A 115343-nucleotide genomic window follows, 5' to 3' on the forward strand; every position below is an offset into this window, starting at 1 on the left:
AGCTGATTTTCCTGAGTTTGTGTTTGTGGTACATCTGGATAATCCGGATATTCTACTTTAAAAATCATATAACCGTCTTTGTCCGGTCCATATAGTTGTGTGAATTGAGCTTCATATAACTGATTGTAATCAGTTAACGGTCGCTTACTGATTACATAGTTGATCCCTAGTTTTTCTGCGTCTTCAAAATTCAACGTGACCGAGAACATATCTGGACGATCTAAAATGAACTTTGTATCTTCCTTAGCGATAAAAGCTCTTGTGTGAGCATACCGATTATAATACTTCTCATGTTCTTCTTTTGGATCGATTTTCTTCCATGCAGCCATATCTGGATAAAAGCGGACTGTATTGAAAGATTTCACACCCAAAGTTGGGGTGAAATTATACAGTTCATCTTCAGTCAACCAGACTTTGCCAGGATCTTGTTGATCGATTTTTCGGATTTCTTTTGCCAGTGTTTTTTCAAAAATCGCTCCAGTACCTTCTACGACTGGATTGACAAAGAAACCAGATGCGATGATCACGGCGGTAAAAGCAAGATAAAACGAGCGTCTCCAGCCAAATAATGCAAAAGCTAGAATCACTGTTCCCAACACAGCAACTGCGATGGTTTCGAAATCTGAAAAATAATTATCCATCTTCGAATGAGTAATTGCATAGAAATAAGACCATGCGTTTACTGCCAGTAAAATGAATTTATACCAAATAGGAATAACATCTTCTCTCCAAATATAAGCGATGAACCAAATTGATAATAGGCAAGCCGCAAAACTAAAAGTAAGGATGGCTCTTAAAGGAGGAACATAAGACAGCAGAGTAATTTCTGCTAGCCATTTTGGCAATCCAACGGTAATCCAAAAGATAGAAAACAGACAAAAAATCATCAAAATACGTCCCAATAACTTTTGTTCACTATCTTTTTTGCCAAATAACACAAATGGACTGGCTAGGAATACAGTCGGAAAGAAGTGATAGAACAAAGCCACTTCAGAGTTATTCGAATAGTTGATGTCTTCAAAAGGGATTTTCCAGTTTGTCAGGAAAGAAAAAAATTCGCCAATCGTCCACTTTCCACCGGTGCTGACTCGTTTTCCTGGATATAAGGTATCCAAAGAAGCTAACAATGCGTCTTTTGACGTCAACCAGAAATGAACCATGACTCCGCCAATAAATAAAACTGCCCCTCCAATCAACACTACATCCAACAGATCCCAAGAAATTTTCTTGCTGTAGTAAATAAGCAGGCCAACAAAATAAAAAATCAGCAAGTACGCTAGCATCACTTGATGGGCTGGGTAAATCACTAAAATAAACCCAATACCGAAAATAACTACCAAAAGCATCATCAACGTTCGTAGCCATTTTTTATCATGATTGTAGAAATAATGATAAAAAGCAGTCATCAATCCCAAAGTAAAGAAAATCAAATCGCCCACATGCTGCATGAACCACCACTGGACTGCGGGAGAAAATGTCAGCGCAAATGCACCGATCAGCGATAGAGCTTTTTTTCTCTTCGTTAATATCATCAGTACTTCGAATCCAAGCAAGACCATGACGACTAATTTCATCGCCCAATAAAAGGAAAGGCCTCGATCTCTTCCGAGGAAAAAGAATCCCCAGTTGAATGGTTTTCCGATAACCGTAATATCCTTTACAGGAGAATTATACGCAATGATCATGTTTTGTCCGTTCAGTGAATAATCTTCGTTCACCAACGGAAAGTCCTCTTCAGCTTGTGAGAGGTAAAAAGGTGTCTGCACCAGCCATTCATCTGACCGTACTTCCCGATTCTGTCCAAAAATCACATCAGTTTTTTTCCCATCGTCTCTTTGCGACACATATTTATCCCAAACACCAAGTGAACTTCCGTTTAAATTAAAAGTAACAATGACCACGATGACTAAAACGCCAATAAGGTATCGGAGTTTTAGAAACAGGTCAAGCACCAAATTCGAATCTGCCTGATTCGCTTTTGGTTTTTCTTTTCGTCGTGCACTTCTTGTTTGTTTTTCCATATCATGCTCCAAATTCTATTTGATAAAAAGGAAATTACTTATTCATTTTTTTGGCAGCTTCCAGCATTTGCGCAAGTGCTTCTTGCCAAGTTGGTATGACAAATCCTAACGCTTCTGTCTTTTTCAGGCTCATGACTGAATACTGCGGACGCGTTGCTTTTTGTGGAAATTCTTCCGATGTAACAGGCGCTACTTCCACATCTGTATCTTTCAATATTTCTTTGGCAAATTCATACCAAGAACAGCTATTTTCGTTCGACAAATGATAAATACCGAATGGTGCTTTTTCTTCGATGACATATACCATAAATTCTGCCAAAGTACGTGTCCAAGTTGGCCGCCCGAACTGGTCATTTACTACAGTCAGTTTGTCGCGGATTTCCGCTAGGCGTTGCATCGTGAAGACGAAATTGTGTCCATAAATCCCGAAAACCCAAGAAGTTCGTATGATATAATAGTCTTCTAAAATCTCTTCTACTGCTTTTTCACCTAATAATTTCGTACGACCATATTCATTTAGTGGATTCGTTTGGTCATCTACTTCGTACTCTACATTTTTGTTTTTTCCATCGAAGACATAGTCTGTACTGATATAGACGAATTGAGCATTCACAGCTTTTGCTGCAAGTGCTACATTTCTTGTGCCATCGACATTGATTTTCTCATCTAATTCTTTTGCTTCATCTTCTGCTTTATCTACTGCTGTGTAAGCTGCGCAATGGAAAATAACATCCGGTTTTAATTCTGTAATATAAGCCATTGTTTTCTCGGCATCTGTGATATCCAAGTCTTTTGCATCTGTTGAAACATATGGCAGATTTTTTTCATCTAATAAATGACGCAATTCTGTACCTAATTGTCCATTTCCTCCAGTTAATAAAAACATATGGTTATCCGCTCCTTGATTTTTATTTTAAAAAAGAGACAGGCGAGCGCCTGCCTCACATGTGTTTTTCCATTAATACAGTGAAATTTCCTCTGTATTATTGTCCATTTTTGGCATATGCTGCTTCAACGGCCTCTTTTTCTTTTTTCCACCAGTCTTCATGTTCTTCGTACCATTTGATCGTGTCAGCCAACCCATCACGGAAGTTCGTAAACTCAGGCTGCCAACCTAGCTCTTCTCGCAATTTTGTCGAATCGATTGCATAACGCAAATCGTGCCCTGCACGGTCGTTTACATGGTCGTATGCGTCTTTTGGTTGACCCATCATTTCTAAGATCAATTCCATCACGGTCTTATTATCTTCTTCGCCGTCCGCACCGATCAGATAGGTTTCGCCAATTCTGCCTTTTGTCAAGATCAACCACACTGCTGAAGAATGATCATTTGTATGGATCCAGTCACGAACATTTTTCCCTTCACCGTATAGTTTTGGACGAATACCGCTTAAAATGTTCGTTACTTGGCGAGGTATAAATTTTTCAATATGCTGGTAAGGACCATAGTTGTTTGAACAATTTGAAATAGTTGCACGTAAGCCAAAAGAACGTACCCACGCTTTTACTAACAGATCTGAACCAGCTTTTGTAGAAGAATATGGGCTTGAAGGATTATATGGTGTTTCGGCAGTGAATTTTTCTCCTTCGCCTTCTCCATGTCCCGGTAGGTCTTCACGTAATGGAAGATCTCCGTAAACCTCGTCAGTAGATACGTGATGGTAGCGTACATCATACTTGCGGCAAGCTTCTAAAAGTGTATACGTACCAATGATATTCGTTTGTACAAATGGGAAAGGATCTTTTAATGAATTATCGTTATGGGATTCTGCCGCGTAATGAACAACTGCATCCGCTTCTTTTACTAGACGGTCCACTAATTCTGCATCTGCAACATCTCCTACGACTAATTCTACGCGATCGCTAGGAAGTCCAGCCAAGTTCTCTTTGTTTCCTGCATAAGTCAGTTTATCCAAAACAGTGACATGCACTTCTGGATGATTGTTTACCACGTAATGAACGAAATTAGAGCCGATGAATCCGGCACCTCCGGTAACAATGATGTTTTTCATAAGAAAATTTCTCCTTAATTCTTAGATTTCTCCGTAAACAAATGGATTTTCTGCTTCAAATTCTTTTAATGTCGGATGACGGTGATCTTTTTCCGACATAATCGCTCTTGATGGATCAATTGGCCAATCAATCGCTAAATCTGGATCATCAAATGCGATGCCTCCATCTGCTTCTGCATTATAGTAATTATCACACTTGTAAAGGAAGTTCACGTTTGGTGTCAAAGTAACGAATCCATGTGCATATCCTTTAGGTACAAGCAACTGACGATGATTATGTTCAGATAAGATAAATCCGTCCCATTGACCATAAGTCGGGCTGCCTTTGCGGATGTCCACTACTACGTCTAAAACTGCTCCAGTAACCACACGAATCAATTTTGTCTGTGCAGCTTCTCCTTTTTGGAAATGGAGCCCCCGAAGAACACCAGCTTCAGCAGATAACGAATGATTGTCTTGAACAAAGTCATAATCTAATCCATGTTCTGCAAATTTTGCTTTTGAATAGCTTTCTGTAAAAAAACCGCGATGGTCGCCAAAGACATCCATTTCCACGATTTTTACATCTGTTAATTTTGTATCTGTTACTTTCATCTGTAGGAACTCCTTATTCAGCGGCCAAATTCAATAAATATTGACCGTATTGATTTTTTTTCAAAGGCTGTGCAAGGGCTAGCAGTTGTTCTTTATCAATGTAGCCCATACGGTAAGCAATTTCTTCCAAACAAGCCACTTTTAAATTCTGACGTTTTTCAATCGTTTCGATAAAGGTAGATGCTTCAAGCAATGATTCATGTGTTCCTGTATCAAGCCAAGCAAATCCGCGTCCCATAAGTTCTACAGATAATTTTCCTTTATCCAAATATGCTTTATTGACATCTGTGATTTCTAATTCTCCACGTTCTGACGGTTTGATTCCTTTAGCAATAGAAATCACCTCATTGTCATAAAAATAAAGGCCAGTTACTGCGTAATTTGATTTTGGCTGAGCAGGCTTTTCTTCAATCGACAAAGCTTGCATATTCTCATCAAATTCTACTACACCAAAGCGTTCTGGATCATTGACATGATAGCCAAATACTGTCGCGCCTGCATCTTTTGAAGCTGCTCGTTGCAACATTTTAGACAGACCGCCACCGTAGTAAATATTGTCTCCTAATACCAAGCAGACACTATCATCTCCAATAAATTCTTCTCCAATGATAAATGCTTGTGCCAATCCATCTGGACTTTCTTGTACTGCATATTCGATCTGCAGTCCTAAATCATTTCCGTTTCCAAACAATTCCTTGAAACGTGGTGTATCTTGTGGCGTTGAAATAATCAGAATTTCTTTGATTCCCGCCAACATCAGAGTAGACATTGGATAATAAATCATTGGTTTGTCATAAATCGGCATCAATTGTTTCGATGTTGCCTTTGTTAAAGGGTACAGACGTGTTCCGCTGCCCCCAGCAAGAATGATTCCCTTCATGGATATATGCTCTCCTTTTTGATTTCAAATTTCACTTTGCTATTATCTCATCAATCGTTATATTTGTCATGGAAATATTAAGGATTTAAACATCTTTTATCAATGTTTAAACCATTTTCGTTTGATCAACGCCGTAATCAGATGAACACGCCAGGAAATTTTTTGGCGTAATTTAGAATGCGTTTCAATCTCACTCGCATTTAAATCATGTCTTCGATACAGTGTCAAAGGTTCTCTCAGAAACCCAGTCTTCCTTCCTCCCAACAAACCGATCCACATGTCATGCATAGGCACTTCTGAGGGAATCGGCAAAATATCGGATTTCAACGAAGAGCGAAAAGCCATACCTGCACCAATATAATGACTTCGTATCACATTATTGACCCATCCTTCTTTGGAATTTCGGAATGAAAAATAGGAAGCATGGATCTCTTGCAGCTTACTGTTCACAATGATCAAATCTGAAACGACTACTAACTGATCCGGATGCTGTTCAAAATAGTCAGTGATTTTTTTCACTTTTGTCTCTAACCAAACATCATCTTGATCTGCCAAAAAGATTAGCTCTCCTTTCGTCTGCTGAATCGCATAGCCAAAATTAGCGATTAACCCTTGACGAGGTCCTGAAAAAAGCTTTATCCGTCTATCTTTTTCTGCGTATTCAGTCAATATATCCCATGTATCATCTACTGATCCATCATCAGAAATAATCACTTCATCTTCTGCTGAAAGCTGAGATAAAATACTATCCAACTGCTCTCTTAAATATCTGCCCCCATTAAAGGTAGCTATACAAACCGAACGCACGAATTCACACCTTCCAATTCTTAACATATGAGCGCAAAGTCATCCGCCAGATATGCCGGTTTTTGACGGTCAAAAACTGTTTAACTGTTCTTAACAATAATTGTTGTCGGTGACTGGATAAATGTCTTTGATCATATTCATGATAAAATCGATTTTCTGCTTGTAAAATAGAACGGTATCTATTGCTTGAAACTTTTTCATAGTCTAATACCGAAAGATCATGTTCCAATCGTACTGGTAGTATCTCCACCATTTTTTCCAACTGATTCACTTTCCAAAACAGCCAATGGTCCAAAAAATCTAAAGAAAAAGCAGGATTAAACCCGCCAATCTTTTTTAGAAATTTGACAGACCATGCCACACCTGAATTGATTGCCATGATTCTTTCAGCTGTCGTACCGTCTACTTCTACTGCTTGTGCTGTACGATTGATATAATGATTTGAATAGACGGGAGAAACTTGCCGTCCCCCAGAAAAAATCATCGGAACTGCAGCAACACATTCATCTGTAAAAGCTACCTTACGCAAGATTTCAAAATAGTCGTCGACTAGCCTCGTATCCTGATCCAATGTAACGATACAACGTGTTCTTTCATTTGCTTGAGACAACGCATAATTATAAGCCGCCGCTAATCCAGGGTTTTGCGGATCATGATAGTAAATGGTGTTTTCTTTTTCAAACAGCTCATTTTGCTGTCTTTGAGGACTATTATCGTAAATAACAAGCTGAATATGCTTTTCGCTAAGTGCTTTGCTTAATGGTTCATAAGTTGGAGATTGGCTGAATAGTTGCTGATATAGCACGACTACTACTACTATTTCTGGTTTCATCAGAAAAAACGCCACCCCCACTTATTGAAAAATTTCATCATAGAAGTCAAAAACACACGAAAAAGTTTTGCATTTCGATGTGCACCCTTTCCATAAAAATGGACGACTGCATAAAAGGGTGTGTACAATAATTTGTAACCTGCTTTTTCAAAACTCAAGCACAAGTCATTATCTTCAAAGTACATGAAGAAACGCTCATCAAATCCCCTTATCTCTTTAAATTTATCAATATCAGCTACCATAAAACTGCCCGAGATCATTCGCACATAACTATCAACATCAGTGGGCAAGCCACGGCATTCAAAGACAGCTAGCCGTTTATCAAACCTTTTTTTGACCCATTTGAAAGGCACAAAGCGCAAAACATAATCAAAAACAGCCAGCCGCTCACGGATGAGGTGCTGAGTGGTCCCATCTTCATTAAGAATCTTAGGTGCTAACATCGCGCATTCGGGATGTTCTTTCAGTAACAACACCAATGCTGTAACTGTTTCTTCATCCACTAAAATATCTGGATTACAAATAATGCCATAGTGGCAATCGCTCTTCAGCAGATTGTGATTATGTCCATAACCGAATCCGGAATTTTCATCATGAAAATAGATTTCGATATACGGATATGTCACATATTCTTTTAGTCTGCTTTTATATTCCGGAAGGGAGTTGTTGTCAAAAATCCGAATTTTTATCGCTGTTTCATCTTTTACAGTGGAAATAAAATTATCTAGTGTCCGAAAAATCTTATCACTGTTCGCCGTTACAATACTAATAAGAATTGGCTGGTTTAATTTGTTATTCATCTATATGACGGTTCCATTTCTTCAAATATTTCTGTTTTACTTGCGTACGATACTCTTTATTCCCTAAAAATCGCAATGTTTTTAAAATAAACTGATGTTTCTCGTTAATCAGACCAATCAATTCAAATAATAAAATTGCAGCAAATAGCATAGCAATAATCAATACAATCGTTCCGATTCTTCCAGTATAATTCATGACCATAGCTGTGAAAGAAAACATCAAAGCCATCGCATAAATCGTCAGGACGGCACCTTTATGAGTAAATCCTAAACTGATTAGTCGGTGATGAAGATGTTTTTTATCTGCTGTAGAAAAAGAAACACGGTTTGCTTTTCTTCTAATGATAGCAAAAAACGTATCTGTTACCGGAACGCCCATGACGATCAGTAGAGAAATTGACGAAACAAAAGTTACGTTCTTCAGCCCTTGTAGTGAAAGGACGGCCATCATGAACCCTAAGAATAACGCTCCTGTATCGCCTAAATAAATCTTTGCCGGATAAAAATTGTACGGGAAAAATCCGATAATACTTGCTACAAGACAGAAAATAACGACCGGGATGTACACTGTGGAAGCATGAAGGAAAAAATACCCAATGATGCCTATCGTGATTAAACCAATCAATGAAATCCCTGCCGCTAACCCGTCTAAACCGTCAATCAGATTGACTGCGTTCGTGATACCGAAGATCCAAAAAATCGTTACAGGGAAACTAAGCCATCCTAATTGAACATAGCCAATAAAAGGAAGCGTAAAGGAATCAATACGTATATCTGCTACAAAATAAATAATAAGAGAGGCAAGCAAGATCCCTACACTCTTTTGTTTAGGCGTCAACTCAAATTTATCATCGAGTACTCCTGTGACGATGATCACCAAAGAAGCGAGCAAGATCGGCACAATATACGATTGTGGAATGATTTTACGGAATAAGAATAAAGTCGATATAACAAATGAAATAAAAATGGGCAGTCCGCCTGCGGAAGGCATTGGAACTTTGTTTATCCTTCTTTCATTTGGTTTGTCGACCATACCCGTTTGTACTGAAATGATTTTAAATACAGGTGTTAATATCAGTGATAATAAAATTGTCAGAAAAAATCTTATAACCATACTAAAAGAAACAAGCATATGGGCACCTACTTTAATTAAGAGTCATAATTATTATAAATTACTGATATAAATTTACAATAAGAACTCTTGTTTCTACTTTTTTTTATGAGAAAATTTAGCTTTCAATTTATTGAACCATTTTCGGCTTGGATCTCGACGTTTTTTGATTTGATGTCCCGTCACGTATTCTTGAACAACTGCATTGATGATTCCGCCCAAAATGATGATCGTAGCAGCAAAATTAAGCCAAAGCATGAGGACAATAAAACTTCCTATGATCTGATAACCGCTGATCCTCGTTGCAAAATATCTGGCATAGATACTAAACACTTGTGATAACAGCATCCAGCCGACGGTAGCGAAGATCGTACCTGGAATAATCGTCTTCAACTTCAACTGAGCATTAGGGACAATTAAATAAATCAAGAACATGATGACAAATAAAGCCACCAATGTGATTGGCCATTTCAAGGTTTGGAACTGATCAATAAAGTTCACAGGTATTTGTACAATCGGTTGGATAGCATCTAAAATCAGCTGTCCTAAACCAAGAACGATAGTTACTCCACTAATGGCAATCATGAACAAGACGATTACGATCAGCGAGAAGAAGCGAACGATCAAAAAATTTTTTCTATTTTCTACGCCATACGCTTTATTCATCGCAATTTGTAAAGCGTTAATACTTTGACTGGCAGACCACAAGGCCGCTAAAGCAGAAACGGATAGCAAACCGCCTGAACTTTGTGTCAAAAGGTCCTTGATTGCAGGACCAATAAACTGGTAAACGGTCTCAGGAATCACTTCTCGTAAATAGGTCAGCACAGTCTCTTGATCGATATGGAGAAACGGCAAAATATTACCAAAAGCAATAATCAATGGAAATAAAGACAAGAGTAAATAATAAGCAACGACAACCGAGGTCGTACTCATTTCTGAATCAGTGATGCGCTTTTGAGTCGTCTCAATAAAGCGCATCAGATTTTCATTTTGTTTTATTTTGTTCCAAACTTTCATGTACCTCTCCCGTACCTATTAATTGGCTGAATCAATAGGTACCTTCTTCTCCTTGTGATGTCAAGATTCTAGGGCCATCTTTAGTAATAGCCAATGTATGTTCATATTGGCAAGATAGTCCGCCGTCTCTTGTATAAGCAGTCCAACCATTAGGATCCATTTTCATTTTCCAAGTTCCGGTATTGACCATAGGCTCGATCGTGATGACCATACCTTCTTTCAATCGCAAACCTTTTCCAGCTTCTCCGTAATGAGGAACGGCTGGTTCTTCATGGATCGTCGGACCAACGCCATGACCAATAAAATCACGGACGATCGCTAGATTTTCACCTTCTACATATGTCTGGATAGCATGACCGATGTCGCCGATCCGATTTCCTACTTGTGCTTGCTCAATACCGATGTACAATGCTTTCTTCGTTACTTCCATCAATCGGTCGATCTCAGGTGTAGATTCTCCTACTACATAAGCCCAACAAGAATCGGAAATGCCGCCTTTCAAATCGATACACATGTCGACTTTTACCAAATCGCCGCTTTTCAAAGGTTTTTTACGAGGAAATCCATGACAAATTTCATCATTGATACTGATACAAGTCGCATATTCATACCCTTCGAAGCCAATTTGCGCAGCGATTCCTCCATGACTCTCGATATAGTTTCTGACAAATACCTCAATATCCCAACTTGTTATGCCTGGTTTGATAAAATCACGCAGATTTTTATGTACATCTGCCAATAAAGCGCCAGATTCTGCCATCATTTCAATTTCACGTGCTGATTTTAAAGTAATCATATTTTCGTCTCCTTTTTACAAATCTCTCTCATTTTAACATAGCGGCATACATTTAGCCAAATGACATTTCCCGTGTGTCTCTAGGTTTTATTTTCTTTTCAACGATGTTTTGGTATAATTCATAATTGTTAAATAATTTTAAACAAGGAGGCACATCATGGCTTTAGCAAAAATCGTATATGCTAGCATGACAGGAAATACTGAAGAAATCGCCGATATTGTTGCAGAAGCATTTGAAAATATGGATATCGAAGTCGAAATCAACGAATGTACCCAAGTAGATGCAGATGAATTCGAGGAGGCAGATATTTGCGTCGTAGCTACTTATACATACGATGATGGCGATCTTCCTGATGAGATTGTAGATTTTTATGAAGACTTGCAAGAGTTGGATCTATCAGGGAAAATCTACGGCGTCTGCGGATCTGGAGATACTTTTTACGATGAATTCTGTAAATCAGTGGATGACTTCGATGCTGCTTTTGGAAAAACAGGCGCATCAAAAGGCGCAGAAAATGTAAAAGTAGACTTAAATGCTGAGGAAGAAGATATCGAAAATCTAGAAGCTTTCGCTAAAGAATTAGTCGCAAAACTTTAATATGCTTGAGATATAAAAGAGCCGTCCAGATTGAATCAATCTAGACGGCTCTTTTATTGTATTCATGGAAGAGTTCTTCGGGAGTTAAAAATGTATACGCTGTAAGAAAAACGAAATTTTCCTTATGTTGACACATCTCTTGTTATCTACTGATTGGCGAAACTCTTGAGTATATTCAATCGATTTCGATTGGTTCTTTGAGATTCAAGATTGCATCAATGCTGTCTTGGATCATTTTTTCAATCTGCTCATCAGTTGGATGGATAATGCTTGAAGACATCAAAGCTGCAATCCCGGTAGCTATGATCCATGTACCGTTATGCAAGGATTCGATCTGTTCTTCTGAAAGATCCGCGTAGGCTGGGTCCCGTTTCACTGTATTCACAAAGTAAGTATAAGAGAAATTTTGCGTCTCTTTTCCTCCACCATATTCTTCTAAGTACAGTGAACGATACAACTTCTTCTCTCTTCTTGCAAAATGGATATAATTAAAAGCAAGATCGATAATCGTATTCCCTGTATGCTCAACTGGAAACACTTCGTATTGCAAATAATCATAGATTTGCTCAAAAAGTGCTTGTCTCAAGTCATCCATATTTTTGAACTCAAGATAGATCGGCTGCGTGGAACAATTCATTTTGTTCGCAATGTTTCTCGCAGTAAATCGTGTAAATCCCTCGGTGGCAGCTACTTCATAAGCAGCTGCCAAAATCTGTTCTTTAGTAATCGTCTTTTTTCTTGCCATATTTTTTTAATCTCCTCAATTTTTTTATAACGCTTCCACCATTGATTAATTTCATTGTAACATGTTTTTTTTGATATGCAAAATTAGTTTTCGATTTTCTTCACAAGCTAAAATAGCAAGTCGTGTCATAGAACGTGAAACGCAACCAGAAAAAAATAACCTCCTTTTTTTATTTAAAGCTACATTGTTTGAATCATGATTAAATGGTATCATGCTAATAGTTACCAGAAAAAATGGTGAGGAGGAATTTTTATTATGTTATCGAATTTTAATGAACTTCTAAAAAAATATGCACGCTTAATTGCAGAAACTGGCGTGGCCACAGAAAAAGGTCACACAGTCGTTTTACAGATCAGTGTAGACCAAGCACCCCTTGCTCGCTTGATCACACAAGAAGCTTACAAATTAGGAGCTGCTGAAGTCATCGTTCAGTGGACAGATGATCAGATTCAAAGAGAATTTCTTTTACATGCAGCAACAGATCGTATTGAGGATGTACCACAATCTAAAATCGTTCAAGTGGATGAATGGCTTGAAAAAGGAGCAAGCAGGATTAGTGTCGTTTCTGCCGATCCTGATGCGTTTGCCGGTGTAGACAGCCACCGAGTAGCAACTTATCAAGCAGCTGCCGGTAAAGCACTAATGAATTTGCGCAAGGCAACTCAGGCAAATAAAGTCAGTTGGACTGTTGTAGCTGCTGCTGGTAAACAATGGGCAGCAAAAGTTTTTCCAGATCTGCCAGAAGAAGAACAAGTTGATGCATTATGGGATCAAATTTTTAAAACAACTCGTGTCTACGAAGAAGACCCTGTTTTAGCATGGAAAAAACACGATGAGAAATTAGCAAAAAAAGCAGAAGAATTGAATCAAGAACAATTTTCTGCCCTGCACTACACTGCTCCTGGTACGGATATCATCATTGGATTGCCTAAAAACCATCTTTGGGAAGGTGCTGGAAGCTACAATGCTCGAGGGGAAAAATTCATGGCAAATATGCCAACAGAAGAAGTGTTCACCGCTCCTGACAGTCATCGTGTAGATGGGTATATTTCAAGTACAAAACCACTGAGTTATGCTGGTACGATCATCTCTGGTATGAAATTTACTTTCAAAGATGGAAAAGTAGTTGACTTTTCTGCCGAACAAGGCGAAGATGTCTTAGAAAAATTGCTTGATACCGATGAAGGTGCGCGTCGTCTAGGAGAAGTGGCACTTGTTCCTGACCCTTCACCTATTTCTCAATCTGGTATCATTTTCTTCAATACACTATTTGATGAAAACGCATCGAACCATTTAGCCTTAGGGTCTGCTTATGCCTTCAGTGTGAAAGGCGGTACAGAAATGTCCGATGAAGAATTAGCAGAAGCTGGTTTGAATAGAAGTCAAACCCATGTAGATTTCATGGTAGGATCTGACAAGATGGATATCGATGGTATCCGCGAAGACGGTTCTACAGTACCGATTTTCCGTAATGGAGATTGGGCTTGAGCAAAATCTTATTAGCACAAATAAAATAACGAAAAATATATAAAAAAGAGAGTGGGACAATAGTCAGAAAAAAATCTGATTATTGCCCCACTCTCTAGATATAAGTCAAAAAGATTGAACGTATTAGTGTACTTCCATTTTTCTCTTTTAAACTTCTCCTTCAACTTGCACAATGAATCTTTGCTCATGATTCCAATTAAATGCAGAAGATATCAACGCCCGATCAGTATGACCTCCTCTGGTCCAACTCATATAGTTCCCGTTTGACATATTTTCTATAAAAATATATTTCCCAACGAATTCTGTCCGGCTGAATATAACTTCCACAGAGTCCCTACCCTCTCTTTGTTACTCGAGAAGTCCAAAATGCTTCCTCCACTATCCCAAATATATTGCGGTGTAAAATTCATACTTCCCGGAATCTGCTCCCGGATATAATAACCACCGGCATTTGCATTGTACTCCATTACCCAACGTTGGATTGAGTCAGATTGATTATAATTTTCCATTGAAATTTCAAAATATAGAATAGGATTATGAGGTATGCGTGACACAGTAAGCGTTGTATCACTAGCAGCTCGAAGCGAAACAACTTTATTATTATATTCACTGGCATCCACCGTCCCAGTCCCTAAAAAACCACTACATAAAGATGTCAAGACGATTGTACTAAGTATCAATTTTGCTTTTTTCATTTTCTACTTCCTCCTTTTTTATCAAAGATTGAGAAACCCTTTAATTTCTCTTTTAAATGTTTTTTATATTTTTTATTAAGTGCTAAATAAGAAGATTCTTTATGTACTTATTCAAACTAACTAGGTATTTCAAATCGAACAAAAAACTTCTGACTTTCCAATTATTCTAGCTGTGAAGTGCTGTTTGTATCAACTATACTTAGTACTAATCCCACTTTCGAGATTCTCTATGTAGTGCGCCTGTACATTATGTGCCCAGATTAGCATAAAAAGTTAAACATACTTATGCCCACTAGAAAGGCTCTAGCTCCATAGCATTGGAAAAGCTACACACCTACCAGTAAAACCACTTTGTTCTATTACCCTTGCATCTGCGAAAGCCCTAAGTAAAACAATCAATGTAGCGCTAAGAATCCATTTTTTTAATTTTTCTCCTTCTTTCATTTTTATTTTTATTTTTTGCTTTCCGTTTTAATGAAAATGTTTTTTTATCACCTTCTTTCAACAACAATTATACCCTTATATCAATAAAAAATGAAGTTTTTTTAATTATAAAACATTTAATTTTTGTTGTTTTAAAATAAAAAAACCTGTACCACAAAGGATACAGGGGTTATTTATACGTTCCTGACTGGAATCGAACCAGCGACCTATCGCTTAGGAGGCGATTGCTCTATCCTACTGAGCTACAGGAACAATTTCAATAAATCAATTGTAGCTTGTTTGTTTTTTACTTGCAAGCTTATCTGCTAAAAAAATCAGCTTGTAGGTTAGGCAAAACGTTTCCACTAGCTCTTAACAGATGATAAACTAGGAGTAGAATGAAATAATACAGGGAGGTTCTTTCCAATGAATGATAAACCAAAAGAAAAAGTATATGCCGAACGCTTAGATTCATCTAAAAAAAATCGGGAAAAGATCACGAAAGAAGCAATCCAAGACCACAAAAAAGAAAACCCTAAAACAAAAGAAAACAAAAAATTCAAATTTACGAAAAAAGAGGATTTACTTTAATATTTTCCTTCAAATGTCAAACGAAAAATAAACGGGTGGTGACAAAAATATTGTCATCACCCGTTTTTTATCAAAAATAGTCATTAAGGATTGGCTGTTGCTGTGGCAAGATCGAACTTAACATTTCTTCATATTCTTTTGCCACCTGTATCCTCTCTTGGAATACCAGCTCTTCAACTTTACGATATCCTAATAATAGCTGTGTGATATGTTGGATACTTCCGCGAACGATCGGTAACGCCGTTTGTTCTACTTTTGAGAGATGGTTTTTTCCATTTTTAATCGTTACTTCCACGATTCCTTCATTCCATTTTGCATACTGATCTTCTTCTATCTGAAGAGCAAAGGCAGCTTGTTTCTTTCTAAATGGATATTTTTCCAAAAACAAAGAAATATCCACGATCCTCGCCATCATATAAGGTGTGATCGTTACAGAAGCAAATGGATTTGCTAATAGATAATTTTGATCATTGCCACCGTAGCCACATGAATATTCAAATGTTTCAAAAGCACCGTTATGGGAACTTACAAAGCGGACAAGGCTGCAAAAGGCATCGTGATTCAAAAATCCCCATTCCACAATAATAAAGGAAGACGCTGCAAGCTGGTAAACGACATAGCCCATTGCTTCCCCAGTATCATCAAAATACAAAGCAAACTGGTAATTACCTTTTTGCTTGAATTTATACGTATACCACCAGTCTTCGCGCTTCAGACCAGCTCGTTGATTTTCAGGCATCTGTTCATAAATTCGTTTGATAGCAGCTTTTGCATCTTCGAAATTCATACGCTTCATCTTGCCAGATTTCTTTTTGGTAAAAGGCACGTCACGACTGTTTAGTTGATAACTGATTTTATCAAACGATTGTTCATAGCCATAGCGCCGATAGAAGGGATAGGAGAAGGGCGCCAGATAAGATAAGCTTACTTTACGATAACGGCAATCTTCAAGAATCTTTTCCATGATCTGATTGATTCCGCCTTGTCCCCTTGCTTCAGGATAAGAAGCAACATAGCCAATACCGGCCATTAAATACTCTTGTCCGTAAAAATTCACTGGGAAAGGAGTCGCCATGACTTGACTTGTTAGCCGATCCTCCTCATCAAAAAAACCGTAATTCCAGGAATTCTCCGCAAGTGTACGAAAACGTTCTCTCCTTTCAGGTGTATCTGCCCCATTAAATGCATATGTGGCTAAAGCAAACATTTCCTCAATCGAAGATCCCCCTAGCTCTCTTACTTGTTTTGTCATTTTGCTGCCCCTTCCTACAAAAAAGCTAGTGAGGAATCTCAGGAAAGACTTTGCTTCCTCTGAAAAATCTCTTCTAGCTTACTTCATTTTTCAATAACTAAATAGTACCATTTTTTCAATGGTTTAATACGTTGCTTCGATCATCTCTAGCATTTTTTTGAAACGTCTCCGCTTAAAGTACATCAAGATCGTTCCTAAAAGCATATCATTCAACTTTTGAAGCATGCCGTAAGACTCCATTTTTTCTGTGTAATGAATCTCACAGGTCGAATCGTCTACTGGTTTGATTTGATAATGAACAACGAATTCATTCTTCGTTGTCGATGTACGAAACTTATAAGACTGGTTTTCAATGACTTCTTCGATTTTTATACGAGCCCGGTTATTTTGCGAGAATTGTTTGACGTACTCCAAATTTTTCAGCTGTTTTCTGGTCACTGATTTGCCGGTCGCTTTACGTACATCGAAAAGAACAGAATCCATAACTTTATCGTAAAAAAACGACGCTGGAATATTTAATTTTTTTGTGATTTCCATTAGTTATTTTTCTCCTTTGCTTCTTCTCTTTTTTTCCCCTTCATGAAGAAGTAGATTCCTAATCCTGTTAGGAAAAGACCCGTGACCATACTATACAAATCATACCTTTGCGAATGTGGATTCAAACTATACAACACGATCAAAGAACCAATACTACATAAAAATAAACCGTTTTTTATCATATCAACCATCCTATCTTTTTGAACCATTTTCTTAAACAGCTGTTGACTGAAAATAAAGGACTGTTCCCCAAGGCTGTGCTTTGATTAGTTCCTTTGCTTTTTTAGCCGCAGCTTCCGGATCTTCTGCACTTGTCTCAAAGAACATTTTGATTCCTTGTTTTTCTTTAAACGTAAATGTCATTCCTTCTTCATTGTATCCTTCTAACAATTCTTTGATTGCATCTTGTTGCATTGCACTGGCAATTGAAATCATTTTTCAGTTCCTCCTCGAAAATTCATTATGAGGAACGAAACTTAAAGCGTCCCGCTCCTCAGATTCATCTTATTGTTGTTCGCCTGCGGCAGGGTCCATTTTGTTTGCAGAAATGACAAACGGTGCCCAAATCAAGAAAGTCACGACCATACATACCAATGTTACGATTGGTGCTCGCCAATCCGCTCCTGTTGCTAAGAATGACAATAAGAACGGCGGTACTACCCATGTAACTTGTTGCGATACTGGTGCTACAAGTCCAAAGTAAGTTGCTAACCAACCGATAGCTGTCGCAACTACTGGAGCAATCAAGAATGGGATGAACATGATGGCATTCAATACGATCGGCAGACCAAACATCACTGGCTCGTTGATATTGAAAATACCAGGTCCAATGGATAATTTAGCTACTGTTAAATAATCCGCTCGTTTAGAGAAAATCAAGATAGCTATCAGTAAGACGATCGTTCCACCTGATCCGCCAAACCATGCAAAAGCATCGAACGATCCACGGACCCACATATAAGCTTTTCCATCTTCGATTGCATCTAACACGGCTGGTGTACCAGTTTTTCCGTTATAACCTTTTTGGAAAATATCAATATTGATTAGTTGTGCTTGTCCCCAGATTCCCTCTAGCACTGGTGCCAATACATTTGGCCCATGAATACCAAAGAACCAGAATACTTGAACAAACACTGTGACGATCAATACTGCTCCCAACCCTTGAGATAATCCTAGGAATGGTTCTGCAATATATTTTTGCACCAAATCAATGATTAGTTGCCCATCAGCTACACGACCTACGATATAATTGATAATAGCAATGACATATAAAGCGATCGTAGCTGGTAAAATGGCTGCAAATGCTTTAGATACTGCTGGTGGTACTGAATCAGGCATTTTGATCGTAATGTTAGCAAGCATCAATTTACAAAAAATAATGACTGAAATTGCTCCCATGATCATAACTGTAAAATAAGCGTTTCCATTCAAATGATCTAGTTTTAGCCAACCCCATAATCCAACTGACAGTGTACCATCTGCAATCGTTGCACCAATCTCAGAACTATTGATTGCATCTGCGACATTTGAAGGGACATTCACATCTAATGCTGCTGATAATGCTGGACCAAAGGAAATACCTTGAATCAAGGTAGCTAGACCAACGATTCCCCCAGCTAGATCATTTACTCCATAAGCTCGGGCAAGATTATACCCCCAAGAAAAGGCAAAGATCAATCCGGCGATTGCTAGTGTACCGTTCCAGACAAAACCATTGATTCCGATGATGACATTCAATACGGCAAAGATTCCTTTGTCTGCTGCTAAACTGTCAGCGTAGGTACTGTTAAACTGTTGCGGTAAATCTCGAATAATTGCATTGATCATTACAGCGACTGATCCCGCCATTGTTGCGGGCAGTGTGCCGATAAAAGCATCACGCAAAGCAACTAAATGTTTTTGCGCTCCGATTTTTGCGGCAACTGGCAGGATGTATTTCTCCATCCAACTTGTTAGTCCGTTCATTTTTTACTTCCTCCTATAAGTTTTTTATATAAAGAGAGTTCTCTTTATAACAACGCCGATTGTAAAATTAAGCTAGACAACTAAAAAAGTCATTTGTGCTACACTCAAAATAGTTCCGACCAAAGAATTATAAGGAGTGAGTACAAATGACCTATACCCATCTTACAACGGATGAACTTGTAATAATAGAGTCTTATTTCAAAATTAATCAATCTGTTGCTAAAACTGCCCATTGCTTGAATCGTTCAAGACAAACGATCCATAAAGTATATCTGTTCTTCAAGCAAGGAAAATCAGCCTTAGAATATTATCAACAGTATAAGAAAAACAAATCAAACTGTGGTAGACGTCCGCTTGTTTTACCCGAGGAACAATCAGAATATATTCAAAGAAAGGTTGTTCAAGGATGGACACCCGATGTGATTGTTGGTCGTGCAGCGTTTCCTATTAGTTGTTCTGCTCGTACCATTTATCGTATGTTCAAAAAGGGGCTATTTGATTCTTCTGACTTACCGATGAAAGGCAAGCGTAAACCGAATGGACATCAAGAAAGACGTGGAAAACAAACTTTCCGCCGCTCTATTCATGAACGTGAAAAGGATTATAGCCAATTCTCAAATGAGTTTGGTCACCTTGAAGGTGACACTATCGTAGGTCTGAAACATAAAAGTGCTGTAATTACCTTAGTTGAACGATTATCAAAAGTTATCATCACATTGAAACCGTGTGGTAGACAAGCGATTGATATTGAAAAAAAATTAAATCAATGGTTTGAATCTGTACCGAAAAACCTATTCAAATCCATCACTTTTGATTGTGGAAAGGAATTTTCAAATTGGAAACAGATCAGTAATGTCAATGATATTGCCATTTATTTCGCTGATCCAGGAACGCCGTCTCAAAGAGGCCTAAACGAGAATTCTAACGGATTGTTACGTAGAGATGGTTTATTGAAATCTATGGATTTCAATTCAGTAGATGAATTTTTTATTCAATCTGTCGCATCTAAACGAAATAATATTCCTAGAAAATCACTGGATTATCGAACACCTTTGGAAGTATTTTTGAGTTACGTAAGTATTGATGATCTGTCTAACTTAATTTGACAATTAAGACAAAATAAAAAATCCGTTCAAAAATTTTTCTTCTTCCGTTCAAAAAAGAAGTTGTATTTATTCGCTGTATACGCGACGATAAAGTTCGATGATTTCTTTTGCTAAATCAGTAAACGCAATAGACGTCATTAAATGATCTTGACTATGAACAGTCAATAACGTCACTTGCATATGATTTCCTTGTGCTTCTTGTGTCAACATATCTGTTTGTGCATGATGTGCTTGTATAAGTGATTCTTCTGCATCAGCGATTTTTCTATCCGCTAACTCGAAATCACCGATTTTAGCAGCCGCAATCGCTTCCATTGCGTCGCTCTTTGCATTACCGCCAAACATGATTAGTCCCATGATGGCTTCTAGATTTTGCTGATCTTCCACGTTGTTATCCCCCAACTACATACTTGATTTATTTCATTAGATTTTCTGCCTGTGCAAGTACTTTTTCTCCATTCATCATGCCATAGTCTTGCATATTGATAACATCTAACGGAATACCTTTAGGCGCAAGTTTTTGTTCGAATTGAGCTTTCATGAAACGTACTTGAGGACCTAATAATAAAACATCGACATTCTTAGATTCTAAATTATTATCTGCATCTGAGGCAGAGACAGCAAAAATATCGGCTTCCATTCCTTTTTCTTCTGCTGCTTTTTGCATTTTTGTGACCAATAAACTCGTACTCATCCCTGCTGAACAAACTAACATAATTGTTTTTTTTGCCATTTTTAACACTCCTTTTATTTTTTTTTACACTTTTATATAATGCAAGAAGCATGCCAAGAAAAAAAGAGCTAAAATAGCGTTTTCATGCTTTTTAGCTCTTTTATATAGTGCGCACACTGATATTCAGTGTGTAAACAGTATGATTAGTGTGTTTATTTTTTTATTTTGTTTTCAAGAAACATTTGTGTAAGAAACGCGATATCATCTTCTGAAATTTTTACCTGATATTTTCGTTCCAGTGCCATCAAATTTGCTCGAACGATATCCATTTCCAAACGGTAAATTTTTGAGAAAATAGATAGTTTCTCAAATTGCCGATGCGATTCTTTTTTGATCAATCCGTCTAGCATGAAGGCTAAATGGATGACAATTCCAGTATCTACTCCTGGTTCTACGATAATCGACAAATCTGTCTGGATCTGCTGAACTGTTTTTTGCAATGAGCGGATCAATTCATCAATAGAAAAGACATCACTTAATGATCCTGAAAGCGAATCAACAATTTTAGCTGTTGGGACCTCATCATCAGCTATACGCTTCAAAACATTCAATTTTTCATCATCAAAAACGTCATAGGCAGAAAAAAATGGGATATTTTGATAATCAACGTCAACCGTTCCTGCAATTGCTTTGATTTCATATTCTTCCAATAAGGCATCAATGTGTTTTTTGAATGATTCGCGTTCTAAAAACTGCATCTGGATCAGTTCTACTTTGTTTTGATTAATCACCGGCATAATCCGTTGATACAATTTGGCAGCTACTCCCTCACCAGTAAAACATGTCACGATGACGGCTTTTTTACGCTGTAAAGTTTCAGCTTTTTCCGCTTTGAACTGATCACGTACGATTGATTCAAAGGAGAGCTGAATATTTTGATAAATGTCTTCTAAGCTTCTTCCAACACTTGCCATCCGTATCGCTTCTATCACAATCATCGTACTTGTCATTGTGATTGCTTTCGTCCGAATGCCAGTCTCTTCATAAATCAAATCACTGAAAGTGTTTAATGATCCCATATCTGTTAACAAAAGCAGTCCATTCGTCAAATGCCCCTGATAATTTTTGACATATTGTAGTACCTCTTCATACATTGTTTGAACTTCCATAACCAATGGCATATTAAAAGCTTTTCCTACTTTTGTTCCTAATAGTTCTTGCGCCATCTCCAACATACTTGAAGCGGTCTGTCTGCCGTGCATCAGTACGAGAACATCTACTTTGTTTTCTTTAACAGGCTCACTTTCTCCTAAGTTGATAGAAAGAAACATACTGATAAAGCCAATTTCATCAAAAGGAATCTCGACTTGTTCTTCTTCTTCAATGATTGTCGAAAGATCGATTGCTACCTGGAATTCCTTCTTAAAATTTTTTCGTACGTTATTCAAATCTGGATGGACAATCATATGTCCTTCTCTCACACGATCCAATGTACTTTGCAAATGCAAAGCAAAAGCAAAACGAGCTTTTTCATTATAAATACGGTCTAACCGTTTTTCAGCTACATCATACAATTGATTGGTTAGCCGCCAGATCTCATCTGGTAAAAGATCTTTTGGGATTGAACTTTTAGTCAATTCTTTGACATATGTCTGAAAATAAGCATCCACATCTTTTGAAATGAGCGTCTCCAAATCGATGTTCTCCACACCGGTTTCAGAAAGAGAAGTAACTTTTTCCTCAATATCGTTGTAGACTTGCATGTTTCTTTCTGGATCTTGTGACCAGACGACATCAGCAAATCCTGGTTCAAATGTCAAATACTGGCTCTTACTGTCCATGAATCGGTCGAGGCGTTCTGGTATTTCTTTGATTTTCAGTAGTCCTTTTTGTACTTGAAGGGAAAGTTCTTCTTTTCGAATGATCAGTTTTTTCTCATGATGCGTTCGGTAATGTAAAAAAGATTTTGCACAGACTAATTTCAAGTCTCGTTTCACTTGACCGATATTCCCTTCCGCATCATAAAGCATAAAGGCAAGAATCGCTTCTTTTTCGATATCGATACGTTGATTTAAACGGTTCGCTTCTTGTTTGATGAAAAGAGAGATGATCTCATAACGCTCATCCAGTGAACGCGAAGCAAGGTTTGGCAAGGTGATAGCCATAGGGATCCGTCGGTTGAAGGTAGTCAAGAAGCTTTCTGAAGATTCAGTCGTTGCCCCAATAATCTGAACTGATGCTTCATGTACTTGTGCACTTTCTCCAAGTGGACGATAGGTACCTTTATCGATGAAAGTAAACAGCATTTCCTGCCCTTCCGGTGGTAAACGGTGGATCTCATCTAAAAACAATATACCGCCGTCTGCTTTGGCGATTAGACCAGGACTATCTTGCGCTGCTCCTGTGTAAGCCCCTTTTTTGATCCCAAAGATGTGTCCAAAGAGCAGTTGGGGATTTTGAGCATAATCCGCACAATTGAAAGAAACAAATGGCGCATCGGCTGAAAGCATTTCAGATTCGATTGCAAAATGATACATACATTCCGCAAACATTGACTTCCCTGTACCAGTTTCTCCAAAAATAATGGTATGTAGCCCCCGCGGCGGATAAAGAATCGCTGCTTTTGCCTGCTGTATACTGACTTTTAAAGAATCATTTTCTCCAACGAGCGTTTCAAAAGTCACTTGCGTAGAAGAGTCGACATGTACTTCATCAGATTTTGATTTTTCCGTTGGCAAGGAGTAAACGACTGGTCGGCCAGCGGTTTTTACAATATGATGAGCCTTATACAGTTCGCTTAAATATCGGCTTGCATTGCTTCGATCAATATTCAAGCGCTCAGCTACATCACTTGCTGTCAATCCTTGTTGGTTTTCTGTCAATAGATGCAAAATCTCTTCTTGACGTTCTTTCACATAATCCCTCCTCTGGCAACCAATTTTGTTCCCGTTTTCATAATCATAGCATAAAAAGGCGCTTATTTGCGCCTTGCTCCTTTATTTCTCTCTTTTTTTGATTTATTTTTAACTTTTTTTCTTGATTTGTTTTTGTTATGCTCTGGATTTTGTTCTTTCCCATGAAAAGATTTCTTATACTTGTTATTCGCTGCGGTAGCTACATCTTCTTTGATTGGTTGATCCGTTTGTAACTTTCCTCCGTGCAGAAAAATCTCTTCAAGTGTTATGTTTGTCGGACGTAAAAGTCGTTTCAAATCTCTTAAATTGTTATCTTGTACGAGTGTGATCACTGTTCCTTCATTGCCCATTCGTCCAGTTCTTCCAGAACGATGCAAGTAAGCTTCTTCACTTAACGGCACTTCTGCATTCACGACATAAGGAAGTCCTGTAATATCTAAACCTCTAGCCGCCACATCTGTGGTCAAAAGTGCGCTGATCTTTTTCTTTTTGAATTGTTCCAACGCCGCTTTTCGGAGCAGCTTGTTTTGATCAGAGGCCAGGCTTCCTACAGGTACCCCTCTATACAGCAATTTTTCTTCCATCACACCTAATTCAGTCAGTTGATTAAAGAAAATCAGACCTTGAAAATCTTCTATGTGAGTGAGACGTCTTAGATATTCATCTTTCTTTCGTATTGGCACTCGTAAAAAGTAATGTCTCAAGCCTTTTCGAGAATCATCTTCTGCTGTCACGTCGATCGTCTCAAACGTTTTCCCAGTGATTTTTTCAATGCTTTCAAGGGAACGATCTGCTGTTGCTGAAAAAAAGGCTAGCTGATATTCTGTCGGAGCTTGATGAAGAATCTGATCAATGATTTGGCTGTTCCCCGCATCAAATAGCTGGTCTGCTTCATCAAATACCATTGTTTTCACTTGATGTGCTTTTATTTTTTTAGCTTTCATCAATTCCAATATTCTTCCTGGTGTACCAATCAAGATTTCTGGTTTTTTCTTCAAACCTTCAATTTGTCGTTTAACGTTTGCTCCGCCCACCAAAGATTGGACTTTCAATTCTTTGTCTTTTCCCCATTCACGTGCAACATCTGCTACTTGAATAGCTAGTTCTTGAGAAGATGCAAAGATAACCAACGCACTTGCTTCACCTGGTTCCACGTTTAGTAGTAACGGCCAAAGATAAGCCAGTGTTTTACCTGAACCTGTTGGAGAGATGGCTACTATGCTTTGTTTATTGCTTAATGGCTGAAAAACTGCCTGTTGAATAAGAGAAGGTGTAATAAATCCTTTATTCTCATAATTTTTCTGCCAATTTTCGGGAAATACTTGTACAAATTCGTTCATTAAAAATCTTCCTCATTATCTGCATCGAATTTGATGCCACCATTTTTTCTTAAATCATAAATCACTTGGTTCACATTTCTAGCCAGCTCGATCCACTCTTCATACAATAATCCCCAAGCTGCATCTTTCGGATGAGTTATGACATTGGCAAAATCCTCTGCTTCATCTTCCATTGGATTTTCTGCAGCTGTTACTGCTAAGTCAATGATTTCTTCGTGTACCCGATCATGAAACTCTGCTTGTTCGATTGCATTGACGCCATTCATCACTAGCGTTCCTGAGTCAAAATAGATCTCTGATGGCAGATAAGAATCACCGATTTTACCTGGTTGGATCGATACATCGAAAGTATCATAACGCAAGATTCCCCATCCAAGACCATCCACACCAGTAGAAATCTTTCTTGGGAAATAATGGACTTCTTTTGGCATTCCAAACCAAGCGACAGTTGCATACACAAGGTAAACACCTAAATCCATCAATGCACCACCTGAGAAATGAGTCGAGAAGATATTTGGTTCTTCTCCATCTAATACTTGGTCATAACGCGAAGAATATTTCATATAGCTGAAATTTGCACCGATTATCTCGTCTTTTAATGGTAAGTAATCGGCAATCTTTTTAAAACCTGATTCATGGATATTTCTTGCTGCTTCAAAAAAATACACATTGTGTTCATTTGCCAAATGGATGATTTCATCCATTTCTTTTGGCGTCGAAAAAGCTGGCTTTTCCACTATCACATTTTTACCTGCCAAAATTGCTTGCTTAGTCTGACTAAAATGAAGACTATTTGGAGAAGCTATATAAACAGTGTCCATATGAGCAATATTGAAAAAAGTCCTCAAATCTGTTGCAAATTCGATATCCCCTTCATAATGAGAACCAAATTCCTGTGCTTTTTCCAAATGTCTAGAATATACCGCTGTCAATTCATATTTTTTTGTGCTCAAAGCTGCTTGGACAAATTGATGAGTGATCCAATTTGTTCCAATAATACCTAAGTTGATCATTTTTTTACCTTCTTTCTATTGTATAGGATCTTCAAACGGGATAGCTACATCAAACGGGATAGCCTGCTTGACAGTTACCTCATCTGCCGTTACTTGACAATTATAGGCGAGGATTTGAACACCACTTTGCTGCGCATGTCGAACCATATCAGCTAGTGCTGGTTGCATTTCTTCATGGATCGTTGCGAAATGAAGATGTTCGAATTGAGCAATAAACAAGACATAAGCAGCATAACCATCTTGTGCGGCATACGCTAATTCTCCAACATGTTTCAATCCTCTGAGGGTAGGCGCATCAGGAAAAGCACCAATTGCTTTATTTTCAAGCGTCATACCTTTGACTTCAACAAATGCTTTTTGTCCGGCCGCCGTCTCCAAATAAATATCAAATTTGGAGTGAAGATAAGTTACTTCACGCTTGTATGTTGTAAATGGACCAATTAATCCTGGTAAAAGGATCGTACCGTCTAAAATACCGTCAGTTGCCAACTGATTAGGCAATTGACTATCGATATTGAACCAATCACCCTTCTTTTTTACAGCAATCAGATCATAGTCGGTTTTCCGTTTAGGTCCAGGAGCAAATACAATAGCCACTTCAGCGCCTGGTATCAGGACCTCTTTTCCCCTACCTGTATTTTTGACATGCGCGATAATTATTTCTCCGTCTTTTTTCATACAATGTGCAATAAACCGATTCGGACGGTCAATAAAAAAAGCTGTTTCAACTTGCTGATACTTCAAATTCTGTCACCTGTCTTCCTACTATGTATCCTATCATAATTTGTGGAAAAACAGTAAAAAAACCAGTCGAAAGTCTTAGAGAAATTTTAGTTTTTATTCGGTACAATGAAATAAAGAAGGAAGAATGTTTCTATACGATGATTTTCTCATAAAGGAGTGATTTGGTGATAAAAAAAATGATCTATTTTCTTGGTTCACTCGTTGCCGTTCTCTCAAGTTGGATTTACTTGAAAAAGAAAAAACAAGCGGAAAAATCTGAAAGACTCTCGAGGTATCAAGGTACATGGTTCTTCAGTGATAGCCAGCAAAAACAACAATTACAGATTACATCTGATTACACGTTTTTGATCAACGGTCAGTCACTTGGCACATCTGTAGTAGAAATAGATGAACAGCGTTTAGTCGTACGTGATCAATATGGTTTTTATCTTATCTTTTCTTATCCCGAACAAACTCTTTATGATGAATCTGCAGATGTCTCGTATAAGTTGACATCTGAAAAATAGACACCTCCCAATATATATCTATTTAAACGAAAGTATGAGTCTTCTTTCTCATCTTTCGTTTTTTGTTGTAAAAACGTCCAAAAATCCTTTGTTTTTTATTTAGAAAAATAGTCAATTAACGTTTTTTTTGTTACACTTACTAATGATGGTTTTTACCATGAAAGGATGATCGAATATGACACCAAATCGAGAAGATTATTTGAAAATCATTTTAGAACTAGGCGGAGATACAACGAAAGTCAACAATAAACAAATCGTATCTAGCCTAGATGTCTCGGCTGCATCTGTCAGTGAAATGATTTCTAAACTTGTGAAAGAAGAGCTTGTAGAACATTCCCCTTATCAAGGTGTACAATTGACTGCAAGCGGGCTGCAAAAAGCTAGCAGTTTAATTCGCAAACATCGTTTATGGGAAGTTTTTTTAGTTGAACATTTAGACTATAGCTGGAATGAAGTCCACGATGATGCTGAAGTATTGGAACATGTGACTTCGGAACATCTTGCAGATCATTTAGAAAACTATTTGAATCATCCTGAACATTGTCCTCATGGAGGATCGATTCCTAAAAAAGAGGAAGTCGTCCATGAAGAACGCCGGCAAACACTAGAATCCTATCCTGTCGGTACAAAAGTGCGTATTGCACGAGTGCTTGATGAAAAAGAATTGTTGGATTACTTAGTCACAATTGACCTGAATATCAACGAAGAGTATGAGATCGTTGACATCGCAGCTTATGAAGGACCAATCACTATCCAAAATGATAGAAAGAAAATACCCGTCAGCTTCAAGGCGGCCAGCACGATTTTTGTCGATAAAATATAAAGGAGTGTATCTACATGTCTAATGAAAAAAATGTATTGTTTACGATATTCGGCGGCACAGGTGACCTAGCCCAACGTAAATTGTACCCGTCTTTGTTCCGCCTTTACAGAAAAGGAAATTTAGGCGAGCATTTTGCCGTGATTGGGACCGCTCGCCGTCCTTGGAGCGATGAACACTATCGTGAAGTTGTCAAAGAAACGATTCGTGCATTGAATCCTTCTGATGAAGAAGCAACTACTTTTGCTAGTCATTTTTACTACCAATCCCATGATGTAAATGATTCAACACATTATCAAACATTAAAAGAATTGTCTGACCGATTAGATGGACACTATCAGTTAAACGGCAATCGCGTCTATTATTTGGCCATGGCACCTCAATTTTTCGGAACGATCGTTTCTCATTTAAAATCACAAAACATTATGACAAAAAATGGCTTCAATCGTTTGATTATAGAAAAACCGTTTGGATCGGATTACCAGTCTGCTTTCGAATTGAATCAGCAAATCAGAGAAGTATTCCCAGAGCAAGATATTTTCAGGATTGATCATTATTTAGGGAAAGAAATGATCCAAAACATTTCAGCTATCCGTTTTGCCAATAATATTTTTGAGGCTCAATGGAATAATCGTTATATCGATAATATCCAAATCACTTTTGGTGAAAACCTTGGCGTAGAAGATCGCGGGGGCTACTACGATCACAGTGGCGCACTGAAAGACATGGTGCAAAATCATATTCTGCAAGTTGTAGCATTACTTGCAATGGAACCACCAGTAGCATTTTCCGAAAAAGAAATCCGTACAGAAAAGATTAAAGCATTGAAAGCAATCCGCATCTATAACGAAGAAGAAGTGTTAGAAAACTTCGTTCGTGGACAATATGCTCAAGGTGAATTAGATGGCGTACAATTCAAAGGTTATCGAGAAGAAGACAAAGTGGATGCTCAATCAGAGACCGAAACCTTCGTCGCAGGAAAATTCACTATCGACAACTTCCGTTGGTCTGGTGTTCCCTTCTATGTGCGTACAGGCAAACGTTTGACTGAAAAAGGTACTCGGATCAATATCGTATTCAAACAGGTTCCTGTTAATGTATTCAAAACATCTGTCGATGAACCATGTGACGATACGACACTCCCACCGAATGTTCTAACGATCTATATCCAGCCAACTGAAGGATTTTCTTTATCCCTGAATGGAAAAGAAGTAGGTCAAGGGTTTGAAACGGAACCAATCAAATTAGAATTTCGAAATAGTGCAGAAATGGTTGAAAATAGCCCAGAAGCTTACGAAAAATTACTGCTAGATGCGTTGAATGGTGATGGAACGAATTTCTCTCATTGGGAAGAAGTCGCTCAATCTTGGCATATCGTGGATGTCATTCGTAAAGCTTGGGACCAAACACAACCGGACTTTCCAAACTACAAAGCCGGATCAATGGGGCCTAAAGCAGCTTTCGAACTACTTGAAAAAGACGGATTCGAATGGATCTGGCAACCAGATAACTGGTATCGCGAACGTGGGAAATTAATCGATTGATAACAAAAGGGGTTGTGACAAAAAACATGTCACAACCCCTTTTCCATTTTACTTTTCTTCGAATCCTTCAGCTACAGCTTCAGGATAGAATGCTTCAACGATTTTTGCACAACGTCCGCATAGATGAGGAAGTTTTTCATCTACTCCTACATCTTTACGAACTTGACGACAGCGATCGCACGTTTCTCCGTCTGCTTTTTCCACTGTAATAGCAACATCATCAAATACCACAGCATTATCTGGCACTTGCACATCTGCTTCCATTACTTCAAAGTAGTCTGGGGAAACGATCAGCAATTGTGCAATATCTGCATCCAAAGCTTTTAACATTTCACGAACTTGTTGTTTTGGATAAACAGTTAGTTTTGCTTCCAATGATTTACCAATCAATTTGCTATTTCTTGCTTCTTCCAATGCTTTTAAGACCTTGTCACGGAAATCCATGAAAGCAGCCCAAGTGTCCATCAATTCCTCTTGGTTCGCAAACTCTTCATAGCCAGGAAACTCACTTAACTGAACGTATGCTTCTTCTTCTTTTAGGAATGACCAGATTTCTTCCGCCGTATGTGGAATGATAGGCGTCAATAGTTTCGTCAAAGCTACAGCTGTTTGATAGAAAACAGTTTGCATGCAACGACGTTGATAATCATCTTCTGCTTCGATATAAACCACATCTTTAGCAAAATCTAGGTAGAAGGACGATAGATCAACAGTCAAGAAGTTCATAACTGTACGGTAAATATGCATGAAATTATATTTGTCATATCCTTCTTCTCTGATTTCTTTGATTACTTGGTTCAATCGTACGGTCATGTATTTGTCTACAGAGCGTAAATCATTGTACGAAACAGTATCTTTTTTAGGATCGAAATCTTCTGTATTCGCTAATAAGAAACGCATCGTATTTCTGATCTTACGATATACCTCTGCCACTTGACTTAAGATATCCATCGATACACGAACATCTGCTTCATAATCGACACTAGATACCCACAAGCGAAGGATATCTGCACCAAATTGTTTGATCACTTTTTCTGGTGCAATGATATTTCCTAAAGATTTACTCATCTTACGGCCTTCACCATCTAAAGCAAATCCTTGCGAAATAACTGATTTATATGGTGCTACGCCATTGATAGCCACACTTGTCGTGATACTTGAGTTGAACCAACCACGATATTGGTCTGATCCTTCTAAGTACATATCTGCTGGGAATGATAATTCTGGTCGTTGACGTAAAACAGCTTCATGAGAAGAACCAGAATCAAACCAGACATCCATGATATCTTTTTCTTTTGTAAATTCGCCATTAGGAGAACCTGGGTGAGTAAATCCTTCAGGAAGAAGTTCTTTTGCTTCTTTTTCAAACCAGATGATTGATCCATGTTCAGCGAATAATTTTGCTACATGTTCGATTGTTTCTGGCGTGATGATTGCTTCACCATTTTCAGCATAGAAAATTGGAAGCGGCACTCCCCATGCACGTTGACGAGAAATGACCCAGTCGCCGCGATCACGGATCATATTATATAAACGTGTTTTTCCCCATGGGATAACCCAATCTACTTTTTCTACTTCATCCAAAATATTCTGACGGAATTTATCGATAGATGCAAACCATTGCGGTGTTGCACGATAAATCACAGGTTTTTTCGTCCGCCAATCGTGAGGATAACTATGGGTAAAGAAATCTAGTTTCAGCAAAGCTCCTTTTTCCTTTAATAAATCAGTAATCATTGGATTTGCTTTATCATAAAAGATTCCTTCAAATCCAGGAGCTTCTTCTGTAAACAACCCTTTTGAGTCTACAGGTGACACTACAGATAGTTTATATTTGCTACCGGCGATATAGTCATCTTCCCCGTGTCCTGGAGCAGTATGGACTAATCCAGTACCAGCGTCTAAAGTAACATGGTCACCTAAAATTACGAGCGATTCACGGTCATAGAATGGATGACTTGCAGTCATATATTCCATTTCTTGGCCAGCAAATTCTTTTAGAACCGTTACATTTTCCCAACCGATTTCTGTTTGAACTGTTTCTAGCAAATCTTTTGCTACAACAAACTTACGGCCATCAGCTTCGACCAGTACATACGTAAATTTGGGATTTACAGCAATACCTTGGTTTGCTGGCAATGTCCATGGTGTTGTCGTCCAAATGACGAAAGCTGTATCTTCATCAAGGATGCCTTTGCCGTCTTTGACATTGAAAGCTACAAAAATAGATGGAGATTTTACATCTTTATATTCAATTTCAGCTTCCGCTAAAGAAGACTCACTTGACGGAGACCAGTAAATGGGTTTCAATCCTTTGTAAATATAGCCTTTTTCAGCCATTTTACCAAATACGCGTACTTGTGCAGCTTCATACGAAGGGTCTAATGTGACATAGGGATGTTCCCAATCTCCTGCAACCCCTAGGCGTTTGAAATCTTCTCGTTGTTTATCTACTTGGGAAAGTGCATATTCACGACATTTTTTCAAATATTCTGCCATGGACATTTCTTTACGTTTCACGCCTTTATTAGCCAATACTTGTTCGATTGGCAATCCATGTGTATCCCAGCCTGGAACATATGGTGCGCGATAGCCAGACATTGATTTTGAACGAATGATAATGTCTTTACTGATTTTATTCAATGAGTGCCCTAAATGGATATTCCCATTGGCATAAGGAGGTCCATCATGAAGAACAAAGCTAGGTTTTCCTTCGTTCAATTTTTGTCTTTTTTGGTAGATTTGATTTTCTTCCCATTCTTTTTGCCATTCGCCTTCTCGGTTTGGCAAATTACCACGCATAGGGAATTTTGTTTTTCCTAATTGCAAGGTTTCTTTCATTTTCATTCAACCATTCACTCCTTCGTTTATTTTCCGGACACAAAAAGGCATGTTCAGCCGCAAGGGACGAACATGCCGTGGTACCACCCAAATTTAGTTGCATCTATCTATCTAATGCAAACTCTCTGTGACCAATAACGAGGTCAGCCGCTGCTTCTTACTCTAGTTTCAGAAAAGCAGTCTCAAGTAGAGGATCTTTCACGATGCAGTGTCTTACCGATCTTCCACTCTCATCGGCTCGCTTTAAGAATAACAAAGTGCTTTTCTGTTCTACTCGTTTTCATGTTCACCAGGTACGATTGAAATATCGATAGCCTGTGTATCAAATGCCGTCATAGGCGCTTCTATGACTCCTGTGTCTGAGTTTACATCAGTATCATTTTCGTTGTCAAGCTGTTTTGCTAAAACTTCTTTGATCACTTCATGGCTGTCAGTCACATAGCTAGAGAATGGTTGTAAAATTTCGTCCCATTCTGGACTTTTCACTTGTTCCAATTGAGATTCAAGCATCAAGCTGATACGTTGATGGAATACTCGTGTCTTTTTCTTAAGATCTTCTGTTTCTGTCGCAAGCTGTCTTGCTTTTTCTGTTGCATCTGTCAAGATTTTTCTTGCTTTTTCTTCTGCATCAGTTGTTAATTGGTGTGCACGTTTTTCAGCATTCGCAACTAACTCATCTGCTTTGTTTTGTGCAGAAGTAACGATCACTTCAGATTCTTTGCTTGCACTTGTTTTTACTTTATCCGCTGTGTCTTGAGCTACGATGATCGATTGGTTCAATGCATCTTTCAATTCATTGAAATACTCAAGTTTTTCTTCTGAATGTTTGACTGCTTTTTCTAATTCACGATTTCTTTGAGTCAATTCTTCGTAGTCACGAACAACTAAATCTAAGAAATCATCTACTTCGTCTTGATTATATCCCCGCATTTTTGTTGGGAATGTCTTATTTTGGATATCTAATGGAGTTAAAGCCATGAGTAAACCACCTTTTTATTTTATTTACGTAATACACCAAACAACACCCTGTACTTTTCTTTTTTCGTCTTTCCCTCAAGTTCTTGGATCTGGACTCTGCCGTAACCCCTGACTGAAATAATATCTAATAGTTCAAGTACAAAATCAGGTCTTGTATTTTCTGTCCAATTCACTTTTACTTTACCAGCTTCAATCAGCTGCTTGGACCGCTGTCTGGAAATATTATAAATCTCAGAGATCACACTGTCCAGTCGCATAGAACTAACTGTTCCTCTTTCTTGTGTCCAGCTGTCTTTCGGCAAAATCATTTCTGTGTATTTGATTGGTTCCAAGCGTACAGCAACTTTTCCAATCTTTGTTACTTGTGCAGCAACAAAATGATCCACCTCATTTGCAATAAATACTTGCCAGCGATCGCCATCTGAGATGATATCGCCAAAGTAAGAACGTTTGATACCTGTTCCCACTAAAGTCCCGAGGATTTTCCCATGACTTAGACTGGCAAATTTGCTAGGATAATGGATTTCATACAATGCTGTTTCAAAATCTTCCTCTACAGGTTCGTAATAATCGGGGAAAATCAAACATCTTTTTCTTTCTGCCTGTTCATATCCACCATAAAACATGAAACGCAAATCACTGCTTTGCCGAATCAGTGTTTCTAAAATATAGGATTGTCTGGGGTCAAGAAATTCAGTCAGATATGGCGCATATTGTCCTTGAACTTGTTCAATCCAATCACCTACTGAGTCGATAAATGTACGTTCATCTGCCCGAAAGTGCTGGTATACATTTCCATCCAAAATTTTCCCCTCCTATCTATTCTGAGAATAAAGATTTTGTTGCTTGAATCAATAAACTAAATGGATAGTTATCCATATAACGATCTGTGCTAATCCTTGTACGGCTAAGTTCAAGATTAGAATGGCCCCTAAAATCGTGAAATCCAAAGGACCGATCCTTAAAGGCAGACGATCGAATAAACTGATATACGGTTCACAGATCTTAGCTAAAAACCGTCCTAATCCTGATTGATAACCGCCTGGAAACCAAGAGAGCAAAGCATATACCATCAAGATAATGCTATAGAAATAGGCTGCCCGTTCAATTAAATGAAGTAATAGCGCAATAATATAAATCGTAGTTCCTCCTCTTACAGATCAAACAAATTCGCATCTGCAAAAGATTGAGCGGTTGAACTGTCAATCTCCATCCCTGTCGGTGTACAAAGAAAAATCTCATCTCCAACGCGTTTGATATCTCCATCTAATGCATAAACTGTTCCTGTTAGAAAATCAACGATTCTTCTCGCTTGCTTTTCTTCCACTAAATGAAAATTCACTAAGGTTGCTTCACCAGCGATGATTCGTTTAGCAATCGCCATCGCTTCAGAATAAGCTCTTGGTTCCATCACAGTGATTTTTCCTGCAAGGTTTGCTTTAGGTTGTGTAGACGTTCTTGAAGCTGTTCTTTCTTTCGCTACAGTTTTTGTAGGTGATTGATGTAGTTCAATTACTTTTTTCTTTTCAGCCGGCTGAATACTTTCATGCGTTACAGGACGTGAAGTCGCCGTTTTTTGTTTCTCATGAGTATTCGCAGCAGATACAGAATGAGTTGGTTGATTCTGTGTTGTATTTTTTTTAGTTGGCTGTACAGCCTTTTTTGTTGTTTCAGGATAATCTTGGTATTCGTACTCTTCCTCATCAGCTAATCCGAAAAAATTAGCAATTGCTCCTCTGTTTAAAAGCGGCATTTTTGTTCCTCCTTTATTCGTCTTTGAATAGCGCTGTTCCTACACGGATAAATGTTGCACCTTCTTCAATCGCAATTTGAAAATCCTGACTCATCCCCATGCTTAATTCATTACATGGTGCATGGGCATAACCTTTTGCTTGAACAAGATCACGCAATTCTTTCAGCGTACCAAACACTTTATGGATTTGCTCATCAGAAGCTTCTTTAGGCGCCATAGTCATTAACCCAACAACCTTGATTTTTGTGCAGGCAGCTAAAGATTCCACAAACGGTAAAAGCTCATCTGGTGAAATTCCATGTTTTGATTCCTCACCAGAAACATTTACTTCAATAAAACAGGATAATTCTTTTTCTAACCGCTTCTGGATTTCTTCTGCTAATCTTAAACTGTCCAACGCATGAAAGTAATCAATTTCATTTACAATCAATTTTACCTTTCTGCGCTGTAAATTACCAATTAAATGCCACTTTATTTCGGGAAAATCAAATAAATCTTGTTTCTTTTGTAATAGTTTATCTACTCGGTTTTCTGCACAATTCATAACGCCAGCTCTGACCAATTCTTCAGCTTGAGCTGATTCAACAGATTTTGTTACAGCTACTAATGTAACTTCTTTCGGATCACGATGAACAAGAGCACACGAATCCTGAATTTCTTGCTTGATTTTCTGCAAGTTGTCAGCAATCATGTGCTCTTCCTCTCCTTTATTTTTTACGACGGAAAAACGGTGGCGTATTTAATTCATCATCGCCATGAGATTTTGTTTCTTCGCGGTTGAATGTATCAAATTCTTTTTTTTCGATATTGTCAAAATTGGAATCATCAACTCTAGGACGAACATTTTGTTCACGTCTGATATCCCAATCGCCAAAACTGTTTTCTTCTTCTGCAGAAGTTGGTTTTGCTTGATCCATATCTAATACAGTCTTTTGAGCAGGTGATTGCATTTGTGCTTGTCTAGCTGGACGGCTAGACTTGCGCTCCTTTTTTGATTCATCGATACCTGTTGCGATGACCGTCACGCGGATTTCATCGCCCATTTCTTCATTGATAGATGTACCTAGAATAATATTTACATCGCCAGTTGCTGCATTTGCTACGATATCTGAAGCATCTTGTGCTTCAAACAATGTCATATCCAAACCGCCTGTGATGTTAAGAAGTACTTGTTCCGCTCCATCAATAGATGTTTCAAGCAATGGAGAGGAGATTGCTTTTTTCGTTGCTTCTACTACGCGATCTTCTCCACTAGCTACACCGATTCCCATCAATGCTGTACCTTGGTTTTCCATCACTGTTTTCACGTCAGCAAAGTCAAGGTTAACGTAACCTGGTGCCGTAATCAAGTCAGAGATACCTTGTACACCTTGACGTAAAACGTTATCTGCTTCACGGAAAGCTTCAAGCATTGGTGTCTTTTTATCTACAACTTCTAGTAAACGGTTATTTGAGATAATCAATAATGTATCCACATTTTCTTTCAAACGAGCGATACCTTCTGCAGCAAAACGACCACGTTTAGGTCCTTCAAAAGTGAATGGACGTGTAACGACACCAACGGTCAATGCGCCCAGTTCTCTAGCAATCCCTGCAACGATTGGCGCAGCACCTGTACCAGTTCCTCCACCCATTCCTGCAGTGATGAAAATCATATCTGCACCGTCTAAAGCTTCGCGTAAGGATTGTTCACTTTCTTCTGCCGCTTTTTGTCCAACTTCTGGTTGAGAACCAGCACCTAAACCACGAGTATATTTTGGTCCTAATTGGATAACTGTTTCAGCTTTTGAATTTTTTAATGCTTGCACGTCTGTGTTGGCCGTAATGAATTCAACACCTTTGACGTTTTCTTCAATCATTCGGTTCACAGCATTTCCACCGCCACCGCCGACTCCAATGACTTTGATTACTGCGCCGTCATTGATATTATTATCAATTGAGAATTCCATATCTTATTCCTCCCAGGATGAATTAATCAAAAATATTTGTAAAGAAACCCTTGATTTTATTTTTTACATTTTCTCCGGATTCTTTTGGTTCCGGCTCATCGTAGACTGTTTCTTCAGGTGCTTCATAGCTTTCATATGTGTTTGTTGTTTCTTGTTCAACTACCATTTGACGAGCTGCTGAGGTTTCACCTGTAACAGCAATTTTTGCCAATTGATACACTTCGCTCAAGTTTGCTGAATAATCAACGATACTTATTACATTTGTAAATACCGGGTTTCTCAGTCCCATGTGATTTGGAACATACAGTTTCACATTTACGCCGAAGATTTCTTGCGCCAAGTCCACAACACCTGGAAGACTAGCAGCTCCGCCTGTCAATACGACGCCACCTGGCAACTCTAATGCTTCGATTTGGTCCAATGCATCTTTTGCTTTGTTGAAAATCTGTTCCATACGAGCTGAAATAATTTCTGACAAATAGCGTTCATCGACTTTCACTGGTTCTGACTGGCCAATTACATCTACTGGAAACTCTTCATCTGGTGATGTCCGTTCTGGATATGCATCCCCGTAATTTATTTTCAACGCTTCTGCATTGTTAAAAGACGTATTTAATACAATAGAGATATCTTTAGTGACAAATTCGCCACCTTCTTGGTCGAGACTGGTAAACTTCAATTGCTTATCATGCATAACAGCTGTTGTCGTTTGGCCACCACCCATATCAATAACAATCGTACCAAAATCTTTTTCTCCGTCAGAAAGAATTGATTCTGTCAGCGCTAAAGGAGTAATCACCATTTCATTGACGATTAATCCGGCATTTTCCACGCATTTACGTATGTTATGGATGATCGTTTTTGGTCCGGTAAACAACAGACCGTACATTTCTAATCTTACGCCGATCATTCCACGAGGGTCTTTGATCCCCTCGAATCCATCGACAGTAAAATCTTGTGGCAAAATTGACACGATTTGACGTTCAGGAGGTATTGAACGAACAAGGGCAGCAGAAGCCACATTTCTGACATCTTCATCGGTGATTTCCTTTGAATCTCCGTTAACTGCAATCATTCCCTGGCAATTTTCTACTTCAAGCATGTTTGCTGGCAAACCGACACTTACGCCTTTGATCTGGATACCTGCTTTTTCTTCTGCTTGTCGTACTGCTCGTTGTATCGCTTGGACCGTTTTATCGATATCAACGATAATGCCTCGGTTAATCCCTTCTGATTTTGCGTTTCCTACTCCAATAATATTCATTTGGCTGTCGATATATTCAGCCACGACAACTTTAACAGATGTCGTTCCAATATCAAGGCCTACATACATTCCTGTTTTTGCCATGAATGGGATTCCCTCCTACTTACTATTCCATATACAAGCGAACAACTAGCGTCCGTTTTAAAATATACTTATTAATAGATATATTCACTGCTTTCAATTCTACCATAAATTACTGGTTTTTAGAAAGTACATTCTTACTTTTTAAAGTTGTTTTATCAATTTTCATTTAAACTTGACGGAGTTGTACTTGGATTGTCTTCTATTTGACTTGTTTCACTTGAATTATTTGAATCAGATGAGCCGTTTGTATCAGACGATTCAGGTGTATCTGCTGCTTGCGTTTCTGACTCTTCACTTGACCCATTTATTTGATCCGCGTTTTCTTCACTTCCAGTTGTTTCTTCCGTTTGGTCCGATTCTGCCGTTTCTTGAGTACTGCTGTAAGGATATGAGTAGATGCCAACTTCCATGTCGATTACACCTTTTTCATCCATGTCTTTGGCTACTTGCGAATAATATTTCATTTGGTTCGCAAGATTATTGATATTTACAATGACTTGATTGCCATCATTCATGTTCAATTGGATCAGGTTTTTATTACTTGCTCTTGGTGTATACTTGATTTCAGAGATTGCTTTTTGCAATTCTGATGATAACTGATTGTATTGCTTTGTTAATTCTTTGATTTTTGCTGAATCTTTGAACTCTTCCAAGATAGGGAGATTTTTTGTAGGATTTGCTACTTTTTCATCTAATACTGTTCCATTTTCAATTACTGGATAGTATTGGTTATCTTTTGCAATCAAAGCGATTTCTTTATATTCTGTCACATCCAAATCGAACTCATTTATCCCTTTGAAGTGTATAGTTGCTTTTTCGATTCTCGGCTGTGCTTTTTTTAGCCGTTCGATATAAGTGGATCGATCGAAATACTGCCCCCAGACATTTTCTCCCAATGACAATTTGGTATCAGAGATGATTTCCTGACTGTTGACTACCTTATTACCTGACACTGCAACTGCTTGTAGCTTGCTATAAGGAGAAACATAATAGATCAAAAAAATCAGCGGTATGCCCAATACAGTAATAATCAATGCTAACCGACGAAACAGTACTTTATGCCTTTGACTTTTTAAATTGGGGAGACGATTCAAAAAAGAACCGTTATACGGGCCACCGTTTTTCTTTTGCTTGATCTCTTCAAAAAATTCGATTTTTTTCTCGGACTGGCTTTCTGACTGGCTTATTTCTTGCTGTTCCTCTTGAACCGTTCTTTCTTCTTCAGAATCTGAAAGGGGTGTATCTAATGGTGTGTCTTCTTTTTTTGGCTCTTGGTTTTTCATCCCTTGTTCTGCCAGATATTTTCGGTTAGCCTTTTGCCAAGGAGTCAAATTGTTTTCATCAGAAGACGGATGAGACAATTTTTTAGGTTCTTTTTTCTTACTCACTAAGACCACCGCCTTTATTTTTTGATTATTTGATTCACTACGTCATAAAGACGTTTTGAAGCATCAGGGATGCCTTGTTCTTTAGAAGCTCGGCACATTTGCTTTTGCAATTCTTCATCATCCATGATTTCGTTAATTGTCTGACTTAGTGATTCACCCGTTAGCTCATTATCCGCAATCATTTTTGCTGCTCCTGCATGAACAAGACTCATTGCATTTTTAGTCTGATGATCATTCGTAACATATGGACTAGGAACCAGCACTGCCGGAAGCCCCAAAGCTGTAAATTCTGCGATCGAAGTTGCACCAGCACGTCCCACTAGCAGATCGCTCGAAGCCATGACTTCTGCCATATTTTTGATGTAAGGTTGGACACTAATGTTTTGTATTTCAGGATTTATTTTATTTAGGATTTCTTCATAATATCTTTCTCCTGAAGCATACAAGACTTGATAAGAGGAAGGAATATATTCACTTAAAAAAACCGATACCGCTTGATTGATTTTAAGTGCTCCTTGACTGCCGCCAAAAATCAAGACTGTTTTCTTTTCTGGATCCAACCCAAACGTTTTCAAAATATCTGATTTTTTAGTATCTGCTACTTCTTGTGCTCGAGGATTACCTACAAGGACTGATTTGTTTTCAGGAAAAAAAGGAGCCGCATCTTTGAATGAAAGAGCGATCCGATCCACATATCGGCTTAAAAATTTATTGGTAACACCTGGTACACTGTTTTGTTCATGGATAATAGTTGGAATTCCCATTTTTGATGCAGCATACACTACCGCTCCGGATACATATCCTCCAGTACCGATAACGATATCTGGTTGAAAATCACTGAGGATTTTTTTTGCTTGACGGATACTCTTAAGAAACAATCGGATTGTCTTGATATTATGCATGGAAATTTTTCGTTTAAAGCCTTGAATCTCCAAAGTATGGAAAGGCATTCCTGTATCAGGGACAATTTTATTTTCCAGACCACGTTTTGCCCCCACATACATGAATTCCGCATTCGGTACTTGTGTCTTCACATAATTGACAAAGGCAAGAGCTGGATAAATATGTCCTCCCGTTCCTCCGCCTGTAACCAAAATTTTCATTTTTTATCGCTCGCTTCTACTTTTTCTATTTTAATTGATTCACAGCTTCCATGAATCGGTTTCCTCTAGTTTCAAAATTAGGGTATTGATCCCAGCTGGCATTCGCTGGTGATAATAAAATCACATCACCATCTGTACTGTTTTCTAATGCTAAAGGAACTGCTTGTTCTACAGAATCGGCTGTTACTATCGTCTCGATGCCTGCTTTTTTTCCAGCATCGATCAATTTTTCTTTTGTTTGACCAAATACGATCATTGCTTTGATTCCTTTTAGTGAAGGAACCAATTCATCAAATGTATTTCCTCTATCTAATCCGCCTGCCAATAACACGACCTTAGCCGTTTCAAATCCGCTTAGAGCCATTTTAGTCGCTAAAATATTGGTTGCTTTTGAATCATTATAAAATTTTCTGCCTTGAATCTCTCCTACATATTGCGTACGATGCGGCACGCCATGGAATAAATGCAACGTTTGTCGTATAGCTTCATTTGATATACCATACAATTTTGCTACAGTAATAGCAGCTAGCGCATTTTCTACATTATGCGTACCAGGTACGCCAAGTTCAGAGATTTCCATTATTTTTTCTTTTCTATAATAAATTGCGTGATCGTCAGCATACGCACCGTCTTCCAACACTTCTTTTGTCGAAAAAGGTAGGACGCGTGCTTTTGTTCTTTGTGCTAATTCTTGTAGTTCTGACTGATTCCAGTTAAGAACCAGATAATCTTCAGCTGTCATATTTTTTTGAAGGTTCCATTTAGCTTTGACGTATTCTTTTCTTGTGCCATGATAATCAATATGTGCTTCATAAATATTGGTGATCACCGCTATATGAGGATGGAAATCTGTGATTCCCATGAGTTGAAAACTAGATAACTCCATCACGATTTTATCTTCTGGTTTCGCTTCTTGCGCGACACCACTTGCTGGATACCCAATATTTCCTGCTAAACGTGCAACTCCTTTGTCTACGCCTGCATTCAGTAGTAGTCCAGTCATTGTTGTTGTCGTGGTTTTTCCATTCGTTCCTGTAATCCCAATAATTGGGCATTCCGCTACTTCGTAAGCTAGCTCCACTTCCGTAATTACCGGAATACCCATTTCTTGGGCTTTTGCTACTAAAGGATGGCTGTAGGGAATCCCAGGATTTTTGACCATCAACGAAAATTCTTCATCTAGTAATTCGATTGGATGACTGCCTGTTATTACTTTTATCCCTAAAGAAAGCAATTCTTGTGCTTCCGGATTTTCATCAAAAGGTTTTCCGTCATTAACGGTGACAAGTGCGCCCAATTCATGTAATAATTTGGCCGCACTTACTCCGCTTTTTGCGAGTCCTAAGACAAGCACTTTTTTATTTTCATATGTTGATATTTTTTTCATTTCCTGTCATCTCCTACCAAACGATCCATAATGTGATCAATGAAGTCACAATGCTGATCAACCAAAAAACTGTATCAATCTTCCACTCCGACCATCCGCACATTTCAAAATGATGGTGGATTGGAGACATTTTAAAAATTCGTTTTCCCGTAAGTTTAAAGGATGTAACTTGAAGCATCACACTTGCAGTTTCCATAACATAAATCAAGCCAATCAAAAGCAATGTCCACTCTTGGTTCAGCATCATAGAAATTGCCGCTAAAAGTCCGCCCAAAGCTAATGAACCGACATCTCCCATAAAAATCTTGGCAGGTTTCCGGTTATAGACGAAGAATCCAAGTAAGCCACCTAAAACACTGAGACAAATGATTAATACATCATACTGATGCTGATGCCAAGCAATCAGACCGTAAGCTGCAAAAGAGATGCTGCCTAAGCCAGCAACTAATCCATCGATACCATCCGTCAGATTGACCGCATTTGAAAATCCAACAAGCCAGAAAATAGCGAAAATCCCATAAATGATTCCTAAAGGCAGATCCAGCCCAAAGAAATTCAATACACCTGGATAGCCTTCAGAACGGTAAACAAGATAAAAGATGATTCCCCCTAGAATCTGTCCAATCAGTTTCTGTTTCGAGTTCAGCCCCATGTTTCTTTTCTTGAAGATCTTTATAAAATCATCAAGAAACCCAATTACTCCATATAATGCTAATACAAAAAGCAAGATGAAAAGAGTAGGAGTCAGCTGTTTTTGCCAAGCTCCAACCCAAATCCCTGTCAAAATAGAGCCAATCAGAAACACTAAGCCGCCCATTGTAGGAGTTCCGGCTTTGATATTGTGCCACTTTGGTCCCTCCTCGCGAATCGCCTGACCTTGCTTTTTCATTTGAAAGTAACCAATAAATAGCGGCATTGCGGCAATCGTCATTGCACAACTGCTAACAATGGGAATCAATGCTTGTGTCCATTCCATGCTCTTTTCTCTCCTATTTCTCTTCTTATTCTTCTAAAGTAAAATTAAGTTTTTCTTTTGTGATTTTTTCATATGGAGCAAGTTCTTGTTTGACACAATAACCATCCCCATCAAAACTAACTTCGATACCAAGGATTTTCCCTAGCTTCATGATATCTGCTTTTGACCATCCCGTTACATCAGGCATCAGCTTGTCGCCACCAGTGTATAGAATCAGTTTTTCTCCAGAAATCAACTGATCACCGTTGGCAGTTGATTGTTTTTGTACTTTTTTCCCGTTACCGATAACGACAGGTTGCAGTCCGCTTTTTTGAGCATCCGCTGCTGCAACATCTGCTTCTAGATTACGATAATCGGCTACAGATATTTTTTCTGTTTTGGTTTCTGTATCCGCATCTTCTTCAGTTTCTTTAAAATCCATGGCCCGTTTCATCAATGGATTTGCGATTTTAGCCAGAGCCATTCGATCATATGTCTTAGGGTGTTTCATTGTTAGATACAAGACATAGTCTGGATCTTCAGAAGGAACCATCTCCACAATCGAATACAGGTAGGCTGTATCTCCTGTTTGGTATCCCCCTGTATCAGAAGCGATTTGGGCTGTTCCGGTTTTTGCCGATACATTGTATCCAGGTACACTATATACACCATAAGCACTACCGTAGTTTTCGCTTTCGACAACATCTCTCATATATTCACGGACTTTTTCTGTTGTTTCTTTTGAAAAAGGTTGACCTAGAACTTCTGTTTGAGTTGTTCGCTCTTCGCCAGTTTGAGGATCCACTACTTTGCTGATATACCGAGGTTGAATCATTGTACCGTTATTCGCAATAGAAGTGAAAGCTTTCATCATTTGGAAATTCGTCACACCTACCGCTTGTCCATAAGCACTCATTGCTCGGTCGACAATATTTGATGTAGGCAAAGCACCATTTACTTCGTCATCTAATCCAGAATGGGTACTTTGTCCAAATCCTAGTTTTTGTAAATAATTATACCATCGTCCGCCTAATCGCTGTTCCAGTATGACCATCCCGACATTACTTGACCATGAAAGAGCTTGACGCATGGTCAGCACACCTTTTTCACCAAAGTCATGGTCATTGATCGTCGCATCTTCTACTTGGATTTTTCCAGATTGGAAGGTTTCATTCTCGTTGAATTCTCCTTCTTCGATAGCGGCTGCAGTAGTGAAAACCTTCATGGTTGATCCTGGCTCATAACTATCTTGTACCAAGAAATTACGCCAGATAGCATCTTCTCCAGTCAAACCTTCCATTGTTTCGGGATTGAAAGTAGGACGCTGCCCCATCGCCAAAATCTCTCCAGTTTTTGCTTTCATCAAGACTGCTGTCAATTCTTCCGGTTGATATTCTTCATTTACTTGATCCATCAGTGTTTCCAAATAACTTTGTAGTCTACTGTCCAAAGTCGTGTAGATATCTTGTCCATCAACAGCTTTTTCTTCTTCTGCTACTGTACCTGGCAGAGGATTTTGAAAATTATCTTTTTGATAAATAATCTTACCATCTTTACCGCTCAAAATATCATTGTAAGCAGACTCCAAACCTAGTTTACCAACTAAGCCATTCTCATCTTTGTCTGGAACTGCATATCCGATAAAATGAGAAGAAAAGACGCCATTTGGATACATCCGAGCCTGATGGTCGACAAAGTAAAGACCAGCGACACCTTCTTTTTTCATATCTGCTTCGATGTTTTGCTTGGTTTCTTGGGAGATATTTTTCCCATAGCTACCAAATTCAACTTGATATAGCTCTTTTTTTGCGCCGTCTTCTAAAATATTCAGTGCATCTTTTTTGTCTATAGAAAGATTCTTATGCAGGATTTCTGCTATTTTATCAAAATTCTTTTCTTCGACATACAGTTTTTTATCCCCAGAAGTATATGTTTTTGAGAGTATCGCTTTAATTGAATAAGAGGAGGCATCTTCTGCGAGCGCCACACCGTTACGATCATAAATCGTTCCTCTTTTTGCTTTTACTACTTCACTTCCTTGGTACAACTGTTTTGTTTTTTCAGCTAATGAGGTACCAGCAACATGACCTCCAATAACGATATACGAGAAACGGACGGCAAATAAAAAGAACAATCCAATACTCGTAGCAAATAAAATGATACCTACTTTTTTGCGATTGTTCATCGGATTTAGATTTTTCTTTTCCATAAACCGCCGAATTTTATTTTTAAGACTCATTTACTTCACTTTCCTTAAATTGTCGTCATTAATAGACAATCCTTTTTCTTCTGCGATTTGTTTAATCCGTTCAGTACGAGAAAGTTCATTTTTTTCTTGTTCTAAACTCGTTTTTTCTTGCTTTTTATCATTGATTTCTGTTTGTATTGATGTGATTTCTTTTTCAGCTCCGCTGATATTTGTACGCAACATGACTGTTAAAACACATAAAGCAACAATAGCAATCGCCACGCTTGCCACAGCAATTTTTTCCAAAGCAGAAATCTGCTTCAATCGTTTTGCTGGTGATTGTGGAAGAATGATTTCTTGATTCGAAGAAGAATCTGGCATTTGTTGTTCTGGCTGATCCACCAATTCAGGTAAATCATATTCGTACTCTTGCATTTTCTTTAATTCTGCCATCATTCTACTCCTCTTTCATTCTTATTTTTTCTGCAATACGTAACTTTGCACTGCGTGCTCGATTGTTTTCTGCTAACTCTTCCTCTGAAGGAAGGATTGGTTTACGAGTAATAACTTTCAGTTCCGGTTGAAATTCGTCAGGTATGACAGGAAGTCCCGGTGGTAAATCTTGAACCGTACTATATTCTTTAAACATACTTTTGACAATTCTGTCTTCTAATGAGTGAAATGTGATCACACTGATTCTTCCATTGACTTTCAACAACCGGATTGCCTGTTCTAAAGAGGTCTCTTCGGCACCAAGTTCGTCATTTACTGCAATCCGCACAGCTTGAAAAATTCTTTTTGCAGGATGCCCGCCTTTTCTTCTTGCGGGAGCTGGGATGACTTGTTTAATGATTTCGACAAGCTCACCAGTTGTTTGGATTGGTTTTGTTTTTCGTACTCGTTCGATTTCACGAGCAATTTGTTTGGAAAATTTCTCCTCGCCATAGCGGAAGAAAATCTTTACTAATTCATGGTAGGAATATTCATTAATTACGTGATAAGCGGTTAAAGGAGCTGACTGATCCATACGCATATCCAAGGGTGCATCTTGATGATAACTAAATCCACGTTCTGCTTCATCTAGCTGAGGAGAGGAAACCCCTAAGTCATACAAAATACCATCTACCTTATCTACATGCTCACTCAAGCGTTCTTCTAATTCTCTGAAATTCGCTTTGATAAATGTGACCATCCCTTGTTCGACATAAGAAGCTAAACGCAGCTTGGCGTGATCGATTGCTTTTTGATCTTGGTCAAACGCATACAGGTGCCCTTTAGAACTTAGTTGGCTCAATAAATATTCACTATGTCCGGCACCGCCGAGTGTACAGTCTACATAAACGCCATCCGATTTGATGTTCAATCCATCTACCGTTTCTTTCAACATGACTGTATAGTGTTGAAATGTTTCAGTCATTAGTCAGCCTCTTCCTATTCTTATAGTCCGAAATCAATCATATTTTCAGCAATTTCGTCAAAATTCTCTTCTGCTTCTGCAGAAAAATCTTCCCATCGTGTCTCATCCCAAATTTCAATTCGGTTAGATACGCCGATGATTACGCACCCTTTTGTCAAAGCTGCATAATTTCTTAACGTGCTTGGTATATTGATCCGTCCTTGTTTATCAAGTTCGCATTCAGTGGCAGCCGAATAGAAGAATCGCACAAATGTACGTGCGTCTTTTTTAGCCAACGGCATTTCGTTCAGCTTAGCTTCCAGATTTTCCCATTCGCTCATCGGATAGCCGAAAAGACAACCATCCAATCCGCGTGTCAGAACAAACTTTTCGCCAAGTTCTTCACGAAGTTTTGAGGGAACGATTAAACGTCCTTTTGCATCAATATTATGTTGGAATTCACCCATCAACATTGAAAGCCCCCCATTCCTCCACTAACTAAAATTAGTCTACCACAATCCCCCACTTTCTACCACCTTTTCTAGGAAATCCGGGAACAACTTTTTTTATTCATAAACATTTTTTTAAGAATCAAGCTGCAAAAAGCCTTTTAAAAGACTTTTTGCAGCTTTTCTGCTTTTTTCATAGGTAAGAAAGTATATTCACAATGATCAAGACCGCGTACAAGACGATTGTCAGCAGAAAAACCAAACGCCAAGTCATCTTGAAATAACGCGAATAAATGATTTCTTCATAATAATATGCTTGAAAAATAGCAATACAGATGCCCAGTAGTAAAACAGAAATAAAGAAAAACGGCAGGATAGAAATTGTCGCTGTGTTTCTAGACAACGCATGCATACCGCCCCACAAAAAAGGAATCGCCAAATCAGGGGCTTTTATTTTAAAACGACGATTTAACGAAAATAATTTTACAAGAAATTGGCAACCAAACAAAACGATTACCGGGTAAATATACCAAAACAAGATAAGTGGTGTGAATGTGCCCATGAACGTAAACTCCTTTTTTATCGTTGCTTCAAGTATACTGTATATACTTTACACAACTGTTTCATTTTATTTAAATTTATGCAGTTATATTCTATATCTTACAAACACATTCCATGTATTCCAATTCCCTATCCGTTATAATAAAAGAAACAGGCAACAGGAGGAAAATCATGATCAAATATTTTACATTAGATAATGAAAAACTGCGTAATACCGGAAAGGAAACTGATCAAACAATCTGGTATTGTGTAGAACGTCCCAATCAAGAAGAGATTCATCAGCTGACACATCAATTTGAAATTCCGTCAGATTACATCACTTCCATATTGGACGATGCAGAAAATTCCCGTACAGAAGAATTCAATCAATCAAAGTTGACAAAACCAGCGTTATTATTGTTACAATATCCGTTTGCTAAAACAAGTCCTAGCGGTTATTTTCAAGTGGATACATACCCGCTCTCTATCATTTTGACGCCCAAAAAGAAGCTTATCACAATTACGAATCATGAACCACTATTTTTAAAGAAAGTCTTTAGTCAAACCTTTCCAAAAAGCGATGTTTCACCCAATCTCAATATCTTCTTTCAATTCATCTGGCAGGTTACCCTGTCTTATAACAGTTATTTAGCTACGCTTCAATCTCAATGCGATACTTTGGAAGCCAAACTTCAAGTATCAACTGAAAACAAACAACTTTATCAAATCATGGATATCCAAAAAAGCCTTGTTTATTTCAGAGAAGCGACTTCTGCTAATTTAGATGCATTGAAAGAATTAGCGCAAAATAAACTTTTCCAAGAAAATCATGCGTTGAAAAACCATCTACGTGATGTATTGATAGAAACAGAGCAAGCAATGACTACTTCTCGCATTCAGTTAAAACTAGTAGAACAAATGAATCAGACTTTTTCAGCAATTGTATCGAATAATTTGAATAATATTATGAAAATTTTAACTTCTTTAACGATTATATTAACTATACCAACAATCATCGGAAGTATCTATGGGATGAACATCAAGCTACCCATTGCTGAAAGAGATGATGCGTTTATCTGGCTAGTTCTATTAACATTATTTATTTGTATCGTAACTACCTATTATTTAAAAAAAGGGAAGTTTTTATAAAAAAGACCTCTTGTAGAAAAGACAAAAAGATTGTACACTTGGATTAACTAATTAATTACGAGGTTGAAAACAATGCGTGAAAAAAAACAAACAAGTACTTTTGCTAAAGTAACAAAATTTGTCATTTGGACGATGCTGATTTTAACGATTGGGTCTGTTGTATTGACTGCTGTCATGAGTGTCATGTAAAAAATAAAATATAGCTATCAGTTGCTAAAAAGGACCTGAACCACTACAGTGGATCAGGTCCTTTTTGCGAGTTGCAATAGTTCTTTTGCATGTTCGAGTGTCAGTTTTGTAATCTCACTTCCAGCTAGCATACGTGCAATTTCTTCTTCTCTTTCTTTTGTTTTCAATTCTGAAACAGAAGTTTGCGTACGACCATCAATCACTGCTTTCACGATATAATATTGATAGTCAGCGACTGCGGCGACTTGCGGCAGATGAGTAATGCACAAAACTTGAGAATGTTTCGATATTTGAGAAATTTTATCCGCGATGGCTTGTGCAACTCTTCCACTTACACCTGTATCCACTTCATCAAAGATAATACTTGTCACACCTTGCTCAGAAGAAAAAATAGTTTTCAAAGCCAGTAACATACGAGATAATTCGCCACCAGAAGCGACTTTCACTAAAGGCTTCAGCGGCTCTCCTGGATTGGTCGTAATGTAGAATTCGATTTGGTCAAACCCATCATGATTCAATTGTCTGTTTTCTTCTTTTAAGAAACGTACTTCAAACTCAGTGTTTTCCATATACAGACTTTTTAATTCATGCAGAATGGATTTTTCCAATTCTTTTGCGATTTTTTTACGCGCTTCATGAAGATCTGCGGCTTGTTGCTGAAGTAGAAGCTCTTTTTGCTCTAGTTCCTCTTTCATTTTGTCCAATTGACCTTCTGAAAAATCAGAAGAAGCTAGCTCTTCGGTGATTTCGTCATAGTAAGCCAATATCGACTCAATGGATTCGCCATATTTGCGTTTCAACTGTCGGATTAATTCTAAACGTTGAGTCACTTCTTCTAAACGACTCTCATCTAACTCCAACAAATCGATTTGACGACTCATGTCTCCGATTGCATCTTGTAGCAAATAGTAAGCACTTTGGATATTTTCATAAATTGCTTCATACTCCACATCTAGATGTGCGATCCCTTGTAATTCTGCAACGGCCAAGCCAACACCATCTACACTGTTTTGCTCATTATTCGTCAGTGCTCCGTAGCCTGCAGCTAATCCATCAGCAATTTTTTGATAATTGCTAAGTTTTTCTCTTTCTTCTTTTAATTTCTCTTCTTCTCCGACTTGCAAATCAGCAGCAGCTATTTCTTCTTGCTGAAAGTGAAGCATATCTATTCTCTGAACATAGGATTTTTCATTTTGCTGCACTTTTCGTACCCTTTTTTCCAGCTCACGATAAGAGGTATATTCTTGCTGATAACTCTTTTTCTTCTGTTGGAAAGCTGCATCTCCAAAACGATCCAATAAAGCAAGATGTGATTCAGGCTGGAGCAGTTCCTGATGTTCGTTTTGCCCTTGGATATCCACTAAATAACTTCCGATTTTCCTTAGATTAGCTAGCGTGATGATGTGACCATTCACTCGGCAAACATTTTTTCCAGTCAACGACATATCCCGTCGAACGATCAGATTGTCTTCATCCGTTTCGATACCTAATTCAACCATCAATTCAGAGAATCCTTCTTGTTTCGGAAGTTCAAACAATCCTTCAAGAATGCATTTTTCTGCGCCTTGACGTATATAATCGCTTGAACCTCTTCCTCCTGCTAACAAACCTAAGGCATCGATAATGATGGATTTACCCGCACCAGTCTCTCCGGTCAGCGCGGTCATTCCTTCGTGAAAAGAAAGCCGCAATTCCGGAATAATCGCAAAGTTAGTAATACTGATTTCTTGTAGCATCACATTCGCTCCTCAACTTAAAGGTAATGCAGGAAGTCTTTCTTTAGTAAAACTGCCTGGTCTTCAGTTCGTGTAATCATCAAAACATTATCGTCATCATTGATAATAGAAAATAATTCTTTCTTGTAGCGCTTATCGATCAAATTCGCTGCTGCCGAAGCATTCCCCGGCAAAGTTTTCAAAATAACAAATTTTTCCATTTGGTCAACTGCTACGAAAGCGTCTTTTAACAGTTTTTCCAATTTAGTATTTACATCTTCATTTGTTTCAGCTGGTATACTATAACGGTAGCCGCCATCTGAGGCTGGTACCTTAATCAGTTTCAGTTCCTTTATATCTCTGGAAATCGTAGCTTGAGTAACAGATATTCCTTTGCTTTTCAGGATTTCAACAAATTCTTCCTGCTTTCGGATATCTTGCTCACTCAACAATCGAGTAATCAAACGATGCCGATCTTTTTTTCTCATTACGTCTTCGCTCCTTAGCTTATTCTTCTTATCCAATGATAGCTTATTTCCTTGGTATAATAAAGAAGAATCCGCATACTTCTCACTTGATTTTCACAGTTACAATTTATTTATGGTCAAATTGTTCATGTGCGTTTGAAACCACTTCTGCCATATTAATAGCTGGATTGATCGTGCCGCTTTCAGGTACTTTCTTCAAGTGAGCCAAGAACTCGATATTTCCTTCTCCCCCCGTGATCGGAGAATAACTTACTTCCAGCACATCATATCCACCTTGTGCCGCAAATGACAAAATGTCTTCTAAAACTTTTTGATGGGTCTGTGCGTCACGAACAATTCCGTTTTTCCCTACAGCTTCTCTACCTGCTTCGAATTGAGGTTTGATTAAGGCAATCACTTCTCCCTCTTCTTTTAAAATAGCATGTAATGGAGGTAGCATCAGTTTTAGTGAAATAAAAGAAACATCGATAACAGCAACTTCTGGAATTCCTAAGGTAAAGTCTTCGGGTTTTGCATAACGAAAATTCACTCTTTCCATTACGACAACTCTAGGATCTTGTCTGATTTTCCAAGCTAGCTGATTGTAACCGACATCTAAAGCATAACTCATTTTTGCACCATTTTGCAAAGCTGCATCAGTAAATCCGCCAGTGGAAGCACCGATATCTAACAATGTTTTTCCTTCAACAGATAGATCAAATGCTTTGAGCGCTTTTTCTAATTTTAATCCACCCCGAGAAACATAAGGAAGTTTTTTACCTTTGACTCTTAATTCACTACTTACTGGAATTTTTTCTCCCGGTTTATCAAACCGCTCGTTTTTTTCGTTGTAAATCAAACCAGCCATAACTGAACGTTTGGCCTGTTCTCTTGTTTCAAATAATCCTTGTTTGACCGCTAATACATCTACGCGTTCTTTTTCCATTCTTTCCCTCATTTCTCCACATCAAATTGCTTGATCATCTGGCGCATCAGCCCGCCATCAAAAGAAAAAACATCCTCTTCTAATTTGTCTATGATCTTATTAGCGGATAACAACTCAATCTCCAACGCCTCACGTGTCTTTTCCAGGCCTAATAAACGCGGGTAAGTGTTTTTTTCCATACGTTCATCTTTACCAGCTGTTTTCCCTAATGTTTTCGTTGTACCAATCACATCAAGTAGATCATCTCTTATCTGGAAAGCCAAACCTAAATGTTCGGCTAATCGTTGAAGTAGCAATAAGATTTCTTCAGGTTGCTTCGCTAATATACCTCCAGCTAGCAAGGCATAACGAATCAAACGCCCTGTCTTTCTTTCATGAATAAATGCTAATTCCTCTAATGAAAGCTTTTTCGATTCGCCTTCGATATCTGCAGCTTGTCCAGCCACCATACCTTGTGACCCCGCACAAACAGCTAATTGCTGAAGCAACAGAAGCTTAGGAGAATGACCCAAGTGTGCCATACTGATCAGCTGGAATGCGCCTGTCAGTAAACCATCTCCGGCCAATATTGCTAACGCTTCGCCGAATACTTTGTGATTGGTAGGTTTTCCCCTTCGAAGATCATCATTGTCCATCGCAGGCAAATCATCGTGGATCAAGGAATACGTATGAACCATTTCTAAAGCAGCTGCTACTTGATAGACGGGAACATCGATAGGTTCATCAAAGGAAGCAACAGCCGTTAAAAGTAATAAGGGACGGATTCTTTTTCCACCTGCTTTCACTGAATAAGTCATCGCATCACAGAGTGCTCTATCCGTCGTATGTTCATCTAAAAAAGACAAGATTTCTTTTTCTACAGCTGGTAGATGAATAGCTGAAAAGTCAGTTAATCTCATTTCAGCTTTCCTCGTTTCCGTCAAAATCAACTTCTTCATTTGATTCTGTCATCATTTTCGTCAAGGTTTCTTCTGCTTTAGCTAAGGTATCTTGGCAATGTTTGCTTAATTCCATTCCTCGTTTAAACGAATCTAGAGCTGATTCTAATGGAACGTCTCCTTGTTCTAGCTGCATGACGATTTTTTCTAATTCTTGCAGTGACTCTTCAAAAGTTGGATTTTCCATATTTTTATTCTCCTTTGTCTATCTCTTGTACTTGTCCTTTAACGATTCCATCTTGATAATGGATCGTCAGCAAATCCCCTTGATGGATCTCGGAGACACTTTTTACTACTTGATCATTTAACGTCGTATAGCTGTAGCCTCTTCCCATGATTTTCAATGGACTCAACAAATCAAGAGATTGAACAGCTTGAGCAAAACGCTGCTGCTGTTGTTTCATATATTGTTGGATTTTCTCTTCTAAACGTTTTTCTAGATAAGCAGTTTCTTGGCGGGCTGCTTTGACTCGATAAATCGGAGCCACTTGTTCCAATTGGTGGCTTAACGCGATCGTTTGCTTTTCTTTTGCATGATAAATCTGCTGTGTAGCTTGATATAATCGCTGTTTCAATTGATCTAATTTGATGGTCTGACCTTCATACAATCTTTCAGGCTGCCGAAAGACATAGGAACGTCGAGCACGCTCGAACCGTTCTTGTTTCCGCTGGATCTGGTGTACAAACGCCTGCTGCAATCTAGCTTGCCGTTCTTGAATGCGCATCAACTCTTCTGACAAAACAGGAACAGCTAATTCTGCAGCTGCTGTTGGAGTAGCAGCCCGAACATCTGCTACTAAATCAGCGATCGTGGTATCTGTTTCATGTCCCACAGATGAGATTACCGGCGTATTGGCTTGATAAATCGCTCGGGCAACCCGTTCTTCATTAAACGGCCACAAATCCTCAATTGATCCGCCCCCACGACCAATGATCATTGTATCGAAATCGCCCATCTCTTCTACTCGTCGGATATTTTTGACAACATTGTCCGCTGCTTGATTCCCTTGTACAACGGTTGGGAACAAAACCAATTGGACAATTGGATACCTTCTTTTTACCGTCGTGATGATATCGCGGATAACCGCTCCGCTTGGACTGGTAAGGATTGCGATTCGCTTTGGAAAACGCGGCAACATTTTTTTAGGACCTTGAAAAAGGCCTTCCTTCATGAGCTTTTCTTTTCGTTCTTCCAATTCTTGATATAAAGCACCTATTCCATCAGGCTCCATGTGCTCTACATAGATTTGATACGAACCTCCCGCTTCATAGAGTGAAATACGCCCAACAACAAGGACTTTCATTCCTTCTTTTGGCTGGAATCGTAATTTTTGGAATGCACCTTTGAACATGATAGCAGATATTTTTGCATGATCATCTTTTAAGCTGAAATATTGATGGGCATTGGCGCGTAAACGGAAATTCGATATTTCGCCTGTTAAATATACTCGTTCTAAATAAGGATCGGCATCAAATTTACGTTTCAAATACCTCGTTAATGTAGTGACAGTTAAATATTCTTGTGCCATTTATTCACCTGCTCCAAAAGCTTCGGCAGATTTTACGGTTTGATACATCAGCATCGTGATAGTCATTGGCCCTACACCCTTTGGCACAGGAGTGATCCAGCCTGCAACAGGCTCCACTTCATCAAATTTCACATCACCGATCAGCTTACCGTTAGCATCACGGTTCATCCCTACATCGATCACTACAGCACCTGGTTTTACGAATTCTTTTGTGACAAAATGTCCACGTCCTATTGCTACGACTAAAATATCTGCTTCTTGTGCCAGTTCAGCCAGATTTTCGGTTTTAGAATGAGCAACAGTAACAGTTGCATCTGCCATCAAGAGCAGCTGAGCCATCGGTTTACCGACGATATTGCTTCGTCCGATAACTACTGCTCGTTTACCCGTCGGATCGATAGAATAAGCTTCAAACATTTTCATGATGCCGTATGGAGTACAAGGAATCTTGTCCGGTTTACCCGCAAGGAGTCTGCCTAAATTCATTGGATGAAAGCCATCTACATCTTTTTCAGGACGGATAGCTAACAGGATCTTTTCTTCATCTATATGCTTTGGCAATGGTAATTGGACCAATATACCATGAAATCTAGGATCTTGATTGTATTTTTCGATTTCTGCAAGTAGTTCGTCTTCAGAAATTGTCTCAGGATAACGCTCTACTGATGAATGGATTCCGATTTCTTTTGCTACGCGTTCTTTATTTCTTACATAGATTTGACTGGCTGGATTTTCCCCTACCAATAAAACAACTAATCCGGGATGGATACCATTATCTTTCAATTTTTGGATTTTTTCAGCAATCTCTGCCTGCATTTTTTCAGCTAATTCTTTTCCGTTAATCAATTCTGCCATCTAACCACTCCCAGATATTTTTTGTGTTTTCATTCTACCATAGAATTTTCCCGATTTATAACAGGTTTATGATGATTCACAGAAAAAAGCTAGGACTTACGCCCCAGCTTCTAATTCTTTTAATACATTGGATAAGACACCGTTGACGAATTTACGCGAACGGTCATCACTAAATGTTTTTGCCAACTCAATTGCTTCATTTAAAGCAACAGCCGCTGGTACATCTGTCACATAAGTCATTTCAAAAATTGCGATACGCAAGATCACCAAATCCATTTTTGAGATCCGATTGATATGCCAATTATTTTTCAAATGTTTTTCGATCACTTTATCCAATTCATCTTTTTTTGCACAGACACCGCCAACTAGCGTATCAAGATAAACAGGAACAAACTCTGATTCATCTTCATTGATCATGTCGCGGTGGTCTAATTCGATTGCGTTGAAAATCGCATCTTCTTTTGTTAGGTCTGCATTGAAGTCTAACGGAAATAAAGCCTGCAATGCCATCTCCCGAATCTCGTGTCTTGATAATTCTTTATTCATTCTCTTCCTCTTCGTCTTCAAAAAGTTCTTCGATTGTTGGTTGTTCTAATTTTTCAGGAACAACAGCTACTACATGGATATTGACTTCAGCTAGATCGATATCTGTCATGAAAAGGACTTGCTGGCTAACCCGTTCTTGCATTTCCATTGCAACTTTAGGAACTGAAACACCATATTCCAGGTAGCAGTAAAGATCTACTTTCAAGCCATCTTCCTCATTTGCCAAGTAAACACCTTTTCCGTGAGCTGCTCGTCCTAATAATTCAGTGACATTGCTGGCAAAAGTTCCGCGCATTCCGTATACGCCTTCTACTTTAGAAGCAGCAATCCCGATGATTACTTCGATGACTTCAGGAGCAATCACAATCTCTCCCAAATCTTGGTTTGCGTTTAAAATCAAATTTTTTTCATCTGCCATTTATTTATTCCTCCCTTTGCCTAAGCACGAGATACATCCGAATTCTCTATGATGCGGCTATAATGATCATTTGGTAAAAAACTGCCGCCGATCAGCTGCAAATTGCTATGAATTGGAGAAAATATCCAACTTTATTATCTCTTACAGCTTAAAAGTTCTTCTATAGTGTATCATTAAATCAAGCGATTTTCTATAACAAAGTCTGTGAACACTGATTTTTACGCTTACTTCTTTTATGGACGAGACTATAAGATGATCAATTCTTTTGGTGAACGAGTCAATACACGATTGCCATCTTCTGTGATCAGCAAATCGTCCTCAATACGTACCCCACCGATTCCTGGTAAGTAGATCCCTGGCTCGTCAGTAATTACATTTCCTGGTACAAATTGCTTTTCCGCACGAGAAGAAACATTTGGTCCTTCGTGAATCTCAAGACCAATCCCATGTCCTGTAGAATGTCCAAACGCTTCACCATAACCATGTTTTGAAATATAATCTCTAGCAACTGCGTCTAATTGTACACCAGTCACTCCTGGTTTCGCAGCATCAATAACCGCTAATTGCGCGTCTAGAACTACTTGATAAATTTCTTTTAATTTTTCTCCAGGATCACCAATAGCGAATGTACGTGTCATATCAGAAACATACCCTTCGTAATAGCAGCCAAAATCCAACGTGATCAAGTCACCTTGTTCGATGAGTTTCTTGCTTGCTACACCATGCGGCATAGCCGAACGCAATCCGCTAGCAACGATCGTATCAAAAGAAACACCTGAAGCGCCAAGAGAACGCATATAAAAGTCTAGTTGATTTGCGACTTCAATCTCAGTCATGCCCGGTTGGATCATTTTCAGGATGTGATCATAAGCCATATCCGCAATATTACATGCTTTTTCGATAATGGCGATTTCTTCTTCATCTTTCACTTCTCTGAGTTCTTCAATCATCTGTGAAACAGGTACTAATTCCGCATCGATGATTTCTTCTAAAACAGAATATTCTAAAAATGAGACTGTTGTTTCCTCAAAAGCTAATGAGTGCAGTTCTTCTTTGCGTACTAAGTTTGCTACCTCATCAAAAATAGGTCCGACATTTTTAATAATTTCAAACCCTTGAGCCTGCGCTGCCGCTTGCTCGGTATAACGAAAATCAGTAATAAAAAATGCTTTTTCCAAAGTAATAACAGCTAATCCTGTCGTACCTGTAAAGTTCGTTAAGTAACGAAGATTGTACGGACTGGTAACCAAAAATGAATCCAAATTTTCTTCTTGCATTTTTTTGCGCAATTTTTCTACACGTAGCATCATAATGAAACTCCCTCTTTCTTTGCACGCTTTTTTCTATTATAGCAAACTTTTCTTCGTACACGACAGTTAAATAAAAATTTCCGGAAAACTTCTTTTTCTTTTAAAGAAAGAAAGCCAAAAAGGAGTCACAGTCTCGCTGCAACTCCTTTTAGTTTACTATTTTGTAAAAAACTTATGACCGTTTTCCAAAGAAAAACGAGACAACTGCTACCAAAATTACTGCACCTAAAATAGATGGAATAAGTGCCATACCTGCAGCTTCTGGTCCCCATTCGCCGAAAATCGCTTGTCCAATACTTGAACCAACTAATCCAGCAATGATATTCGTGATACAGCCCATCGAATTTCCTTTGCTGGTGATTGCACCTGCAATCGCTCCGATCACAGCTCCAACAATCAATGTCCATAACCAACTCATAATATAACCTCCTTCTTTGCTAATCAATTTTAGCATAAGGGATTTAAAGGGGACAAATAATTGGTACTGCTATTTCATATTTTCTTCTGCAAAGTAAAAAATAAAGAAAACCTCCCCTTAGAAGTTTTCTTTATTTTTTATTTGCGTTTAAACATGCTACGGATACCACGTTTCACTACATCAAAGAAACTCAATGATTGTACCATTCTATCTTCATCTACATATTCTCTGATCGCACGAAGTACTTTTTTAGGTTCTTTGGAAGAAAATGTGTATGTACCATTTTTTTTCGTTTGAATGGCATATCGAGGAATCCATTTTCCTTTTAGCATGACCGATGCTAGTACATAATCCACTTCTTCCCATGGAATTTGGATATATTTGCGTTTATCTCGCGCATGGTAAAATTCAAAGCCATTATCGCCTATCATGATTTGTCCGTAATCTGTCAGCCCCGTAAATGAAGTAGCGTCAATTACTAAGTCTACTTTTGTATTGATTGATTGAACCATTGTCTCCCTCCAAATATCTGTTTATTCACAGTATACTATATAAAAAAAGCTCGGGACAACGCCCGAGCTATATTTTTATGGATTATAAAAGTCCGATGACGTGTCCTACAACACCGACTACGAATAAACCAAGGATAATAACGATTGGAGAAACTTTTTTCTTAAGCAACCACATACAGAACAATGTTAATCCTAATGCAGCTAAACCAGGAATCAATTGGTCTAAGTTGTCTTGTAACGTTGTTACCTTTTCAGGAGAAAGGGCTAAGCCATTATTAACTTGTTCAAATGCGCTCTTGATTCCTTCACCACCTGAAGGTAATTTATCCCATTCGATGTAAGCACCTTTATCTAATTTTACAGTTGATACAACTGGTAAGAATTTGATTGATACCCATCTTTGTACCAAGGCAGCTAATACGAACATCCCTAAAATAGAAGCACCTTTTGTTACGTCTTGTAATAATCCGCCAGAAAGGTCATCCGTAATTTTAGAACCAGCTCTGTAGCCGAATTCTTGTGTATACCACATGAATGCCCAACGAATAATGTTCCAACCTAAGAAGAAGATGATTGGTCCAAGGATATTTCCTCCCATAGCTAATGAAGCACCTAGTGCACCTAGCATTGGACGTACTGTAAACCAGAACACTGGGTCACCAACACCAGCTAAAGGACCCATCATACCTACTTTAACCCCTTGAATCGCTACATCATCAACAGGTGCGCCATTCGCACGTTCTTCTTCCAGTGCCAATGTAACCCCTAAAATTGGAGAAGCAATGTATGGGTGTGTATTAAAGAATTCCAAGTGACGTTTCAATGCTGCAGAACGTTCTTCTTTTGTTTTGTATAATTTTTTGATTGCTGGAATCATAGAAAATGCCCAGCCACCGTTTTGCATACGTTCGTAGTTCCATGAACCTTGAATGAAGGTAGAGCGCCATGCAACAGCTAAACGATCTTTTTTTGATAATTTGATTTTTTCTTCTGCCATTTTATTTTCCTCCTTCAAGATTAATAGTCATTCAAAATGTCGCCTAAAGGGTCACCAGAGTTGCTTCCGCCTCCATTATTTGATGAACCACCCATTTTAGAAAGGTTCAAGTAAATAAGAGCTAATGCAACACCTAAAGCACCTAGAGCAATCAATGTTAATTGAGAAATTGCAGCTACAACAAAACCGATAATGAAGAATGGCCATACTTCTTTTGTAGCCATCATGTTGATTACCAAAGCGTAACCTACAGCTACGACCATTCCCCCACCGATTGCCATACCATCTGTTAACCATGCTGGCATTGATTCAAGGAATGATTGCACAGTTTGTGCTGGGATAAATAGCAATGCTGCTGCTGGGACCGCGATACGAACCCCTTGTAAACATACAGCAATGATGTGCCACATTTCAACCGTACGGATGTTTCCTTCTTCAGCAGCCGCATCCATCAAATGAACGATTGGAACAGCGATTGTACGTACGATCATTGTTAAGAACAACCCTGCAACAGCCAAAGGAACGGCAATCGCGATCGCAGAAGGAACACCTTTAACACCTTGTCCACCTAGAACTAAAATAATTGCTGATGCTACTGATGCTAATGCAGCATCTGGTGCTACAGCGGCACCGATATTTGCCCAACCTAAAGCGATCATTTGAAGTGTACCGCCAAGTACGATACCAGCTTCGAGGTTACCGGTAACTAAACCGATCAATGTACATGCCACTAGTGGTTGATGAAATTGAAATTCATCAAGAATACCTTCCATACCAGCTAGAAAGGCAACTAATACGACTAAAATTATTGAAATAATAGACATGATAAGCCTCCTATAAACTTTAATATTATTTATTACGCTTTTGCTAATTCAGCTTTTGCTTTTTTCAAAATGTCATCCATGTTATCGCGTGAATCATTAGGTACTTTACGTACATCGAATTTCACACCTTTTTGTTCAAGCTTCTCAAACGCTTCAACATCTTCTTGTCCCATAGACAATACTTTACTTACAACGACTTTACCAACTGAATGCGCCATTGATCCAACATTTAATTCTTTGATGTCCACGCCACCTTCAACAGCTGTCAATACGTCTTCAGGATTTTCAAATAAAAGCAATGCTTTGGTATTTCCAAAACGAGGGTCTTTTGCGACTTCGATCATTTTGCTAATAGGAATAACATTTGCTTTTACACCTGGAGGAGCAGCTTGTTCGATTAGTCTCTTACGCAGATCATCCTTTGATACTGCATCTGAAACAACGATAATACGGTTTGGTTGCACTGCTTTTGTCCAAGCTGTCGCAACTTGTCCATGTAACAGACGTGAGTCAACACGAGCTAATACATATTTGATTTTCCCGTCTCCGACCACAGTTCCTTCTGGAAGTGCTCCTTTAGGTTGTGCGTCTTCAACTGCTGCTTTCGGTGCTTCTGCCGGTTCTAATTCTTCCGGTTTCACTTTTACACCATCTTTTGCTGTTTCAATGATATGCGCTGCAATTTCATGAGCAGATTCCATTGAAAAGCGTGATGCATAGGCTTCAATCAACATTGGCAAATTCAAACCGCTGACGATTGCCCATTTATCTTTGTGCTCTTCGAATAATGTGTTTGATTGATTGAACGGTGTTCCGCCCCATAAATCAACTAAGAATAACACTTCGTCTTGATTATCAAAAGAAGCAACCGCTTCTTCCAATTTGGCTCTCAAGTCATCTGGACCTTCACTTGGTTTCAAAATCACGGCTTTGACGTTTTCTTGTTCGCCAAAGATCATTGAACCGGATTGTAAGATTCCTTCAGCAAATTGTCCATGACTTGCTAGGATAATCCCTACCATATTTATACCTCCTATTTACTTTTGTTGTAACAAATTCAAAAATATTAATAATTGCTAACCATTACAACAGAATTATTTGACCTTTTCCAACAACCATTTTTGTTACACCTTTTTGATTTTCGCTAGTAGTTCCATCAAAAGGATTTTCCTGTCAGCAGGTACTTTTCGAATCTCTAACTCCACTTCTTGACTGTTCAAGTAACGAAAGGAATCAATATCTTGTTGATTTACTGAAACAAAATTGGTAATCATTGATTTGCCTTCAGTAAAACTCATACCGCCGATATTCAACGACTTCAACTGTACACCGCAGCGGACAACCGCTTCAACATCTTGAGGATTGGTGAATAAAAGCATCACTTTTGCTCGTGATAATAGTCCACTATGATAGATTTGAATCATTTTCTGCACGGTTATTACATTTGCTGTGATTCCCGGCGGTGCAGCTTCTTTTAATAGAAACTTTCTCAATTTATCTTGAGCAACTACATCGCTGATCACAATGATACGTTCAACACCTGTTTGCTTCGACCAAACTGTTGCGACCTGCCCGTGGATTAAACGATCATCTATACGTGCCAATCGAATATCCATCTGCAAAACTCCTTCTTCCTCACTACTTCACAGAAACCCCTATCATTTCTGTGTGAACAACCACCTCCTAGCACACACTACTATAAGCAAAAAGCGTGCCATTTTTTTGTGATACACTAATTGAATTTAAAGGATTCTTAACCAATACACAAAAACGATACACTATAAAAGTGTATCGTTTTTGTGTATTTAAGGCATAGTGTATTCTTTTTTATCTAGCTGATTATGCACTAGACGTAGCAGATAATACATTTCTTCTATTGGCACTTTTACTTTTATCTTATCTTCTAGCAGGACAACCGAGGCTGTTAATTGATTATAAAGAGGATCACTCGTTATATTCGTCAATTCGTTTTGTTCCACCATCAACGTTTCATTTCGAATAATCCGTTCGATCATTCCTGCTGTGTGCATCACTAAGTTGATCTTAAAGCCATATTCTTCATTGCCAATTCCCATCGTCTGAGAGATTTGTGTAGAAAATTGCCACATTGGATCAATTAGTTTACTACCATTGATAAAGATGAAGTTCTCAGAGATAAATTCAACACATGTTTTTTTAGCTGTCTCTTCATCTAGCGAGATGAACTCAGTTTCTTCCATTTCTGATTCCATAAGCAACTGATCCAAAATGACTTCGATATTTTGATCAATGAAGCGCTCTAAAGGAATAAATGGTGCTTGGATATTCAAATCAGTAATTCCAGTAGTTGCTATGATCTGATATTCTTTTTGGATAACTGGCAATTCTTCTTTCACTTCCACAATCGACAAAGCTAGAACTTCTAATTCTGTTTCTTGACGCTTATTTACCGCTCGTTCGATCAATTCTTTGATTCTTTGCGCTGTACCTTCGCCAGATGCACAAATGGCCAAAACAGCTTTTTTCTTATGGATAGGTTTTGTTTCCCGGACAGGTTCTACAGAAGATATTTCTGCGTAACCTCGAAAATTCTTCAATGATTCATGCAACATATCTAAATCTGTCCCTAATACAGAGACCTTTCGTACAGTTTCCAAAACTAGAGAAGTTGTTACCATGTCAACGGTACGTACAGGTATCCCGGTGTCTCGCTGAATTTGCGAATTAAATGAGGCGAGGGACCCCATATCCACTAATAGTATGACCCCGCTTCCTTCATCTACTTCTTGTACATTGCGTTCAATGCGGTCTAAAGCTGTTTTCGGATCCATATCCAACGGCATGTCTACTGCTCGTACGTTCTCTGCATCTAACAACTGTTGGACAACCTGAACCATACTGCTCGCTGTACTGTTTCCGTGAGCTGCAACGACTACACCGATTCTGCCGCTTGCTTGGTTCGCCCGTAACGAGACGAGTAGAACAGTCAAGTAGTAGTCTTCACTTTCTGGAATATCCACTTGAAAATACGTTTCTATATAACTACGCACTTCTTTCGCAACAGCATATTCATCTGGAAAATCAAATGCCATCTCACGGATATTATCATTCGTATGCCGTTCTTCTCCTAAATTGATCTTTTTCAAAAACGAACTGATATGCAAGCTCATAGCATAAATAAAGTTTTGCTGAAAGTCATATGGTAAAGATCTTTTGACCATTACATAAATCTGATTGGTCACTTCTATGATTTTTGGATCTACAAATTCTGCTAATTTGCTATCTGCATTAAAAGAAAACCCATGGTCTTTATAAAAAGACTTCAGATGGATGTTGATATCTGTAGAAATAAAGTGATTGATTGCTTCTTGGTCCAACCCATCCGACTTCAGCAAAGCTGCTTTATCTCCGATGATATCATATAGATTATAAGGTAATTCATAGGAGTCTGATTGGATTTTCATGATTGTATCGTTTGGTGCTACAGTTATCTTTGGCTCCAATATTTTAGAAAGCTCTGCCATTGCACTGCGGTTGCTTGCTAATTGAATCAATCCGCTACGAATCCCTTCTGTCAAATCATCAATCGTAATCGATATTTCGGGAGATTGCATATGATTTAGAAATCCTCGTGCGCATACTAACTGGATATTCGACTTCAATTGACCTATATTCCCATAAGTCACACTGCCAATCAGTGCTTTTGCTACATCTTCTGTCAAAGAGATCTTTCGTTGCGTGCGGTTCGCTTCGTGGGCAATCATAATTTTTACTAAATCGACTTTCTCATTTGCAGGGCGTTTTTCAAAAGCCGGAAGTTTGATATTAATTGGGATACGCCGAACAAAAGTTTCCAATAGCGAAGAGCCTGGATCTTCTGTGGTCGCACCTACGATTCGTACATTTGCTTCATGAGATTTCGTTGTTTCTCCAAGTCGACTGTAAGTCCCGTGATCCATAAAGTAAAAGATCATTTCTTGACCTTCTGGAGGCAATCGGTGAATTTCATCCAGAAATAACATACCACCATCCGCTTGATCGATAATTCCCATTTTTTCTTCATCTGCACCTGTAAAGGCTCCTTTTGCATACCCAAATAAATGGCTCATCAAAAGCTCAGGGTTATTCGCGTAATCAGCACAATTGAAAACAATCAGTTCCGTTTCCTCATCTATTACATGATGTGCTTTGGCAAAATGATACATCGCGTGCGCAAAATAAGTCTTTCCTGATCCGGTAGGTCCTGTAATCAAGCAATTTAATCCTCTTGGCGGATACAAGATCGCAGCTTTTGCCTGTTCCACTGAGTTTTTCATGCTACCATTAGCTCCAATGATTTTTGCAAAGATATCCTTAGTATCTATCTGGAGCGTATTTTTTTCTTCAGAGACCGGCGTTTCTTTGTAACTGACCACATGTTTTGCAGCTGGCTTTACGTGCGTAGCGAGTGTTTGATATATGTAACGTACTGGTCGTCCATCTGTCTTTATCAGTTTTCCTTCGCGCACTAGCTGATTCAGATCTTTACTGCTATTCGTTCTTTGGATTCCTAACACTTCAGCAATTTCTTGTGTCGTTACTCCTTGGTCATATTCTGCCTTTGTTAAATGAGCGGTTTTTTCTTTGACATACATATAAATTCGGTCCATGCGTTTTGCCAATGGTATCGCTCCTTTTCTATAGACTGTTGTTCTTAGGCTTCAAAACATAATACTATGTATTTATTTCCGTTTCGTCAACTATTTACCTGATTTTGTTTCGTTGACAACAAGCGAAGGGACAAGCGTAATGAAGATAAAAGAACACAAAATATCAACTCCATTTTTATATCGGAAACAAGAAAAAGAACACTATTTATCCTACAATGATGCTGCTGATAGCAAACGATATCGCTTTCATCAATAAAAACAATAGTTATCAAAACATTCTGATTACAAAATGGCAAAAAAATCTTAAGCGTAAAAAGACATGGCAACCTTCGCATCCTTCATTCCAACTTTTTTTATAAACAAAAAAGAGGTTGTGACAAAAGTCTTGTCACAACCTCTTTAATCGCAAGCTTCAATTAAGCTTCTTGAGCTACTGGATAAACAGACACTTGTTTTTTGTTACGGCCTTTACGTTCGAAACGTACTACGCCATCAACTTTTGCAAATAAAGTGTCGTCTCCACCGATACCCACGTTTACACCTGGATAGATTTTTGTACCGCGTTGACGATAAAGAATTGATCCACCTGTAACTGTTTGTCCATCAGCGCGTTTAGCACCTAGACGTTTTGATTCTGAGTCACGGCCGTTAGATGTAGAACCGCCACCTTTTTTGTGGGCAAATAATTGTAGATTCATAGATAACAACATGGTCTGCACCTCCTATTTATCATTGATTGTTTTAATTTGGATATATTCTGAGTTTTCAGCTTCTATTGATTGTAAACCTAATAAAAGATTTTCTAATAGAATCTCAGCAATATTGTTTTGTTCTTGTGTCATTCCTGAAGTGACTTCGGTATAAAGATAACCGCCTTCTTCTTCATTCATTTCAACAATCGGTTCAAAACCGGCTAATGAGGCAATCCCGTTGACAGTGCTGATCGCTAACGCAGAAACACCTGCACAAACGATATCACTTCCATAAGGACCAGCATCAGCATGCCCGGTCAAAGTGAATGAAACGATCTGACCTGCGTCATTTCGCTTAAATGTTCCTTTGATCATATATAGGCCTTCTTTCTCAAACGCTGATTAAGCGTTGATCGCGTCGATAACCACTTTTGTATATGGTTGACGATGACCTTGTTTGCGGTGTGAATGTTTTTTAGGTTTGTATTTGAAAGTAACGACTTTCTTTTGTTTGCCGTGTTTTTCAACAGTACCTTCAACAGTTGCACCTGCAACAGTTGGAGCGCCTACTTTTGTAGATTCGCCACCTACTAAGATAACTTCGTCAAAAACAACTTTTTCTCCTGCTTCAATGTCAAGTTTTTCAACATAGATTGCTTGTCCAACTTCAACTTTTACTTGTTTACCACCAGTTTTAATAATTGCGTACATGCTATAAAGCACCTCCTTCTGATATACTTAGACTCGCCATCCGAAGTGACAGCATCTGCTGTGCTTATTACTTGTTCTGAGCGGTTGTAGCTGTGGAGTCCACAATTACAACAGTACTAGCTTACCAGAACAGCCGCTGTTCGTCAACTAAATTTAAAGTCAAAAAATGAAATAAAGATTTAAACAATCGTGCTCCTGCTTTTCTTTCCTCTTCGTTTCTGCTAAATAAAATAGTCGCATTGTGTTTCTTTTCTTCTTATAATAAAAGAAAAAGGAGGAGCACGAATGGAATACCCAACAGAATTGATACTAGAGGCTTCTTTAAGGATGAACGGCCGTCCTGTAGAAGGATTTGTCGCTGGGCAAGGACCTCTTCATCCTAAATTAATGCTTGTAGGAGAAGCCCCAGGAAAAACAGAGATTGATACACACATCCCTTTTAGCGGACAAGCTGGAAAAGAATTGATGCAGGCACTTTCTTCCACTGGTTTAACACGAGAAGATGTCTATATCACCAGTGCTGTACGGAGTCGCCCGTATCGCGTGACCCATCGGATCAATAAACGGACACAACAGACAGAAACTGTTTATCCAAATCGTACACCTACGCGATCCGAAGTATTTGCACACGCACCGATACTGGATTACGAACTGATGGAAGTCCAGCCAAAATTAATTGCGACACTTGGAAATATCGGCCTGCAACGATTACTTGGTAAAGAATATACTGTTACCAAAAACCATGGTCAACTCTATACAGGTCCCGTCTTACAGCTAACAAAACAAAAAGATGCCTACGAATGGTCAGAAAAAAACTACCGTATCCTTCCACTTTTTCATCCAGCAGCTATTTTCTATAATCGTTCCCTTGTACCTGTTATCCATCAAGATTGGCAAGTACTAGCTTCACTTTTACAACAAGATTAAAAAGAACAGACAAGACGGTGAAATTGTTAGTTTACAGTCTTGTCTGTTCTTTTTCATTGTTTTAATGGCTCATTGCAGTATATTTCGCATGCAATGCTGTCAACGCATGGGCAACTGTTTGATGTTGATGTGTGGATGTATATTCCCATAAGTGAGAAAGTTGTTTTTCTACTTCCGGCTGCAAGGAAGTATAGATAATCGTTTGTCCTCTCTGTTCTGCTTTTTCTTGAAATTCATCAAAAATTGCGCGTGCCGTCAAATCAATACTTGGTACGCCACGCATGGAGAAGATGACACCGTCGTGATGGTTTAGTTCTTCCAATTTATTTTTTAGTTTCTCTGAAGACATGAAAAACAGCGGACCGCTAATGTACACTACTGTCCAATTATTCAGCTTTTCCGTTTCTGGCAGCCCTATTCTTTGCCAATCGATTGTTTCTAATGAAATCGTGATAGCCGCACTTTTTACAACAAAAAATACACAACCGCCGATAATCCCAATTACAATAGCAATACTTAAATCAAAGATCACTGTACAAATCATTGTAAGAACAAACAATAGAATAGCTGACCAATATTTATGAACAAATAGCTCCTTAATCGTTCTCCATTCATTCATACGCCAAGCCGTCACGATCAAAACACCTGCAAGTGCCGGCATCGGAATCTGTGACATCACTGGCGCAAAAACAAGCATGGAAAGCAACAAGACAACTGCATGGATCATGCCAGCTAATCTGGTTTGTGCGCCAGATTTGATGGCCACACTTGTACGAGCAATGGCTGCAGTAGCAGGAATCCCGCCAAAAAAAGGAAGCAATAGATTTCCCACCCCTTGTGCCACTAATTCTTGGTTACTGTCTAATGATTTATTTGCCATTCGACCAGCAGAAGCACCACATAATAAGCTCTCAATCATCCCTAACAGAGCAATGCTAATAGCCGGAACTTCTACTTGTTGCAAGGCAGAAAAGCTAAAATCTCCCAAGCCCAAGCGATTACTGCTGATCAATGTTTGTGGGATGTTACCAACAGTGTCTACTGGTAAATGACACAGTAGCGTAACTACTGTTGCTAAAATGATGGCTAACAGCGAACTAGGCATTCGTTTCGACCATTTTTTCGGATAGATGAACATCCCTAAAATGACTAGTCCTCCCATAATCAAAGATGCTATGTTTATTGGAAAACCTAGTGTTTGATAACTACTTAGCTTTTCAATAACATTTGTACCTTCCGAATGAACACCAAATAAATTATCGATCTGACCTAATGCAATAATAATAGCAATACCTGAAGTAAATCCTGTGATTACGGGTGCTGGGATAAAAGAAGTTAGTGTTCCTAATCGGAAAAGCCCTGCTACAAGTAAAAATAGACCAGCCAAAAAAGTAGCAAGCAACACACCTTGCATTCCCTTTGTTGCCGCAATAGACATTAGAATAGCTGCCATTGCGCCTGTCGGACCTGATATTTGATAAAAACCGCCTGATAAACCGCCAATAACGAGACCGGCAATGATAGCCGTAATCAAACCTGCGGACGCATCGGCTCCGCTTGATACCCCAAAAGCCAAGGCTAAAGGCAATGCTACAGCAGCTACTGTGATTCCAGCCAAAAGATCTTTCTGAAATCTTGAAAGATCATAACCTGAAAATTCTTTTTTTAGTGATAAAACATAATTTTTGAACACCTATCTAACTCCTTTTCATGAAATTTTCTAAAATACCATTCATTAGAATAGCATATTTCATGAGATAAAGTAATATTTTTCACAAAGTTTCTTGTCCAATAAATCCTTGTTTTTCTACATTTAGAAGAAAATAGAAAGCAAGGCCAGCAGAGCTAACCCACCTTGTTTTAGTAAAATCCAACGATCGCTAGTCAGACTTCCATACAATGCAACAATAAAAATTGATAGCAACAGCATACTTGTAATTTCTTTAGGTGCGGAAGAAAGGTAAGCTCCGTAAAGTAGTCCAACTCCTAATAGTCCATTGTATACTCCTTGATTCTTAAATAATGTTTGAACAGATTTTCTGCTTAATTCTTCTTTATTCATTTTAAAAACTCTGCTTGTCGTATCGGAATCAGTTCTTACTGTTTCGATGTACATGATATAAAAAAATTCGATGGCCACTAGAGTGACTAAAAATTTTGATAACATTGACATATTTGCTTCCTCTTTCTGATGGATTTTATTTTTACTTCCTATAATTGTACTAGATAAAGATGTTTTTTTTATTTTATTTGCCTTTGAAAACAAACAATATTGGCACAAAAAACAAAGAAAAACCGGTAGAAACTGAGGTTTCTACCGGTTTTTTAGCGTCACAGGAGGGATTCGAACCCCCGACCGTCCGCTTAGAAGGCGGATGCTCTATCCAGCTGAGCTACTATGACAGGAATCAGCGGAACATCAATAATTATAGATAATTAAATTGCTTCTGTCAATACGAAATAGTTATTTAATTAGCAAATAGCCAATTATTTTAATTCAACTACCAAATCAATCCTTTGAAAAGACACATTCGATTCCATCTATTCTAAGGTTATCAGTCGAAAACAGGAGTTGCACTGTCTTCATGCTTACTCCTGTTTATTTCAATCTATTCACTATTTCCTTCAGTTGTTTTACAAATACAGTTTCTTTCACATCAAATTTAGATGGATTCCTTGATATAATCAATCACTTACTGATTGTCATAATCATGTATCACAAATCGATTTCTTCTGATTCTTTTGTCATTAAGATTACACCATCGCCTAATGGTAAGATGGTCGATGTCAAATCAGGATGGTTCATCACGACACGAAGGAATTCATTTAATTTACGATGGATAGCTCGTTTGCCACGAGGAATCTCTTCATCAGGGAGCAAGATCGTCCCTCCTTGGAAAATATCATCTACCATCAAAACGCCACCTTTTCGTAACAAACGCAAACATTCAGGTAAAAATTCAATATATTTTGATTTTGCACTATCCATAAAAATAAAGTCATATGGACCAGACAACTCAGGCAAAATATCTGCGGCTTGCCCTTCAAGCAAGGTTACTTTATCTGTCAATCCTAGACGTTCATAGTTTTTTTTCGCTTTCTCGATCATGACATCGAAACGATCAATGGTCGTAACATGAGCGTTTTCTCCGATTGTTGTCGCCATGACACTTGATGAAAAACCGATAGCTGCACCGATCTCTAAGATTCGTTCAGGCTGAATTTGTCCAAGTAAAAATTTCAAAAATACAACTGTTTCGTGGGGAATAACCGGTACTTCTGCTACATGAGCTTCTTCTTCCAATTTGCCTAACTCACCCGGTAATTTTTTTTGCTGGGTACGCATAAAGTCCAATAGTTCTTCTTTGACTACAGGACGATGCATCATTTCATTGCGCATACTACTCCTCCTCTTTACACATTATACGAACAACTAGCTAAATCTACAAGCTGTATTAGTGTTTTCCGTATCACTCGTTCAGAAGAGTAGTGGTATCTCTTGAATATATTTGTCTTTTTCAACATTCTCACAAAAATTTCTGTGTTCGTCTCCGCTTCTTCTTCAACTCTACAAAAGTATTCCAAGCTGTGATTCCTGTTAAGCAAAAAGCAATCGTAAAGAATAACCCCTGGATCCATGCAAATGCTGTTTTTGAAAGGACCAGACCAATATATGGAATCTGGAAGATTGGACTACCGATAATATTTCTCTTTTTTACTACTCCAGGCTCGATATAAGTCCGTGTGTCAGCTTTTGTATAAAAGTCGTTGTAGTTGTTTTCAATGGCTATTACGCGACGTGTCGAGATTTTTTTACCTGAATTTTCATAATATGTAATAATATCTCCGACTAAAATCTCATCTGTATTTTTTGGTCGTACATATATCAGATTTCCTTGTGCATAATATGGGTTCATTTCTCTATCCTCAATAATGTAAGGAGTCAATCCAAAAATTCGAGGAACCAAGACGACGAGAAGAATAAGTATTAAAAATATAATCAGTGTTACAGAACTAACAAAAGTTATTTTTTTATAATCAGGCATCGTTTTCAGCTCCTTTCTTTCTTCAATCCTTCTTAATCATATAATAACGATAAATTTTTTTCAAATTATAACTGTAAAAACACATTTTTATGACAACGACGTTTTTTGATTCTATTTCCTCATCTTTATCTCATTTTTTATTATAAATAATTGACGATAGTTAAAAAAACGTTTACCCTAAAATTACAAGTTTTAGAAAGGAATACCTTTATGGCTTTTTTTAATAACATATATAATAAAAAAGAATCTTTCTATATGCGCATAAAATGGAGCATAATAATTATATTATCAGTGTTATTTTTAGCAGGGATTGCTTATTTCTTCTATTTTATCTTCTCTCCTGCTAATAGTAATCAAATGAAAGAAATAAAAGATTCATGGGTTTTCTATTCAAAAGATGATCCTGATTTTAAGTTTGACAGCAAGTACACTCGTACGATTCCTACCGTAGACAAAGACGAAACATTTATTATGGAAACGACACTTGAGAAACCGTTGAACGAAGCAAATTTACTAATCAAAGGAAATCATCAATGGATTACTGTGTATCTAAACGGAAACATTTTATACCAACGGGAAGATTACGACGCAGAAAGCAACCCTGGACTATCACTGGCTGTGATAGATTTACCATCAGATTACATCGGAAAAAAATTGATGATCTCTGTCTCATCTCCTTATCAGAACTACGCTGGGTTACCGCCGAAAGTCTATCTGGGTACAACTGGTCCGTTAATCGGTTTTATCTATTCTCAATCAGTACCACAAGTATTAACGATGATCATTGCAGTTTTCATTGCTATTGGGACGTTTATCTATACTATCTACTTGATGTACAAACAAAAACGGCTTGAATACTCGCTGATTATCTTAAGCTGCTTTGCTTTGGCATTAGGATTTGAAGCTGTTTCAGAAGATATTTTAAGTGGCATCCTTTTTGAACCATTCGTTCACTCTTTTTTATCTCATTTATTTATTATCCTAACCTCGTCTTTCATTATCTGCTATTATTGGAGCCGGATGATTTATTATAAAAAATGGTATGGGATTTTTTGTATAATCCAACTTTCGATCTTTTCTGGTGTTCTGCTTTATGCAGCTTTTACTTCTGCTGAACTTCCTGAATTGATGCCAATTGCTAATATAGCTAGTGTTATCAGTACTCTAGTCACTTCGCTTACCTGCATTGGTGAAGCATATAAGAACAATCGTTTTTATGTAGTTTGTACACCTTGGATCGTCTTGGTTGCCATTATCCACTGCTTGATTTATATCCAAACAGCACTAGGTATTTATCAAACGACGATCAATTGGTCTACGATTTTATTCATTATTATTTTGATTGTTATTATCAGTTACAATCTGATTGACCACATTCTGAACACAGATAAAGACCGAAGACAAGTAGATTTCTTAAAAATCAAAAACGATTTGCTGGAACAGCATTATGAGCAACTGCGACAGCATATCCAAGAAGTAAATACGCTTCGTTTAGAATTTGTTCAGGAAATGGAAAATCTGCAAGACTTAATGCATACGGATCAAGTAAAAGCAAAAAAATATGTGGAAACAATCTTGGAAGAAGCAAAAAATTTTGAAATGCTGTGTTCTTTTTGCAATCATCAGATGACAAATCTGATTTTCGCGCGCTATCAACAGTTAGCTGATAAACGGAATATCCAGATCATCTTCGAAGCAGAACTTCCGGAGGAGCTTCCTATCAAAGATGATGATCTAGCCCAGCTTTTGATTCATGCCCTAGAGCATTCCTTTAGAGAAACTCATGCCATCGAAAATCCGCTGTATCGAAAAATTCATTTGTCGATATATGAGCAAGAGAATCATTTCGTCATTTGTTGCGAACATAGTGCACATTATGATACGAATATATTTAGTCGAGGTATCACAGAAGAATTAGATGATCAGGAACGCTTTGATTTGATGATGATGAAAGATGTGGCAGATCGTTACACTGGAACACTAACGCAGGAAAAAGATACATTGATTGATCGGGTCACTGTTCAGCTTTCCCGAAATTACTCGAATTCTATATAAAAAAGCAGTGGAATCCAATACATAAGGATTCCGCTGCTTTTTGTTTTTAATAAAGTAAGGTAAGTAATTCTTCTGATTCTATCGCACCAAAATATTTTTTCACATCAATTTGGTCAACTATTTTTGATAGAGATTCTTTATCATATTTCTGTCCCACCAATTTTTTTTCGACATCAGAGATATCTCCTAGTCCGAAGAAATCACCAAAGATTTTTGCTTCTTTAATCATTCCTTCTGATACATTCAAGTGGACTTCGATCGAACCGATAGAGAAACGTTTTTGACGAGAGAAATTGAAATCTGGGGACTTTCCGTAATTCCAATCCCAATTTCGGTAATATTCTTCAGAGATTCGATTGATTTTTTTCCAATCTTCGTCGGTCAATTCGTATGTTTTTACTTCCTCTACTGATTCTACACCAAAAATTTTCAACAAGATTTCTTGACGAAATTCTTCCGTTGTCATTTTTTGTTTTTCTTCGGGAAGAAACGGTTTGATATTCGTCACACGAGAACGGATCGATTTGATTCCTTTTGATTCGATTTTGTCTTTTTTTACTTTTAATGCATTGACTACTTCATTGATATCAGAGTCGAACATGATCGTTCCATGAGCAAACATCCGGCCGTTGGTAGCATACATCGCATTACCGGAAAATTTCATACCATCAATGACTAAATCATTTCGGCCTTTCAACTCAGCCCCGGCAACACCCAATTCATGAAGTGCTTGGATGATTGGTTGTGTTACTTTCGCAAAATCACGGAAGGAATCACCATCATCAGGCATAATAAAACTAAAGTTCAAGTTCCCAAAATCATGGTAGACAGCTCCGCCTCCACTTAGACGGCGGACCACATGAATACCATGTTCTTCCACATAATCTCGATTGATTTCTTCAATCGTGTTCTGATTCCTACCGATGATGATTGAAGGTTCATTGATATAAAAGAGCAAAATGGGTTCATATAATGGCATTTCTTGCAACAAGTATTGTTCAATTGCTAAATTGATTCTTGGGTCGTGGTTTTCATTTGGTACAAAAATCATGTTCTTCCTCCTAAATGTCAAACACTTTGTCAACTGCAGCAAGTTCTACATCTATCCCTTTACCTGCTGCTTTTTGCGCTTCATTTTTCAATTGTTCTAAGTCGCCAAACTGAGGTAGATGGGTAAGTACAAGTTTCTTTACGTTAGCTGATTTCGCCAGTTCTCCAGCTTCTTTTGAAGTGAAATGTGCATGATGATGTTCATTTCCTTCAAATAGATAGGTATCTGCTAGAAACAAATCAGCCTCTTTCGCAAAATCAGCGAAACTTTCCAAATAACCTGAATCTCCTGTAAATACGAATACTTTCCCCGTTGCTTCTTCTACGATTCGCATGGCGTAACATACTACTGGATGGATTGTTTCCATAAAAGTAATCAGAAAAGGACCAATTTTTAATTCTTCGGCTTCAAAATAAGGATGTCCTTTTGAGACATTCGCCATCGTCAATTCTTCAAAGTGGACAGAATCTTTTGTGTGCCCGTAAATTGAAAGCAATGTCTCCGGATCTCTCTTGGGATGAAGTTGCCAGTAATACTGTAATACACCAAGGTCAGCAATATGATCATGATGATAATGGCTAAGGATCACAGCATCCAAATCAAGTGGATCAAGATGTTCTTGTAATTTGATGAGCGTAGCACTACCTGCATCAATCAACAAGTTGAAACCGTCAGATTGAAGTAAATAACCTGTTGTCCCTTGATTTTTATAAGGATACGCCCCTAAGCAGCCTAAAACAGTTAATTTCATCATATATTCCCCCTCAAAGATTTATCCTACCACAAAAGTTATTTTTCTAATGAATAAACTGCTTACAGATTAAGCAAAATAGGCTTCTGGACCACCTTTTTCAATCCGTGCTTGTTCATAAAATTCTGCAACTGATACATTCACATAAACGATGACCCACAAAAGACCGATGAATAAAGCGATTGCCCCTAACAAATACCAGCCGATAAAAGATAGTTGCAACAAAATATACGTACCGATTCTATCTTTCAATAAGAACCAGCCATATTTTAAGCATTGTACGACCGACAAATCAGGATAGTCGAACTTCGTCCATGCAGCAAATTGGAACAATCCGCCAACGATGCTCATGATAAGTGCTGAAACAAAAATCATCCCTACCGTTGATAAAACAAAGCTGATATCAAGAAAATCTCCTGGCATGACATCCGTAGGTACCGTACTTGAATTGAAAAGCAACTGCGTATAAGCACTCACTCCGCTGATTAAAAACATGGGCAGAAAGATCAAACTGTTGAGCAACCAGTTGATGATTGAATTAATCAAATTGATGACAAGTATCGAACCAAAATATTTTTTTTGGAAAACTGAAAATAGAAGATTGCTTTTTGGTCTGCCACCTCGTACAACTACTAACGCAATATAAAACAATGCATAGTTGAATGCGAATAACAGCAAATTATCGATTAGAAAACTCAATAGGTTTTGCTGCATGCTTTCTTCCGTAAAAGGACTGAAACCGTCAAAAAAATTCTGTATGACGCTCGTGAACAATATGGATAAGAAAACAAGCCAAGCATTGATTCCCCATTGATTCTCCAAAGAAGCTCGCGCTTTTTTTCGATATTCAGAAATAGGTATTTTATTATTCATTATTCATAACTCCGGATTTTTTCAACTGTTTCACTATCAAGTCGTTTCACTAACTCAGTAACTAGCTTCACTGTATTCAAATAATCATCTTCATGGATCACTGATGTGTGGGAATGCAAATAACGAACAGGAACAGTAATGGCTACAGAAGGAACGCCGTCTCTTGTCAAATGCATTTGTCCTGCATCCGTTCCACCGCCAGAGATCACTGTATATTGGAATGGGATAGCCATTTCCTCTGCTACATCGATAACGAAATTCAATAATTTTTTGTGCGGAATCATCGATGCATCAAAAATCAAAATCTGTGGACCTTTTCCTAAAACCGAATCTGCTTCTTTTGGTGTCATTCCTGGAGTATCACCTGCTGTACCAGTATCTAAAGCAAAAGCAATATCCGGATTTACAAGGTGCGTGCTTGTTCGAGCGCCTCGCAAGCCCACTTCTTCTTGCACATCGCTTCCTGCAAATAAAACATTTGGATGTGCTTCTTTAGATAGATTCTCCAATACTCGCAAAGAAACAGCTGTCCCTATCCGATTATCCCATGCTTTTGCCAGTAAATACTTACTGCCGTTCATTCGTTTATATTCAATATATGGGGTGACCATATCTCCCGGACGTATGCCCCACTCTTTGGCTTCTTCTTGGTTTGATGCACCGATATCAATAAACATATCTTTGATTTCATATGGTTTATTTCTTACTTGAGGTGTTAAAACATGCGGTGGTTTTGAACCAATTACCCCGTGAATGATTTTTCCTTCTCGTGTTTTGATTTCAACTTGCTGAGCAAGCATCACTTGTCCCCACCAGCCTCCAAGTGTTTGGAATTCCAAGAAGCCTTTTTCGGTTATTTTTGTTACCATAAAACCAACTTCGTCCATATGACCAGAAATAAAGACTTTTGGTCCTCCGCCAGCGCCATGCTTTGCAATCACACTGCCTAATCCGTCATAAAAAATATCATCAGCGAATGGTTTAGCATATTCTCTGAATACTTCTCTTACCTCTTCTTCATTCCCAGGTACTCCTTTTGCAGAAGTCAAATCAATTAGTAGCTGTTCTTCTTTTGTATCCAAATGTTTTCCCCCATTTCTATATTCATATTGTGATTATACCATTGCTTTTGTTTTTTGTTCAGGCTAACTTGGTATTTTTACTGTTTATTTCAGAATATTCTAAAATAAATAAAACAGGCAGATATCCTCCACCTGTTTTATTTATTTTAATCGTAGTTTATCTGGTACTTGTTGTTGCCAAGCTTTGCTGAAAAAAGCATCATCGAGATGGTACCTACTAGGAAGCTGGTTTTCTTCTAAGAACGGTCTAATCTGTTGATCTGCGGCTAGCCAGCCTTTCCACCCTAAATGGATCGTATCTTCCATAAAATAATTGGTACCAGCTTGATTGACAAAATCAGCTATTCGATTGAATCCTTGGCTATTTAATTGAAATTTGATTTTTTTGGCAAATCCTTGTAGCATTTCTTGAGATAGTCCGGTATAATCGCTCCATTTCTCGTTAACCGGTGGAATGATAAACAACACTTCATTATGATTTTTTGCTAATTGATCCAAGATTAGCTGAAAATCAGAAAATTCTGGTGAAAAACGATAATCCCAATCTTTTTGTGACTGTTTGAGTTCTGGCTCGTGGGATCGGATACGATGTGTGTAAAAATCGTTTTTCAAACCAAATGGATTATTTGTCGTTTCTTGTTTTCCAATCTTATCTGCCAAAATGGATAATTCTGTTTCTTGATAGTGATCTGGTAATCGTTTTGATTCATGATCGATTTTTTGCTGACGATCTTTCAAACCGATATCACTGAATATCTCATCCTCACGCTTCAACATGTTCCATTGGCTGTGCAACTGATCCAAAGATTCAGGTAAAGGTAACTTTCCTTCTTTAATCGTTTGTAGAATTCCTGTCAGCGTATCGTTCTCTTTTACTTTTGAAAAAGTTAATAGTCTTCTAGCTAAATAGCGATCAGCTGATGTGACTTTTTTCAATGAGAACAACCAATCATAGGTCTGAAGTTCAGAATAGTAAGTGTTGAAATAATCTGTTTTTACACCATCTTTTACAAACCATTGAGGCGAGATAATAAACACCACTTTTTTGTTTTTCAAATCATCCCCTGCAGATCGCATCATCATATATTGACTTAATGATTGTGTTCCCGGCGCTCCTAGCAAGAAAGGACGATAACCTCTATCATATTTTTCAGCCAAAACAGACGGATGGAATGGACTGATCCTGCTTAATTCACTCGACCCAAAAAAGGGGATATATTGTTTTTCAGACAAAGCTTTGTTTTTTATTGCATCGCCCTTTAGTACATTTGCTGACATAGATGAAGACGCTCGCTTGATTACTTCCGGGTTATCAATATTTACTCGATAGGAAGAAGTGAAAAATAGGGCAAGCAGACCAAAAGCGAGAACAACAGGTCCAAAAATAGCAAAGAGTTTCTTTTTCATACTCAACCCTTCAATGCAGTTGCTTGTTGAATGATTTTATTCGGTGTGCACCAATCCTCCCGCTCGAATTCAGAGACTGGGACTTGGATATCCAACTCTCCGTCTAGCTCGACTAATAATTGCACAGATGCTAAAGAATCAAGCAAACCTTCATCAAATAGATCAATATCACGATTTTTTCTTACTTCATCTGTTCCTGTTATTTCTTCTAAGATTGATAAAATTTGTTCTTCCATTTTCCTTTTCTCCTTTGTTATATAAATTAATATGTCACTATTCGTTAGCTAAAAAAAAGTTTATCTAAAAATCCTGAAAAAATCAGGAAGCTGAAACATACCGCTTGAAATGTCAAAAATACGGCTACGCCATGCGTAAATTTGTTAGAAGGTAACTGATCTTTATGCTTCTTCTTAAATCGGATCCATGCATCTGTTAGACAGATCAGACAAGCATGATACAGACCGTATACGATGTAGTACCACGTCAATCCATGCCAGACACCCATTAGAAGAAACAAAGCGAAATATCCAATATTTGACATTACGATCTTGCTTTTAAAGATTTTTTTCTTCATCATGAAGAACATCAACCGCATATACACGTAATCGCGGAACCAAAAAGACAAGGTCATATGCCATCGGTTCCAGAACTCTTTGATATTCCATGATAAAAATGGTTTATTGAAATTGATTGGCGTCTGATACCCCATCATGTAGCTTGTACCGACTGCAAACAAACTGTAACCTGCAAAATCAAAAAATAAATACATGCTATACACGTACATGTAACCCACTAACGCCCATGAAATCCCACCATGCTGTAATGCGATGCGCCCTACTACAGGGAGCAGTACTTGACCAAAATAATAACCGATAATGAACTTATATAAAAAACCGACAAAAATATTTTGGACGCCTTTTCCCAAGAGATCAACATATTTATCACGAACAGGTGGATGGAGCTGATCCTTTTCAAATCTCCTATAACGATCGATGGGTCCAGAAGATATTGTCGGGAAAAACAGCAGAAACTGGATATAACGAAATGGGTTATATACTTTGATCATGCCATCTCTTATTTCCATGATCATTTGCACAGACTTAAAGGTTAAATAAGAGATTCCTAAAAAACCAAGCAGCGATGCTTTTCCATGTTCAAAAAAAGGAGTCACTTTCGTTAAAAACAGTGGAATTATTGCTAAAATAACGGCGGCGTAAAACCATCCTGTTTGATTTTTCCTTTGCCGGTGAACAAAATAGCCCCATACAAGGATTGTCTGCCAAAAAACATACCCTATCAGCGCCGCTCCCTGCTCCCAATAAGTACCTCCAAAGCTGACAAATAAAAAGAAAAGTGTCACCACTGATTGATAAATTGGTAATCTTTTTTTCCATATCAATAAAGATAGAACGATTGGTATAAGCGCAATGGCTAAAAGAAAAAAATAAAACGGCTCTGCGTAAGGGATCATATGAGGAAACATCATTCAGGATTCACCTCAGCTGTTAATTTTTTTCGATCAATTTTTCCATTTACTGTCTGAGGCAGCAGATTGACATAATGGAACTTCTGAGGAATCATATACTCCATCACAACTTGCAGTAATTGTTCTTTGATCGATTTGGTCAGTTGAAAATCCGGTTGTTTCGTTGTGTTTTCTAATACGATGAAAGCAACAAGCTGCTGCACTTTTGTTCCTTGATATTTTGGTACGACAACGGCTTGTTTGATCCGGGAGTCTTGCAACAGATAATGTTCGATATCCCCTAACTCGATCCGGTAACCATGCAATTTGACTTGCTGATCCATACGGCCTTCATAAAATAAAAGCCCATCTTCATCCAACCTTCCTGCATCCCCTGTATGGTAACTTGCTAAGTCATTTTGACAAAAGAACGCAGCTGCTGTTTTTTCTGGATTGTTCAGGTAACCTTTTGATACGCTTGGTCCTGCAATAATGATTTCGCCAGTTTCTCCTTTTGAAACATGTTTGTCTTCTTGGACAATAGAAACTTTGGTGTCTTTTTTTACATAGCCGATTGGTAGTCGGTCGTATTTATCTAGTATGTGCTGATCAATCTGGATACTTGAAATAGCCACAGTTGCTTCTGTTGGGCCGTAAGTATTATATATCCGTGCATTTGGGAATCGATCAAGTAGTGTTTCTGCAGTTTTTTTTGTCAATTCTTCTCCGCAAAATAAAAACATGTTCAATTCTGGTACATTTTCTCCATTGAAGGTAGGCTCCATCAAGCAAATATCCATAAAAGATGGAGTAGAAACCCAAATATTCAACTTCAAGTTAGGCAATGTCGCGAATAATTGACGAAAATCTTGAATAACTGCTTTATTTAACGGCTTCAGCATTCCACCAGAAACTAATGCAGGATAAATAGAAAATACCGATAAATCAAAAGAAAATGGCGCTTGAGCTAAGAAATGCATCCCAGGCTTGATCCCAAAGTCTTCCATCGTCCATTGAACAAAGCTGACTAGATTATCATGACTGATTTGTACGCCTTTTGGTTCTCCAGTAGTACCAGAGGTAAAAATAATATAAAAATTTTCTGTGCCTTTTACGCTATTTTTGGGATAAAATTCTACTGGTATCTTCTCGATTTCTTGAAATTCTTCTTTTGTTACGACAGGAACAGAAGGAATATCTTCTATCCAATTCCCAATACTGATGACCATAGATGGTTTAGCCACCCGAAAGATCGACAGGATACGTTCTTTGGGTGTATGTTCTTCAATTGGCAAATAAGCATGACCAGATTTGACAATTCCTAGAAATGCGACAATCATCTCAAATTCTAAATTACCAAAAACGACGATTGGTCCATCCCCTTCTACCTTTTCTTCTAAATAATAAGCAAGTGCGTCTGATGCTTGTTTCAATTCTCCAAAAGTATGCATCTCATCCGCCTGATAAGCAATTCGATCAGGTTCGCTTATTCCCCAATCATCGATTGCTTCAATAATCGTTTTGATTTCCATACTCTTCCTCCTAAAATTCGTTATAGATAAATGTTCCTCCTTGAATATTTTTATAGTGATACAGGTAGATTAGGAACAGCAGTACCGCACTATAAAAAATTGTTCGAATGATGAATTTTCCCCAATAATTCAATTTTGGATTAGACCACCATTTGTTCATTGAATTCCCTCCTCATATAACCTCACACAAAGTGTAACGAATTTTGACAAAAAGAAACATGTGTCTAGCTTACAGAAACCGTTTTTTTACTAACAGTTTTGTCACATAGCTTTTATAAAAATAGCACATCAAATCACTGCTTTTTTCTTTATAATTTCTAGTAATTTTAAAAAATATAAAAAACATACTAAGATTAGAGGAGAACATCATTGACGAATGATGTTCTCCTCTATTTTCTATTTTTAGATTATAGTGAAGAGTGAAAGAAAGTTCGAACAAAGCCTTGAGGACTACGAGTCCCTATCAAAAACCGAACTTCTTTACTGTCATTTTAGAATCAGATTTACGTATGTTGGGGCCATGAGCCCGTGTATAGGAAATTGGAATCGAAATGAAGCAGTAAAGTTCTTTCAACACTTAAAAAGGAGGAATACAAATGCCTTACATTCTTGCATTAGATGTTTCAATGGGACACAGCTACAGTGTCCTATACAAAGACGACACCTGCTTATTTGAAGACGAGATCGAACACACTCAAAGAGGATTTCATACATTACTCGAAGAGATCCAGCACTTGCCTGAACGTCCATTGATTGTTTTTGAAGCAACGGGGATTTATTCCAGACCAGTCGAAAAGTTCTTTCAAGATCATCACTTTTCTTACTGTTTGTTAAACCCGTTAGAAGCGAAAAAGCAGATGGAAGAAAACACCTTACGCAGTTGGAAAACAGATAAATCGGATGCCCATCGGCTCGCACAGACTCATCTTAAAAATCAACGTCAGCCAAAAGAAGTACAAAGCAATTTTTACTTAGAGATGCGCGATTTAGCCCGTTTTTATCAAGAAATTGAGAAGAAAATCACTCGTCTGCGCATGGATTTACACAACTGCCTTCAGTTGACTTTTCCAGAGCTTGAACAGTTCTTTTCAAACAGGCTGACCCCTTACGCATTGACATTGATCCGTCTTTTTCCCCATCCAGATTTTGTATTGGCATCTACTCGGACAAAAATAAAAAATAAACTGATCAACGAAACACGGAAAAAAATCTCCGCGAATCGTGCCGAGCAAAAGGCAGATCAAATCATCCACTATGCACAGTGTGCCTATCCAGCTGTTGAAAAAGACAGTATCCACTGTCAAAAAACGATCTATTACGCCGAACTTCTCCAAGATTTACTCGAACAAAAAGAAGCACTAGCGACACAAATGATCAAAAAAGCCGAAGGCTCTCCTTGCTTTTTGTTGTACCAAACGTTCCCTGGGATTGGCGCACTCACAGCCGCTTTATTGCTCGGTGAATTAGGAGATATCACACGATTTAAAACCCATAAACAATTGAATGCCTTTGTCGGAATCGACATCCGACGGTATCAATCAGGTAAGTATACTGGCCAAGACCGCATCAATAAGCGTGGTAATCCCAAAGCACGGAAAATTATTTTCTTCACCATTCGAAATATGATTCGCCAGCAACGCGCAGCTCCTAATCATATTGTCGATTATTACTACAAATTAAAAAAGCAACCTATCCCTAAGAAAGAGAAGGTTGCCACAGTTGCTTGTATGAACAAGCTTCTGAAATGTATGCACGCTATGGTTAGGGCACATACAGAGTACGACTATGCGTACGCGGTCTCAGTGGACCATTAACTAAACCACTTACAGTATACCACTTCTTTGCCCAGATCGAAAATTTTTTTTACGAACGGGGCTTTATTTGGTGTGCCTTGATTTTTTCGCTTTTGTTTACGAGCTATTTTTATTACATCTTTTACTTGACTAATCGTAGGAAAGAGGTTGTGACAAAAACGTGTCACAACCTCTTATTCCAAATAAATGGTGTTTAAAATTTAGTACTTTTTATTATCTTGTCTTATTCCGCCTGTCATTCCTCGATAATCCGACAATATAACTGACTCGTAATGACATAAAGCAAAAGATAGATAAGGATCAATAAGCCACTGACAAGATAAGCCAGCCAATAATCGGCAGTTTTGATATACTGAGTGAAAACATTGATTGCAAATACTGCATGAGTGATTCCTAATATCATGGGTGGAAAAAAGGTAAGTGCGTTTTGCTCGAAAATCATCCTTCTAATTCTTCTTTGTGGTATCCCCAGTTTAGTTAATAGGTGATAATTTTCTTTTTCTTCCTCTGCTTCTGCTAATTGTCGAACGGTCAGAATACTGCCAGTAGCAATAATGACGATCATTCCGACAAACAGTGTGACAAAAATATTGATACCAATCCGCCGGTTGACTGCACGCAATTTTGAATAGCTGGAAGAGAAGTTCAACCGAGAACCTTCTTGACTAAACTGCGCTTCCTTCATTTTGTCATCTGGCAGTTTCTTTGTACTAATGTCTCCTTGCAGACGCCCATTTACGATATCATAAGAATAATAAATAGCATTGAGCCACTTTATCGACATTTCACTGCTCAATCGTTCATCTATCTTTTCATTATTTCCACCTGATATATCCACATTGACTACTTGATAATCTACACCTTTTGCTTTTTCAAAAACGTTATCATCCACGACTAGTACAGGACTTAGATATACTATCGTTTCGTCACCTAATACACTTGGAAGCATTTGCTGAATCTTCAACTCTTGATTATCTGGCAATCCAATACTAGAACCATATAATGAAATATTCCGAAAAAGAGTTTGCATTTGATCAAGCAAAACAGTATGGTTAGGAGATTTCAAAGAAACGTTCGGCAAATCCGGATTAACTTTTCTGAAGGCTTGATATTCTGTTTCTGAGATCAGATTAGCAGTTTGAAACATAGGTTCTTCGAGATCTGGTCTGTAGATACTACCTATGACTTTATAATGCAAGGTGATTTCTTTAGTTATCTTCTGTCCTTCCTCTGCCAGAATAGGCTTGATTTTTTTTTCTGTCTCGACATCAAACTGATAATCCATCGGGGAGGATACTTTCTCCTGATACGATAAAATAGTAGAAATACTAGCCGTACCGCCAATCGTCATTAAAGAAATTCCAAGAATGACTGTAATTAGAGAATTCGTACGCCAGCTTTTGAGCAGGTGCACTTGTGTATTACCTATTATTAAAAAATTGATCCCATAGTAATAGAGCTTCCATTTACTCAATATGATCAAAAAGAGCCGAAATGTATAGCAGAAAAACAAATAAGTACCAATCACACAAATGAAAAAGATCAGAAAAGGCAAAAAGAGAATTAATGTCTCAAGGTCATGATGACTGACCATCCATGAAGTGATTTCTCTAAAATGACTAGCCCCAAAATATCCGCTTGTTAAAAGCAATAACCCAATGACAGCGAGTAATCGATGCCTTGTTCTGAAACGCATCGTTGAACTATCTGCTTGTTCTTTTTCTCCAAAACTTCGAATCATCGGGTAGCGCCAGATTTTCCATATCGAATACACAGATACTGCTAAAAGGATGATGAAAAAAGCAAATAAAGTATCTGCGACTGATGGAATGGAGATAAAAAACGGACTATTAAGATCCATATCCATCATTCGAACCAAAATCATGGAAAAGAGTTTGGAGAAAATAATACCGAGCAATATCCCAAAAATACAGGCAAATAACCCGATTATCATGATTTCCAACACATATATGCCTGAAATTTGTAGTTTGTTCATACCAAAAAGTTGATAGATACCTATTTCTTTTTGTCTTCTATTCAAAAAAAATCGGTTGGCACTGAATACGAAAAAAAGTAAAACGACAGTAATGATCAGTCCGCCAAAACTCAATCCGCCATCTATCGAAGTATCTGGACTTGCTCTTCTAACTAAAGATTGATCATAGGTCATTGCGCTGAATGAATAATAAATCATCACGGATAAAGTCAAACTGAAAAAATAAACAAGATACCCTCGGGACTGCCGAAAAAAACTTTTGACGGCTAGTTTATACAGCATTCATTTTTCCTCCTCCACCAATCGTCGCCTGCATGTCGATTACTTTTTCAAAGAATTCCCTTCTTGTCCCTCTTCTCACAACTTCTGAAAAAATCACGCCGTCTTTAATAAATAAAATTCTGTCACAGTAGCTCGCTGTATATGGGTCATGGGTGACTAACAAAATTGTCGCTTTTTCTTTTTGATTCATAGTCTGTAAATAATTCAACAATTCTGTGGCCGACTTCGAATCTAGAGATCCAGTTGGTTCATCTGCAAAGATTACTTGTGGCTGAACAACAAGGGCTCTAGCGGCTGCAATTCGTTGTCGCTGACCGACAGAAAGCTCATCTGGATATCGTTTTAGCAGTTCTTCTATATTCAACAATTGAGCTACGTGTCTTACTCTCTTTTCCATCTCTTCCTTAGTCATCCGTTCAACTGCTAGGGGTAATAGGATATTGTCTTTGGCATTTAAAGTATCAATCAAATTGAATTCTTGAAAAATGAATCCTAGTTTTTTTCGACGAAAGTCACTCAGCTCACTATTTTTCATTTTTGTTATTTCTTTTCCTTGGATCAAGACACTACCCATCGTAGGCAAATTGATCGTGGATAAAATATTCATCAACGTCGTTTTACCTGCACCACTTGGACCCATGATTCCAACAAATTCGCCTTCTTCGACTGTGAATGAGATATTATCTAAAGCTTTGACGGGAGAAAGTTTGCTACCGTAGCTTTTACTGAGATGTTTCACTTCGATCATCTTTTCCAATTCTTCTTCTCCTCTTTCATTTCTGTTTATTTGCATAGTAGCATATCTACGAACAATTTGCTCTTATGTTTTTGTCACTTTTTCTTAGCCCAAATAAAAAAATTTTATTCAATTATTTTATTCAGCTAAATTAAATATGCAAAAAATAAATCCATCAACTACAAGTTTTCACTTTTTTTCACAATAAAATATACACTACATATAGTATAGAAATCCAATTATACAGCAGATTGAATACTATATATAGCTGATAATTAGTTGCTCCTTCCTAAATTTTGTTTTATGATAGACAAGAACAATTTAGCAGGAGTTGAAGATAATGAAAGTAAATTATGAAGAGAAAACAGTCGTTACTCAGCAACCAGAGGCACACCAGATGAAAGTTATCAAACGAGATGGTCGCCATGTTGATTTCGATGAACAAAAGATCAACGAAGCACTAATCAAAGCTGAAAAGAAAATTCACGGCTCATTATCCCCACTTACTTACGAAAAAATCCAAATGATTGCAGACTTGGTTGTCCAAGAAATCAAAAGCCGGTTTGCTGAAAATGTCAAAATCTATGAGATTCAAAACATCGTGGAACATATCTTATTAGAAAAAAACGAATATGAATTAGCAGAAGAGTATATCAATTACCGTACAAAACGGGATTTTGCTCGTAGTAAAGCGACAGATATCAACTTTTCGATTGAAAAACTAATCAACAAAGACCAGACTGTCGTGAATGAAAATGCAAATAAAGACAGTAATGTTTTCAATACACAGCGTGATCTAACAGCCGGCATCGTCGGAAAATCAATCGGACTGAAAATGTTGCCGCCACATATAGCAAATGCGCATCAAAAAGGTGATATCCATTACCATGATTTGGATTATCATCCTTACACACCGATGACAAATTGCTGCTTGATTGATTTCAAAGGTATGCTGAACAACGGTTTCAAAATTGGAAATGCGGAAGTGGAATCACCTAAATCTATCCAGACAGCGACAGCACAAATCTCACAGATTATTGCTAATGTTGCGTCAAGTCAATATGGTGGCTGTTCTGCCGACCGAACAGATGAATTGCTGGCTCCTTTTGCAGAATTGAACTATAAAAAACATCTAAAAGACGCGGAAGAATGGATCGATTCGCCAGAACGCCAAAAAGAATATGCAAAAGCAAAAACCAAAAAAGATATCTTCGATGCTATGCAAAGTTTGGAATATGAAATCAATACCTTATTTACTTCAAATGGGCAAACCCCTTTCACTTCATTAGGGTTTGGTTTGGGGGAAAACTGGTTTGAAAGAGAAATCCAAAAAGCGATTTTACAGATCCGAATCAATGGATTAGGGAGTGAAAAGCGCACAGCTATCTTCCCTAAACTGATCTTCACTTTGAAAAAAGGTGTAAACTTAAACCCTGAAGATCCTAATTACGACATCAAACAACTAGCATTGGAATGTGCAACGAAACGAATGTATCCTGATATTCTGAATTACGACAAAATCGTCGAATTAACTGGAAGTTTCAAAGTACCTATGGGCTGTCGTTCATTCTTGCAAGGATGGAAAGACGAAAATGGTCAAGAAGTAAATGTTGGACGAATGAATTTAGGTGTGGTTACATTGAATTTACCAAGAATCGCGATCGAATCAAAAGGAGATCAGAACAAATTCTGGCAGCTATTGTCTGACCGTTTGGAAATCATGAAAGATGCGCTTCTCTATCGTGTAGAACGTTGTAAAGAAGCCATTCCAGCAAATGCGCCAATCTTATATATGTATGGTGCTTTCGGAAAACGTCTTTCACGTACCGATTCTGTCAATGAATTATTCAAAAACCGTCGAGCTACTGTATCATTAGGCTACATTGGATTATATGAAGTTGCTTCAGCTTTCTTCGGTGGCGAATGGGAAACAAACCCAGAGGCAAAAGCTTTCACACTTGACATCGTCAAAGAATTAAAAGCCAATGCGGATGCATGGGGTGATGAATACGGTTATCATTTCAGCGTCTATTCAACACCAAGTGAAAGTCTGACTGATCGTTTCTGTCGTTTAGATACAGAAAAATTTGGTATCATCGAAAACATCACAGATAAAGAATATTATACAAACAGTTTCCACTATGATGTGCGTAAAAACCCAACGCCATTTGAAAAATTGGAATTTGAGAAGGATTATCCAAAATATTGTTCAGGTGGATTCATCCACTACTGTGAATACCCTATGCTCCAACAAAACCCGAAAGCCTTAGAAGCTGTATGGGATTTTGCATATGATAAAATCGGGTATCTTGGTACGAATACGCCAATTGACCATTGCTACCAATGTGGTTTTGAAGGTGATTTCAAACCAACAGAACGAGGATTCGAATGTCCAGAATGTGGAAATCATGACCCAAAAACATGTGATGTAGTCAAACGTACTTGTGGCTATTTAGGAAATCCACAAGCTCGTCCGATGGTACATGGTCGCCACAAAGAAATTTCCTCACGTGTGAAACACATGAAATGAGGTTGTGAAAAAGCTGTCCTGCATCAAGTAATAAGAACAGCTAAACAAAAATAGCTCCTCATATTTTTCGTTTAGTTGGGCTTATTACCACAGATGCAAGCTTTTGAAGACCGTTTATCAGAGGTTGTGAAAAAGCCGCTTAGTTTCGAGTATTAAGAAAAATTTTGTGAAAATGGCTTTCCACATTTTTGCATAAATTGAACTTAATACCGAGAAACTGGCTTTTGAACACCGTTTATTGAGAGGTTGTGAAAAGCCGCTTAGTTTTGAGTATTAAGAAAAATTTTGTGAAAATGGCTTTCCACATTTTTGCATAAATTGAACTTAATACCGAGAAACTGGCTTTTGAACACCGTTTATTCAGAATAAGAGGCTGTGACAAGTCTTTTTTCACCACCCTCTTTCGATGGCTTTGTATCTTTGAACGCCCTCTATCAAAATAAGAACAAGCTTTCTTGAACAATGGATTTAGGTCAGTTTGTTCTTATTTATATGGTCGAGTGGATTTTATCTTCAATAGCTATATCTTTGAACCTTAAATGAAAGAAGTTTTTTTATGAGAAATCCAAAACCAAAAGAATGGTTAGCAAAAGACTACAGTCAAAACTATATTGCTGACTACAAACCGTTTAATTTTGTCGATGGTGAAGGTGTCCGTAACAGTCTTTACGTTAGTGGCTGCTTATTCGCCTGCGAAGGTTGCTTCAACAAAGCGGCACAAAATTTTCGATATGGCAAACCATTCACACCTGAATTAGAAGAACAAATCATCGCTGACTTGCGCAACGATTACGTACAAGGACTGACTTTATTGGGCGGCGAGCCTTTTTTGAATACAGATGTTTGCTTGCAAGTAGTACGACGTATCCGAAAAGAGTTCGGTACGACAAAAGATATCTGGTCATGGACAGGCTATACCTTTGATGAATTGCTACAAGATTCAGAAGATAAATTAGAACTCCTTTCGCAAATCGATATCCTTGTTGACGGACGCTTTGAATTGAGCAAACGTGACCTAAAACTACAATTTCGAGGAAGCAGCAACCAGCGAATCATTGATGTCCAAAAATCTTTAGAATCCAACCAAGTTATGATTTGGGAAAAATGTACGGATGCAACAGAAACCTATGAACAAATCAAAAAACAAGACTTGATATAAAAACAGCTTTGAGAGAGAAAACGGATTTCCATTTTCAACTCTCAAAGCTGTTTTTATATTTCTTGATTTCCCCATAACGGAAGAACGATATTTTCATAGGTCATCGGGTCAAGATTCGTCAAGGTGATTCCTAACAATCGGATCCCTTTTTCTACTCCCAAGATTTCCTCCCATATAAGACTTGCTTGATAAAAGAGCGCTTCTTTTTTATAGATGTATTCTGGCAATGTCACTCTTTTGGTCACAGTAGAATAATCGGTGTACCTGACCTTCAAAACCACTGTTTTCCCATGTTTTTGGACTCTTCTCAGTGCTTCTTCTACTTTTTCGGCTAGTTGGCGCAACTGAGCCAGCACGGCTTCCTCCGTTTGCAATGGCTGTCCATACGTATGCTCTTTTCCCACAGATTTTCGCTCTCTTGTAACATTTACTGGAGAATCATGGATTCCTCTCACTTTACGATAAAGAGAATAGCCCATTTTTCCAAAATTTCGAATCAACGTCATTTCTGTGCATTCATATAGGTCTTTTCCTGTATAAATTCCTAACTCATGCATTCTAGGTACAGTTTTCTTCCCTACTCCATGAAATTTTTCAATTGGCAAAGTTTTTAAAAATGGCACAGCATCTTGAGGTGCAACTACTGTGATTCCTCTAGGTTTTTGATAGTCTGATGCTAATTTGGCCAAAAACTTATTGTAACTTACTCCCGCAGAACATGTTAGCTGGACTCTTTCCCAAATATCTGCCTGGATCATTCGAGCAATTTTGATGGCTGACTTGCAATTGATTTTGTTTTCGGTCACATCAAGATACGCTTCATCGATACTAACTGGTTCCACAATGTCTGTATAATGATAGAATACTTCCCGTACTTGTTTGGAAATCTCGCTGTATTTATGATGGTCGCCAGGCTTAAAGATGGCTTGCGGGCAAAGCTCATACGCTTTTTGTGCACTCATTGCTGAATGAATTCCGAATTTTCTTGCTTCATAATTTGCCGTAGTCACTACTCCACGCCCACCAGTGTCACTGGGATGTCTAGCAATTACTAATGGGTGCCCACGAAACTCAGGATGATCTCGTTCTTCAACAGAAGCGAAAAAAGCATCCATATCGATATGAATGATTTTTCTTGATGTATCATTATGTAAAGGAAATTGCAGCTCCATCATCCTCACCTCTTAGCTATTATACAGGAACGTTCGTTCGCGTTCAAGAGATTTGAGAAGTTAGTAGCTGTTTTCCACATTGTCGCTTCATTGTATACTACTTATACTATTTCAGCCTAATTCGTGATATTGACGGTAAACTTCTTGTTTTTTCAGTCCATTTTTAAGCGCTACTGCTTTGATAGCAGCATTTGGCTTTTCGCCTGATGCAATCTTTGCTTCTACCTGTTCTTTTAAGGTTCCCTGCTCTTCATCCACTTCTGTCCCTGCCGTTTCAAACAAATTTCCTTCTACAAGCAGACAACATTCCCCCTTTACTGGATGTTCTTCGATATATGCAAGTAGTTCTTCTGTACTTCCTCTAAGGTATTCTTCATGGATCTTTGTCAATTCTCGACACAAAACGACTTGGCGATTACCAAAAATGTCTAAGAAATTCGTCAACGTAGCTGTGATTCGATAAGGTGACTCATAGAAAATCAGCGTAGCTGTTTGTTCTTTTAGTTTTTCCAATGTTTCTTTCTGTTCTTTTTTCTTGCGTGGAAGGAAGCCATAAAATAAAAATGGTTGAGGCACTAACCCTGAAGCAATCAAAGCCGTCATCCCAGCTGTAGGTCCTGGGATAGAGATCACAGAAATCCCTTCTTTTATACAAGCTAAAACTAGCTCATGTCCAGGATCGCTGATGGAAGGCATTCCTGCATCACTGACTTGAGCAATCGTTTTTCCTTCTTTTAACAAAGCAATCAATTGAGGGACACGTTCTTTATAATTATGTTCATGTAAACTTTTTTGGGGCGTATGAATCTCGAAATAATTCAATAATTTTTGTGTATTACGCGTATCTTCGCTTGCGATAAGGTCTGCTTCTTGTAGCATACGAATACTTCTGTAGCTCATATCTTCTAGATTTCCGATTGGCGTTGGTACAAGATATAAATTCCCGTATACTGGATTTCCTTTGAAACTTTTTTGATTATACATCTGTCACAATCTCCTTAATAAAAAAACTGGAGCAGTCTTTCTCCGCTCCAGTCTCCTCTTGTTATTGATCATCGACCGCTTTCGCGATAGATCACTTCTAGACAAAACGCACAAGGCTCGTCATTGTCCCGTCTTGATCCATATAAATCGTAGCAGACATGGAAGCCTTCTTCATAAATTTTTTCAAGATTCATACGAGACTTGGAAAGTTCTTGCTTCACATTTTCAGCTGGAGCTTGTGCAACTTGATTCAATTCCCGAAGATGTTCTCGCAAGCGTTGATTTTCCATCTCCAAAGTCGTATTTTTTTCTACGATCTCATGCAAAGCATGCTTCATTTCAACAAGTTCTGTTAATGTATTTCTCAACTCTGATTCTAACTGATTCAATCCGTCGTATAATGATCTCTTATCCATTTATCTCACCTACTTGGATAAATTCTTTCAATTCATCCCATTCATATTCGACAGGATTTTCCCGTCCAGTCAGCCGAATACTAACGATACGGCTAAGCAGATTCAACCCTACGACTTTCCCTTTACCATCAGGTGTAACAATTACTTTTCCAAAGTCAGGGAGTTCTTTTTTTGCTGTCTCGTATTCTTCGCTCTCATATTGTAGACAGCACATCAAGCGTCCGCATAAACCGGAAATTTTTGTTGGGTTCAAAGATAAACTTTGGTCTTTTGCCATTTTGATCGATACGGGCACGAAATCGCCTAAAAAAGAAGAACAGCATAATGGACGCCCACATGGACCAATTCCGCCTATTATCTTCGCTTCATCGCGTACACCAATTTGTCGAAGCTCAATACGAGTACGAAATACAGCGGCTAGATCCTTTACCAATTCTCTAAAGTCGATTCGCCCGTCCGCCGTAAAAGAAAAAATCAGTTTGTTTCGATCAAATGTATATTCAGCTTTGACTATTTTCATTTCCAGCTCACGCAACTGCACTTTTTCTTTTGCGATTTGCAATGCATCACACGCATCTTCTTTATTTTTTTTGTCTTTTTCTAGTTCAGCTTTTGACGCTTTATGCAAGATTGGACGAATAGCTTCAGGAAGGTCATTTGGATCAATCTCTTTTTTAGGAAGGACAACAGTAGCAATATGTAAGGATTGCTGAGATTCGACTAATACCTTGTCATTATAACTATATTCAGAGTCTCCTGGTGCAAAATAATAGATATGACCTGCATCTCTATATCGGACACCTACTACTTCTACCATTTCCATCCTCCTTGATTATCGTCCTCTGCGGCAAGCTAAAAAATCGTCTGCAAAACGAACTGTTCCGCAACAGCTTGAAAACCGACATTGCTACGTAGTTTCTGCTCTGCAATCAATATTCGTTCAATTATCTGGTTTATCTGTTTTACTTTGCCATATTCGCCTTTCGCTACTGCTTGACGTTGTGCTTCCTGATAATAAAACATCAGGACAGATAATCCTGTAAACTGCTGTGTTTTTTCTTTAAATGATTTCACTAATTTTTTTTGGACATAGATAAAGGCTTGAGTGTCTTGCTTTTGCAAGTAAACGAACCATTGATAAATCAAGTCCTTAGCATCATTAAACCATTCATCTTGAGAGATTTCAACTGCTTTTCCTAAACTGTTTGTTAAGAAAGCCAAAAGTTTTGATTTTTCTAATGGAATCTGCTCTTCTTGCAATCGATGGATCAATGCTTCTTTCGAAAGTTCTTGAAAATGCAGCACTTGACAACGGGATTGAATAGTAGGGAGAATCCTTCCTACTGCATCTGTCTCTAATACCGCTAAAAAGTCTCCCGGTGGTTCTTCCAAAAATTTCAACAGACTGTTTGCCGCACTGCTATTCATTTTTTCAGCTTCTTTAATCAAAAAAACCTTTTTTCTTGATTCATATCCGCTGCGACTGAATTCCGTTTGCAAACGTCTGATCTGATCAACTTTGATTGTTTGTCCGTCCGGTTCGATAACCAGAACATCCGGATGTTCTTTCTTTTCGATTCGCTGACAATTGTTGCATTTTCCGCAAGGCTGATTGTCTTCCATTTGGGTACAGAACAGATGCTGTGCGAGCCACACACCTACTTCATGTTTTCCTGTTCCTTTTTCTCCTTCAAAAAGATAAGCATGAGCGAGACGCCCATGCTCAAAGCTCCGTTGAAGCTGCTGATACACGATCGGTTGCATTTGAGCCAAGTTTATTTCTTGATTCATAGCTCAGCTCCTCCTAAAATTGATGGAATCCTTCAACAGGTAAGACGAAGACTGTTGCGCCGCCTACTTCTACTTCTACTGGATAAGGAACGCCCCCATCCATCGAAATATCCAATGTCACAGGTGTAGATACAAATTGTTTTCTTGATTCACATGTTTTTTTGATGATTTCCAATGCTTCTTCTACTCGATCATCTTCAATACCCACGATAAACGTGCTGTTTCCAGCCTTAAGGAAGCCGCCTGTCGATGATAATTTTGTGGCACGGATATTTGCATCAATCAATTCATTTGATAAACGGTTGCTGTCTTTGTCTTGGATAATCGCTAAAATAATTTTCATAAACGTTCACCTTCCTAGTTTCCAAAAAATTGCGGATATTGTTCAATAATTGTATGATAACTTGTTTGCAGCACTTCTTCAAAGCTTTTTCTTGCATCAACTTTGTGGATTCTTTCCGGATTCTCTTCTGCCAGCTTTAAGTAAGCATGTCGTACACGCTGGTGGAATTCCAAACCTTCCGAATCTAAACGGTCGATTTGGTTTTGTCTGTTTTTCTTGATTCTTCTTAATCCGGTGTCTGAATCTACGTCAAGATAAAGGGTAAAATCTGGCGTAGTACCTTCTGTAGCAAACTCATTCAACCGAGCAATCTCGGTAACGCCGATGCGTCGGCCTGCACCTTGATAAGCAAGAGAACTGTCGACAAATCTATCGCATAAAACGATTTTCCCTTTTGCCAGAGCAGGTAAGACCTTTTCGACTAGATGCTGTCTTCTTGCCGCCGCATAAAGTAGTGCTTCCGTGCGTTCATCCATCCGATCATTTTTTGGATCCAGGATTACCGCTCGAATCTCTTCAGCAATCGGGATGCCTCCCGGTTCTCTTGTTTGAATGATTTCTGTTTTTGCTACTTCTTTCAAAAGAGGGAAAAGTTCATTCAAGATGCTGGTTTTTCCTGCACCATCAGGCCCCTCAATTGTAATAAATAGTCCGTTCACATTGTTGCCCCCATCTCTTATGCTGCTTCTATATTGTATCTGAAAAAACTTTTAATTAGAAATTTATAACTCGCGTCTTCCTTCGACAGCTTTCAATAACGTGACTTCATCTGCGTACTCGATATCAGAGCCTACAGACAACCCATGTGCTAAACGTGTTACTTTGATACCGGCTGGTTTAATTAGACGTGAGAGATACATTGCTGTTGCTTCTCCTTCTGTTGTCGCATTTGTTGCGATGATCACTTCTTTTACATCTGCATCATGCAGCCGCTGCAGCAGCGAAGAAATATTGATATCTTCTGGACCTGTCCCTTCCATCGGTGATAACACACCATGGAGTACATGATAAAGTCCGTGATATTCCCGCATTTTTTCCATCGCCATTACATCTTTCGGCTCTTCGACCACTAGGATAATGCTGCGATCACGTGAAGGATTTCTACATATTTCGCAAGGATCTTCTTCTGTGATATTTCCGCAGATACTGCAAAAGTGTAAATCTCGTTTTACACTTAACAAAGATTTAGCAAATTCATTCACTACTTCATCTTTCATATCGATTGTATAAAACGCGAGTCTTGTCGCTGTTTTCTGACCGATTCCTGGAAGTTTCATATAGCTGTCGATCAGTTTCGCAATTGGTTCTGGATATTGCATATTCATTACTCCTTCAGTTTAAAACTAAAATCCTGGTAAACCTTTTGCGTATTTCCCTAATTTTTTCTCAGTTTCCACATCAATTTGTGCGATTGCGTCATTGACTGCCATTACGACAAGATCTTGAAGCATCTCAATATCATCAGGATCAACGACTTCTTCATTGATTTGGATGTCCTTCATACGGCGATCACCTGTAAATACGGCTTTGACCAATTCATTAGTGGCTTTACCTGTAAATTCTGTTTTATTTAGCAGCTCTTGTGCTTCCGCCATTTCTTTTTGCATTTTTTGTACTTGTTTCATCATGCCTTGCATATTGCCCATTCCACGCATCATAATTATCTACTCCTTTTTTCTTAATCATCTACTACTGTAACAGCCTCGGAACCAAAAAATTCCTCTGCTTTTACTACAAGTGTTTCTTCTGGTACTTCCTGTTCTTGAGGGAGTAATTCGATTTCTCCTTCTGACTCTTCAGAAGCAAAAGAATTTTCTGCTCCCTCTTCTTGTGCTTGCGTCAAATAATTTTTTCGAAGTTCCGGCCAACTTTCTCTTGTGATATAAACCGGATCAGGCGCATAGTCTTTGATCATTCGGCTTAAATTATTGTGTACCGAAAGCTGCAGTTCTTCGTCGTTTGCTGCTCTTTGACAAACAATCTCATAATCAAATGCAATCACTAATCCTGTAGGGCCAGCTGCAACTGGTTCACTTGCTTTAAGCATTGCCCGCTGAGTGACAGAGAGGCTCATCAGCAAATCTTCCCATACTTCTTTTACTTGGTTCAGATGCTGTCTTGTCGCTTCCCGCAGAACTTTATATACCCGTTCCGTCGGTACCCGATACGTACTTGTTTGTTTTTTGTGATTCGTCTGCTGTACTGGCTGTACTTTTGTATTCACAGTTCCTGTGTTACTGCGAAGTTCTTTGATTTCGTTTCTCAGTTCCTTGATCTCTTGTTGCAGCTGTTTTACTATCTGATCATCTGCTAATGCCATTTTTGCTGAAGGAACAGAAGCAGAGGGTAGCTGTGCGAGTTTGACTGTAGCGACTTCCAAATAAATAGCGGCACTATTAGTAAATCGGATTTCATTTTGTGTATCGCTCAAAATCTTTATCATTGAAAATAGCTGATCCGCTGAAACAGTTTGTGCCAATTCCGTAAATGTACTTCTGATCGTACTTGATTGTTCTTCAACTAGATTGGGCGCTTGCTGATACATCAGCAGATCACGGCAGTATTGTAACATATCCTCTAGAAAGCGACGTGATTCTTTGCCGGCTGCGAGAATTTGATTCAACGCTTCCAATGCTTCTGGTACTTCTTTTTTCACGCAAGCACTCAAGTAGCTGTCCATCATTTCGTCTGTCAAGCTGCCTGTTACTTGCATGGCATCATCTAAAGTAATCGTTCCTTCACTAAATGAGATTGCCTGATCAAGAATACTCAATGCATCCCGCATCCCGCCTTCTGCGGAACGGGCAATCACATTCAATGCAGCTGGTTCATAGTTGATAGTCGATTCTTTTAAGATAAATTCAAGATGTTCGACAATATCTGCCGTATTGATCCGTTTAAAATCAAATCGTTGGGTTCGTGAAATGATCGTAGCTGGTATTTTGTGAGGTTCGGTCGTTGCTAAGATGAATATGACACTTTCTTTTGGCTCTTCCAATGTTTTCAACAAGGCATTGAAAGCTCCTGTTGAAAGCATATGTACCTCATCAATAATGTACACTTTGTACGCTGCCTTTGTAGGCGCATAGTTTGCCCGATCACGGATAAATCGGATTTCTTCGACTCCGTTATTGCTGGCAGCATCGATTTCGATCACATCTTCTTGCGTACCAGCAGTGATTGATCGACACATTTCGCATTCGTTGCATGGTTCACCGTCTTTACTGTTCGGACAGTTGATTGCTTTTGCGAAAATCTTTGCTGCACTTGTCTTTCCGGTTCCTCTGGGTCCTGTAAACAAATAGGCATGTGAGGTCTTGTGGGAAACAATAGCATTTTTTAGTGTCTGTGTCACAGCTTTTTGTCCAACGATGTCTTCGAAACGCTGCGAACGCCAGACTCGATAAAGTGCTTGATATGCCATAAGGATCCCCCTTTTTTAAAAAATTCACTATCTCTTATTATACGTGATATTGGGTAAAAAAACTACTATCCTTCTCGGCTTTTTCAGGTATTTAATCAATACGCAAGTTTCCATTTCAATTCCGTCTCTAGTCCGAGAAGTTTCACTTCTTCCTATGGTATAATAAATAAACAATAATTGTTTGGCATTAGCTGAATCAGAGGAGGAATTTTTTATGGGTCTTATCAAAGCAGCAACAAGTATGGTCGGCGGCGGTCTGGCAGATCAATGGCTAGAAGTCATCGAACCAGACAATATGAGTGATACAACGGTTATGACGAAAGGTGTCAAAGTTCGTAAAGATGACAAACGTGGCTCCAATCGTAAAGGAACAGAAGATGTTTTGACAGACGGAACAGTCGTCCATGTCTATCCAAACATGATGATGCTTTTGGTCGATGGTGGAAAAATCATCGATTATACCGCTGAGGAAGGTTATTACACCATTAAAAATGACGCAGCTCCTTCCATGTTCAACGGAACACTGAAAGAAGCAATTGCTGAAACATTTGACCGATTTAAATTTGGTGGCGTTACACCGCAGAAACAACAAGTTTTTTATATCAATCTCCAAGAAATAAAGGGAATCAAATTCGGTACGAGTGCGCCATTGAACTACTTTGATAATTTCTATAACGCAGAATTATTCTTACGGGCACATGGCACTTATTCTATTCATGTCGTTGACCCGATTTTATTTTATACAAACGCAATTCCTAAAAACAAAACACAAGTAGAAATCAATGATATCAATGAGCAATACTTAGCTGAATTCCTAACAGCATTGCAATCAGCAATCAATCAGATGTCTGCGGATGGACAACGGATTTCTTATGTCCCATCTAAGAGTTTGGAGTTAAGCAAATACATGGATACTGCATTGGATGATTCTTGGCGCGAGTTGCGAGGGATGGAGATCGTCTCTGTCGCTGTGGCCAGCATTTCTTACACAGATGATTCTGTGAAACTAATCAATATGCGTAACGAAGGGGCGATGCTAGGTGATCCTAGCGTACGTGAAGGATACGTGCAAGGTTCCATTGCCCGTGGAATGGAAGCAGCTGGAAAAAATGAAGCAGGAGCAATGACTGGCTTTATGGGCGTAGGTATGGGAATGAATGCAAATGGCTCTTACCTTTCCCAAGCGGCTCAAAACAACCAAGAACAAATCAAGCAACAAGCTGAAAAACAAAATCAACAAGCCGCACAAGGGAATGTAGATACTTGGACGTGTCCAGTCTGTGGGACAGAAAATTCCGGAAAATTCTGTTCCAACTGTGGCGCTGCCAAACCAGTAGAAAACGCTCAGCCTAAGCTACAGATGCGTTGCAGCGAATGCAACGAGATTGTGGATCTTTCCAACGGCATCCCTAAATTCTGTCCAAACTGCGGCAAACCGTTTAAAGGAATCCCCGTTGATTAATTTATTGAGAAAGGTGTGCAGCTGATGGATGTTCTTACACATAAATGTCCTAATTGCGGCGGTCCGTTGACTTTTGATCCTAAAGACCAAAAATTTCATTGCGAATACTGCCTGAATATTTATACCGAAGAAGAAGTCAGCCAATATGAGCAGAAGCAAAAAGAAGCGCGTATGGCTGGCGAAGAGAGCAAAGAAGAACCTTCGTCTACAGAAGATTTTACTTTTACAGCCCAAGAACAGCTTACCAACATGAGTGAAGCCGAGCGCAAAGCGTTTGACGAGGCAGGCGGTTTTTCAGATACAGCGGACGAAGCTGCAGGTAATACTGTATCGATGGATCTTTTCCTTTGTCCCAACTGTGGTGCAGAGATTGTGACCGATGCGACCACTGCTGCGACTTATTGTTACTACTGCCATAATCCCGTTGTACTATCGGGACGTTTAAGCGGAGAATTCTTGCCAAATAAAGTACTTCCTTTTGCTGTCGAGAAAGAAGAAGCAATCAATAGATTTCTCGCTTGGACCAAGAAAAAATGGTTTGTTCCAAAAGCTTTTTTCAATAAGGATCAAATCGATAAGTTGACGGGTGTATATTTCCCTTATTGGGCTACAGATGCTGAAGTAGATGGCACAATGCAGGCAAACGGCACCGTTATCCGCATTTGGCGAATAGGTGACATCGAATACACAGAAACGAAGCAATTTGCTGTTTCAAGAGCAGGCAAGCTTTCTTTTAAAGAACTAGTAAAAAATGCCTTATCAAAAAATACGCAACAAAAGATGGTCGAAGGCGTGCAACCTTTCCCGTTAGATAAAGCAATTGATTTTAAAAGCCAGTATTTAGCCGGGTTCCAAGCAGAAAAAAGAGATATCGAATACGAGGCAATCAAATCGCAAATTCAGTCTGAATTAAAAGACTATTCAGAGAAGCTGTTAAAAGATACTGCCAATGGGTATACAACATTGACAGGTGTCCGAACCTCTGCTTCAATCACAAATGAAGTAAATAATTACGTATTGTTGCCGGTATGGCTCGTTACTTATCGAAGCAATGACTCAAGTAAAAAAGTCTACTATTATGCAATGAATGGACAAACAGGAAAAGTCAGCGGTGTCCTGCCGATTAGCCAGAAAAAATTAGGACTGACTGCTCTTGGGATTTTCGCTGGACTAGCGATCCTCTTTCTGATCGGAGGTTACTTGATATGATGAAAAAATTCTTTTTGTTCTTTCTTTTGCTAGTAAGTGTTAGTTGGCCGGTGGCTACTCATGCGGATACAGCAACGGTAAATGACGAGGCTGGGTTGTTCACTACAGATCAAATCCACTCTTTGGAACAACAGGCAGAAAAACTGAATGAAAAAATCAAGGGACGTGTCTTAATCGTCACAACTACTTCTAATTCAGAAGAACCAAGAGACTTTGCCGATAATTACTTAAGAAAGGCAGTCGGAAATGATCAAAATGGCTCAGTTTTGCTATTGGATATGGGGCAGCGTGAAATCTACATTTCGACTTCTGGTAATATGATCGATTATTTGACTGACAGTAGAATCGATTCGATCTTAGATGATGTTTATGATCAGATGACGAATGCTGCCTACTACGATGCTGCAAAAGCGTACTTGTCTAAATCAGCCACATATGTGGAAGACGGAGTTCCAGGAGGTCATTATCGTGTAGATGAAGAAACTGGCAAAATCACACGCTATAAAGTTTTGACGACAGTGGAAATCATCATTGCTGTTGTTTTGGCTCTTATCCTTAGTCTTGTCTTTTATTTTGTGACTGTTTCGCGTTATCAATTGAAATCAGGCATCTACAAATATCCGTTCCGAGAAAAATCCAGTATCAAATTAACTGAAAAAACCGATCGTCTGACAAATTCTTTTGTCACGACAAGAAGAATCCCCAAAAGCCCACCTCCTGGAAGCGGCGGTGGCGGAAGTACTACCCACTCTAGCGGTGGCGGGACTTTTGGCGGTGGCGGAAGAAGTTTCTAAAAATAGCTAAATGAAAGTTCGCAAAAAGAGGCTGTGACAAAAATCGTGTCACAGCCCTTTTGTTGCGAATAAACGGTGTTCAAAAGCTTACATCTGCGGTAATAAGTCCAGCCAAGTTAAAAACATTAGGAGCTGTTTTTACTTGGCTGTTCTTATTACTTGATGCAGAACAGCTTTTTTACAACCTCTTGGTAAACGGTGTTCAATCAGCTGACCCTCGGTATTAGCTCAAAACGATGATTTCACAACCTCTTATTCACGGTGTTCCAGAAGTAGCTTCTTCGAAAATAAGCCGAAATTTGTCAAAAAATTTGAGTAACAATTTTCGGAAATTCCTTCTTATTTCTTGAAGCTGCCCACTTCTGTCACAACCTCTTTGTTCATCAAAAGATAATATTGTCTTCTAACAAGTCCATATTCAAAATAACGATACGATGATCTTTCACTGTGATAATACCATCTTTTTTCAACTGCTTTAAAATTCTGTTCACACTGCTAGCAGTTGAAATACCACAAAATTTGGCAATTTCTTCATTTGTGATCGAAAAATCGATCAGCATCCCCTCTTCTGTTCGCACGCCGAATAAATCATATAATTCGTAAAGTTGCGTACAAACAGCTCCCAGTTTTCCATTTAACAGCATTTGTTGCATTTTTTTCATCGAATAAAGCAAGCGATAGCGGTAATACTCTTTTACATAGTGTTGTAGCTTTGGATCTTGGTTGATATTTTGCCAAAATCTCACACGATTGATTCGATAAAACTCTGCATATTCTGATTCAACTCGAATATTATACGGCGAATCGATGAATTGTGAATATTCGTCTTTTAAAAGAGAGACGATTTCAAGATCTTTGATATAGCGAAGGTTAAATTCTCTCCCATCATTTGAAATAACACTTGCTTTTACCGTTCCCTCTTTCAAGATATACGTATGGGAATCTTCCATCCCTTCGAATGTCAAATATTTATGATATCCTTTGCGTATAATCGGAAAATCATTTTTATCCAAATATTCCTTTAAGACTCTACTATCCAATGATGCTCCCCCATCCAAACTTTCATCTAAAAAGATCATACAGTACTTTAAAACTTTTTAAAGTCCAAAGGTATTTTACTAATGATATTAACATTTGTTAAGTACCTTTTTCCATCACTTATGCGATTTTTTTCCTTTTTTTTATTCGTTATACTGCAGAAGTAAAATTTTTTAAGAATAGAGGGAAAAAACATGAATTACTGGATGAACACAATCATTAATCGATTAGAAACAGCATATCAAACAAGATTTGACATGAAAGCTTCTTTAGTCTTTTTAAATGATGCGTATCAAAACTCGATCGAATTGATCAAAGCAGTGGATGAGAATCCAACAAACGAATGCGAAGAATTTTTAAACCTGTTTATGTCTACACGGGATTTATTTATTCGCCAACTTGTTGATCGCTATCCATCCAATTATCACGATGTAGAAGTTCAAATACAAAAATTAAAAGCATATTCAGCTTAAGGGGAATGTATAACATACATGGAAAAGAAATTATTTAATAAATATTTTATCGGAATCACATTGATCAATTTTATTGTCTACCTGATTTATTATCTGTTGATGGTCATCATGGCAGTCATTGCGCAAGACACATTACACGCCAGCTTGAGCCAAGCAGGTTTTGCTTCTGGAATATATATCATCGGAACATTGCTGGCACGCTTATTCATGGGGAAACAGTTAGAACTATTTGGTCGGAAGTTTACCTTAAGAGGCGGCGCGATTTTCTATCTTCTGACAACATTAGCTTATCTTTATACACCAACTATCGGGGCATTGTATTTAGTTCGATTCTTGAATGGATTTGGTTACGGTACAGTTTCTACAGCTACAAATGCTATTGTTACTGCATATATCCCTGCATCTAAAAAAGGGGAAGGCATCAATTATTACGGATTAAGTACTAGTTTAGCTGCCGCTGTTGGACCATTTTTAGGAATGATTTTGCTGAATATGACTGACTTTCGTTTCATTATTTGGTTTTCAATTGTACTGGTCTTCTTTGTTACAATTGCCTGCCTTGTCTTTCCTGTAAAAAATATTCCATTATCTGAAGAACAAAAAACATCTCTTCGTTCATGGAATATCAATAGTTTTATTGAAAAGAAAGCACTTTTCATTACAGGAATCGCCTTTTTGATGGGTCTTTCTTATTCAAGTGTTTTATCATTTTTATCTTCTTATACAAAAGTAATCCACTTAGTTGCTGCTGGGTCATTTTTCTTCGTCGTATATGCTTTGGTCATCACATTTACACGTCCATTGACTGGAAGGATTTTCGATGTCAAAGGAGAACAATACGTGATGTATCCTAGCTATTTATTCTTAACAGCAGGATTATTTTTACTGAGTGTAACGACGAATAGTGTGACATTGCTTATTTCTGGAGCATTAGTCGGTTTAGGTTACGGTACGTTCATGTCAAATGGACAAGCTGTCTGTTTGAAGATCGTAAAAGAACACCGCATCAGTATTGCTTTGTCTACCTACTTTATTGGTTTAGACCTAGGCTTAGGCGTTGGTCCTTATTTGATGGGGATGCTAAAATCTCTTACTTCATTTAGAGGATTGTATGTGATTGCCGGAGTCATTCCATTGGTATGTACAGCACTCTATCTTGTTAATGGCCGAAAACATAGTCATGAAGCAGAGGGCGAATTGATTGAATCATTGAAAAATGAAATTTGATCTTGATGAATAGATAAAAAAACCGTTCAGATCTGAAAATGATCTGAGCGGTTTTTTGAGTAAAAATAGTTTATGATTATTCTTAATTAAACATCTATTTATTTTTAAAGCTTTCATTTATCGATAAGAATAGTTTAACTGTTGATTTATTCCATTTTCCGTTCATCTGGTACGATTCCTTGACTTAGCAACCACTTGTGGAAGAACCATTCTGCCACACCAATCAATAGAGCAGGAATCAAGACTTTCATCCAAATATCGACTGTATCATTCATAAAGTATAGATAGAGCCACAAGATAACTGCAGCTGAACCAGCATCTGCGATCGTTGCTGCGATGTTTCCTACTTTACGTAAGATCAACAGATCCCCTAGCACATAGATCATCACTACGATAATTACCCCAACAATCGTTGAATCCATAAAGCTAACACCGTATAAACCGGTCAGCACGACCCAAAGAATTGCCCAGATCATGATTGCCTTCACTACCAACGCCTTCACATGTTTCATTTTCTGCACTCCTTTCTTCTGGATAAAAAAGTAAGGTTATCTAACAAGATAACCTTTTCGTTATTATACCATCGGCTAAGAGAAGCGAGCAAAGATAAGGTCCTATCTAAGAAAATGAAAAAATGGGAAAACACCTTAGAATATTCACGCAATAATTCATCCATACAGACATTCGATATGGTGTTCCTTTACTTTCTCATACTGTTCTTTTGCCAGTTCGTTACTTGTCACCAGATAATCGATTTCATGAAAAGCAATGGCTTGATGCATGAATTTATGTGCGATTTTTTGCTGTGTAACTAAAACGGCAAGCCGGTCTGCTTGTTTTCTATTTTTAGGTAAATGGTTTTTTACTTCGAAATAACCCCTCTTCATTTTGTTAATATAAGGTGTTTTTATCACTTGTCTTATAGCAAACTCTTGAATTTGCTCTCATTTATAATTATTCTAATTTCTTTACTTTTTTATTAACTCTATTCCCATCGCATTTGAAGTCGTTCCAGAATCTAGCTTACTGCGTATAACGAATATACGCTCATCATCTCTCTTATCCAATGTGTAGGCCCATTGATTATCTTCACAATATATCGTCAACCCATCATTTACTTTTATGCCTGTGAAAGCACCATTAAACTGGTGTTTATCATACGAAATGTCTATTGAATGTTTATCAATGTTGATTGTCCACATTGATTCATCTCCCGTATATACCCATTCTCCACAAAAAAAAGTTAGCTGCTCCCATTCTTCCTTTGATAATTCTAGTTCTTTTTTCTTCGGTTGACTAGCGGGAGAAGAACAAGCCGTACATAATAATATTGTTACTAGAATAAGAGAAGAAATTTTTTTATACTTCACTCCTAACACCCCTAATGCTATTTATAGATAATGCCAAGAAAATAATCCTGAATCTTGTTTTAATACCACCCCATGAGTACTAATCAAATGACTGGAAGGGTCCAGTAGATCATATCCATAGCTTGAATTACTCCATGGATTCCATACGGAAATCGTTTTATAAAAATCAAAGTTAGCGTACCCTCTAACAACAAACGCATGCCTATCCTTCCCTCTAGTTTGTTTTAGCGCAGATACCCAATATGGCCGATTCGCATTAATTTCAAGCATCGTTCCTTCTGCTGTAGCTGTCCCCCATCTATTTGAAATACTATGAAATCCATAAGAATTAGCGTAGCTAATACATTGGATATTTGAGGCAGATTCATCTGCTAAATTGGATGAACTTGGATACAAAGTTGTCATCATCTGTCGTGCAGTAGGAAAACTTTTCCTAGTTTGATAACGGATAATAGCTGTAGTAGCGTATGCTGCACACCATGAAGTTTTCCCTTGATTTTCAAGAAAATCCAAGTTTAGATACTTTTGTCCATATGCTTTGGATAACCTATCAATAGTTTGACTATCCGTAGATAAGCTAAAAATAAATTTGTTCTCGCACTCATTTGTCAATGTACGAAAATTGAAATTACTTAATTTTAATTCGCTAGGACTGACAAAGTATCCATAGGCAAACGAAACCGCTAACAAAAGCACTTGCTTAGAATAATTCTCTAAGTAACGTAAATCCACCATTTTAATTATTTTCCCTAATTTTTTCCAAGATCAACTCAATATCTTTTCTTAATTGTGCTATTTGTCGTCGCGTATCATCATTATTTTTTTGAAGTATTTTCAGAGCGTAAAGACAAAATACTAAAAATAAGCCTAGAAGTATCATGCTATATATAGGGATAAACAACTATGCATCCTCCTCAAAAATAGTTTTATTATTTTCTAAAAATTCAGAAATAGCTTTTTCAGTGTAAACACCATCTAATCTATCAACTAAAACACCTTTAGAAATCATTAATAATGAGGGTACTACAGTTAAATCAAGCTTTTTAGCTACTTCCTCTAAGCTCTTTTCATCTTCGTTTCGAGCTATATCAGTTCTATAGTAGCTGGCTTTTACTCCTACACTTTTTAATATGTTTCGAAGGGTAGGTTCAATTTCTTGGCATTGAATGCAAGTCGGTCTACCTACATATAATAAGAAAGTATCAGAACCTTCAAGCTTTGATTTTAACACTTCTGTCTTTATCTCAGGTAGAATATTATTCATACCAAATCTGCCCGTTTGAAAAAAAATCAACGAGAATGCTACTACAAAGAGACATAGAAACGATATAATTATTCTGCTAGTTTTAATCGACTTTTTCACATCTCATCAATCCAATCAAAGTTTAAAACAAGCCACTACAGAACTCATCGTCCCAGTGCCTAAAGCTACGAAACCTCCAATACAAGCAGCACAAATAACTGGTATAGCTGGGCACGAACCAACACAAGCTCCTGCAATGATAGTCGCAACGTATTTACTAATACCAAGAACAACAACAATACAAGCAATTTTAGCAGCAACACCTCTACTCTGAGGTAACAAAGCTCCTTGTTTTTGTACATTTTGCATGTCCTTCTTAATTTGCTCGTTAGATAAAAACTCTTCATTAAGTAAATCAGATTTCATCAATTTACCGTTTACATAAGATTCAATTTGAATTTTATTGTTCAACCCTCGACTAATAATAGTTTCTTGATATCCTTCATTTTCTCCATTCTGACTATAAGTAACCGTCAAATTACTAAATAAATTATAGTCATCGCCTACTATGGGCACTGTGATCGTATAAAAATCCTTTGAATTTTCTGTAACTTGTAGAACTTTTGCGTTTGTTAAATCCAATGAGCTTTTTGGTACATGAATAATCATATTTCTATTGCGTAATTCATTTGAAATCTTGACTTCATATCATTAGTTACTATTGTACTTACTAACTTTGTAGTTTCCGTAATATCAAACAACTTCGTGAATATATCTAATTTTTCATCCGTAAAATCTGAAATCATTTTTTCATTTGTTGTCTTAGAATTAACTACTTTGCTTGCAGAAACATTTAGAACTGGGATAAATAATCGATCGACAATCTATCCACCACCCAAATAACAACCTATCCCCGATTTTCAATATTAAATACACACCTCCCGTGTTTTTATTTTATCTACTATGTTATTATGATTAAAAATACGTATTATTTTCATTTTGTGATTAATTTGCGCATAACAATTATAAAAGAACGGAGCGGTGATATGGATAGTGGGGAATTGCTTAAGAAATTGCGTGTAGAAAGAGGTATCTCTCAAAAAAATTAGCTCACAATATAACAACAAGAAATACATTATCTAGATATGAAACTGGAAAAAATAGCATACCTTTTGTTATTTTATTGGAATTTCTTGATAAATTGAATATAACCATGGATGAATTTGTCTTATATCTAGAATTTGATAGCATACGAAAGAAAAATAAAAAGATAAAAGATTTTATTAAAGCTACTAGAGAGAATAGAGGATCACGGAAGTATACTTTAGAAATCATTCGAAAAAAAGCAAATACTACACGAGACATTGTTGATATTCGCAACTATTTAGTCATAAAAACTTTTGATTGGTATACTCTGCCCATAGAAAAACGTAAGCTGAATAAAAATGATAAAGAACACTTGGATCACTTTGCCAATTATTTAGAAAAAGTAAATGAGTGGGGAAGATTTGAAATGATCAGTTTTAGCTCATTACTATTTCTTTTTGATACAAACTATATTTCCCAAAGGCTTACAGAAATCGAACGCAAAATTGAAAAATACAACGATTTTGAAATATTTCATCCGATATTATCCAGTCTTTATAATAATGCTTTTCTTTTAATGTTAGAACGCAAAAATATTCACTTTTCTAAACAATACTTACAAAAATTTGAAGCTACTCATCATAGATTATTGTTTGCAAAAGATACTCAGATATCCATTCAATTTTATAAGGCATTAATCTGTCATATAGAAGGAGATAGCATCAAAGGACGAAAACGAATAATGAAAATTTTACAAGGACTAGAATTATTAGAGATGGATAGTTTAATCAATGAATTTAAATTTGATTTAATAAAATTCGAAAAAATTTACTGTATCCCACCCATTTTTGAGTAACGATATCCATCTATTCATTATGGTCAAAAACGAAAAAAACAGACTATCCCTATCGGATAGTCTGCTAAACGTTGAGTTATCAGCGTTTTTATTATTCCGCAGCGTTTGCGTCTTTGAGACCGTATTTTTTGTTGAAACGGTCCACACGTCCGTCTGCTTGTGTGAATTTTTGACGTCCAGTGTAGAATGGATGTGAGTCAGAAGTTACTTCGACACGGATGACTGGGTATGTATTACCGTCTTCCCATTCAACTGTTTCTTGTGAAGTTTTTGTTGAACCTGACAAGAATTTGAAACCAGTTGTTGAATCCATGAATACTACTGGGTGGTAATCTGGATGGATGTTTTCTTTCATGATTTTTTCGCTCCTTTGCCCTGCTCCATTTGCTGAACCAGAGTTGATTTGTCGATTTACAACATTAACATCTTAACATGTTTCAGTCAAGGTTGCAATTATCTTTTCAGATTTCTGGTCGGATTTTTTTTACCAAAGGAGACATCTTGAAATTCTTTGAAAAATTGCTGATTGTTTTTTGTTTTACGCAAAAAGCGGATCAGTTGTTCCGTATATTCTAATGAATCTCCAGTCATATTTTTTCGAAGTTTCCAAATTTCTTCTAGTTCTTCACTTGGCATCAATAATTCTTCTTTTCGGGTACCTGATTTTTTGATATCGATGGCTGGGAAGATCCGACGTTCGGATAACTCGCGTGAAAGTTGTAATTCTAGATTTCCAGTTCCTTTGAATTCTTCATAGATCACGTCATCCATGCGGCTTCCTGTATCGACTAAAGCGGTCGCTAAAATCGTCAAACTGCCACCTTCTTCGATGTTTCTTGCCGCCCCGAAAAATTTCTTAGGTTTATACAATGCGGCTGGGTCAATCCCGCCACTCAATGTACGTCCGCTTGGTGGAACGACTAAGTTATAGGCCCGAGCAAGTCTAGTAATACTATCCATCAAGATAACGACATCTCGTTTATCTTCGACTAAACGCATTGCACGTTCCAATACTAATTCAGAAACTCGAGTATGGTTTTGCGGCTGCAGATCAAATGTAGAAGATACCACGTCGCCTTTCACGCTTCGTTCTAAATCCGTTACTTCTTCCGGACGTTCATCAATCAGCAGAACGATCAATTCTACTTCCGGATAGTTTTCGGTGATACCATTTGCGATTTCTTTTAATACAGAAGTTTTCCCTGCTTTTGGTGGTGCGACGATCAATCCACGCTGACCAAAACCGATTGGAGAGAAGATATCGATCATTCGGGTAGATAGTCTTTGCGGTGTTGTTTCCAGTTGAAGCTGTCTTTGCGGATAAAGAGGTGTTAAGGCTGGAAAATGCGGACGTTCTTTTGCTTCTTCCGGATCTTTTCCATTAACGCTTTCCACGTGCATCAAACCATAATAACGTTCCGATTCTTTAGGCGGACGGGCTTTTCCTGCCACTTTGTCCCCATTTCTCAAACTGAATCGTCTGATTTGTGAGGCAGAAATATAGATATCTTCTGCACTTGGTCCATAATTGATTGGCCGTAAAAAACCGTAACCATCTTGACCAACGATATCTAATATCCCTTCCATATAATAAAATCCTTGTTTCTCAGCTTGTGCACGAATCACAGCTAGAGATAATTCCTTTTTGTTCATCTTACTGTAATAAGGAATTTTAAATTCTTTGGCATAACTATAAACTTCTTTTAACGTTTTGTTCTCTAGTTCTGCCATTGTCAAATAATCGCTCATTCAGCTCCCACTTCCTCTATCATTTCGATTGATGCCCCTAAGGCTGTTAGTTTCTCGATAATATGATCATAACCGCGTAAGATATAATCTACGTTATAAATCGTCGTTGTTCCTTCTGCTAATAGTCCGGCAATCACTAAACAAGCACCTGCCCGAAGATCGGAAGCCACGACTTCTGTTCCGTGAAGTTTATTTGGACCATTCACGATGATCATATTTCCTTCCACGGTAATATCAGCGCCCATTCGAGCTAATTCAGGCACGTGATTCACCCGTTTCGCATAGATCGTATCGATGATTTCTGAAGTGCCTGCGGTCATCAATAGCAACGCAGTGAGTGGTTGCTGCAGATCTGTGGCAAATCCTGGATAAGGATAGGTCATGATATTTGCGGCTTTTAATTCTTTTGAGGGGTAAACTTCGATTTCATCTTCGCTGATTTTCATATGGACGCCAATTTCCTGCAATTTTGCTATAAAACTTTCCAAATGTTCAAAAATCACATTTTTCACTTTGATACCTTTTCCTGCTGCAGCTGCTAATGCCAGATAGGTTCCTGCTTCGATACGGTCAGGAATCATGAAATGACGACAGCCATGTAATGCTTCGACTCCTTCGATACGGATCACATCTGTACCCGCTCCTCGAACTTTTGCCCCCATATTATTCAGTAAAGTTGCCACATCGATGATTTCCGGTTCTCGTGCAGCGTTTTCAATTACTGTCTGTCCCTTTGCTTTTACAGCAGCTAACATCACATTGATTGTAGCTCCGACTGAAACCACGTCCATAAAAATCCGATTGCCATGCAACCCTTCATTTTCTGTCCGTAAATACATGGCACCATGTTCATTTGTCACTTCAGCACCTAGAGCTTCAAATCCTTTGACGTGTAGATCAATCGGTCTAGGACCTAAATAACAGCCTCCTGGCAGGCCTACCACCGCTTCCCCAAATTTACCAAGCAGTGTTCCCATAAAATAATAAGACGCACGCAAACTATTGATTTTTCCGTGCGGCATCGGAACCGATACGATTTCTCGAGGGTCAATTTCTAGTATGTTGTTGGAAAAATGGACCGTTGCGCCCATAATCTCTAAAATTTCAATTAATGAATGAACATCTTGTATGTCCGGCACACCTTCCAAGATCACTGGGGAATCAGCTAAGATTGCAGCTGGAATCAATGCGACTGCACTATTTTTTGCACCGCTGATCGTTACTTCGCCAGCTAAAGGTCGGTTTCCTTTGATTACGATTTTTTTCATCTGTTTCCACCTTGTTTATTAATCTTTTTTCATGGATATGCTTGTATTTTATCATAGATAAAAAAAAGAAACGAGCATGGTCTGCCGTTTTAAGTAAAAAAGAATGGAGAACGACTTCAAAAGTCGTTCTCCATTCCTATACATCGTATCTGTTATGTGGATGCTTACGCTTTGTTAGCTGAACCAAACCAGTCGATATGAGCTTTCGCATCTTCAACGATTGCTGCTTTACCTGGAGCTAATAATTTACGAGGGTCGAATCCTTTACCTTCTTTATCTTTACCAGCTTCGATATATTTACGAGTAGCTGCAGCAAATGATAATTGGAATTCAGTGTTAACATTTACTTTTGAGATACCCATTGAGATAGCTTTTTCGATTTGATCTTGAGGAATACCTGATCCGCCATGTAATACTAAAGGCATGTCTGGACCTACAGCATCAGCAATTGCTTGTAAGTGGTCAAATGCTAATCCTTTCCAGTTTTCTGGATATTGACCGTGGATGTTACCGATACCGCAAGCTAAGTAGTCGATACCTGTAGCAACCATTTGTTTGCATTCTTCGATGTCAGCTAATTCACCGTTACCGATGATTCCGTCTTCTTCTCCGCCGATTGAACCAACTTCACATTCAACTGAGATACCTTTTGCGTGTGCTTTTTCAACAACGTCTTTAGCTAATTTCAAGTTTTCTTCGAATGGTAGATGTGAACCATCGAACATTACTGAAGTGTAGCCTAGTTCGATACATTCCAAAGCAGCTTCGTAGTCACCATGGTCTAAGTGGATAGCAACTGGAACAGTGATGTTCATTGATTCAACTAAATCAGTGATCAAATCTTTACAGATTTTGTAACCACCCATGTATTTAGCTGCACCCATTGATGTTTGGATAAGTACTGGTGCTTGTTTTGCTTCAGCCGCTTCAAGAATTGCTTGAGTCCATTCCAAGTTGTTTGTGTTGAACCCGCCGACAGCGTAACCGCCTTTACGAGCAGCTTTTAAAAATTCAGCTCCTGATACTACTGGCATAATAAAATTCCTCCTAAGTTTTGTAAAACTAAATTTGTTAAGACAATTCTTAACCAACGACCCTATTTTACCAAACATTTCGGTAGTTTTCTACTAAAATCAATGAAAATGAAAATTTTCAAGAAGTTTTTTGCAAAAAATAAAATGCTTAATCGCTCTTTACTCAAAAAAAGTCTTTTACTTCCTATCTTTTTTCCTATAAATAATAACAAATCAGAAAAAGAGAAAAGTAACAAGAAAATTGCTTATCCCCTTCTCTTGCTACTTTTCTCTTTCTATCAAGCTAAAAAATTATTTTGTTTCATGATCTGCTAATGATGCTCCGACAAATGCTTTGATTAATTTTTGCGGACGATTTGGACGAGAAATCAATTCTGGGTGGAATTGGCATCCCACAAAGAATTTCTTCTCTGGCAGTTCTACGATTTCTACTAAACGGTTGTCTGGTGAGACACCTGAAAAGACTAGTCCTTGTTCTTCAAACATTTGACGATATTTGTTGTTGAACTCATAGCGGTGACGGTGACGTTCTTGCACAACATCAGCTCCATCATATGCTTCAGCCGTCTTCGTTCCTTTTTTGATTTTACATGGGTATAATCCAAGGCGTAAAGTTCCACCCAAATTCTCGATGTTTTCCTGATCAGCCATTAAATCAATAATGTTGTTTGCTGTATCTGGATTCGTTTCAGCTGATGCCGCATCTTCCAACCCAACGACGTTACGTGCAAATTCGACACAAGCCATCTGCATACCAAGACAAATCCCTAAAAATGGAACGTCATTTTCGCGAGCATAACGAATTGCTTCGATTTTCCCTTCTACTCCGCGATCGCCGAAACCGCCAGGAACTAAGATTCCATCTGCATCTTTCAAACGTTCTTCTACATTTTCTCTCGTTAATTCTTGTGCTTTGATCCAATCGATCTCGATATCTGAATTATAGGCGAATCCAGAATGTTTCAATGCTTCAACTACTGAGATATATGCATCTGGTAACTCGACGTATTTACCGACAAGTGCGATCCGTACTTTTTTCTTCAAGTTCAAGACACGTTCTTCTAATTCTTTCCATTCTGTCATGTCTGCTTCTGGTGTATCTAATTTCAAATGGTCGCAAACGATTTGATCCATTCCTTGTGCTTGTAAAACTAACGGGATGGAGTAAAGTGTATCTACATCTGGCGACTCGATGACTGCTTCTGGCTCGACATCACAAAATTGTGCCAATTTGTTTTTCACGCTTTGAGAAACAGGTTGCTCTGTACGTACCACCAAAATATTCGGTTGGATACCTAAACCGCGTAGCTCTTTTACACTGTGCTGCGTTGGTTTAGTTTTCATTTCTCCAGCAGCTTTCAAGTAAGGGATCAATGTTGTATGGATATACATAACATTATCTGTACCGACATCTGCCTTCATTTGACGAAGTGCTTCAAGGAATGGCAAAGATTCTATATCCCCTACTGTTCCTCCTACTTCTGTAATGATCACATCTGAATCAGTCATTTTAGCTGCTCGCATGATTTTTTCTTTGATCTCATTTGTAATATGAGGAATAACTTGAACTGTTGCTCCCAAGTATTCGCCCTTACGTTCTTTACGCAAAACTTCAGAATAGATTTTTCCTGTCGTCACGTTGGAGTATTTGTTCAAATTGATGTCAATAAAACGTTCGTAGTGGCCCAGATCCAAATCTGTTTCAGCACCATCATCTGTTACGAATACTTCTCCGTGCTGATATGGGCTCA

General features: G+C 38.2%; 119 protein-coding genes, 2 tRNA genes, 1 pseudogene and 1 other annotated feature (2 of these 123 running past the window's edge). Of the genes and pseudogenes, 21 read left to right on the plus strand and 101 right to left on the minus strand.

The window, feature by feature from the left end; genetic code table 11:
- The 11 genes from AC1F25_RS06600 to map form a co-directional block, all read right to left on the minus strand.
- A protein-coding gene (locus tag AC1F25_RS06600; protein ID WP_002320026.1) for a DUF7657 domain-containing protein crosses the window boundary here: on the minus strand, positions 1 to 2021 show its 5' portion. It extends 13 nt beyond the left edge of the window; only the first 2021 of its 2034 coding nucleotides appear in the window; the start codon lies at positions 2019 to 2021; the stop codon falls past the left edge of the window.
- A 34-nt stretch (positions 2022 to 2055) separates the two neighbouring features.
- Positions 2056 to 2907: a dTDP-4-dehydrorhamnose reductase gene (gene rfbD / locus AC1F25_RS06605; RefSeq protein WP_151668649.1), complete on the minus strand. Its 852-nt coding sequence runs from the start codon at positions 2905 to 2907 to the stop codon at positions 2056 to 2058.
- Between the two features lie 97 nt (positions 2908 to 3004).
- The gene (gene rfbB / locus AC1F25_RS06610; RefSeq protein WP_002292882.1) at positions 3005 to 4033 is read right to left on the minus strand and encodes a dTDP-glucose 4,6-dehydratase; all 1029 of its coding nucleotides are present in this window, start codon (positions 4031 to 4033) and stop codon (positions 3005 to 3007) included.
- Between the two features lie 21 nt (positions 4034 to 4054).
- The gene (gene rfbC, locus AC1F25_RS06615; RefSeq protein ID WP_002292883.1) at positions 4055 to 4627 is read right to left on the minus strand and encodes a dTDP-4-dehydrorhamnose 3,5-epimerase; all 573 of its coding nucleotides are present in this window, start codon (positions 4625 to 4627) and stop codon (positions 4055 to 4057) included.
- Between the two features lie 13 nt (positions 4628 to 4640).
- The gene (gene rfbA / locus AC1F25_RS06620; RefSeq protein WP_002292884.1) at positions 4641 to 5507 is read right to left on the minus strand and encodes a glucose-1-phosphate thymidylyltransferase RfbA; all 867 of its coding nucleotides are present in this window, start codon (positions 5505 to 5507) and stop codon (positions 4641 to 4643) included.
- A gap of 99 nt (positions 5508 to 5606) precedes the next feature.
- Entirely contained in the window at positions 5607 to 6314 is a 708-nt protein-coding gene (locus tag AC1F25_RS06625) for a glycosyltransferase family 2 protein (protein WP_479993988.1), read from the minus strand.
- Positions 6315 to 6318: 4 nt separating this feature from the next.
- Positions 6319 to 7146 carry a glycosyltransferase gene (locus tag AC1F25_RS06630; protein ID WP_002310294.1) on the minus strand — a complete coding sequence of 276 codons (828 nt, stop codon included), beginning with the start codon at positions 7144 to 7146 and terminating at the stop codon, positions 6319 to 6321.
- Positions 7146 to 7946, minus strand: coding sequence for a glycosyltransferase (locus AC1F25_RS06635; RefSeq protein ID WP_002292887.1), 801 nt, complete (start codon positions 7944 to 7946; stop codon positions 7146 to 7148). Before AC1F25_RS06635 ends, AC1F25_RS06630 begins: the two co-directional genes overlap by 1 nt.
- A complete protein-coding gene (locus AC1F25_RS06640; RefSeq protein WP_002292888.1) occupies positions 7939 to 9078 on the minus strand; it encodes an MraY family glycosyltransferase in 1140 nt (379 codons plus the stop codon). Before AC1F25_RS06640 ends, AC1F25_RS06635 begins: the two co-directional genes overlap by 8 nt.
- A gap of 75 nt (positions 9079 to 9153) precedes the next feature.
- Positions 9154 to 10077 (minus strand): YihY/virulence factor BrkB family protein, encoded by a 924-nt coding sequence (locus tag AC1F25_RS06645; RefSeq protein WP_002292890.1) that lies wholly within the window; start codon positions 10075 to 10077, stop codon positions 9154 to 9156.
- 31 nt (positions 10078 to 10108) lie between these two features.
- Complete coding sequence (gene map / locus AC1F25_RS06650) at positions 10109 to 10873, minus strand: type I methionyl aminopeptidase (protein WP_002292891.1); 765 nt, start codon at positions 10871 to 10873, stop codon at positions 10109 to 10111.
- 157 nt (positions 10874 to 11030) lie between these two features.
- Between map and AC1F25_RS06655 the strand changes: the two genes are divergently transcribed.
- Entirely contained in the window at positions 11031 to 11471 is a 441-nt protein-coding gene (locus AC1F25_RS06655) for a flavodoxin (protein ID WP_002292892.1), read from the plus strand.
- Positions 11472 to 11646: 175 nt separating this feature from the next.
- Here the strand turns inward: AC1F25_RS06655 and AC1F25_RS06660 are convergent, their stop codons facing one another.
- Positions 11647 to 12216 (minus strand): TetR/AcrR family transcriptional regulator, encoded by a 570-nt coding sequence (locus AC1F25_RS06660; protein ID WP_479993989.1) that lies wholly within the window; start codon positions 12214 to 12216, stop codon positions 11647 to 11649.
- A 255-nt stretch (positions 12217 to 12471) separates the two neighbouring features.
- On the opposite strand from AC1F25_RS06660, the gene AC1F25_RS06665 reads away from it, so the two are divergent.
- On the plus strand, positions 12472 to 13704 hold the full coding sequence (locus tag AC1F25_RS06665) for an aminopeptidase (RefSeq protein WP_151668647.1): 1233 nt from the start codon (positions 12472 to 12474) through the stop codon (positions 13702 to 13704).
- Between the two features lie 275 nt (positions 13705 to 13979).
- Here AC1F25_RS06665 and AC1F25_RS06670 read toward each other — a convergent pair whose 3' ends face one another.
- From AC1F25_RS06670 to AC1F25_RS06680, 3 genes are all read right to left on the minus strand, one after another.
- On the minus strand, positions 13980 to 14399 hold the full coding sequence (locus AC1F25_RS06670; protein WP_479993990.1) for a hypothetical protein: 420 nt from the start codon (positions 14397 to 14399) through the stop codon (positions 13980 to 13982).
- A gap of 303 nt (positions 14400 to 14702) precedes the next feature.
- Positions 14703 to 14843 carry a hypothetical protein gene (locus tag AC1F25_RS06675; protein WP_002292898.1) on the minus strand — a complete coding sequence of 47 codons (141 nt, stop codon included), beginning with the start codon at positions 14841 to 14843 and terminating at the stop codon, positions 14703 to 14705.
- A 178-nt stretch (positions 14844 to 15021) separates the two neighbouring features.
- Positions 15022 to 15095 (minus strand) — tRNA-Arg (locus AC1F25_RS06680).
- Positions 15096 to 15248: 153 nt separating this feature from the next.
- Here AC1F25_RS06680 and AC1F25_RS06685 point away from each other — a divergent pair.
- Entirely contained in the window at positions 15249 to 15413 is a 165-nt protein-coding gene (locus AC1F25_RS06685) for a hypothetical protein (protein WP_002286676.1), read from the plus strand.
- Positions 15414 to 15483: 70 nt separating this feature from the next.
- Here the strand turns inward: AC1F25_RS06685 and AC1F25_RS06690 are convergent, their stop codons facing one another.
- The 5 genes from AC1F25_RS06690 to AC1F25_RS06710 form a co-directional block, all read right to left on the minus strand.
- On the minus strand, positions 15484 to 16665 hold the full coding sequence (locus AC1F25_RS06690; RefSeq protein WP_002292899.1) for a GNAT family N-acetyltransferase: 1182 nt from the start codon (positions 16663 to 16665) through the stop codon (positions 15484 to 15486).
- Positions 16666 to 16788: 123 nt separating this feature from the next.
- Positions 16789 to 17202: a DUF3284 domain-containing protein gene (locus AC1F25_RS06695; protein WP_002292900.1), complete on the minus strand. Its 414-nt coding sequence runs from the start codon at positions 17200 to 17202 to the stop codon at positions 16789 to 16791.
- Positions 17202 to 17384, minus strand: coding sequence for a DUF3188 domain-containing protein (locus AC1F25_RS06700; protein WP_002286596.1), 183 nt, complete (start codon positions 17382 to 17384; stop codon positions 17202 to 17204). Before AC1F25_RS06700 ends, AC1F25_RS06695 begins: the two co-directional genes overlap by 1 nt.
- 31 nt (positions 17385 to 17415) lie before the next feature.
- On the minus strand, positions 17416 to 17637 hold the full coding sequence (locus AC1F25_RS06705; RefSeq protein WP_002292901.1) for a hypothetical protein: 222 nt from the start codon (positions 17635 to 17637) through the stop codon (positions 17416 to 17418).
- Positions 17638 to 17706: 69 nt separating this feature from the next.
- Entirely contained in the window at positions 17707 to 19167 is a 1461-nt protein-coding gene (locus AC1F25_RS06710; protein WP_002292902.1) for a PTS sugar transporter subunit IIC, read from the minus strand.
- Positions 19168 to 19313: 146 nt separating this feature from the next.
- Here AC1F25_RS06710 and AC1F25_RS06715 point away from each other — a divergent pair, with 146 nt between their 5' ends.
- A complete protein-coding gene (locus AC1F25_RS06715; RefSeq protein WP_002336308.1) occupies positions 19314 to 20273 on the plus strand; it encodes an IS30 family transposase in 960 nt (319 codons plus the stop codon).
- Between the two features lie 66 nt (positions 20274 to 20339).
- Here the strand turns inward: AC1F25_RS06715 and AC1F25_RS06720 are convergent, their stop codons facing one another.
- The 6 genes from AC1F25_RS06720 to sfsA form a co-directional block, all read right to left on the minus strand.
- Positions 20340 to 20660, minus strand: a complete 321-nt coding sequence (locus tag AC1F25_RS06720) for a PTS lactose/cellobiose transporter subunit IIA (protein ID WP_002286604.1) — start codon at positions 20658 to 20660, stop codon at positions 20340 to 20342.
- A 28-nt stretch (positions 20661 to 20688) separates the two neighbouring features.
- Positions 20689 to 21006: a PTS sugar transporter subunit IIB gene (locus AC1F25_RS06725; RefSeq protein WP_002286606.1), complete on the minus strand. Its 318-nt coding sequence runs from the start codon at positions 21004 to 21006 to the stop codon at positions 20689 to 20691.
- A 152-nt stretch (positions 21007 to 21158) separates the two neighbouring features.
- The gene (locus AC1F25_RS06730; RefSeq protein ID WP_479993991.1) at positions 21159 to 23861 is read right to left on the minus strand and encodes a sigma-54-dependent transcriptional regulator; all 2703 of its coding nucleotides are present in this window, start codon (positions 23859 to 23861) and stop codon (positions 21159 to 21161) included.
- Positions 23862 to 23923: 62 nt separating this feature from the next.
- Entirely contained in the window at positions 23924 to 25201 is a 1278-nt protein-coding gene (locus tag AC1F25_RS06735) for a DEAD/DEAH box helicase (protein ID WP_002314212.1), read from the minus strand.
- Positions 25201 to 26214: a Gfo/Idh/MocA family protein gene (locus AC1F25_RS06740; protein ID WP_073490215.1), complete on the minus strand. Its 1014-nt coding sequence runs from the start codon at positions 26212 to 26214 to the stop codon at positions 25201 to 25203. The genes AC1F25_RS06735 and AC1F25_RS06740 overlap by 1 nt, the downstream gene beginning before the upstream one ends.
- A 15-nt stretch (positions 26215 to 26229) precedes the next feature.
- Positions 26230 to 26958: a DNA/RNA nuclease SfsA gene (gene sfsA, locus AC1F25_RS06745; RefSeq protein ID WP_073490214.1), complete on the minus strand. Its 729-nt coding sequence runs from the start codon at positions 26956 to 26958 to the stop codon at positions 26230 to 26232.
- A 164-nt stretch (positions 26959 to 27122) separates the two neighbouring features.
- On the opposite strand from sfsA, the gene AC1F25_RS06750 reads away from it, so the two are divergent.
- The 3 genes from AC1F25_RS06750 to zwf all read left to right on the plus strand — a co-directional run bounded on the left by AC1F25_RS06750 (position 27123) and on the right by zwf (position 29828).
- Positions 27123 to 27464, plus strand: coding sequence for a DUF4828 domain-containing protein (locus tag AC1F25_RS06750; RefSeq protein ID WP_002291841.1), 342 nt, complete (start codon positions 27123 to 27125; stop codon positions 27462 to 27464).
- A 175-nt stretch (positions 27465 to 27639) separates the two neighbouring features.
- Positions 27640 to 28287, plus strand: coding sequence for a transcriptional regulator EfaR (gene efaR / locus AC1F25_RS06755; protein WP_002286616.1), 648 nt, complete (start codon positions 27640 to 27642; stop codon positions 28285 to 28287).
- A gap of 14 nt (positions 28288 to 28301) precedes the next feature.
- Entirely contained in the window at positions 28302 to 29828 is a 1527-nt protein-coding gene (gene zwf, locus AC1F25_RS06760; RefSeq protein WP_002291842.1) for a glucose-6-phosphate dehydrogenase, read from the plus strand.
- Positions 29829 to 29876: 48 nt separating this feature from the next.
- Here the strand turns inward: zwf and ileS are convergent, their stop codons facing one another.
- From ileS to AC1F25_RS06845, 17 genes are all read right to left on the minus strand, one after another.
- Entirely contained in the window at positions 29877 to 32675 is a 2799-nt protein-coding gene (gene ileS / locus AC1F25_RS06765; RefSeq protein ID WP_002346313.1) for an isoleucine--tRNA ligase, read from the minus strand.
- Positions 32676 to 32939: 264 nt separating this feature from the next.
- On the minus strand, positions 32940 to 33647 hold the full coding sequence (locus AC1F25_RS06770) for a DivIVA domain-containing protein (protein WP_002291846.1): 708 nt from the start codon (positions 33645 to 33647) through the stop codon (positions 32940 to 32942).
- Between the two features lie 20 nt (positions 33648 to 33667).
- Positions 33668 to 34450: a YlmH family RNA-binding protein gene (locus AC1F25_RS06775; protein ID WP_002310283.1), complete on the minus strand. Its 783-nt coding sequence runs from the start codon at positions 34448 to 34450 to the stop codon at positions 33668 to 33670.
- A gap of 48 nt (positions 34451 to 34498) precedes the next feature.
- Positions 34499 to 34777, minus strand: a complete 279-nt coding sequence (locus AC1F25_RS06780; RefSeq protein ID WP_033627191.1) for a YggT family protein — start codon at positions 34775 to 34777, stop codon at positions 34499 to 34501.
- A 23-nt stretch (positions 34778 to 34800) separates the two neighbouring features.
- Positions 34801 to 35400, minus strand: a complete 600-nt coding sequence (locus AC1F25_RS06785) for a cell division protein SepF (protein ID WP_002310281.1) — start codon at positions 35398 to 35400, stop codon at positions 34801 to 34803.
- A gap of 13 nt (positions 35401 to 35413) precedes the next feature.
- Positions 35414 to 36091 carry a YggS family pyridoxal phosphate-dependent enzyme gene (locus AC1F25_RS06790; RefSeq protein WP_002310280.1) on the minus strand — a complete coding sequence of 226 codons (678 nt, stop codon included), beginning with the start codon at positions 36089 to 36091 and terminating at the stop codon, positions 35414 to 35416.
- A 16-nt stretch (positions 36092 to 36107) separates the two neighbouring features.
- A complete protein-coding gene (gene ftsZ / locus AC1F25_RS06795) occupies positions 36108 to 37349 on the minus strand; it encodes a cell division protein FtsZ (protein ID WP_002291854.1) in 1242 nt (413 codons plus the stop codon).
- A 22-nt stretch (positions 37350 to 37371) separates the two neighbouring features.
- Complete coding sequence (gene ftsA, locus AC1F25_RS06800) at positions 37372 to 38697, minus strand: cell division protein FtsA (RefSeq protein ID WP_002291855.1); 1326 nt, start codon at positions 38695 to 38697, stop codon at positions 37372 to 37374.
- A gap of 155 nt (positions 38698 to 38852) precedes the next feature.
- A complete protein-coding gene (locus tag AC1F25_RS06805) occupies positions 38853 to 40085 on the minus strand; it encodes a cell division protein FtsQ/DivIB (protein ID WP_002316940.1) in 1233 nt (410 codons plus the stop codon).
- A 14-nt stretch (positions 40086 to 40099) separates the two neighbouring features.
- Positions 40100 to 41188 (minus strand): undecaprenyldiphospho-muramoylpentapeptide beta-N-acetylglucosaminyltransferase, encoded by a 1089-nt coding sequence (gene murG, locus AC1F25_RS06810; RefSeq protein ID WP_002310278.1) that lies wholly within the window; start codon positions 41186 to 41188, stop codon positions 40100 to 40102.
- A gap of 25 nt (positions 41189 to 41213) precedes the next feature.
- A complete protein-coding gene (gene murD / locus AC1F25_RS06815) occupies positions 41214 to 42575 on the minus strand; it encodes a UDP-N-acetylmuramoyl-L-alanine--D-glutamate ligase (RefSeq protein WP_002344051.1) in 1362 nt (453 codons plus the stop codon).
- 13 nt (positions 42576 to 42588) lie between these two features.
- Positions 42589 to 43551 carry a phospho-N-acetylmuramoyl-pentapeptide-transferase gene (gene mraY / locus AC1F25_RS06820; RefSeq protein ID WP_002344050.1) on the minus strand — a complete coding sequence of 321 codons (963 nt, stop codon included), beginning with the start codon at positions 43549 to 43551 and terminating at the stop codon, positions 42589 to 42591.
- 25 nt (positions 43552 to 43576) lie between these two features.
- The gene (locus AC1F25_RS06825; RefSeq protein ID WP_002344049.1) at positions 43577 to 45769 is read right to left on the minus strand and encodes a penicillin-binding transpeptidase domain-containing protein; all 2193 of its coding nucleotides are present in this window, start codon (positions 45767 to 45769) and stop codon (positions 43577 to 43579) included.
- Entirely contained in the window at positions 45770 to 46171 is a 402-nt protein-coding gene (ftsL, locus tag AC1F25_RS06830) for a cell division protein FtsL (protein ID WP_002297992.1), read from the minus strand.
- 4 nt (positions 46172 to 46175) lie between these two features.
- Positions 46176 to 47135, minus strand: coding sequence for a 16S rRNA (cytosine(1402)-N(4))-methyltransferase RsmH (rsmH, locus tag AC1F25_RS06835; RefSeq protein ID WP_479993992.1), 960 nt, complete (start codon positions 47133 to 47135; stop codon positions 46176 to 46178).
- A 20-nt stretch (positions 47136 to 47155) separates the two neighbouring features.
- Positions 47156 to 47587 carry a division/cell wall cluster transcriptional repressor MraZ gene (gene mraZ, locus AC1F25_RS06840; RefSeq protein ID WP_002291870.1) on the minus strand — a complete coding sequence of 144 codons (432 nt, stop codon included), beginning with the start codon at positions 47585 to 47587 and terminating at the stop codon, positions 47156 to 47158.
- Positions 47588 to 47756: 169 nt separating this feature from the next.
- Entirely contained in the window at positions 47757 to 48125 is a 369-nt protein-coding gene (locus tag AC1F25_RS06845) for a DUF3397 domain-containing protein (protein ID WP_002310272.1), read from the minus strand.
- 170 nt (positions 48126 to 48295) lie between these two features.
- On the opposite strand from AC1F25_RS06845, the gene AC1F25_RS06850 reads away from it, so the two are divergent.
- Positions 48296 to 49252, plus strand: coding sequence for a magnesium transporter CorA family protein (locus tag AC1F25_RS06850; protein WP_002310271.1), 957 nt, complete (start codon positions 48296 to 48298; stop codon positions 49250 to 49252).
- Positions 49253 to 49324: 72 nt separating this feature from the next.
- Positions 49325 to 49441 carry a DUF4044 domain-containing protein gene (locus AC1F25_RS06855; RefSeq protein WP_002291876.1) on the plus strand — a complete coding sequence of 39 codons (117 nt, stop codon included), beginning with the start codon at positions 49325 to 49327 and terminating at the stop codon, positions 49439 to 49441.
- 53 nt (positions 49442 to 49494) lie between these two features.
- On the opposite strand, the gene recN is transcribed toward AC1F25_RS06855, so the two are convergent.
- The 20 genes from recN to rplU all read right to left on the minus strand — a co-directional run bounded on the left by recN (position 49495) and on the right by rplU (position 66947).
- Positions 49495 to 51177, minus strand: coding sequence for a DNA repair protein RecN (gene recN, locus AC1F25_RS06860; protein WP_002316937.1), 1683 nt, complete (start codon positions 51175 to 51177; stop codon positions 49495 to 49497).
- Between the two features lie 17 nt (positions 51178 to 51194).
- A complete protein-coding gene (locus AC1F25_RS06865) occupies positions 51195 to 51644 on the minus strand; it encodes an arginine repressor (RefSeq protein WP_002286653.1) in 450 nt (149 codons plus the stop codon).
- A gap of 106 nt (positions 51645 to 51750) precedes the next feature.
- Entirely contained in the window at positions 51751 to 52569 is an 819-nt protein-coding gene (locus tag AC1F25_RS06870; protein WP_002310269.1) for a TlyA family RNA methyltransferase, read from the minus strand.
- A gap of 8 nt (positions 52570 to 52577) precedes the next feature.
- Entirely contained in the window at positions 52578 to 53468 is an 891-nt protein-coding gene (locus AC1F25_RS06875) for a polyprenyl synthetase family protein (protein ID WP_002310268.1), read from the minus strand.
- A 1-nt stretch (position 53469) separates the two neighbouring features.
- The gene (locus AC1F25_RS06880) at positions 53470 to 53694 is read right to left on the minus strand and encodes an exodeoxyribonuclease VII small subunit (RefSeq protein ID WP_002286657.1); all 225 of its coding nucleotides are present in this window, start codon (positions 53692 to 53694) and stop codon (positions 53470 to 53472) included.
- A 4-nt stretch (positions 53695 to 53698) separates the two neighbouring features.
- Positions 53699 to 55036 carry an exodeoxyribonuclease VII large subunit gene (gene xseA, locus AC1F25_RS06885; protein ID WP_002310267.1) on the minus strand — a complete coding sequence of 446 codons (1338 nt, stop codon included), beginning with the start codon at positions 55034 to 55036 and terminating at the stop codon, positions 53699 to 53701.
- Complete coding sequence (locus tag AC1F25_RS06890; protein ID WP_002310266.1) at positions 55037 to 55891, minus strand: bifunctional methylenetetrahydrofolate dehydrogenase/methenyltetrahydrofolate cyclohydrolase; 855 nt, start codon at positions 55889 to 55891, stop codon at positions 55037 to 55039.
- Positions 55892 to 55987: 96 nt separating this feature from the next.
- Positions 55988 to 56437 (minus strand): transcription antitermination factor NusB, encoded by a 450-nt coding sequence (gene nusB / locus AC1F25_RS06895; protein WP_002286662.1) that lies wholly within the window; start codon positions 56435 to 56437, stop codon positions 55988 to 55990.
- Positions 56430 to 56855, minus strand: coding sequence for an Asp23/Gls24 family envelope stress response protein (locus tag AC1F25_RS06900; protein WP_002291889.1), 426 nt, complete (start codon positions 56853 to 56855; stop codon positions 56430 to 56432). Before AC1F25_RS06900 ends, nusB begins: the two co-directional genes overlap by 8 nt.
- A 245-nt stretch (positions 56856 to 57100) precedes the next feature.
- Positions 57101 to 58165, minus strand: coding sequence for a M24 family metallopeptidase (locus AC1F25_RS06905; protein WP_002310265.1), 1065 nt, complete (start codon positions 58163 to 58165; stop codon positions 57101 to 57103).
- 172 nt (positions 58166 to 58337) lie between these two features.
- Positions 58338 to 58583: a GlsB/YeaQ/YmgE family stress response membrane protein gene (locus AC1F25_RS06910; protein ID WP_002310264.1), complete on the minus strand. Its 246-nt coding sequence runs from the start codon at positions 58581 to 58583 to the stop codon at positions 58338 to 58340.
- A gap of 137 nt (positions 58584 to 58720) precedes the next feature.
- Positions 58721 to 59095, minus strand: coding sequence for a DUF956 family protein (locus AC1F25_RS06915; RefSeq protein WP_002310263.1), 375 nt, complete (start codon positions 59093 to 59095; stop codon positions 58721 to 58723).
- 82 nt (positions 59096 to 59177) lie between these two features.
- Complete coding sequence (locus AC1F25_RS06920) at positions 59178 to 60092, minus strand: PTS system mannose/fructose/sorbose family transporter subunit IID (protein WP_002310262.1); 915 nt, start codon at positions 60090 to 60092, stop codon at positions 59178 to 59180.
- Between the two features lie 20 nt (positions 60093 to 60112).
- Positions 60113 to 60916 (minus strand): PTS mannose/fructose/sorbose transporter subunit IIC, encoded by an 804-nt coding sequence (locus AC1F25_RS06925; RefSeq protein WP_002310261.1) that lies wholly within the window; start codon positions 60914 to 60916, stop codon positions 60113 to 60115.
- 32 nt (positions 60917 to 60948) lie between these two features.
- Positions 60949 to 61938 carry a mannose/fructose/sorbose PTS transporter subunit IIB gene (locus tag AC1F25_RS06930; RefSeq protein WP_002289456.1) on the minus strand — a complete coding sequence of 330 codons (990 nt, stop codon included), beginning with the start codon at positions 61936 to 61938 and terminating at the stop codon, positions 60949 to 60951.
- A 102-nt stretch (positions 61939 to 62040) separates the two neighbouring features.
- Complete coding sequence (locus tag AC1F25_RS06935) at positions 62041 to 62532, minus strand: mannose/fructose/sorbose PTS transporter subunit IIB (protein ID WP_002289455.1); 492 nt, start codon at positions 62530 to 62532, stop codon at positions 62041 to 62043.
- Positions 62533 to 62721: 189 nt separating this feature from the next.
- Positions 62722 to 65556: a sigma-54-dependent transcriptional regulator gene (locus tag AC1F25_RS06940; protein ID WP_002314220.1), complete on the minus strand. Its 2835-nt coding sequence runs from the start codon at positions 65554 to 65556 to the stop codon at positions 62722 to 62724.
- A gap of 404 nt (positions 65557 to 65960) precedes the next feature.
- Positions 65961 to 66254, minus strand: coding sequence for a 50S ribosomal protein L27 (gene rpmA, locus AC1F25_RS06945; protein ID WP_002289452.1), 294 nt, complete (start codon positions 66252 to 66254; stop codon positions 65961 to 65963).
- 12 nt (positions 66255 to 66266) lie between these two features.
- A complete protein-coding gene (locus AC1F25_RS06950) occupies positions 66267 to 66611 on the minus strand; it encodes a ribosomal-processing cysteine protease Prp (protein ID WP_002289451.1) in 345 nt (114 codons plus the stop codon).
- A gap of 27 nt (positions 66612 to 66638) precedes the next feature.
- The gene (gene rplU, locus AC1F25_RS06955; protein WP_479993249.1) at positions 66639 to 66947 is read right to left on the minus strand and encodes a 50S ribosomal protein L21; all 309 of its coding nucleotides are present in this window, start codon (positions 66945 to 66947) and stop codon (positions 66639 to 66641) included.
- A gap of 19 nt (positions 66948 to 66966) precedes the next feature.
- Positions 66967 to 67043, minus strand: a sequence feature (ribosomal protein L21 leader region).
- A 189-nt stretch (positions 67044 to 67232) separates the two neighbouring features.
- On the opposite strand from rplU, the gene AC1F25_RS06960 reads away from it, so the two are divergent.
- Positions 67233 to 67874, plus strand: a complete 642-nt coding sequence (locus AC1F25_RS06960) for a uracil-DNA glycosylase (RefSeq protein WP_002310259.1) — start codon at positions 67233 to 67235, stop codon at positions 67872 to 67874.
- A 61-nt stretch (positions 67875 to 67935) separates the two neighbouring features.
- Here the strand turns inward: AC1F25_RS06960 and AC1F25_RS06965 are convergent, their stop codons facing one another.
- The 5 genes from AC1F25_RS06965 to AC1F25_RS06985 all read right to left on the minus strand — a co-directional run bounded on the left by AC1F25_RS06965 (position 67936) and on the right by AC1F25_RS06985 (position 71920).
- Positions 67936 to 69567 (minus strand): SulP family inorganic anion transporter, encoded by a 1632-nt coding sequence (locus AC1F25_RS06965; RefSeq protein WP_151668642.1) that lies wholly within the window; start codon positions 69565 to 69567, stop codon positions 67936 to 67938.
- 120 nt (positions 69568 to 69687) lie between these two features.
- Positions 69688 to 70047 carry a DUF1304 domain-containing protein gene (locus AC1F25_RS06970; RefSeq protein WP_002310256.1) on the minus strand — a complete coding sequence of 120 codons (360 nt, stop codon included), beginning with the start codon at positions 70045 to 70047 and terminating at the stop codon, positions 69688 to 69690.
- Between the two features lie 156 nt (positions 70048 to 70203).
- Positions 70204 to 70277 (minus strand) — tRNA-Arg (locus tag AC1F25_RS06975).
- A gap of 313 nt (positions 70278 to 70590) precedes the next feature.
- The gene (locus tag AC1F25_RS06980) at positions 70591 to 71274 is read right to left on the minus strand and encodes an O-methyltransferase (protein ID WP_002310254.1); all 684 of its coding nucleotides are present in this window, start codon (positions 71272 to 71274) and stop codon (positions 70591 to 70593) included.
- Between the two features lie 127 nt (positions 71275 to 71401).
- A complete protein-coding gene (locus AC1F25_RS06985) occupies positions 71402 to 71920 on the minus strand; it encodes a signal peptidase I (RefSeq protein ID WP_002292363.1) in 519 nt (172 codons plus the stop codon).
- Between the two features lie 210 nt (positions 71921 to 72130).
- Here AC1F25_RS06985 and AC1F25_RS06990 point away from each other — a divergent pair, with 210 nt between their 5' ends.
- Positions 72131 to 73975, plus strand: coding sequence for an ATP-binding protein (locus AC1F25_RS06990; RefSeq protein ID WP_479993993.1), 1845 nt, complete (start codon positions 72131 to 72133; stop codon positions 73973 to 73975).
- Between the two features lie 46 nt (positions 73976 to 74021).
- On the opposite strand, the gene lplA is transcribed toward AC1F25_RS06990, so the two are convergent.
- From lplA to AC1F25_RS07035, 9 genes are all read right to left on the minus strand, one after another.
- Positions 74022 to 75026: a lipoate--protein ligase gene (lplA, locus tag AC1F25_RS06995; RefSeq protein ID WP_479993994.1), complete on the minus strand. Its 1005-nt coding sequence runs from the start codon at positions 75024 to 75026 to the stop codon at positions 74022 to 74024.
- A gap of 10 nt (positions 75027 to 75036) precedes the next feature.
- Positions 75037 to 75777: an MBL fold metallo-hydrolase gene (locus tag AC1F25_RS07000; protein ID WP_025477114.1), complete on the minus strand. Its 741-nt coding sequence runs from the start codon at positions 75775 to 75777 to the stop codon at positions 75037 to 75039.
- A 69-nt stretch (positions 75778 to 75846) separates the two neighbouring features.
- A complete protein-coding gene (locus tag AC1F25_RS07005; protein WP_002335415.1) occupies positions 75847 to 76650 on the minus strand; it encodes a DUF975 family protein in 804 nt (267 codons plus the stop codon).
- Complete coding sequence (locus AC1F25_RS07010; protein WP_002310248.1) at positions 76650 to 77732, minus strand: M42 family metallopeptidase; 1083 nt, start codon at positions 77730 to 77732, stop codon at positions 76650 to 76652. Before AC1F25_RS07010 ends, AC1F25_RS07005 begins: the two co-directional genes overlap by 1 nt.
- Before the next feature lie 141 nt (positions 77733 to 77873).
- A complete protein-coding gene (dltD, locus tag AC1F25_RS07015; RefSeq protein ID WP_002316928.1) occupies positions 77874 to 79139 on the minus strand; it encodes a D-alanyl-lipoteichoic acid biosynthesis protein DltD in 1266 nt (421 codons plus the stop codon).
- Between the two features lie 2 nt (positions 79140 to 79141).
- Positions 79142 to 79375 carry a D-alanine--poly(phosphoribitol) ligase subunit DltC gene (dltC, locus tag AC1F25_RS07020; protein WP_002310246.1) on the minus strand — a complete coding sequence of 78 codons (234 nt, stop codon included), beginning with the start codon at positions 79373 to 79375 and terminating at the stop codon, positions 79142 to 79144.
- A gap of 44 nt (positions 79376 to 79419) precedes the next feature.
- Entirely contained in the window at positions 79420 to 80625 is a 1206-nt protein-coding gene (gene dltB, locus AC1F25_RS07025; protein WP_002314225.1) for a D-alanyl-lipoteichoic acid biosynthesis protein DltB, read from the minus strand.
- Positions 80622 to 82136, minus strand: a complete 1515-nt coding sequence (gene dltA / locus AC1F25_RS07030) for a D-alanine--poly(phosphoribitol) ligase subunit DltA (protein WP_479993995.1) — start codon at positions 82134 to 82136, stop codon at positions 80622 to 80624. Before dltA ends, dltB begins: the two co-directional genes overlap by 4 nt.
- A gap of 10 nt (positions 82137 to 82146) precedes the next feature.
- Positions 82147 to 82296, minus strand: coding sequence for a teichoic acid D-Ala incorporation-associated protein DltX (locus tag AC1F25_RS07035; RefSeq protein WP_002292353.1), 150 nt, complete (start codon positions 82294 to 82296; stop codon positions 82147 to 82149).
- A 436-nt stretch (positions 82297 to 82732) separates the two neighbouring features.
- Between AC1F25_RS07035 and AC1F25_RS07040 the strand changes: the two genes are divergently transcribed.
- Entirely contained in the window at positions 82733 to 83950 is a 1218-nt protein-coding gene (locus AC1F25_RS07040) for an IS110 family RNA-guided transposase (RefSeq protein WP_479993996.1), read from the plus strand.
- Positions 83951 to 84185: 235 nt separating this feature from the next.
- Here AC1F25_RS07040 and AC1F25_RS07045 read toward each other — a convergent pair whose 3' ends face one another.
- Positions 84186 to 86228 (minus strand): ABC transporter permease, encoded by a 2043-nt coding sequence (locus AC1F25_RS07045; protein WP_479993997.1) that lies wholly within the window; start codon positions 86226 to 86228, stop codon positions 84186 to 84188.
- Entirely contained in the window at positions 86218 to 86985 is a 768-nt protein-coding gene (locus AC1F25_RS07050; RefSeq protein ID WP_002310242.1) for an ABC transporter ATP-binding protein, read from the minus strand. The genes AC1F25_RS07045 and AC1F25_RS07050 overlap by 11 nt, the downstream gene beginning before the upstream one ends.
- Positions 86986 to 87304: 319 nt before the next feature.
- Between AC1F25_RS07050 and nrdD the strand changes: the two genes are divergently transcribed.
- Together nrdD and nrdG are read left to right on the plus strand one after the other, a co-directional pair.
- Positions 87305 to 89494, plus strand: coding sequence for an anaerobic ribonucleoside-triphosphate reductase (gene nrdD, locus AC1F25_RS07055; RefSeq protein ID WP_002292349.1), 2190 nt, complete (start codon positions 87305 to 87307; stop codon positions 89492 to 89494).
- Positions 89495 to 90050: 556 nt separating this feature from the next.
- A complete protein-coding gene (nrdG, locus tag AC1F25_RS07060; protein ID WP_002292348.1) occupies positions 90051 to 90653 on the plus strand; it encodes an anaerobic ribonucleoside-triphosphate reductase activating protein in 603 nt (200 codons plus the stop codon).
- A gap of 53 nt (positions 90654 to 90706) precedes the next feature.
- On the opposite strand, the gene dinB is transcribed toward nrdG, so the two are convergent.
- From dinB to dnaX, 10 genes are all read right to left on the minus strand, one after another.
- Complete coding sequence (dinB, locus tag AC1F25_RS07065) at positions 90707 to 91828, minus strand: DNA polymerase IV (protein WP_002316927.1); 1122 nt, start codon at positions 91826 to 91828, stop codon at positions 90707 to 90709.
- Between the two features lie 108 nt (positions 91829 to 91936).
- Positions 91937 to 92809, minus strand: a complete 873-nt coding sequence (gene rsmI / locus AC1F25_RS07070) for a 16S rRNA (cytidine(1402)-2'-O)-methyltransferase (RefSeq protein ID WP_479993998.1) — start codon at positions 92807 to 92809, stop codon at positions 91937 to 91939.
- Between the two features lie 68 nt (positions 92810 to 92877).
- A complete protein-coding gene (locus AC1F25_RS07075; protein ID WP_002288076.1) occupies positions 92878 to 93225 on the minus strand; it encodes a DNA replication initiation control protein YabA in 348 nt (115 codons plus the stop codon).
- Positions 93218 to 94042: a PSP1 domain-containing protein gene (locus AC1F25_RS07080; protein WP_002320696.1), complete on the minus strand. Its 825-nt coding sequence runs from the start codon at positions 94040 to 94042 to the stop codon at positions 93218 to 93220. Before AC1F25_RS07080 ends, AC1F25_RS07075 begins: the two co-directional genes overlap by 8 nt.
- A gap of 35 nt (positions 94043 to 94077) precedes the next feature.
- Positions 94078 to 95016, minus strand: a complete 939-nt coding sequence (gene holB, locus AC1F25_RS07085; protein ID WP_002292342.1) for a DNA polymerase III subunit delta' — start codon at positions 95014 to 95016, stop codon at positions 94078 to 94080.
- 13 nt (positions 95017 to 95029) lie between these two features.
- Positions 95030 to 95359, minus strand: a complete 330-nt coding sequence (locus AC1F25_RS07090; RefSeq protein WP_002292340.1) for a cyclic-di-AMP receptor — start codon at positions 95357 to 95359, stop codon at positions 95030 to 95032.
- Positions 95360 to 95373: 14 nt separating this feature from the next.
- Complete coding sequence (gene tmk, locus AC1F25_RS07095; protein ID WP_002345571.1) at positions 95374 to 96018, minus strand: dTMP kinase; 645 nt, start codon at positions 96016 to 96018, stop codon at positions 95374 to 95376.
- Between the two features lie 63 nt (positions 96019 to 96081).
- Positions 96082 to 96678, minus strand: coding sequence for a recombination mediator RecR (gene recR / locus AC1F25_RS07100; protein WP_002292338.1), 597 nt, complete (start codon positions 96676 to 96678; stop codon positions 96082 to 96084).
- Positions 96679 to 96702: 24 nt separating this feature from the next.
- On the minus strand, positions 96703 to 97017 hold the full coding sequence (locus AC1F25_RS07105) for a YbaB/EbfC family nucleoid-associated protein (protein WP_002292337.1): 315 nt from the start codon (positions 97015 to 97017) through the stop codon (positions 96703 to 96705).
- A 20-nt stretch (positions 97018 to 97037) separates the two neighbouring features.
- Positions 97038 to 98783: a DNA polymerase III subunit gamma/tau gene (gene dnaX / locus AC1F25_RS07110; protein WP_002292336.1), complete on the minus strand. Its 1746-nt coding sequence runs from the start codon at positions 98781 to 98783 to the stop codon at positions 97038 to 97040.
- 214 nt (positions 98784 to 98997) lie between these two features.
- Here dnaX and AC1F25_RS07115 point away from each other — a divergent pair, with 214 nt between their 5' ends.
- From AC1F25_RS07115 to AC1F25_RS07125, 3 genes are read left to right on the plus strand one after another with little or no spacing between them, the layout of a single operon-like run.
- Positions 98998 to 100245: an SPFH domain-containing protein gene (locus AC1F25_RS07115; RefSeq protein ID WP_002292335.1), complete on the plus strand. Its 1248-nt coding sequence runs from the start codon at positions 98998 to 99000 to the stop codon at positions 100243 to 100245.
- A 24-nt stretch (positions 100246 to 100269) separates the two neighbouring features.
- Positions 100270 to 101454: a TFIIB-type zinc ribbon-containing protein gene (locus AC1F25_RS07120; protein WP_002292334.1), complete on the plus strand. Its 1185-nt coding sequence runs from the start codon at positions 100270 to 100272 to the stop codon at positions 101452 to 101454.
- Entirely contained in the window at positions 101451 to 102248 is a 798-nt protein-coding gene (locus AC1F25_RS07125) for a TPM domain-containing protein (RefSeq protein WP_002292333.1), read from the plus strand. Before AC1F25_RS07120 ends, AC1F25_RS07125 begins: the two co-directional genes overlap by 4 nt.
- A gap of 383 nt (positions 102249 to 102631) precedes the next feature.
- Here AC1F25_RS07125 and AC1F25_RS07130 read toward each other — a convergent pair whose 3' ends face one another.
- Entirely contained in the window at positions 102632 to 103288 is a 657-nt protein-coding gene (locus AC1F25_RS07130; protein ID WP_033627209.1) for a Crp/Fnr family transcriptional regulator, read from the minus strand.
- Between the two features lie 192 nt (positions 103289 to 103480).
- Between AC1F25_RS07130 and AC1F25_RS07135 the strand changes: the two genes are divergently transcribed.
- Both AC1F25_RS07135 and AC1F25_RS07140 read left to right on the plus strand, forming a co-directional pair.
- On the plus strand, positions 103481 to 103759 hold the full coding sequence (locus AC1F25_RS07135; protein WP_002289230.1) for a hypothetical protein: 279 nt from the start codon (positions 103481 to 103483) through the stop codon (positions 103757 to 103759).
- 18 nt (positions 103760 to 103777) lie between these two features.
- On the plus strand, positions 103778 to 104986 hold the full coding sequence (locus tag AC1F25_RS07140; RefSeq protein WP_002290321.1) for an MFS transporter: 1209 nt from the start codon (positions 103778 to 103780) through the stop codon (positions 104984 to 104986).
- A gap of 146 nt (positions 104987 to 105132) precedes the next feature.
- Here the strand turns inward: AC1F25_RS07140 and AC1F25_RS07145 are convergent, their stop codons facing one another.
- From AC1F25_RS07145 to AC1F25_RS07170, 6 genes and pseudogenes are all read right to left on the minus strand, one after another.
- Positions 105133 to 105498 (minus strand): DUF2512 family protein, encoded by a 366-nt coding sequence (locus tag AC1F25_RS07145; protein WP_002289228.1) that lies wholly within the window; start codon positions 105496 to 105498, stop codon positions 105133 to 105135.
- Between the two features lie 156 nt (positions 105499 to 105654).
- Positions 105655 to 105828: pseudogene (locus AC1F25_RS07150) on the minus strand (DeoR/GlpR family DNA-binding transcription regulator); the annotation flags it as partial.
- Positions 105829 to 105954: 126 nt separating this feature from the next.
- Positions 105955 to 106356 carry a hypothetical protein gene (locus AC1F25_RS07155; protein ID WP_002320697.1) on the minus strand — a complete coding sequence of 134 codons (402 nt, stop codon included), beginning with the start codon at positions 106354 to 106356 and terminating at the stop codon, positions 105955 to 105957.
- Positions 106357 to 106377: 21 nt separating this feature from the next.
- Positions 106378 to 107091 (minus strand): C47 family peptidase, encoded by a 714-nt coding sequence (locus AC1F25_RS07160; protein WP_479993999.1) that lies wholly within the window; start codon positions 107089 to 107091, stop codon positions 106378 to 106380.
- 166 nt (positions 107092 to 107257) lie between these two features.
- On the minus strand, positions 107258 to 107620 hold the full coding sequence (locus AC1F25_RS07165) for a thioredoxin family protein (protein ID WP_002310231.1): 363 nt from the start codon (positions 107618 to 107620) through the stop codon (positions 107258 to 107260).
- Between the two features lie 114 nt (positions 107621 to 107734).
- A complete protein-coding gene (locus tag AC1F25_RS07170) occupies positions 107735 to 108268 on the minus strand; it encodes a hypothetical protein (protein ID WP_002314236.1) in 534 nt (177 codons plus the stop codon).
- A 544-nt stretch (positions 108269 to 108812) separates the two neighbouring features.
- Between AC1F25_RS07170 and AC1F25_RS07175 the strand changes: the two genes are divergently transcribed.
- Positions 108813 to 109541: an Rgg family transcriptional regulator gene (locus AC1F25_RS07175; protein WP_244843315.1), complete on the plus strand. Its 729-nt coding sequence runs from the start codon at positions 108813 to 108815 to the stop codon at positions 109539 to 109541.
- 91 nt (positions 109542 to 109632) lie between these two features.
- Here the strand turns inward: AC1F25_RS07175 and AC1F25_RS07180 are convergent, their stop codons facing one another.
- The 4 genes from AC1F25_RS07180 to AC1F25_RS07195 all read right to left on the minus strand — a co-directional run bounded on the left by AC1F25_RS07180 (position 109633) and on the right by AC1F25_RS07195 (position 113592).
- A complete protein-coding gene (locus AC1F25_RS07180; protein ID WP_002290330.1) occupies positions 109633 to 109896 on the minus strand; it encodes a type B 50S ribosomal protein L31 in 264 nt (87 codons plus the stop codon).
- A gap of 98 nt (positions 109897 to 109994) precedes the next feature.
- Positions 109995 to 111290, minus strand: a complete 1296-nt coding sequence (gene rho / locus AC1F25_RS07185) for a transcription termination factor Rho (RefSeq protein WP_002290332.1) — start codon at positions 111288 to 111290, stop codon at positions 109995 to 109997.
- A complete protein-coding gene (locus AC1F25_RS07190; RefSeq protein ID WP_002290334.1) occupies positions 111287 to 112558 on the minus strand; it encodes a UDP-N-acetylglucosamine 1-carboxyvinyltransferase in 1272 nt (423 codons plus the stop codon). Before AC1F25_RS07190 ends, rho begins: the two co-directional genes overlap by 4 nt.
- Positions 112559 to 112722: 164 nt before the next feature.
- Complete coding sequence (locus AC1F25_RS07195) at positions 112723 to 113592, minus strand: class II fructose-bisphosphate aldolase (protein ID WP_479994000.1); 870 nt, start codon at positions 113590 to 113592, stop codon at positions 112723 to 112725.
- A 102-nt stretch (positions 113593 to 113694) separates the two neighbouring features.
- Here AC1F25_RS07195 and AC1F25_RS07200 point away from each other — a divergent pair, with 102 nt between their 5' ends.
- Positions 113695 to 113907: a hypothetical protein gene (locus AC1F25_RS07200; protein WP_002316919.1), complete on the plus strand. Its 213-nt coding sequence runs from the start codon at positions 113695 to 113697 to the stop codon at positions 113905 to 113907.
- Here the strand turns inward: AC1F25_RS07200 and AC1F25_RS07205 are convergent.
- A protein-coding gene (locus AC1F25_RS07205) for a CTP synthase (protein ID WP_002310226.1) crosses the window boundary here: on the minus strand, positions 113884 to 115343 show its 3' portion. The gene runs 151 nt beyond the window's last position; only the last 1460 of its 1611 coding nucleotides appear in the window; its start codon lies beyond the right edge, outside the window — the gene reads right to left on this strand; its stop codon occupies positions 113884 to 113886. The two genes, AC1F25_RS07200 and AC1F25_RS07205, sit on opposite strands and share 24 nt — an antisense overlap.

It is taken from the genome of Enterococcus sp. M-BR2, from assembly GCF_056612775.1.

What these genes read in the sequence shown, in the direction of transcription:
- rfbA (WP_002292884.1), bottom strand. Translation starts at nt 5,507, where the DNA reads ATGAAGGGAATCATTCTTGCTGGGGGCAGCGGAACACGTCTGTACCCT.
- AC1F25_RS06950 (WP_002289451.1), bottom strand. Translation starts at nt 66,611, where the DNA reads ATGATCAAAGGAACATTTAAGCGAAATGACGCAGGTCAGATCGTTTCA.
- AC1F25_RS06665 (WP_151668647.1), top strand. Translation starts at nt 12,472, where the DNA reads ATGTTATCGAATTTTAATGAACTTCTAAAAAAATATGCACGCTTAATT.
- AC1F25_RS06915 (WP_002310263.1), bottom strand. Translation starts at nt 59,095, where the DNA reads ATGGTTCAATCAATCAATACAAAAGTAGACTTAGTAATTGACGCTACT.
- AC1F25_RS06715 (WP_002336308.1), top strand. Translation starts at nt 19,314, where the DNA reads ATGACCTATACCCATCTTACAACGGATGAACTTGTAATAATAGAGTCT.
- AC1F25_RS06850 (WP_002310271.1), top strand. Translation starts at nt 48,296, where the DNA reads ATGATCAAATATTTTACATTAGATAATGAAAAACTGCGTAATACCGGA.
- ileS (WP_002346313.1), bottom strand. Translation starts at nt 32,675, where the DNA reads ATGAAAATGAAAGAAACCTTGCAATTAGGAAAAACAAAATTCCCTATG.
- AC1F25_RS07200 (WP_002316919.1), top strand. Translation starts at nt 113,695, where the DNA reads ATGAAAATGAAAATTTTCAAGAAGTTTTTTGCAAAAAATAAAATGCTT.
- rsmI (WP_479993998.1), bottom strand. Translation starts at nt 92,809, where the DNA reads ATGTATAATCAAAAAAGTTTCAAAGGAAATCCAGTATACGGGAATTTA.
- murD (WP_002344051.1), bottom strand. Translation starts at nt 42,575, where the DNA reads ATGAAAAAAATATCAACATATGAAAATAAAAAAGTGCTTGTCTTAGGA.
- AC1F25_RS06670 (WP_479993990.1), bottom strand. Translation starts at nt 14,399, where the DNA reads ATGAAAAAAGCAAAATTGATACTTAGTACAATCGTCTTGACATCTTTA.
- AC1F25_RS06660 (WP_479993989.1), bottom strand. Translation starts at nt 12,216, where the DNA reads ATGGCAAGAAAAAAGACGATTACTAAAGAACAGATTTTGGCAGCTGCT.
- AC1F25_RS07170 (WP_002314236.1), bottom strand. Translation starts at nt 108,268, where the DNA reads ATGATTATTCATGTACCAAAAAGCTCATTGGATTTAACAAACGCAAAA.
- rho (WP_002290332.1), bottom strand. Translation starts at nt 111,290, where the DNA reads ATGAGCGATTATTTGACAATGGCAGAACTAGAGAACAAAACGTTAAAA.
- AC1F25_RS06880 (WP_002286657.1), bottom strand. Translation starts at nt 53,694, where the DNA reads ATGGAAAATCCAACTTTTGAAGAGTCACTGCAAGAATTAGAAAAAATC.
- AC1F25_RS07000 (WP_025477114.1), bottom strand. Translation starts at nt 75,777, where the DNA reads ATGAAATTAACTGTTTTAGGCTGCTTAGGGGCGTATCCTTATAAAAAT.
- rsmH (WP_479993992.1), bottom strand. Translation starts at nt 47,135, where the DNA reads ATGACTGAAACATTTCAACACTATACAGTCATGTTGAAAGAAACGGTA.
- AC1F25_RS06930 (WP_002289456.1), bottom strand. Translation starts at nt 61,938, where the DNA reads ATGGTAGGGATTATCCTAGCAAGTCATGGACAATTTGCTGAAGGAATC.
- AC1F25_RS06925 (WP_002310261.1), bottom strand. Translation starts at nt 60,916, where the DNA reads ATGTCTATTATTTCAATAATTTTAGTCGTATTAGTTGCCTTTCTAGCT.
- AC1F25_RS06695 (WP_002292900.1), bottom strand. Translation starts at nt 17,202, where the DNA reads ATGGAAATCACAAAAAAATTAAATATTCCAGCGTCGTTTTTTTACGAT.
- AC1F25_RS07145 (WP_002289228.1), bottom strand. Translation starts at nt 105,498, where the DNA reads ATGAAACATGTGAAGGCGTTGGTAGTGAAGGCAATCATGATCTGGGCA.
- AC1F25_RS06985 (WP_002292363.1), bottom strand. Translation starts at nt 71,920, where the DNA reads ATGCCTGATTATAAAAAAATAACTTTTGTTAGTTCTGTAACACTGATT.
- rfbD (WP_151668649.1), bottom strand. Translation starts at nt 2,907, where the DNA reads ATGTTTTTATTAACTGGAGGAAATGGACAATTAGGTACAGAATTGCGT.
- xseA (WP_002310267.1), bottom strand. Translation starts at nt 55,036, where the DNA reads ATGGCACAAGAATATTTAACTGTCACTACATTAACGAGGTATTTGAAA.
- AC1F25_RS06700 (WP_002286596.1), bottom strand. Translation starts at nt 17,384, where the DNA reads ATGATAAAAAACGGTTTATTTTTATGTAGTATTGGTTCTTTGATCGTG.
- AC1F25_RS06870 (WP_002310269.1), bottom strand. Translation starts at nt 52,569, where the DNA reads ATGGAAAAAGAACGCGTAGATGTATTAGCGGTCAAACAAGGATTATTT.
- AC1F25_RS06980 (WP_002310254.1), bottom strand. Translation starts at nt 71,274, where the DNA reads ATGCGCAATGAAATGATGCATCGTCCTGTAGTCAAAGAAGAACTATTG.
- AC1F25_RS07005 (WP_002335415.1), bottom strand. Translation starts at nt 76,650, where the DNA reads ATGAATAATAAAATACCTATTTCTGAATATCGAAAAAAAGCGCGAGCT.
- AC1F25_RS06685 (WP_002286676.1), top strand. Translation starts at nt 15,249, where the DNA reads ATGAATGATAAACCAAAAGAAAAAGTATATGCCGAACGCTTAGATTCA.
- AC1F25_RS06740 (WP_073490215.1), bottom strand. Translation starts at nt 26,214, where the DNA reads ATGATCAACTTAGGTATTATTGGAACAAATTGGATCACTCATCAATTT.
- recR (WP_002292338.1), bottom strand. Translation starts at nt 96,678, where the DNA reads ATGCAATATCCAGAACCAATTGCGAAACTGATCGACAGCTATATGAAA.
- nrdG (WP_002292348.1), top strand. Translation starts at nt 90,051, where the DNA reads ATGAGAAATCCAAAACCAAAAGAATGGTTAGCAAAAGACTACAGTCAA.
- dltD (WP_002316928.1), bottom strand. Translation starts at nt 79,139, where the DNA reads ATGAAAAAGAAACTCTTTGCTATTTTTGGACCTGTTGTTCTCGCTTTT.
- AC1F25_RS07105 (WP_002292337.1), bottom strand. Translation starts at nt 97,017, where the DNA reads ATGATGCGTGGAATGGGCAATATGCAAGGCATGATGAAACAAGTACAA.
- AC1F25_RS06635 (WP_002292887.1), bottom strand. Translation starts at nt 7,946, where the DNA reads ATGAATAACAAATTAAACCAGCCAATTCTTATTAGTATTGTAACGGCG.
- map (WP_002292891.1), bottom strand. Translation starts at nt 10,873, where the DNA reads ATGATTACTTTAAAATCAGCACGTGAAATTGAAATGATGGCAGAATCT.
- AC1F25_RS06875 (WP_002310268.1), bottom strand. Translation starts at nt 53,468, where the DNA reads ATGAGATTAACTGACTTTTCAGCTATTCATCTACCAGCTGTAGAAAAA.
- AC1F25_RS06890 (WP_002310266.1), bottom strand. Translation starts at nt 55,891, where the DNA reads ATGGCAGAATTGATTAACGGAAAAGAATTAGCTGAAAAAATGCAGGCA.
- dltA (WP_479993995.1), bottom strand. Translation starts at nt 82,136, where the DNA reads ATGGAAATCAAAACGATTATTGAAGCAATCGATGATTGGGGAATAAGC.
- AC1F25_RS06855 (WP_002291876.1), top strand. Translation starts at nt 49,325, where the DNA reads ATGCGTGAAAAAAAACAAACAAGTACTTTTGCTAAAGTAACAAAATTT.
- AC1F25_RS07035 (WP_002292353.1), bottom strand. Translation starts at nt 82,296, where the DNA reads ATGAACAAATGGTGGTCTAATCCAAAATTGAATTATTGGGGAAAATTC.
- AC1F25_RS07180 (WP_002290330.1), bottom strand. Translation starts at nt 109,896, where the DNA reads ATGAAAGAAAACATCCATCCAGATTACCACCCAGTAGTATTCATGGAT.
- zwf (WP_002291842.1), top strand. Translation starts at nt 28,302, where the DNA reads ATGTCTAATGAAAAAAATGTATTGTTTACGATATTCGGCGGCACAGGT.
- AC1F25_RS06910 (WP_002310264.1), bottom strand. Translation starts at nt 58,583, where the DNA reads ATGAGTTGGTTATGGACATTGATTGTTGGAGCTGTGATCGGAGCGATT.
- AC1F25_RS06640 (WP_002292888.1), bottom strand. Translation starts at nt 9,078, where the DNA reads ATGCTTGTTTCTTTTAGTATGGTTATAAGATTTTTTCTGACAATTTTA.
- AC1F25_RS06790 (WP_002310280.1), bottom strand. Translation starts at nt 36,091, where the DNA reads ATGATTGCTGACAACTTGCAGAAAATCAAGCAAGAAATTCAGGATTCG.
- murG (WP_002310278.1), bottom strand. Translation starts at nt 41,188, where the DNA reads ATGAAAATTTTGGTTACAGGCGGAGGAACGGGAGGACATATTTATCCA.
- dinB (WP_002316927.1), bottom strand. Translation starts at nt 91,828, where the DNA reads ATGATGGAGCTGCAATTTCCTTTACATAATGATACATCAAGAAAAATC.
- AC1F25_RS06710 (WP_002292902.1), bottom strand. Translation starts at nt 19,167, where the DNA reads ATGAACGGACTAACAAGTTGGATGGAGAAATACATCCTGCCAGTTGCC.
- AC1F25_RS06770 (WP_002291846.1), bottom strand. Translation starts at nt 33,647, where the DNA reads ATGGCTTTAACTCCATTAGATATCCAAAATAAGACATTCCCAACAAAA.
- AC1F25_RS06690 (WP_002292899.1), bottom strand. Translation starts at nt 16,665, where the DNA reads ATGACAAAACAAGTAAGAGAGCTAGGGGGATCTTCGATTGAGGAAATG.
- AC1F25_RS06825 (WP_002344049.1), bottom strand. Translation starts at nt 45,769, where the DNA reads ATGAGTCTTAAAAATAAAATTCGGCGGTTTATGGAAAAGAAAAATCTA.
- AC1F25_RS06675 (WP_002292898.1), bottom strand. Translation starts at nt 14,843, where the DNA reads ATGAAAGAAGGAGAAAAATTAAAAAAATGGATTCTTAGCGCTACATTG.
- AC1F25_RS07165 (WP_002310231.1), bottom strand. Translation starts at nt 107,620, where the DNA reads ATGAATAATATTCTACCTGAGATAAAGACAGAAGTGTTAAAATCAAAG.
- nrdD (WP_002292349.1), top strand. Translation starts at nt 87,305, where the DNA reads ATGAAAGTAAATTATGAAGAGAAAACAGTCGTTACTCAGCAACCAGAG.
- rplU (WP_479993249.1), bottom strand. Translation starts at nt 66,947, where the DNA reads ATGTACGCAATTATTAAAACTGGTGGTAAACAAGTAAAAGTTGAAGTT.
- AC1F25_RS07120 (WP_002292334.1), top strand. Translation starts at nt 100,270, where the DNA reads ATGGATGTTCTTACACATAAATGTCCTAATTGCGGCGGTCCGTTGACT.
- AC1F25_RS07075 (WP_002288076.1), bottom strand. Translation starts at nt 93,225, where the DNA reads ATGGATAAGAGATCATTATACGACGGATTGAATCAGTTAGAATCAGAG.
- dltC (WP_002310246.1), bottom strand. Translation starts at nt 79,375, where the DNA reads ATGGAAGAACAAATTTTATCAATCTTAGAAGAAATAACAGGAACAGAT.
- lplA (WP_479993994.1), bottom strand. Translation starts at nt 75,026, where the DNA reads ATGATTTTTGTACCAAATGAAAACCACGACCCAAGAATCAATTTAGCA.
- AC1F25_RS07090 (WP_002292340.1), bottom strand. Translation starts at nt 95,359, where the DNA reads ATGAAAATTATTTTAGCGATTATCCAAGACAAAGACAGCAACCGTTTA.
- AC1F25_RS07175 (WP_244843315.1), top strand. Translation starts at nt 108,813, where the DNA reads ATGGATGAATTTGTCTTATATCTAGAATTTGATAGCATACGAAAGAAA.
- AC1F25_RS07140 (WP_002290321.1), top strand. Translation starts at nt 103,778, where the DNA reads ATGGAAAAGAAATTATTTAATAAATATTTTATCGGAATCACATTGATC.
- AC1F25_RS06645 (WP_002292890.1), bottom strand. Translation starts at nt 10,077, where the DNA reads ATGAAAGTTTGGAACAAAATAAAACAAAATGAAAATCTGATGCGCTTT.
- AC1F25_RS06865 (WP_002286653.1), bottom strand. Translation starts at nt 51,644, where the DNA reads ATGAGAAAAAAAGATCGGCATCGTTTGATTACTCGATTGTTGAGTGAG.
- AC1F25_RS06920 (WP_002310262.1), bottom strand. Translation starts at nt 60,092, where the DNA reads ATGGCAGAAGAAAAAATCAAATTATCAAAAAAAGATCGTTTAGCTGTT.
- ftsA (WP_002291855.1), bottom strand. Translation starts at nt 38,697, where the DNA reads ATGGCAAAAACAGGAATGTATGTAGGCCTTGATATTGGAACGACATCT.
- AC1F25_RS06900 (WP_002291889.1), bottom strand. Translation starts at nt 56,855, where the DNA reads ATGGCAGATGAAAAAAATTTGATTTTAAACGCAAACCAAGATTTGGGA.
- AC1F25_RS06970 (WP_002310256.1), bottom strand. Translation starts at nt 70,047, where the DNA reads ATGTCAATGTTATCAAAATTTTTAGTCACTCTAGTGGCCATCGAATTT.
- AC1F25_RS07040 (WP_479993996.1), top strand. Translation starts at nt 82,733, where the DNA reads ATGCCTTACATTCTTGCATTAGATGTTTCAATGGGACACAGCTACAGT.
- AC1F25_RS06630 (WP_002310294.1), bottom strand. Translation starts at nt 7,146, where the DNA reads ATGAAACCAGAAATAGTAGTAGTAGTCGTGCTATATCAGCAACTATTC.
- AC1F25_RS07045 (WP_479993997.1), bottom strand. Translation starts at nt 86,228, where the DNA reads ATGCTGTATAAACTAGCCGTCAAAAGTTTTTTTCGGCAGTCCCGAGGG.
- AC1F25_RS06655 (WP_002292892.1), top strand. Translation starts at nt 11,031, where the DNA reads ATGGCTTTAGCAAAAATCGTATATGCTAGCATGACAGGAAATACTGAA.
- mraY (WP_002344050.1), bottom strand. Translation starts at nt 43,551, where the DNA reads ATGGAATGGACACAAGCATTGATTCCCATTGTTAGCAGTTGTGCAATG.
- AC1F25_RS07080 (WP_002320696.1), bottom strand. Translation starts at nt 94,042, where the DNA reads ATGGTAGAAGTAGTAGGTGTCCGATATAGAGATGCAGGTCATATCTAT.
- holB (WP_002292342.1), bottom strand. Translation starts at nt 95,016, where the DNA reads ATGAATCAAGAAATAAACTTGGCTCAAATGCAACCGATCGTGTATCAG.
- ftsL (WP_002297992.1), bottom strand. Translation starts at nt 46,171, where the DNA reads ATGGCAGAATTAAAGAAAATGCAAGAGTACGAATATGATTTACCTGAA.
- rpmA (WP_002289452.1), bottom strand. Translation starts at nt 66,254, where the DNA reads ATGTTGTTATCTATGAATCTACAATTATTTGCCCACAAAAAAGGTGGC.
- AC1F25_RS07125 (WP_002292333.1), top strand. Translation starts at nt 101,451, where the DNA reads ATGATGAAAAAATTCTTTTTGTTCTTTCTTTTGCTAGTAAGTGTTAGT.
- AC1F25_RS07160 (WP_479993999.1), bottom strand. Translation starts at nt 107,091, where the DNA reads ATGGTGGATTTACGTTACTTAGAGAATTATTCTAAGCAAGTGCTTTTG.
- AC1F25_RS07135 (WP_002289230.1), top strand. Translation starts at nt 103,481, where the DNA reads ATGAATTACTGGATGAACACAATCATTAATCGATTAGAAACAGCATAT.
- recN (WP_002316937.1), bottom strand. Translation starts at nt 51,177, where the DNA reads ATGCTACAAGAAATCAGTATTACTAACTTTGCGATTATTCCGGAATTG.
- AC1F25_RS07195 (WP_479994000.1), bottom strand. Translation starts at nt 113,592, where the DNA reads ATGCCAGTAGTATCAGGAGCTGAATTTTTAAAAGCTGCTCGTAAAGGC.
- AC1F25_RS06990 (WP_479993993.1), top strand. Translation starts at nt 72,131, where the DNA reads ATGGCTTTTTTTAATAACATATATAATAAAAAAGAATCTTTCTATATG.
- AC1F25_RS06785 (WP_002310281.1), bottom strand. Translation starts at nt 35,400, where the DNA reads ATGCCGCTTTTAAACAGAGGAGCAATTGCTAATTTTTTCGGATTAGCT.
- efaR (WP_002286616.1), top strand. Translation starts at nt 27,640, where the DNA reads ATGACACCAAATCGAGAAGATTATTTGAAAATCATTTTAGAACTAGGC.
- AC1F25_RS06705 (WP_002292901.1), bottom strand. Translation starts at nt 17,637, where the DNA reads ATGATTTCAATTGCCAGTGCAATGCAACAAGATGCAATCAAAGAATTG.
- rfbC (WP_002292883.1), bottom strand. Translation starts at nt 4,627, where the DNA reads ATGAAAGTAACAGATACAAAATTAACAGATGTAAAAATCGTGGAAATG.
- mraZ (WP_002291870.1), bottom strand. Translation starts at nt 47,587, where the DNA reads ATGTTGATGGGTGAATTCCAACATAATATTGATGCAAAAGGACGTTTA.
- nusB (WP_002286662.1), bottom strand. Translation starts at nt 56,437, where the DNA reads ATGAATAAAGAATTATCAAGACACGAGATTCGGGAGATGGCATTGCAG.
- AC1F25_RS06905 (WP_002310265.1), bottom strand. Translation starts at nt 58,165, where the DNA reads ATGATGCTACGTGTAGAAAAATTGCGCAAAAAAATGCAAGAAGAAAAT.
- AC1F25_RS06735 (WP_002314212.1), bottom strand. Translation starts at nt 25,201, where the DNA reads ATGAACGAATTTGTACAAGTATTTCCCGAAAATTGGCAGAAAAATTAT.
- dnaX (WP_002292336.1), bottom strand. Translation starts at nt 98,783, where the DNA reads ATGGCATATCAAGCACTTTATCGAGTCTGGCGTTCGCAGCGTTTCGAA.
- AC1F25_RS07190 (WP_002290334.1), bottom strand. Translation starts at nt 112,558, where the DNA reads ATGAAAAAAATCGTAATCAAAGGAAACCGACCTTTAGCTGGCGAAGTA.
- AC1F25_RS06935 (WP_002289455.1), bottom strand. Translation starts at nt 62,532, where the DNA reads ATGGATATTCGATTGGCACGTATAGATGATCGTTTAATCCACGGGCAG.
- AC1F25_RS06725 (WP_002286606.1), bottom strand. Translation starts at nt 21,006, where the DNA reads ATGGCAAAAAAAACAATTATGTTAGTTTGTTCAGCAGGGATGAGTACG.
- AC1F25_RS06960 (WP_002310259.1), top strand. Translation starts at nt 67,233, where the DNA reads ATGGAATACCCAACAGAATTGATACTAGAGGCTTCTTTAAGGATGAAC.
- AC1F25_RS06845 (WP_002310272.1), bottom strand. Translation starts at nt 48,125, where the DNA reads ATGGGCACATTCACACCACTTATCTTGTTTTGGTATATTTACCCGGTA.
- ftsZ (WP_002291854.1), bottom strand. Translation starts at nt 37,349, where the DNA reads ATGGAATTCTCAATTGATAATAATATCAATGACGGCGCAGTAATCAAA.
- AC1F25_RS07115 (WP_002292335.1), top strand. Translation starts at nt 98,998, where the DNA reads ATGGGTCTTATCAAAGCAGCAACAAGTATGGTCGGCGGCGGTCTGGCA.
- dltB (WP_002314225.1), bottom strand. Translation starts at nt 80,625, where the DNA reads ATGATGTTTCCTCATATGATCCCTTACGCAGAGCCGTTTTATTTTTTT.
- rfbB (WP_002292882.1), bottom strand. Translation starts at nt 4,033, where the DNA reads ATGAAAAACATCATTGTTACCGGAGGTGCCGGATTCATCGGCTCTAAT.